The following is a 100247-nucleotide window of genomic DNA, read 5'->3' as shown; positions in this document are numbered from 1 at the left end:
AAGGTTATCCCCTTACAGGATAACCTTTTTTATCTATATAATGATGTATTTCTTACGCTTCTTTTCCCTCTAGAATTAAGCACCTTGGAATTGAGGCATATCGTCGCCACTAGAGTCGTCCAATTTACCTTGAAGGTCATGGTCAACCATGGCACATACAGATGCATCAGACCATACGTTTTCAGCGGTTTCAATCATATCGATAATCGTATAGATTGGCAAGATGATACCAAGCAAACCAATTGGTGCACCGATGGAACTCATCAAGGATAAGGTTAAGAAATAACAACCCATCGGAACGCCCGCATTACCAATCGCAGCGAGAACAGCAATAAATAACCAAGCCACCATTGTGCCCATAGTTAATTCCATTCCTGCATTTTGCATTACGAATAAGGATGTAACAAGAATGAAAGCTGCGCAACCATTCATATTAATAGTTGTACAAATTGGCAATACGAAACGAGCTACTGCAGGATGAGCTTTCAAATTATCCTCAGCAGATGCCAATGTAACAGGCAATGTTGCAGCAGAAGATTTAGTAAACAACGCGACGGCTACGGCTGGAGACATTTTACGAAATACGTCTACAGGGTTCAAACCGCGGAATAACAAGAACAATGGAATTACGATAAAAAATTGGATCAAGTTACCACCGATAACAACAGCCGTATATTTACCTAAAGCACCAACAATTACGCCCGCTTCGATTTGCGCAGATAATTGACCTGCAAAGGCGAGGATACCGATTGGCAATACATAAAGTAATGCTTTAATCAATGTAAATAGTAATTCTTGTAAACCAAATAAGACTTTCAACACCGCTTCGCGATTTTCAGTGCGTGGCATGAACGCAAAGGCTAAACCAACGGAAGCAGAAATAAACATTACAGACAATACATTGGCTTGTAAGTATGGTTGCAAAATATTGTTTGGAATAACAGATAAGAAATGATCGTAATACGTAACATTACCAAGTTTTTCAGGCACTTGAGCTGCACCGGCACCGATTACATCAAGTGGTAAATTACCTGGTGCAATCCATAGGAACAAGCCAAGTCCTACAGCTCCTGCACAGATTGTAGTTAGCAAGGTATACACTACAGCGTGTCCAAAGATACGACCTGTATCCTTTTTAGCACCTAGCATGGATAATGTTGTAATTACCGCTAAGGATACGGTTGGAATTGCGATAAATTGGAACAAACGTGTAAAGACCGCTGCAATAAAGTTAAAGAGCTCATTTAAAGCCGGAATATGTTGCCATCCTAAGATAGCACCAATGATGAGTGCCCCCATCCATAAAATGAACTGACGCAATTTACCTTGACCACGACTTTTTAAGGTAATCTCTTGCGCTAAGGCATCCACATTTTTGTTGTTTTGATCTGCCATGATAACACCTCTCTACAAACTAAACTATATGAGACTATAAAAAGAAACCCCAGCCCTAGGGCTGGGACAGTGAATATCCGAGTCTCTCTTTAATTCACATTATAGAGATATGATTTAAAATTGTCAATTCCAATATTTGAACACATTATAATATATTCAAGTATTATTTCAATTTTTATAGACATTCTAATAAAAACTAATGATACATATCTATATCTACAGTAATCATTCGCGTTTGCTCTGGATTAAACATAAAGTAAATGACTCTAGGCTGGTCATGATCAAAGTTATGGTAAACAACATATACTATATATTTCTCAGCTGATATCCGAGTACTATAATAATAATCTTCCTTAGGATCATCACCGACACTCTGTGTACCATCAATTACCCAGGGAAATAATTTCCAGTTTTGTCGTTGAACGGTAATAATCTCATAATATTCATTCACGTCACTAACTAATAAATTTCTATCCTTTGGATATGTAAATGAATTAAGTGCTTTAAAGGTACTATCATTTTTCCTACCATTTACAAACGAATACCAAGCATGAGATTTAACAGTTTCCTCATACTGTGAAATAGTAGCTTTATCACCATCTAATACCAAGCAACTATAACTCCCACCCAATCCAATTACCTCAGCAGAAGAAACCACTTTCAAGCTCTCTGGTAAAGACTTAGGTGTTTGTAATGGAGCCGGAATATACCCCGCTTTAGATGAGGGCCATGTAGAGTGCCACTGTTTTGTATCATAATGAGATACCCCTATAGCAGAAAATGCTAAATTAACAGCTAATGTAGGAAGCATACACAGGAAAAAGATTACATAAAAATATGTTAAAAATCTTTTTCGTATAGCTTTCTCACTATCGATTACTCCACATTTTTCAAGCAATAACACAATCGTAGCTACTAACAAAATCAGATAGTATAACCCAGAATATGATATCTCATCCGAAAACAAAAATGTTAGTATCCAAAGAATTATAAAGAACCATATACTTTTTCTATATGGAGGCTCAGTAAACAAATTCTTTAAATACATTAAACACTGTCGCATATACACTCTCCACAACAACACCTATTCAAGTTACTTAGATTGATAAAACACCGCCCGTGTCCCATCATTACTAATCAAAAGTTCCACAAAATGAGGTCTCTTTGTATTACCATCATCAACAAATACATATAATCTATGATTCCGCGTAGAATTATATGTATCCTTGACTACTGTTTTTGTTTCTTTTCGGGGTGCAAAGCGCAACCACTCTATAAAATTCCGTTGCGGCAAATTTAAAGGTTCTTCTCCTATACTTTCTATAATATTATAGCTATTTGGGTGAGATATAAAACGCTTTTTCTCCCCAGTATCTAAATCACGCAATACACCATCCGCATCAATTTGCGCTGTATAAGCTGCATTTTGCTTAGCTATCGCTTCATATTGTGAGATTACTTTAAGGTCTCCTTCAAGTACTGTATATCTTTCTCGATATGCATTAGCCCATACTAAATCACTACGAAAAGCAGACGCTCTATAAATACCTTCTGGAAGTTTCTCTGGTCGTTTTAACCCCTCCGGCAATTCTTCACTATTAGGCCAACCACGTTTCCAATCCATCGTACTAAACTCAAAACCATCAGTTTGATCACGAGTCGTTTGAGTATCATATTGAATCCAATCAGCTACAAGCCAAGATATACTAAGGGTTATGACAATAAATAAACCGCAAGCTAGTCGGCTATGGGCTTTTTCAGATATGGTTCGTTTCTTAAAGCGACCATATTGCAGTAACACACTCAATACTATGGCTATACCAAAAACCATGTATGTAATAGGTGCTATGTTAAATAGCGCTACCACGATTGCAAACAACACGCATAGCATAACCGTTAATAGGCCATAAAATTCTTGAAACAAAACTCTCTCCTATCATGACAATACTTAGAACATTTTCTTATACAACATTTCTATATCTTCCTGACTCACATCGGCCACTGTATTAGCAATATTGCCGGTAGCTACGACATACACGTTATCGACAAGCCAAGGAATGTCTTTTTTTGTAAAGCCTAGTTCTGTAAGGTTTGTGGTAAGGTCTAACTCATGTACAATTAAACGCAGTGCTTCACCTAGTTCGGATCCATCTCCATGGTTAAAGATACGTGCCAAGGTAGCAAACTTATCGGGATTAGCACTCCATGTATATTCCACTACAATCGGTTCGATAACGGCAAGACCTACACCGTGAGTAATATCCTTAAGCCCACTAGCAGGATGTTCCATGCCATGAGCAAGTGTTACACCGGCGGTATTAATAACCATGCCTCCAATTGTGCTAGCCAATGTAACGGACTCCCAAGCTTTTGTAAGTTGAGTTTCGTTGAAAACAGCTGATTTGCTTTCAGCCTTTGCTTTCACATGTTTATATAAAGGCACGAGATATTGAGCCAATAATGTTACTGCATAGTGGGATAGTGCATCTGTAAAAGGTTGTGCCGTTCTTGATGTGTATGCTTCAATATTATGACAGAGTGCATCAAAGCCCACAGATGCCAGTACATGTGGCGGCATTGTGCCCATCACTGCCGGATCTACGATGGATACCTTTGGTACGATGGCATTACATCGCAAGGATTTCTTGTCTCCCGTTTCAGGGTTCGTAAGCACCCCGAAACCATTGCCTTCAGAACCTGTACCACAGGTTGTGGGAATTACAATTAGAGGCAACGCCTTATCACTGGTTTTACGGTTAAAGATATAGTCGTTAATGTCACCATCGTTAACGGCCATAAATGCAATGCCTTTTGCACAGTCCATGATGGAGCCCCCACCAATGGCAATGACCATATCACAGCTTTCAGATTTAGCTAAAGCAGCACCGTCCAATGCAATCGTCGTTAAGGGGTTCGCATCCACTTGATCAAACAGCACATGTTCGATATGTGCCGCATCAAGTTTTGCCGTCACACGGTCATATAGTCCAGATTTTTTAGCACTCGTACGCCCTGTTACGATGAGCGCCTTTTTGCCATAAGGCTTGACAAAATCAGCAACACGGTCGACTTTATCCCACCCAAATTGGATATGTACTGGTAAAAAATAAGAGAACTCCATGTGAACGACCTCTTTTCTATAAATACTAGTTCTTAATGTTATTGTAATGTATATTCAGACGCCTGTAAAACCTCATAGGACTTTCACCAGAAAACATGTATACTACATATAAGAGGGGTCATTTATTTTTATAGAGGGAGAGAATCTATGAAATCTGCAATTAAACATTTATGGTCTTCGCTGCGAGACCTAGCAACGCAGTCACCTATATTGCTAGTATTAATCGCCGTATTTTCATGTACACCATTATATATTGAGCAAGATTGGTTTTCTGATATAGACCTTGGATTGTACACGTTGTATTTCTTCATCGTCATACTGGAAACATATATAATGCGAGATCGAAAGTTCTCCATCATATATACTTTATTAAGTATAGGCATCAGCGTTGGTCTATATACGATTCACGAAACGTACCATCACATACGAGGCATCGAGTTGGCCACAGAAAACATATCATACCTATGGCTATACTCTATGATTGCGCTGTACTTTACGTCACCTGGTGAACACTACATCGGTGAAATCATCAACCGCATAAAACGGATTGGTATCACCATTGTTACATCAACACTGTACAATATAGTCATAGTCATGACCTTATGGTTCTTCTTCATCATTTTGGATAAACCATTCACCTTTGAAGATCTAATCTTTAAAGCACTAGCCGCTATTAATATTTTTATCTGTATGTCCATGCTGTGCACTTATAAAGAGGAGCTTGATGGACCGCCAGAACCAAATACATTCTATAATGTTGTTTTTGGAATCATACTACCAAAAGCTTCCATCATTACAGGTATTCTAGCTAATATCTACTTGGTATTGATCCTCTTAGGCCTCCGTGAAGATGCACGGTTCCTTTACACATATTATCCGTATGTAGCCATTTTCTATCTATTTTACTTGGCTAGTTTCAGGTCTAGCGAAAGCAGCAAGACACAAAAGATCCTATGTTTCTTATTTATTACGATTACAATATTATGCTTAATCCTGATTGGCAAGCGTGTAATAAATGAGCCCGTACTCTGGCTCAATACGATTTATGTGGCCGCATTCAATCTAATCTTCTTAGCACATAATGTATACTCCTTTGTAAAGCGTTTGACTCCATCGATCCATACAACGATTATGGCGCTCGCCCTAGGTGCAGTCCTTTTAATGCCTTTTATCGGTTACACATCCCATCGAGAGTTTACAAACTATACGAAAATTGACGGTCAATGGCACGTATACTTGCCTATTACAGAAACATTTAACCCTGATTTTACAGACTATGGCAGGACGATTATACAGGGGGATTCTTCAAAACTAGGAGCAACGGAAATATATAAGGAACGAAATATTCAGTTTATCAGCTTTACGGCCGTTGAAGAACCTCATGTTATTTCGCTTGTAGGATATAACAAATTCATTTCTAACATCGAATTAGAAGTACGTGAGCCTACTGATAGTACAGCTGACATACCAACAGCATCCTATGAATCTATCAACTTTAGATTCATCAATGAAGGCCTTGATTTAGAGGTATCTCTACCAAATGGCGTGACCGAGGTTCATCATATATATGAAAAATTTCTCACTGTTCCTAAAACGGCTTCAGATTCAGTCATTATAGAAGGCACGGGATACAAACTCTTAATCCACTCCTACTACGCATATCAAGACAGCGCACGAAGAATTATTTTTAGCGTATTATATAATTAATTATGAAAGCTAGTAATTTAAGGCATCTTCAGCCATATCGACATTTTTTGTAAAACTATATTAAAAAATTTCCAAATGTCAATATTGAATATATAGATTTTTTTCGCTATAATCGTAACATAATGTATAAGCCAAATAAGAAAACTACCATATATAGTAGTTTTCTTATTTTTCTGATTAGACTCAACTTAAAGATATTTTATATAATTCATTCTAATCTTATATATGCTTATACGACTATATTAACAGTTTTATGACTTTTTGCTCTCAAGGGGAACAGTAATGGAGATTATGATCAAGAAACGGGATGGCCATTTCGAGCCGTTGTCCGTTGAAAAAACGAAACGAATGATAGCCTTCGCATGTTTGGGGTTAGATTCTTGTGATCCACTAGAATTGGAAATGGATGCGAAGTTGCAATTCGTTGATGGCATGACTACTAAAGAAATTCAAAAGACTTTAGTCCAAACAGCTATCGAAAAAGTTATATCTAAAAAAGACGACGGCTTCGGCAACCAAGTTAATAAAATGAACCAAGATTGGCAGTTCGTAGCAGCCCGCCTATTCTTGTTCGATCTCTATAAAGAAGCCGCTATTACTCGTCGTTACAAAGCATTTGGCTACGGAAACTTCCCAAATCTAGTCAACATGCTTGTAAAAGAGAAAAAATACGCAGACTTCTTCGTTACAGAGTACACAGCTGACGAATTGCAAGAATTAGGCGATTACATCAAACCTAAGCGAGACTATCTCTTCAACTATGAAGGTCTCAAATTATTGGCTGACCGTTACTTGGTAAAAGGTTTTAACAAAGAAATCTTTGAATTACCTCAAGAACGTTTCATGGCTATCGCAATGCATTTGGCTCTTGTAGAAGGGGAAAATAAAGTAGAATACGCTAAGAAATTCTACGATTTGATGAGCCAATTAAAAATGACGACAGCTACACCTACTTTGGCAAATGCTGGTACACCATTCCACCAATTGTCCTCTTGCTTTATCTCTGGTGTAGACGACAACTTATGGTCCATTTACGACGTAAATAGCAAGTTCTCTCGCGTATCTAAACACGGTGGTGCTCTTGGTATCTACCTTGGTAAAGTTCGTGCATTGAACTCCGATATCCGCGGCTTTAAAAACTCCTCTGGTGGCGTTATTCCTTGGATCCGCTTGTACAATGATACTGCAGTTGCGGTAGACCAATTGGGTAAACGTAAAGGCGGCGCTACAGTAACGCTTGATATTTGGCATAAAGACTTCTACGAATTCGTAGAACTTCGTACAAATAATGGTGATGATCGTCGCAAAGCGCACGATATCTTCCCTGCTATCTCCGTTCCAAATATCTTTATGGAACGTATGTTAGCTCGTGAAAACTTCACCCTCTTCGACCCTCATGAAATTTTGGCTGTAAAGGGCTATTCCTTAGAGGACTATTACGATACTGATGACAATAAGGAATTCACGAAACGTTACCTCGAATGTGAACAAGATCCTAACTTACACGGCATCGAAGTGCCAGCATTAGACATGATGAAAAAAATCATGCGCTCCGCTGTTGAAACTGGTACGCCATTCATCTTCTTCCGCGACACTGTAAATGCTGCAAATCCTAACAAACATGCAGGTATGATTTACGCGTCCAACTTGTGCCACGAAATTGCACAAAACGTTGGCTTCACTAACTTAGCTGAAGAAATCATCAACGAAGACGGTACAATTACTACAAAAACAAACACAGGCGACATGGTTACATGTAACTTAAACTCCATTAGCCTTGGCCGTATTACAGACGAAGAGTTGGAAGAAAACATTGCCCTTCAAATTCGTATGTTAGACAATGTTATTTCCATCAACCAAGCGCCGGTGCCAGAGTCTCGCATGACTTCTGATAAATACCGCGCTATCGGTCTTGGTACGTCTGGTTATCACCACTACCTTGTAAACCATGATATCCAATGGGAATCTGATGAACACATCGAAGTAGCGGACAAATTATTTGAAAACATTGCATTCTATGCGATTAAAGCTTCTATGGAGCTTGCAAAAGAAAAAGGCGCGTACCCAGCATTCAAAGGTTCCGAATGGGAAACTGGTGAATACTTCACACGTCGTGGTTACACATCTGATCGTTGGAAACAATTGGCTGCGGACGTTGCAAAATACGGTATCCGCAACGGTTACTTGATGGCCGTAGCTCCTACAGGTTCTACATCCAACATCGCTAATACAACAGCTGGTATCGACCCTATCTTCAAAAAATTCTTCATCGAAGAGAAGAAAGGTTCTTTCACACCAAAAACGGCACCAGATTTGAACGACAAAACATTCTGGCTATACAAAGAGGCACATACAATCGACCAACAATGGTCCATCAAAGCTTGTGGCGTGCGTCAACGTCATATTGACCAAGCACAATCTTTCAACTTGTACATCACTCCTCAAATGAAAGCGAAAGAAATTCTTGACCTTTACGTAGAAGCCTACAAACAAGGGATCAAAACAATCTACTATATCCGTAACCAATCCCTTGAAATGGATGAATGCACAAGCTGTTCCTCCTAATATAGGATAGATACACGCTACATTCTATAATGCAATTTAAGCTATGGTAAAAGTTAAAGATATCATTGCCATAGTTTACAAAAAATATGCTCTATAACTAGAGAGCACTAAACCTGTGAAAGATACTTTCACCAACATTATAAATCTGATGACGACCTATAGCAGTATAGGTCGCATCATCGTATAAAGGAGCCCTACTATGGATAAAAAACTGATTTTCAACGAAAATGGTGACCGTGGCACGCAATCTATGATTGGCGGTAATACCACGAACCTTCGCGAGTGGAATCGTATCAAGTACGACTGGGCAAATCAAATGTACCGTACAATGCTCAACAACTTCTGGATTCCAGAAGAAATTTCCTTGAACGAAGACGTTAAACAATTCCCATACTTAACAGATTACGAGCGTCGTGCCTTCGATAAAATCATTGCGTTCTTGAACTTCCTTGATTCCATTCAATCTGAAAACTTGCCTAATTTGAGCCGCTATATTACAGCATCTGAAGTGGCATCCTTATTGAATATCCAAGCATTCCAAGAAGAAATTCACGCTCAAAGTTATTCCTACATTTTGGACACTGTAACAAATCCTATTACACGTGACAAAATCTATGATGAATGGCGTACAGATAAAACATTACTTGAACGTAATCGCTTCATCGCCGATGCATACCAACGATTCAGCGACGATCCTAGCGAAGCAAATCTAATTCATACAATCATCGCTAACTATATCTTAGAAGGCATCTACTTCTACTCTGGATTTAGCTTCTTCTACACATTGGCACGCCAAGGCAAGATGACAGCTACATCCACTATCTTCAAATATATCAACCGCGATGAAGTAACTCACCTCGTATTGTTCCAAAACATCATTCGCGAGTTACGCCGTGAACGTCCTGATTTATTTACACCTGAATTAGAGGCGAAAATTACGGACATGATTCGTCAAGGTACAGAAAACGAAATCGCTTGGGGTCAATACATCACCGACGATAAAATCCTCGGCCTTAACAACGTTCTTATCGAGCGCTACATCAAATACCTTGCCAATATCCGCTTAGAAGCAATCGGCTTACCTCATTTATATCCTGAAATCAAGGATAATCCAATGGAGTGGATCGAAAGCTTTTCTAACTTGAATAGCACAAAAACTGACTTCTTCGAAGCTAAAGTTACAAACTATACAAAAGCAGCGGCATTTGATTTTGACGATTTAGAATAATAGACGTTATAAAATACAATATCTAAGGACATACGAGCCAATAGAAAAGAGCTAATAGCTATAACGCTATCAGCTCTTTTTTCATGATTATTTAAACCTTAGTTATGAGGAATTGCTGCAAATTTAAACAGCTCTCTCCTATTTATCTCTAAAAAACAAAAAACTATCATATCAGTGTATATGTTGCTAGAAATATAGTCCCCAAACGCCACCCTCGTTTTACAGTTGACACATGGTTATACATTGTAAATTATATCAATACATTTGTGCGCAAATAGGCCTACACCGTAGATTTTCATTCGCCCCATGAATGTATTCATAATAAGCTTGGTAAAAGCAAAAGTTTTTGTGTCCACCCTGTTTCAAACTACCAACTATTATCAGCTTTCAATCAATTCAGTTGTCCAGTTAGCAGACTGCAATAGATTGTCTAATAAACGTACTTGTTTTGCGATATGATCAGCTTCTTTTTGGATGTCTGCCACATTCACAGTCGGCATTAGCTTAATCTCAGACCCTCTCGCACGGAAATTGATACTTCCTGCGCTAGATGCCAAAGTTCGATAAGCAGTTAGGCGCAAAGCAGCGCAATCTTTTTCGGCAATGATTTCAGTAATAGTTCGACCTTCTATAATAGTTTTGCAATTAGTTAAATTAATATCTGCAATTAATTTTTGAAGTCTATTTACACATTGTTCTAATGTTTTCAAAAGTTCTTCAGGGTTCTCATTCGGTACTTCCCCTTCTTGCACTAAACTATTTTGAGTTAAGCGAAGCTCTAAATCGCTTATTTTATAATTTAAATCAGATCGTTCTTGTAATGCTTCTGCTAGTTTCATAAACTCTCCTCTCAAAAAGATATATCAAGTTACTTATAAAATACTATGTACAACAATATATATATCCACCAATTCTTATTATACAGCACTATTGAACGGCTTATAATACTTTCCGCATCATCACGTGAGGACAGCCTTCATCTAGGTATTCTTCTCCTTCAGCACGATATCCAAGGGATTCATAGAATGGTTTGGCCTGTACTTGCGCTGACAAGGAGCACGTTTTAAAGCCGTCACGACGAATAGCATTTTCGGCGGCCATCATGATCTTAGTACCTAAATGTTGTCCACGATACAACTTACGTACCGCCATGCGCCCAATATGTGCATCTCCAGCTGTGTCACTTGGAAAATATCGACACGTACCAGCTGCTTTACCATCAATGGATAAGAGCACAAACTTTGCAGTCTCATCGATTTCATCAAATTCGTCTTCAAACCCTTGTTCTTTCATAAATACATCGACACGAATTTGTTTTATTTCCTCTGTTATATGATCTAAGATTTGAATAATCATAGGTGCCCTTTCTGATTATAAGTATATTTATAAGAATCGATTTAGGCGTATTACGAAATACCCTATAAACAATGAAAGCTTCTTATTTTTATTATATCAAAAATACGCTTAATTCCACAAAACTTCTCAGTTCCTATTAATTCCCGCATCAAAAATATTTTAAAACTTCCATGAAATTCATTTTTAGGTATTGCATAATTTTATCATTTGGGTTTATACTATACCCAACATTTTAGAAAGGAGCAACCAAAAATGACTAACCAAATTAGCCTCACAGCAAAGCAATACTTTTATTGGTTCTTTATCCAACGTACGGGTAAGGAACTATTTGTGATGCGCTAATTAAGGATTATTCAACATTAGTTGCTTAGAATAGTAAAAGGGCTACCCGTATTAGATTACGGGTAGCCCTTTTTATTTGCTATCCGTATGGTCAGCCCTACTATTCACTGTAGTTAAAAGGAGGAATTATCATGATTATTACATTGAAACAAAACGCAGCAGCGGAAGAAGTATCCCGTTTACGCGGTGAATTAGAGGCGCAAGGATTCGTTATCCATCCAGTAGAAGGTACTCGATACAATATTCTAGGACTTATCGGTGATACTGCATCTCTTGATGCCCGTCAAATCGAGTCTCTAGATTTCGTAGATAAAGTAACTCGCATTCAAGAGCCATACAAAAAAGCAAACCGCAAATTCCATCCAGATGATTCTATAATCAATGTTGGTGGTGTCCTCATCGGTGGTGGTCACTTCGCAGTAATGGCCGGTCCTTGCTCTGTGGAAACACCTGAACAAGTATTAGCCACTGCTAAAGCATGTAAAGAAGCTGGTGCTACCATCCTTCGTGGCGGCGCTTTCAAACCTCGTACATCCCCATACTCCTTCCAAGGCATGGGCCCAGAAGGCTTAGAACTATTAGAGCTTGCAAAAAAAGAAACAGGTCTTCCTATCGTTTCTGAGGTTATGGATATCTCCCAATTACAATACTTTGATAATGTAGATATGCTTCAAATCGGCGCTCGTAACATGCAAAACTTCACGCTTTTAAAAGAGGTGGGCAAATTAAATAAACCTGTTCTCTTAAAACGGGGTTTATCTGCTACATACGAAGAATGGTTGATGGCTGCTGAGTACATCATGTCCGAAGGCAATGAACAAGTTGTATTATGCGAACGCGGTATCCGCACATTCGAAACTAAGACTCGCAATACCTTAGATGTAACAGCAATTCCTATGATGCATGAATTATCTCACTTGCCAATTATCATGGACCCTAGCCACGCAGCAGGTATGAGCCGCATGGTTCGTCCGCTTTCACTTGCATCCGTAGGCGGCGGTGCAGACGGCCTTATGATTGAAGTTCACAACGATCCAGCCAAAGCATTGTGCGACGGTCCGCAAGCATTGCGTCCAGACCAATTCACTAGCCTTATGAAAGAAATTAATGCGTTACGCCAAGCATTGGTAGAATGCACTAAATAATCTTACATATCACACAAATAAGCTAGTATCCGTTATAATAGATACTAGCTTATTCTTTTAAGAAAGGAACCGTTATGACTCGCATCCATATTAATGCATCTACACCGTATGATGTTGTCATCGAGAAAGGCGCTTTACAACGCATCACCGATTATATTAAACCATTAAAACCAAATTGCCGTGTTATCATCGTCAGCGATAGCAACGTGGCACCTCACTATTTGGACTCTGTGAAAGCTAATATGGAACATGCGGGTTATGCTGTTTGTGATTATGTTTTCCCTGCTGGTGAAAGCTCCAAAAATGCTCATCAACTCATCGATTTAGTAGAATACATGGCGGGCCAATCATTGACTCGCAAAGACTTGCTCATCGCCCTTGGGGGCGGTGTTGTAGGCGATATGGCGGGCTTTGCAGCAGCAACCTATTTACGTGGTATCGACTATGTTCAGGTTCCTACATCTCTATTAGCCGCAGTAGACTCCTCTGTAGGTGGTAAAACAGCGGTCAATCTCGAAGCTGGGAAAAACCTCTGGGGTGCTTTCAAACAACCTATCCTCGTCCTCTGCGATCCAGCTACACTCAATACATTGCCTGATATGGAATGGATTAATGGGTGCGGCGAAATTATCAAATACGGCTTCCTCGACGTACCTGGTTTATTAACCCAACTAGAACATAAACCATTAATTAAACATCACGATAGTGTTAGTACTGTCATCGCTCGTTGCGTTCAAGCAAAAGCGGATATCGTGGAACAAGACGAACGCGAGTCTGGCGTTCGTGCCCTCTTAAACCTCGGTCATACCTTTGGTCACGGCATCGAAAAAGCAAGTCATTTCGAGGTACATCACGGTTATGCCGTTGCTATTGGTATGGTGCTCATGGCACAAGGTGCTGTCAAACATGGAGAATTAGATGTAGAGTCGTTAGACAAATTAAAGGCCCTCATCAAAGCACACGATTTGCCAACCACAACAACGATAAGCAAAGAAGAAATTCTAGCTGCCGCTAAGCACGACAAAAAAAGCGAAGGAGCAACCATTAAAATCGTAGTACCTACTAGCTATGGTCACAGCGAGCTCAAAGTAGTAACGCACGATGAACTTGCAACCTATTTAGACTGAGATATAAAGGAGATTTATATGCATTCCGTAACGAACGCCATCCCTACAGGGACTATCGCGTCCATTCCTGCAAAAGCTCATGCGCACCGTGCACTGATTTGCGCAGCTCTCGCAAACTCGCCATCTACCATACTACTGAGCCGCACCTCTAAAGACATCGATGCAACTATGGACTCCTTGCGAGGCTTAGGCGCACAAGTTGTATATGAAAACAAAGTTGTCACTGTTACACCAGGTCCTGTGCCAACAAAGGGCAATGTAGTTCCCCATGAATCCGGTACCACATTGCGCCTCTTATTACCAGTAGCAGCGTCCATTTGTAATGAGGTAGACGTGGATGCGAAAGGGCGTTTACCAGATCGTCCTTTAGAGCCCATGCTCGGTGAAATGAAAGCTCACGGCGTAACATTCTCCCAAGATAAACCACCATTCACTATGACAGGTCGTCTACAAGGCGGTGAGTTCGGTATGGTTGGCGATGTGAGTAGCCAGTTCTTCTCTGGATTATTATTAGCAGCGCCACAATGTGGAGGTGCTACAATCACATCTACTACACCACTTCAATCTAGCGACTATGTAACATTGACGACTACAACAATGGCAAACTTCGGCGTAACAGTCGACCATACTCCCGCCTCTGACACAGTCCAAGAGTCCTTTGCAGTAGCGGCTAATACTACTTTTAAAGGTCAAAGTAATTACCAAATCGAAGGCGATTGGTCCAATACGGCTATTTGGATGGTAGCAGCGGGCATGACAGGTAAACCAATTACCATTACGGGTATGAACAAAAATTCTGTGCAAGCGGATCGTCGCATCATGCAGATTATGATTGATACCGGTTGTGATGTAGTATGGGATGGCATGAACGTAACCGTTATGGGTCGTGCAGTAAAACCAATCCATGCCGACCTCGAACAAATGCCCGATATGTTGCCAGTTATGGCAGCCCTCGCTTGCTCTATCCATGGTGAAAGCTCCTTTGTTAAGGGTGCACGCCTACGCTTGAAAGAATCCGATCGCCTCGAAGCCGTTGCTAATCTGGTCAGAGATTTAGGCGGTACGGTTCGTGAAGATGGTGATGACCTATATATCATCGGTAGTGGTATACTAAAAGGAGGACAAGGTGATTGTGTTAACGACCATCGCCTTGTTATGGCAGGTACATTGATGGCACTCATCAGTGAAAATCCTGTAACATTAAAAGATAGCGAAGCTATCACAAAATCCTATCCAGACTTCTTTGAGGACTGGAACTTACTAGGAGGTAATGCTAATGGCATCTAATTTCGGTAAAACCATACAAGTATCTACCTTTGGCGCGTCTCATGGGTATGCCATCGGTGGTATCGTGGAAGGCCTCCCTTGTGGACATACCATCGACATCGATGAGCTACAAACCTTCTTAAAGCGCCGTGCGCCAGGTCAAAACCAATTACAGACGCAACGTAAAGAAGCCGATATACCTGAATTCTTAGCAGGTATGGTAGATGGCATGCTCAGTGGATCTCCATTGGCATTTATGATTCGCAATACCTCTCAGCACTCTAGCGATTACAATAATTTGCGCGACATACCTCGTCCATCGCACGCAGACTTTACGGCTCGCATGCGCTACGGTGACAAGGTAGATATGCGAGGTGGCGGCCACTTCTCAGCGCGTCTAACAGCACCTCTTTGCGTGGCTGGTGGCATCGCCCTTCAACTACTACGTGAAAAAGGTATCGAAATTCACGGTCATTTAAAACAAGTTGGTACAATCCAAGATGCCCCTATCGATATGGTTCATCCAGATATGAAAGCACTTTCTGAAATCGCTACAGAACCTATCGCTATGGTCGATGCAGACAAACGTTCTGAAGTAGAAAACTTAGTCATGAAACTCAAAAAGGACGGTGACTCCACAGGCGGTATCGTTGAGGTTGTGGCTACGGGATTACCAATCGGTCTTGGCAATCCAAACTTTGACGGCATCGAGAACCGATTAGCTCGTGTTATCTTTGGCGTACCTGCCATCAAAGGTGTGTCCTTTGGCGGTGGCTTCGACATGTGTTCTCGCCTTGGCTCCGAGGTGAACGATGCTTTCACCATGGACGGCGATACAATCACAACAACTACCAATAATAGCGGTGGCATTCAAGGCGGTATCACCAACGGCTTACCCCTCATTATGCAAGTGGGCATTAAGCCTACTCCGTCCATTTATAAGGAACAACATTCTGTGTCGCTTTCACAAAAAGAGGACATATTACTCACCATCAAAGGTCGTCACGACCCATGTGTAGCACTTCGTGCAGTACCTGTTATCGAAGCCGTCACGGCCCTCGTCATTCTTGATTTCTTAGGAGATATTGACCATGAACTTAGATGAAGTACGCGTTAAGATTAACGATATAAACGACCAAATGCTCGCCCTCTTCAAAGAACGTATGGAACTCTCTAAGGACGTAGCGGCTGCAAAAAAGGAAATGAATAAGGCCATTTACGATGCCAAACGAGAGCGCGACATCCTCGACAAGGTAACAAAAGATGCAGGTCCAGACCTCGATCTATATGCACGCCGTTTTTTTGAGGCATTATTTAGCTTAAGTCGTACCTACCAATCCGAACAACTATTCCAAGACAATGAATTTACTTTAAAAATGAAAAAAGCCATTGAGCAATCCCCTACTTTACCACCTCAACGGGGCAGTGTAGCTTGCGCCGGCGTATTTGGTAGCAATGCTCAAATGGCGTGTGATAAATTATTACCTCTTAGCCAAATCCATTATGTAACAGGTTTCCGTTCCGTATTCGATGCCGTCGAGTCAGGTGAATGTCAATTCGGTGTATTGCCTATCGAAAACAGCTCCAATGGTTCCGTAAAAGAAGTATATGACCTCTTAGAAGAGCGCAAATGTTATATCGTTCGCGGCACGCGCCTCTGGATATCTCACGACTTGCTCGTGAAAAAAGGCACAAAACTAGAAGATATTCATACCATAATTTCCCACCCTCAAGCGTTGGGCCAATGTAGTCACTTCCTAGATAAGTTAGAAGGCGTAGAATTACGCTCCTATGACAATACGGCTCGAGCTGCACAGCTCGTAGCAGCTAGTGATGACCCTGGAGTAGCGGCTATCGCAGCACCTCAATGTGCAGACCTATATAATTTGTCTCCATTGTTGAGAAATATCCAAAATAGCGATAACAACTATACGCGCTTTATCTGCATTAGTAAGGATTTCCACGTATACCCAGGAGCCAATAAAATCTCTGTTGTAACCACTGCAAGTCATGCTCCAGGCGGGCTTGGTACATTGCTCACCAAGTTTGCTAATATCGGTGTGAACCTTACAAAACTTGAGTCCCGTCCGATCGTAGGACATAACTTTGAATTCTTGTTCTACCTCGATTTAGAAGCATCCTTGGCAGATCCAAAAGTACTTTCCGTATTAGCAGAGCTCCACGCATCGCAAGATAAATTCCGCTTGCTCGGCAATTATCCTGAAAATTGATATTTTCCTTTATGGTAGTGCTTATTAATGGCATATATAGTACAATGGATATAGTTTTAAAACTCCAATGGCTAATAGGTGACAGCCTATTAGCCATTTTGTGTATATTGACCTAGGAGGTCCTATGAAATTTGGTTTACTTGGCCGTACGTTGGGCCATAGCTTTTCCCCACGCATCCACAATGCTTTGGGAAATACTAATTATGAATTATTTGAACGAGAACCGAGCCAACTGCAAGAGTTCTTTGCAGACCAAGAATTACAAGGTATTAATATTACCTTCCCTTACAAGGTTAACGCCCTTGAAGCTTGCGATGTAGTAGACCCTCGCGCAGAACGCATTGGCTGTGTAAACACGATGGTTCGTAAAGACGGCAAATGGCATGGTTACAATACAGATTACGATGGTTTCGTATTTACTCTAGAACACGCTGGTATAAATGTATCCGGTAAAGAATGTATTATCCTTGGCGATGGTGCCTCCTCTGCTACGGTTCACGTAGCTCTTGAAGACCTAGGTGCTAAGAGCATCACGCATCTATCCCGTAAAACGGCTCCGCTCTATACTGATGCGCCTAATTACTATGAAACAGCACAGATTATTATTAACTGCACGCCTATCGGTATGTATCCGCATAATCCAGCTAACCTCATAGATATTATGCAATTTTCTAAATTAGAGGGCGTTGTAGATCTCATCTACAATCCGCGCCGTACAGTTTTGCTTTTACAAGCAGAAATGATGGATATTCCGTACTGTGATGGTCTACCTTTCCTCGTGGCACAAGGTGTTGAGGCGGCTAATCATTTTCAAGGTGAAAGCTTTGGTACCAAAGAGATAGAACAAATCTTGCGAGATATGCGCCGTGAAAAGGAAAATATCATCCTCATCGGTATGCCTGGTGTTGGGAAAACAACAGTGGGCAGAGCAATCGGTAAAGAGATGGGCCGTACTTGGCTTGATGTGGATCACGAGCTAGAAAAAGAAATTGGCAATGTTTCTACCTATATTACAGAACAAGGGGAGGCTACGTTCCGTGAAAAAGAGGCAGAAATGATTGCAAAATTAGGCACTCAAACAGGCCTTGTCATCTCCACTGGTGGCGGCTGCGTAACAGTACCTAAAAACTATGCACACCTGCGCCAAAATGGCCGTATTTACCAATTAACACAACCTGTAGAAAAACTATCTACTTCAGGTCGTGTTCTATCTAGTGGCGGCATAGGACGTTTACGTGAACTCGAAGAAACTCGCACTCCAATGTATGAAAGCTTTGCACAATGCATCGTGGAACATAATCGCAATGCACCAGAAACAGTGGCAGCTATTCTCGAAGACTTTGAATCAAACTTATTGTAAGAGTTTATATAACGGTATTTATAAGATTGTTTCCTCTATATAAGTAAGGGCTTCTACATCTTTAGAAGTAAGAGCATTTACATCTGTATTTTTAGATAAAACTAAAACTCATATCATGACATACATGATATAAACTGAAAAGCAGTAGCTATCCTCAGGGTAACTACTGCTTTTTTAGGTCTCCTATGTATTATATATATTGGTAGAAAATCACTTTAGCAATTACAATGTAATTACACAAAGAATTTAAAATAGCTTTCACCATGGAACTATCAAAATACAATGAACTAATTTCTATAAGCAATAGTCTTAACGTGACGACCATAAATAGGAGGCATTATGAAAACTGTAAATCTACAAGTTCGCATCAATGAGGACTTAAAACAAGAGGTATCTAGCATATTAAAAGCACAAGGTCTATCATACACCTCTATGCTAGATGCACTATTCCGCCAAATCATCAAAGAGCGTCGCATTCCGTTTGCCATTGCGTTACCAACGGCACCTATCGATGAAACACCTACACCAAGCACACTCAACAACGGCACCTATGAACAACCACAAACCACATTAAAAGCCTCAGATTATATAGGTGCATATGGTACACCAAGAGAAGAAAATCAAGAAATATCCTTCGATACAATCGATAAGACAGGAGTTCTTAACATCCGTATCAATCCTAAAGTTAAGACACTAACAACAGCTATTCTAAAAGAAATGGGATTAACCATGTCACAAACAGTTACACTTGTATCTAAACAAATACAATTTAATAAGGATATTCCACCTACTATCCTCCGTCCAGAATGGATTGATGCTATTAATAATGATTTCTGGACTGAAGAAGATTTAACTACAAGAATACAATTAGGGCTAAATCAAGCAGAAAAAGAAATTGGTGAACCTGCGGAAAAAATTTTTAATGAACTCCTTGAAGATTTATAAATTTGGAGAGCTGAAATGAAGTATACAGTAATTATGACGCCTACAGCTAAGTCTGATATAGTAAATCTCAAAAGTTCACTAGAACAACAGATTATAGATTCTTCCTTTATTAGAAAAGAATTAAAGTTGATTTATCAAAAAATTTCTTCATTAGCTATCTTTCCTGAACGTTATCCTATTTTAAATAATAATACCAATTACAGAAAATTATCATACAAAAAATATCTTATTCTATATAAAGTCATTAATAATAACATATATATTTTTTATATCCGCCCTTCAAAAATGAATATACTACAAGAAATACAAAACATATAAAAAAGTCGGCTCTCGCCGACTTTTTTAATGCACTTTTACCCGTTTATGCTGTTGTTCATCGAATACGCCATCTACATCGATGGTATCTAGAATTCGTTTTAAAGCATGTACATCGATTTGCCCTGGTGCCGATGCTTTACCAGCAGAGGCAAAGGTCATGGCATTTCCAAATAGAGCTCCTGCAGTGCGTGTAACAGCACCTAGTTCTCCCATTGCCATCGTAATAATTGGATCCGAAGGATATAAAGCTTTCACTTCAGCCGTTGCTTCAAGTAGCGTTAATACATCACCAGTTGTGTGAGGCATAACGGCAATCTTTGGCACATCGGCCAAGAACTCTTTCATTTGAATAAGTCGATTTACAATGACTTCACGACTCGGTGTACAGTGGAAATCATGGTTGCTCATGATAATAGTGATTCCATGAATCTTAGCAAACTCTATCGTTTTAAGCATTCTATCTTGATCAAAAAACAGCTCAATATCGATAGCATCCACCAATCCTGTAGGAATCAAACGTTCTAGCATTGTAAAGTAATCTTGTGTAGAAATCGTTCTTTCCCCACCTTCACCTTTTGTGCGCCATGTAAAGAGCAATCCACGACCTTTCAGTTGTGGCTTGATGAGCATTAATAGTTCAATAATAGCATCAATGGAGTGGGCCCGCTCGAAATAGTCAATGCGTAGCTCTACTATGTGACACGGTGTATTACATGCTACTGCGGTGGCATCCAGAATCTCTTTCATTGTTGTGCCCACAATAGGCACGCATATTTTTGTACCCTTTTCTCCGAGTACAGTATGACCGATACGGACCATAATAACTCCTTTCTGTCCCACACGGTGAGACTAGTGACTTACCTTAAACTAACTATATACCAATATTTTTGTAAAAGCAATCAATCGGCCCATATTGGATTGCTATTCACTAAAAACGTATGAAAGCCTACTATTATGCACTAAAACAGTATTCTTAGATTAACGATTAACATCACTTTTTCTTATACCCTAGATTAAGACCTCTTACCAATAAACGGTCTGTATCTGAAAGCCTCGTATTATAAAAATAGCCTAAAAAAGTAAAAGCTCCTTACCAATATATATTAGTAAGGAGCTTGTTAGACTCTAATTCACACACTATATTTATCATGTTGTACGGATAGTTTCCGTGATTGGAATCCCATATAGAGTAATAACAAACCTGTAATACTAAATACATAGGATATCCCAATGTAGGTAGATACAATACTTGCGAACACAGGCCCTACCATAGAACCGAATTGTTGGGCCGTCGTCGTCATACCAAACATGCGACCTCTAAAGCCTGGTTCTGTATTAAGAGTTACGGCTGCACTCAAAGATGGGTTGATGCCCACAATACAAGAACCAATTAGCACTTGTAGTACACCAAACCACCAAATACCTACTGGTAAGCTTTGAAGTAAGAGAACAACACCACTACCAAGCATACAGTAGGAAATGGTTCTAAAGTACCCACGACGCTCACCGAGGCGCACCCATATATTGGTCGTTAAGGAACCGGCTAAACCACCGATACTGAGGATTGTACCTGAAATGATGGCTGCCCCTTCCATAGTGCCTTGCATATCACCTACATAAAGCGCCAAAATAGGCTGTAGCATCATGATGACACATTGCATAAAGAAGTAAATCCATAAAAGTCTTACTAATACAGGTTGTTCTTGAACCGACTTAAAATCTTCTCGCAAGGATGTAGCTTTTACCGGCTGTTTGGACTGCTCCTTAGAAGTTGTATTTTCAACTTCTAGTTTTGGTTCTTTTACAAGAAACAATACCGCTAAAGTAGCAATGAATACGGCTATACCAGATATATAAAATACAGGGCGCATACCTACAACACTTTCAACGGCACCGCCCAAAAATGGACCGACGACATTACCTAAAATTAGACCTGTTTGGAATATGCCGAGGGCACGGCCTACCTGTTTTTCATCCACACTGAGGGAGACCATGGTCATCGCTGCAGGATAGAAACCATTAGCGAACCCAACTAAAGCACGCCCCATTAACAATTGATACTGATCCGTTACCATGCCGATGAGAACATAACTGACAGCAATGGCAAAACCAGCGCGCAAAGCCATCCGCTTTTTCCCTTTATTATCTGCAATTTTGCCCCAAATTGGCGCCATAATGCCAGCGATTAGGAATGTAATACCAAAGACGAGACCAGACCAAAGTGCCACATCATCCTTTGGAACACCGAGTTCCAATAAATATATTGGCAAAAAAGGAATTATCATTGTATAACATATGGCTAGCACCGTCATACTAGTTGTGATAATCCACACGTTGCGCATGCCACCTCGAGCATCATATACACTTGTACTCATGGTACCCTCCCTTCCGCATAAAATCGTTTAGATAAACTAATATACACATAAATCACTTTTAATTACAGTTCCATTTAAATTACGATTCTACTTAGATTTCAATCTATGTTACTATTCATAAGATGTTATTACATTTTAATTTCATATATAAAGAAGAGCCGCATACGAAACGCGACTCTTTCCATAAAAAATACCTAAAATATAGGTATACAATGTAGTAATCCTCAAAGATTATTCAAACTAAAGTTTTCGGACTATCAATTATTCCGTAGGAAATTTGTGATCCATTACATCTTGCAAGGAAACATGTTCCATAACATGTCGGAACTCATCTTGTAAATACTGCCACAATGGAGCTGTCAAGCAGTCATTAAACATAGGACACGGTTCTACATCATCTTCTAAACAAGACACGAGAGCAATGGAGTCCTCTGCGGCATATAAAATTTCATATACATTGTATTCAGCCGGAGATTTCACCAAACGATATCCTCCATATTTACCACGTCCACTTTTAACAAGGCCCGCGGAGGATAATCGAGATACAATCCCCTCTAAATATTTATCGGAAAATCCTTGGCGTTCTGCAATCTCACGAATTGGTACATTTTTTTCTACTCCATGTTCTGCAATATCCGCCAATATCCGTAAGGCATAACGCCCTTTTGTAGATATTTTCATAAGTTAACCTCTATATCATTCATAATATATTAATAGTATATCACAAATTCATACAAAAAATGGTGGGAAATATGATACACTATACATATATCGAAATATCTTTATTTAGGTATGATTTTAATTTCATATAGGGAGGATTTTATCTAATGTTAGATAAATTATTTCAACTCAGTGAGCGTGGCACAACCGTTAAAACAGAAATTTTAGCAGGTATCACTACGTTTATCACGATGGCGTACATCCTATTCTTGGCGCCAAACATTCTTAGTCTTGCAGGTATGGATAAGGATGCGGTCCTCATTGCCACAGCCTTAGGTGGAGGTCTTGTGACGATTGCTATGGGTTTATTCGTAAACTACCCAATTGCTCTCGCTCCAGGAGTTGGCCTCTTGGCATTTTACTCCTTTACTGTAGTTCTCGGTATGGGCGTATCTTGGCAAACAGCATTAGGTGCGGTATTCATTTCAGGTCTCGTATTCCTCGTATTAACACTTACGTCGGTGCGACAAATGATCGTTGAAGGCATCCCTGCCTCCATGAAGATTGCTATTACCGTTGGTATTGGTCTCTTCATCGCTATCATTGGTTTGAAATTATCCGGCTTAATGGCCATCTCCATTAGTTTGTCTCCAAACTCCTTAGGTCAAGTCGTACAAACACATGGTAATTTAATACCTCCTGCATCCGAGACGCTCTTAACGCTTGGTAATTTGCATAGTGGCGAAACATTGTTAGCTCTATTCTGCCTCATCTTTACGGCTTTATTGATGGCTCGTAAAGTTCAAGGCTCGCTCTTGATTGGCGTTTTAGTGACAACTGTAATTTCCTATGCCACAGGCCTTTCCACAATGCCTGAGAACTTTACTGTATTGGCAGTGCCTGATTTCTCTAAAGCGGCATTCCTTCAATTAGATATTCCTGGCGCTCTTCACATGGGCTTAATCACGATTATCTTCTCCTTCACCTTCGTAGAATTGTTCGACTCTATGGGTACTTTGATCGGTACTGCTACAGAGGCGAAAATTGCAGATCCTAAATCTGGTAAATTCCCTGGTCTTGGGAAAGCCATGACCGTAGATGCTCTTGGTGTAAGTGTTGGCGCCTTGCTCGGTACTTCTACGATTACTGCTTTCGTTGAAAGTGCGGCAGGTGTAGGTGCTGGTGGACGTACTGGTTTAACAGCTGTTACAACAGGCGTATTATTCTTAATCTGCCTATTCGTTGCTCCATTGGTAACGCTCGTACCAAATGCTGCAACCTCCCCAATTCTCATAATCGTTGGGGCCCTCATGTTAGGTGCTATTCGCAACATCGACTTCGATGATTGGACTGAAGGCTTCCCTGCATTCCTCGTTATCGTATTAATGCCATTCACATATAGCATCGCTAACGGTATCTCTGCAGGTCTTATTGCATACCCTCTACTCAAAATCATTGCGGGTCGAGCAAAAGAAGTTAACTGGATCATGTACGTATTGGCCGCACTTGTTATCATCCGCTACGTATTCTTCTAATTAACGTATGCCCATAATTATGCTATTAGTGAAAGCTACTTTATATTCGATAGCTATAAAATCACTAATACCTAAGAACAAAATATATGTAAATTACATACACTAAAAGCACCTATCTCCAAAGATATTACTCTAATATCTAGGAGATAGGTGCTTTTTATTATGTACTCTTTTACTAAACGCTAACGTCGTATGGCAACACCAAATCACGCTATAGAGTCTTATTAGAGTTTAGTATTAACCAATTGTTTTTACACCGATTAAGTCTGTACGACTTGGATCAATATCTTTTAATGGTACTACATGATCTTTATAAAACTCTGCTTCAGATGCTTTCACAGGCACTTGGAAGAACAAGAAATATGCCATATTATCTTTGCTCCACGCAACACTGCGTACTAAGCCCTTATCTACATCACCTGTATACTGCACATTACCTGTTGGTGTAGAGTCAGTCCACTGTACGTCATGGTATTCCGTTGGAACATATTCTTTAGGCCATACCGTATCCGTAGAGTAGCTCATGCGAAAGACCATCGTATGATTTACCCAACGTCCGCTGCGTTCTTGATATTCTTGCCCTTCCTTCCAATATACAGTTTCTAATACATCATTATCATAAAAATGTGTAGCATAGTATGTATAGCCAAGAGGCAAGTAACTTGGTACAGATACGTCATAGGACATCTTACGAGATGCATCGATTACACCGCTAGGTAAGCCGATGGGTTTACTCGTAAGTATAGGCCACTCAGAATTCGTATGTGTACGCAATGGCAACCCAATAGTTTCAAAATGAGGTCTATCTTGTTCACCATTTTGTTTAACACTTTGCACATTATTTCGTTTAACATTTTGCTTATCATTTCGGTCACCACGTAATCTAGTGTCATCAGAAACCACGTTACTTAACGGCCCTACTGAATCTACAATTTTGCTTACATAGTTTTGGTTTCTTGAAGAAGCAAAGTAGAGCATATGAACTTTATTATCTTTTTCCCAATAAGCAATTTGAACAGAATCGTTGCTAGAGCCTAAAGTATGTACAGGGATTCCATTAGGAGTAGTAAAGTTAACGGCATCATCAGCATTGTATTTTGTCTTTTCCAATATAGGCTTTACCACGGTATCGATAGCCCACCCCATACGATACACAATATCTGTATTAGAGAAGGTTAATTTCTGACCATATTCTCCATTATGGCCCGTTTCCGTATATACAATTTCTAATACGTCATGATCCCTTGACTTTACATCGCGTACTGCATAGTCTTCAGGCATATAAGATGGAATTTGTAAATCATATCCAAAATAATTTGTAATTGCGTCAACATTAAGCTGTACTATATCACCATTATCAACTTGATCATACCACCGATAACGATTCATTAGCTCTTTATTCTTTTCCACTGTATCGATGGTAACAGTATTTCCATTTTCATCCACTAAAGGGGATAACGCACTAATTGGTTGTACTCCAAAGCTACTTACCACAGCAGCTAGTATTCCCATGGCTAATAATGATTTTGTTGTTTTCAATCTCATAATTTCATCTCTCTCTAAATTTAGATATTTTATAAGTATATATAACCGAAGTAATCATTTATCTATTACATTTTTTAACTCAGATCACTGACTTTCAAGAGTATTACGTGCCCTTAATAAATCACACCAGTCTATGCTTTCATAGGCACTACATGTTCCTCTTTTATTTCTTCAATTGTTTTAGGTGTTGTCGGATAGTTACCAACTAGTTCATAACGAGAGCTATCAATACTCTTCAACGGTACTACATGCTCTTTATAGAATTCCGCATCAGCCTCTTTCACCCGTTCTAAGAAGAATAGAGAATAAGCCATCCCATCCTTCGTCCACGAAATGCTGCGAACCATATGCGTTTTAGGATTACCTGTATAATAAACCCCACTAGAATCACCTGATTTAGACCATTCAAGATCGCCGTACTCAGATGGAACATATGGTGTGTCTCTCACAGTATCCAAGGAATATCCCATTCTATAGGCCATAATACTATCTATATATTTTTTCCCATCCCGATAGATAGTCACACCTTTTTTATAATATACAACCTCTAATACATCATTTTGATCTTGACGCGCTGTATAGAACTGATAACCATAAGGTATATAGCTAGGCGCCTTGACCTCATACGGCAGTTGCTGTGCAGCTTCTACTATTCCTTTCCAATTACGAGCCCCTTCTTGCGTTTTCATAGGCCACTCTAATAAAGTCTTTCTTGGTAATGCTTTAATTGCTGAATCAGGATGAACTCTAGGCATATCAAATGTAACGGCAGCGGAAACACCCACATTATCGGTAGATATTGAATCATTAACAACATCAGCTGAAACATATCCTGCACACAATAATCCTACAGCCATAGCAGCTAAAACGGACTTATATATAAGCTTCTTCATGATCTCTCCTTTTATAAAAACTTGATATATACTTTACACATATAATGATATATTTTCTTATTTATATCAAAAACATGCCACCTATTCTGTTGCCCTAGCTACTTCATAAAACTTTTATCTTTCCTATTGTGAAAGTATAGTTATGAGCCATTAGCTGCTTTAATTCTAACTAGTTATACATAATAAAACATCCTACTAAACGCTATATTACAATAGAGTTCAATAGGATGTTTTGTCATTATTTAGTTAATGGAGGCATAATAATATCTTGTTCAAGCTGTCTTCGTCTCTTTGCGGTATAGTCTACAACTTTAATTTGAACGACGCCCACAGAGTTTACCATGGCATCAGTAAAGGGAAATTCTCGACCAGTCTGATGCTTCATCAACACTTGTAAACCATGAGCCTTTTCATCAACACGCTCTAAGTAGGTAGCCTCTCCTCGGCCCATCACACTAGAATAAACCGAGCTATATTTACAAGGAATATCTCCACCTGATACGAGGGCCTCATCATTACCGTCAATTTCGATAAATACATGGGGGTTCACTTTAATCAAATTAAACTTCTTCCCCTCATGATAGCCATGTACATAGATGTAGAGTATATCATCTACAATTTCATAACCGAAATGTAAAGGTACCACGTAAGGATAATCACCATCCATCATACCTAAGTGAATGATGCGAGTGCTATTTAAAATGCCCTTAATTTCATCTATATTTGTAACCATACGATCTTGACGTCTCATAATAGCCTCCACAAGAATCGGAAAATTAATACACCTTACTCTTCATGTAATCTGCCAAGAAGATGTTTAAATTGAGCTTCATCACTCTTTAGCTTTCCGAAAAAGACTTCATCAATTTGTTCAACTAATGGAACTGCCTTTTGTAATATTGCACCCCCCTCTTTATTTAAAAGAACAGCTTTCGCACGTGTATCTCTAGAGTGCTCTTTTCGCTCTACAAAACCACGTTTTTCCAATAAGCTCAATATTTGAGATACCGTCATAACATCTATCCCTGAAAGTTTTGAAATCATAACTTGTGTAACTTCATTATCATGTTGTGATAGATATGCAAGAGATGCTAAAACAACAAATTGAGGATGTGTTAAGTTCAACTCTTTTAACGCTTGTTTTATAGTAAAATGCCATTTATTGTACACCCTCATGAACAATAATCCTGTTGATTTTTCTGAATTGTCTTTATATTTTGATGTAAACAAACAGCAATCTCCTTATCTTTCTAAACAATTTTTTAGAATAAATATAGATTGGGGAACATCAGAAAAAACTTGACTTAAAAATTCCAAATGTTGCTTATCTTCACTTTCTAAGCTTACGGTATGCTTTACATTTACACTTCCGTCATGATTATCAATTATTTGATGTCCGAAAAGAATAGCACCAAATGGAGTTTCAGTCTTATCCCAAAACTCTTCAAAAGGTTTTACAAGAGTAAGCTGATATTCCATAGGCGGCATGCCTTCAAGCTCCATTGTACCACATGAACCGGTCTCAAATTTACCGTTTAATGTAATATTTTTTAGATCCTCTTCCCAGTCATACCATTTTTCGATATTCGCATAGTACGCCCATACAGCTTCTTTTGTTGCTTTTATTTTCAAACTAAAACTAAATTCCATTTTATATCCTCCTTTTTTACGAGTGCTTTATTATAAGTATACTTATTATAAATTATTTTATATTATTCGTCAATTAACTTCCAAAAAAGGATATTCTATGCGTTTATCAATATAAGGGTATACTCTCATCAGAAAATCATCAGGTCTTTTGTCTACTGTAAAAATACATTTGACTTTTTAGAATAGATACTGTATTATAAAAAAATAGTTTTAAAGATTCTATAGATTGTTAAAGCTGTGGTAATCCATAGCCTTTATATTTATAGATAGTTTGTAGAAAAGAGGTCTTTATTATGTCTGATACGCATCAGTTAAAACGGGGTCTTAAGAACCGGCATGTACAGTTGCTCGCTATCGGCGGTGCTATTGGTACAGGTTTATTCTTAGGCTCCGGCCGCGCCATTCACTTGGCTGGTCCATCCATTATATTCGCCTACCTAATAACAGGTGTTATTTGCTTCTTTATTATGAGAGCACTAGGCGAATTACTGTTATCTAACCTAAACCACCACTCTTTTATCGACTTTGTAGAAGATTACTTAGGGGATCGAGCAGCATTTATCACGGGATGGACATACTGGTTTTGCTGGCTTTCACTAGCCATGGCAGACTTAACGGCCGTAGGCCTCTACATGCAGTACTGGATACCGTGGCTACCCCAATGGATACCCGCCTTACTCGTTTTAATCGTCTTGTTGTTAATGAACTTGACAGCTGTAAAACATTTCGGCGAAATGGAATTCTGGTTTGCCTTGATTAAGGTAATCGCTATTATCTCTCTTATCATCATCGGTATCATCATGATTGTTACAGGTTTTACTACAGATGCTGGCGTCGCCGCCTTTAGTAATATGTGGAATTACGGAGGATGGTTTCCGAATGGAACGATGGGCTTTATCCTATCATTCCAAATGGTTGTATTTGCTTTCACAGGCATAGAACTCGTAGGTTTAACGGCTGGCGAAACAGAAGATCCTGAAAAGGTTATTCCAATGGCCATAAACAATATTCCATTGCGTATTATTTTATTCTATGTAGGCTCTTTAGCCATCATCATGAGTATTTACCCTTGGACTGCCGTTAACCCTGCTGCAAGTCCATTTGTGGCTGTATTTACCGCCGTTGGTATTACAGCCGCTGCAGGTATCGTAAACTTCGTTGTTCTTACCTCTGCAGCATCTGCTACAAACTCCGGTATCTTCAGTACTGGTCGTATGATTTACGCCTTGGCAAAACGCGGTCACGCCCCGAGTTCGATGCGCCGCTTGACTCACAGCAGTGTGCCATACCAAGCAACGATTTTCTCGGCAGCCGTATTATTGATTACGGTTGTACTCAACTACGTAATGCCTGAAGCAGTATTCGTTATGATTACATCAATCTCTACGTTCTGCTTTATCTTTATTTGGGCCATGATGGTTATTTGCCATCTCAAATATCGCAAAAAAAATCCTGATGTAGTGGCACAGTCTAAATTTAAAATGCCTCTATACCCAGTAATGAATTACGTTATCCTCGCGTTCTTCGTTTTCGTTTTAGCCATTCTAGCCTTAAACGAAGATACGCGAATTGCCCTCTTGTTCACACCAATTTGGTTTATTATTCTTTGGGCCTTCTACTCCATGCTTAACACGGACGATGAAGATGCCCTTGGGGAAGAACTCATCGAAATGGCAGGCGTAAAAGAACTTTACAAAAAACCTAAAAAAGACGATTCCGATGATTACGTAATCTAACAAAAAAGCTCGTGCTATGCACGAGCTTTTCTTTTACTTCATTGACGGGAAGTTTTGTTGTTCATATTGTTGTAGATATGCTGGTAAGTTACTTGTATCTTCATTGTAATTAAAGATAGTCTTAATGCGATAGCCTTCTTGAGTGATTATGATATCAATAGAGGATGGTACTTCTTGATCATTCTGTTGCAAGTGATTAACTAATTCTTGCAAGGCCTCTGTTTGATGTAAAGAACCGGCCATATATTTACCCTTGGATAGACCTGTATTTCTAATGACTTGGCCATTGTATACTTGACCTCTATTATCTTTGTAATAAAAGCGTACAGCATCCTTATCTCCCGTAGGAACAGCTTTAATATAAATGGTCTTCCAATTCTTTTTAATCATCACTTTTGTAGCTTCTGCTAAATTATTAGACAAACGTCGTGTTTCTTTATTTGTTGATTTAGACACACCATTAACCTGTTGAATTTCATCATTCATAGGCATATCAATAGGTGCCACTACTGGATCTTGTTCTACCTTTTTTGCATCTGCAGGCTGAACCGCGAACATACCAACAACCGCCATTACAGCTAATGCGGTAAGAGCAATTTTTTTCATTCCATCTCTCCTTAGTTAGGATACATCAAAACAAATTATATTTTATACAACACATTCTATTATATTCATTAAACAGTTTAATATCAAGTCATACTTAATTTTTAGGACTGACACTATTAATGATTTGGTTCCATCGTTCAAAACGTTTAGTATCGTAGTTCATATCCATATATTTAATATTAAAAGAGGTAATCGATTTTAGATTTTCATAGCGTTCCATCTCATCAGTCTTAACATTCCAGAACAACATCATATTTTCATATATAGGAATACCATAATACTGTTCAGCTTTAAAAAAATCAAAAGGTAAATTCATATTTGGTTTCGCATATATAAGAGGAGTAACCGTGAGCAAATAAGTATCTCCTACCTTACCATTTATATATAATTCTCTAGGAATAAGAGAGTCTAATATTACTTTATCATTTTTAATACCATGTTTACTTTCTTTCTTTTGTTGAACCAAACGTGGATCTGTATCAACTATTTTAGAAGCAGATAAATTAGCATCTATAATATATTCTCCATCTCGATTAGAGGCTATAATTTTTCCATCTATATAATCTAAGGAAGCAGAAAATTTATCTAAATCATATCCAATAATATTAGAAACTAAAGATGTATCATTGATTTTAAAAATCAAAAGTGGATACAACTTCATATCAGGAATAGTATCATTAGAGCATCCGAGTAGATATAGTTCCTCATTAATAATAAGATAATCAACAATATAACAGTTATATTGTTTTAAAATGGGTAATACATCGATAGTATACGATTCAGAATAATTAGATGCACTCAGAATCTTTAATGCCGCAGTAGGATTACGATTAATATCAACCGCAATATCCTTTTCTATAATTACCCCTTGTTTTGGTAAAATTCGAGCCTCATTTCTCGTACCACTAAGGTGTAAGGCACACAAAATAAGGATAAGTAAAAGCAAAAAACCAACAATATAATGCTTTTGTATCCATTGCAACATAGGACCACCTCTCTCTTACCTATAGTATAACTAAATCTGTCGACTAATAAAAGAAAAGACTTCTGCCAATTCTTGACTGATTATATTCTGTCAATTACTGGTAAAAGCCTTTAATTTTATAATATTGGTTATGAAATTGTCCTATATAGCAAAGAGATATACTTAGATGTTTCTATTCGCAGAAATATCAAAATCAATATTACTAAATTAGTTACTAAAATCCGTATCCACAATAGCGAATTGTGTATAATCAGGGTAACGTTTTTGCATTTCTGCCTTGATTTTTTCTAATGTACTATGTGGATCTTCTTCGTCAAAGTCAAAGATAATATCGTAGTAGATAACCTTCTTTTCTTCTTGTACGTAGAAGGCATGTACTTGTACTACATGTGTATATAAACTAATAACTTGATCAAGAGCTTTTCTAATTTCAAGTACTTCTACACTTGGTTTGTTTTCAGCATATACACCAACAGTCATATTGATGCCAAACTTTTTATAAAGATGAACCGCAATGCCCTTTGTTAATGGATGAACTTCTGCCATTGTCATAGAATCTGGTACAGAAATATGAACGGAACCAATTGTTTCTCCCGGACCATAGCTATTTAATACCAAGTCATATACACCACCCACATTCGGATGCTGTGCGATAGTTTCTTTAATATTACGGATTAAATTATCATCTGCCCGAACACCGAGCAAATGGTTATACATTTCACGTAAAATATCATACGCTGCTTTTAAAATCAAAACAGAAATAACAGCGCCCACATAACCTTGAATATCAAAGTTAAAGAAAAAAACTAAGCCTGCAGATACCAATGTGGCAAAGGTAATCACTGCATCAAAAAGGGCATCTATACCAGATGCTACGAGTGCATCGGATTTATATTTCTCACCTTGTGCCTTGATATAACGACCCATCACTACTTTCACCACGATGGCAACAGCGATGATAACAAGACCTGGAATATCAAATGTAGATACCTCAGGGTGGATAATTTTATCCACAGATTCCTTAAGGGATCCAATACCTGCACCGAGAATGATGAAAGCTATGGCCATGGTAGTCATATATTCTATACGACCGTGGCCAAATGGATGCTCCTTATCAGCCCCTTTGGCGGCTAATTTCGTACCCACAATAGTTAATACAGAGGACAATACATCTGTTAAGTTATTTACCGCATCAAGGATGATGGCGATGGAATTAGACGCAAGGCCCACAATCATTTTAAAAATAACGAGAACGACATTACCTATAATGCCTTTTATACTGGCAAGCGTAATCCCCCGATTACGTGCTGCACTATTATCTTGTAAAATCATACTACACCTCTTACATTCTGATTTATAGTTTTTAAATTGAACTATATCGATTTGCTTATAGTCCTATTATAGCTTATCGATTATCATTTGTCATTATTTTTCTTGAAAAATATTTTTAAACTTATTGATTTTGCTGAGTTATCAACAATTCTCATTTCTCAATTAGAGTATTTGATGTATTGTGACTTCACAATGTATAGTACAAACTTATTATTAACAAACTAGTATTTTGTATTACGTAACAAGTTAATCAGATCAGATTATGCCGTAACCGTAATACGCTCTCCTGTGCGCATGTGTGTGAATACTACCTTTTGAGCCCGTAATTGGAATGGCTGTTCCGTAGGTTGTGCACCGTATAAGGTATCTCCTACAAGAGGGTGACCTATGTGGCTGAAAGCTACTCGAATTTGATGTGTTTTCCCTGTGTACAAACGAACTAAAACCTCAGAATATCCACATTTATTGGACTTATACACAGTTTTGTCCACATTTTGATTACTTTTATCAACATCTCCTAAGTTTATATCCACATTTTTTGGTGCTATATCCACAGAATTTTTAGACTTATTCACAGAGTTATCCACAGTCTCTGAAGAATGTCTACATAGGACGGAAAAATCTGTACGAGTCTCTTTTCCCTTAGGATTCACTTCGTAATGAATCCCATCAACACTGCGTTCCATAGGGAATACTAAAGAATCCTCATCGGCTTCTACAATGCCTTCCACAGTCGCCATATACCACTTTTCAAATGTATTATCATCCATTTGCTGTTGATAAATACTTTGTGCTAAACCACTTTTTGCAATGACAATGCAGCCCGTCGTATCTCTGTCGAGACGGTTCAAGAAACGTACCTTTCGCTTGATACCATGTTCTTTAAAATAGTGCGCCACACCATTGGCAAGAGAAACTTGATCTTTAGAGTTTACCGTCACACCACTTGGCTTATCCACAATAAGGAGATCAGTATCTTCATACAGAATGCGTAAGTCCATTTCGATAGGGTCATGATCTATTTTTTCCTTCGCCATAGCAATCCAAATCTCGTCGCCTTCATAGATTGCATCTTTTGGCGTAGCCTTATGACCATTAATGTGGATTAATTTCTCTTCAAAGAGTTTAACTAAGGACTTTCTAGGATATCTAGTATCTAACACTTCACCAAGTGAAATATCGCGTACTTCTCCAATATGCTCAGAACCACGACTTGATATGTCTTGATTGCTACTCGATATATCTCGATTTTTACTTGATATATCTTGTCCATTACCTATTAGCTTTTGTCTTGCATTTTTCTTGCTAAGTACAGCTTCTATATCTACAGCTGTCACGGTCCACAGAATATCATCAGGGCGATGTGTTTTTCGCGCCATTAGTATCTCCTTTCTACGAGTTCAGGATCTCGTGGCATATAGTTGAGTAGCGAACTTGGTTGAACCGCTCTACCTCGTATATTCGTCTGTTCAAAGGTAATGGTCAATTCTTGTTTAGGTCGAGTAATGCCCACATAGAACAAACGCTTTTCCTCGTCTCCACGACCTTCTGCAATGGCAAAGGGACTCGGGAAAATTCCTTCGTTTAGCCCAGCTAAGAATACATGGTCAAACTCGCTGCCCTTCGCTTGGTGAATGGTAATGATAGGAATGCGATCTTCGTTTCTCACCTGTTGTGCTGGTTCACCCGCCGTAAGGGCCGCCATCTGTAAGATTTGGTTTAATCGAGCCAAACCAGCAGGCCCTTCATAAGCCGCATCTAGTTTTTCCATGATGCGATACAAATCGCGTATATGCTCTACTTTAGCCGCTTCCCCATGAGATTTATAGTACTCTAAAACCCCCATTTGATTCATGATATACGCCAATAATTTCGTTGGCATCTCCGTATAGGCTTTTCTACGCAAGGTCGCCATTTGAGAGGCAATATCCGTGAAAGCTGCTTTATATTTATTTATAGCTACCATACGACCCGTTGTGGTCGGTACGATTTTTTCTTTCACCGCATAAATTAAAAGCTGTGCAGTGGCCAAGATATCATCCATTGCATTATGTGTTGGCTCATGGTGTATAGGAAACTTAGATGCTAGGAAGCCCAATTTATGATTTGGCAAATTAGGATAGAAACGACGGTAGATATCGAGTGTATCGTAAATAGCCTTGAACTCAGGATTGCCTAAGTTATGACGCGCCAATTCATTCGTAAAGATGGTCACATCATAGTTTACATTGTGACCTACGATAATAGCATCCTTAGAAAACTCCTTAAACGCTTTGAGTACTGTAGCCGGATCTTCACCGTGTTCTTGTAAATACGCATCGGAGAAGCCGTGTACCTCTTTGGATTGACCAACAGGTATACCAGGATTGATAAATCGTTCAAAGGCCTCTAAGACCTGTCCATTTTCATCGATGCGGATAGCTGCAATTTGAATGATGCGGTCTTGAGACGTATCTGTGCCGGTGCTCTCCACGTCATAAACAACTACTTCGTGCTGCTCTAAGCCACTGACAAGCTTTGCATAAGGCTCAGCCTCAAAGATAGGCATATCCATGAAGTCCGTCAATTTTAAACCTACTTGGCGCGTCTCTGGGCTTTCAATCGCAGCGATACGAGCGTCACCAATCCCTGCAACATAGCGTTTAATAATACGCTTCGCACTGACAGAGTCATTAGGATTCATCAACAACTTGAAGTAGGCCATAATATCTTTAATTTCTTGACGTCTAAAGAATTTGAACTCGTCGATAATCATGAAATGACGGCGTTCCTCTTCAGGTCGTTCGCCGTTAAGACGTTCAAAAGAATCACTAAGCTGCTGTGCCTTTTTATTATCCCTCACGAGAACGCCGATATTAGCATCCTTCGGTAATGCACAGATAGCTTCGTAGATATAGCGGCCCTCAAGGTAGCTATTTTTACAACCTTTAATGAGAACAGGCTTACCCTTGCTTTCACTATTGGCACGAGGCAATTCAGTGTAGATAGACCCAACCAGGTCAGGGAACATATTTTGTAAGGTTTTGAAAGCCATCGTAAAGAGCGTCCAATTAGAACGATAGTTTTCGTAGAAGATGATTTTTAAAGGCTTGAAATCCGCATCAAATTGCTTGAGCAAGCGGAACGGATCGGAGCCACGCCATTCGTAAATCGTTTGGAAATAGTCACCACATAGTAGCACGTGATTACCTTCCCACAGCATTTCTAGAACTTTGTACTCCAGTACGCCTGTATCTTGCATTTCATCTACAGAGATATAGCTGTAACGACTGCGCCAGCGTTCACGAACTACAGGGTCTTGGAATAGGCGATGAACACCGCAGATGAGGTCTGTAAAATCTAGACCGTGCACGGAAGCTAAGCTTTCATCATACGCAGCAATCCATTCGTGACCATGGTTCAAGAAATCATTGAGTTCACTATAGAGGACATTGCCAAAGCTGGAGAATTGCTGCTCAATGGCTTCGCGCTGTTCCTTCTGTAAGCGTTCGATGGTCCGCTTGTAATCGCCTAGAAGGTCATCAGAATAAAATCCATATAAAGAGCGATATTCTTTCACCATAGCGATAACATTAGCAAAGGACATTTCTCGCAATTTACCAGGACGGTACGGTTCAGAGAGTTCCTTGCAGTCTTCTTCGTCAAAGATGGTCACATCTGTGTACAAGGTTTCGTTGCGCTTTCCCTCTTGTTGGAGAATGAAAAAGCAAAAGCTGTGGAATGTACTAACCTCCACAGCCTTTGCAGGACTGCCTACGAGCGATTGAATGCGGCCTTTCATCTCATTTGCGGCCTTGTTCGTAAAGGTCATGCACAAGATATTCTCCGCCTTCGCATAGCCACCCTCGATGAGATGAGCCACTCGATAAGCAAGTGTATTCGTTTTTCCCGTCCCAGCGGACGCTAACAAGAGGATATTCTGTTCCACTTCATCAATAACGCGTTGTTGTTCACGATTGATAAGCATAAAAACCTCCTGTTATTTAATGCCGTAATATATAGCAGCTAAGACCATAGGAATAGGACCTAAAATTGCTGTTAATGCCCAAATACCAACTCCAATATCCATTGGAATCTCAAGTACATGAACACATACCCAGTAGGTTAAGCCACCAATCACAACATTCATAGCCACCCGTTTAATGGTGAAAAATGCTACCTTGAAAGCAATGTAGGCTACAGCAATGGAAATAACCGCCGATATAATCGGTGATGCTAATAAAGCTCCCATACTACTATCCTTTCATTTCTTGACGGTTCACTACGGCACCGCCTAGCGTTAATTCATCGGCATATTCAATATCGCCGCCCACAGGAACACCGCGGGCAATGCGCGTTACCTTGATGCCACTTGGAGTTAATAAGCGCGCCAAATACAGAGCTGTTGCTTCCCCTTCGATATCTGGGTCTGTCGCGAGGATCACCTCTTGTACAACACCATCACGAAGGCGTGCAATCAATTCTTTTACGCGAATATCATCGGCACCGATGCCCTCCATAGGGGATAAAGCGCCTTCCAATACATGATACAAGCCCTTATAATCACCACTGCGCTCGATAGCAATCACATCGCGAGATGTTTCAACAACCATAATCGTCGTTTGGTCGCGATTTGGATTGCTACAGAATTCGCAAGGATCTTGAGCTGATAAGTTAAAGCAAATAGAACAGTGACGCGTAGCCCCCTTCGCTTCTACGATAGTTTCCACGAGGCGGTCTACCTCTTCCTTCGGCATTTCTACCAAATGATAAGCCAAGCGTCTAGCCGACTTGGAGCCGATGCCAGGCAAGCGGCGCAGCTGTTCTACGAGCCGTTCTAAAGCGTTTGTCATTTAGAATAAACCTGTTGGCAAGTTTAGACCACCAGTCACTTTGCCCATTTCTTGAGCCAAGAGGTCGTCTACTTTTTTGCTAGCTTCGTTTACCGCAGCCATTACTAGATCCTCTAACATTTCTACATCTTCAGGATCAACAGCTGTAGGATTCAATTTCAAAGATTCGATGATTTTTTCGCCATTCATCACAACAGTTACGGCACCGCCACCTACGGAAGCTTCTACAGTACGAGTTTTTAACTCTTCTTGCATTTTCTTCATATCTGCTTGCATTTTTTGAACTTTTTTCATCATGCCAGTCATATTGCCCATACCTTTACCAAACATTGTATTTCCTCCTTTTAGGACATCGTCCTATACTAATATTCTAAGTCCATATCATTAATACTATATGACATAGGTTTATAACATATGTGGCCCCTAATAGCCCTAAGGCCAAAGGTCATTATATAATAATTGCTTTTTTATCTATTCTTCGATAACCTCGACTATGATGTCATGGTCTTCAGATAATTTTTCTAATGTTTCCGCCAAGAGAGGATTGTTTCGTTCCTCTTCTGTCATATGCTCTGGATCCCAGGCGTATTCTCGAGCCACCGTAACACTATCGATAGCCTCTACTTCAATAGGTGCTGATGAAAGCATAACTTTGTCATCACTTTGATGCAGGGTTTCCTCATGAGGTTCACCCCCATCAGACTTTGGGACAGCTTCAACCTCGATATGTGCACCGCTATCCATAGGGCGCTCTAACACTTCACCATCCTCGCTGATAACAGTCACACTATCTAATGGATGTGGCGGCATATCATCTAAGGATGATACATAAGAATCCTCCATATCATCTATAGGCACATCATCAAAGGAATGAACTGGAATATCATCCCCTTCAATAGAACCCGCTAGAGACTCAATAGGAATCTCACCATCGGGGACCTGATTAGATGGACTGCCATCAAAAGTTGTAATCGGCACATCACTACCGAATGCTGGCTCTGTTTCTACATCAGCTCCTACTGCAGTTTCTGATGCAGTTATTGTAGTCGTATTCGCACTATCACTAACTGCTGTATTTGCAACAGCACCGCCGGTTTTCTTGGCTAAGAATGCCATAGCCGCAGCCTTAGCCGCGTCCACGGCTGCAGAATCAGGCTTACTCTCTTGAGGATCATTGGTTAAATCCATTTGTGTCGGTTGCCCACCAGAGGTCGTCTTTACGTCAACCATCGGTTCTTGTGGTCGTTGGGGTGCTTTTACTTGGCGTTGTGTGGTGCTACCAGCAGCCTTTTTATAGTCTTTATAAACTTGCGTGAGGGCATCCACGATTTCTACGTGTACTGCATAGCCCAGTGTATAGGTGAAAGCATCAACCGCTTCCGCCAAGTTCACTTCATTGGTCATTACATTGAGATGTAATGTATTTTTAAAGGCCATGACCGCCTTGCTTTGGTCTACATACACTAGCTGACCTTGACCGATAACGGTAGAAGTCATATTGCGATTACTATCCTTCAAGTATTTAATGACATTGGATTGTACATTGCGATACTCTTGAGCAGACAGGATTTGGTCACTAATGATGGCCTGTGTACTAATGCCTTTTTTACCGCGACCTTTAGCTTGGTTTTTTGTAGGTTTTCGGGAAGCCGTATCCCCACTGTTTGGCGGTGGCACCATGCCAACGCCGCCCATTGGTGGCGGAGCCATACCCACTCCATTCATCGGAGGCGGTGTACTACCTGGTGCTCCCATCGGTGGAGGCGTCATACCTACACTCGCAGGCGGTGGTATCATGCCTACACTACTTGGAGGTGGCACAGTGTCACCAGCAGTGTTTTGAATACTACTCATGGAAGTATTCTGTACAGCACCATTATCTACAGGAACAAAGCTATTCGCATAGCCGCTAGGTGGACCAAATGCATTAGCACCATAAGCTGGTGTAGGAGCCGCTGGGCCTCGTTGTTCCAATTGAGCCATGCGGTTCAATAAATCATTTCGTTCAGATCGCTCAGTACTTTCTAGAGCATATACACGGTCTTCTAAGCTTTCATCAACAGAGCCTAATTTAGCGCAAAGCACAAGTAGACCCATTTCAATGATGGTTCTTGGATTATCCACTTGTTTCGCATCATTCATGATGGATTGAGCACTGCGTACATATTGGTTAAGTTCATTGAAATCAACACTATTGGCCTGAGCTAGGAACTCATTCTTAAAGGCATCGTATACCTTGAGCTCATCCGCATCAGGAGCCACCTTACCAACGAGCAAGGCACGCACATGTTGAATGAGGGCTTCCATAATCTGCGTCGCATCGCGACCTTCCGCCAATGCATCGTGAACGTAGGATAATACTTTAGGGCCATCGCCGTTGCGCAAAGCATCTAGGAAGTGAATAATCCATTCCTTACTTACGAGACCGATTAACTCTTCCACCACTTGCGGTGTAATAGAGCCCGTTGCCATACCTGCACATTGGTCTAGAATACTCAAGGCATCACGCAAACCACCATCTGCATGAACAGCGATGAGCTGAGCCGCCGCAGAATCAAGACCAAAGCCTTCTTTTTCTGCTACGTAAGATAACCGTTGTGCGATGTCATCAGAAGTAATGCGTCTAAAAGTATAGCGCTGACAACGAGACACGATAGTAACAGGCAATTTTTCAATTTCTGTAGTGGCAAAGATAAACATCACATGAGCAGGAGGTTCTTCGATTGTTTTTAAAAGCGCGTTCCACGCCTCTGTAGTGAGCATGTGGGCTTCGTCTATGATAAACACCTTTTTACGCCCCTCAACAGGCATAAATTTGACGCTTTCACGAAGAGCACGAACCTCATCGATACCGCGATTTGATGCGGCGTCAATTTCAAGAACATCCATGGACTGGCCGCTCAAAATTGATTTACAAGCACTACATTCGTTGCAAGGGTGATCCGTTGGGCCCTGCTCACAGTTAATAGCGCGCGCAAAAATCTTCGCCATACTCGTCTTACCAGTCCCCCGAGGACCGGCAAATAAATAGGCATGAGCTACCTTATCCTCCCGGATAGCGCGCATCAACGTATCAGACACCTGATGCTGACCAACTACATCGGTAAATGTCTGAGGACGATACTTACGATATAGCGCAATATATGCCATTGGAACACCCCCTTTTTCCGAAACTTATAATACTTTATTATACCATATTCAAGAAAATCTGACTCATTTTATAGAGTTTTATCAGTAATTCATACTAGTCATTTGAGCCCATCAATTAGACATAAAAAAAGCGGCCCCACAGGCCGCCTTGCAATATTCGATCACGACAGCCCCCGGGTTCCCCGTGGCACATGAAGGTTACCGCTTAGTGCTGCTACCTCTCAGTCCTGACACGATTCACAGGCCCCCATTGCACAGGCCCGAGAACTGCCATGATCCAATATTGCAATATAAATATTATACATGAAAAAGCCTCTATAGTCAAAGCTATAGAGGCTTTTCATATATCCTATCCAAACGATATTCAATCAAATTAAAAATTATTATGCATATTTCTCTTTAAATGCAGCCAATTGTGCTTCTTCTAAGGACAAGCCTTGTTCTTTGAAGCGTTCAATAGCAGCTTGCATTTCTTCATAGGCTACGGGTACAACTTTTGTAAATCTGTTTACAAAGTTATTCCAGTTTTCAAGGATATGACGGCCTTTAGCGGAGTTAGTGTGCAATACATGTTGTTCTACCAGTTCTTTAATGCGTTTAAGGTCATCATTATTGGCAGGACGTAGTTCTACGAGACCTGGATTTACATAGCGTTCATCGCAATCGAGGATGTACGCATAGCCACCGGACATACCTGCTCCGAAGTTACGGCCGATTTTACCGAGTACGAGCACTTCGCCACCGGTCATGTATTCACAACCATGGTCGCCGACACCTTCCACAACAGCCGTGATACCACTGTTACGAACGGCAAAACGTTCACCAGCTACACCGTTGATGTAGGATGTACCAGAGGTTGCACCATAGAAGGCAACATTACCAATTAGGATGTTTTCGTCCGCTTCAAAGATAGATGCTTTAGGCGGATACACAGTGATTGTACCACCGGATAAACCTTTACCAAGGTAGTCATTCGCATCCCCTTCGAGTTCCAATGTCATACCTTTAGGGATGAAAGCACCGAAGGATTGACCTGCAGAGCCTTCGAAATTCAACTTAATTGTATTGTCTGGCAAGCCTCTTTCACCATAACGACGAGTCACCTCAGAACCAACCAAGGTACCTACAACACGGTTGATGTTAGTGATAGCCAGTTTAGCGCGAATCGGTTTTTGGTCCTCAATAGCAGGACGGCACATACGCAAGAGTTTGGACATATCCAAGGTGCGTTCCAGCTCGTGATCTTGGTCAACCATATGCATATGGCCTACAGAGGAATCGATGTATGGACGGAACAATATGCGTTTAAGGTCAACGCGAGACAATTTGAAATTATCATCTTGAGATTTTTGACGCACAAGATCGATACGACCAACGAGTTCAGCTACGGAGCGAATACCTAAACGAGCCATGATTTCACGTAATTCACGTGCGATGAAAATCATCAAGTTTTCAACATATTCAGGCTTACCTGTAAAGCGTGCACGCAATTTTTCGTCTTGTGTGGCTACGCCGTAAGGGCATGTATTAAGATTACATACACGAGCCATTTTACAGCCTACCGCCACAAGTGGCAATGTACCAAAGCCGAATAGCTCAGCACCGAGCATAGCTGCTACAGCCACATCGAAACCAGTCATCAACTTGGAGTCTACTTCCAATTGAACACGGTCACGCAATCTATTGAGCATCAAGGTTTGATGTGTTTCAGACAAACCTAATTCCCAAGGTACACCAGCGTGTTTAACAGACGTGCGACCTGCCGCACCTGTACCACCGTCGTAACCAGAAATCAAGATATTATCCGCTTTTGCTTTAGCAACACCAGCAGCAATCGTGCCGACGCCTGCTTCAGATGTCAATTTAACGGAAATACGCGCATCTTTGTTGACGCATTTCAAATCGTAAATCAACTCAGCCAAGTCTTCGATGGAGTAAATATCGTGATGTGGTGGTGGAGATACGAGCTCAACGCCAGGAGTGGAGTGTCGAGCTTTCGCGATTTCAGGATATACCTTTTTGCCTGGTAATTGACCACCTTCACCTGGTTTTGCGCCTTGAGCACATTTAATTTGCAACTCTTTTGCATTAATCAAATAATTCGCTGTTACCCCGAAACGACCAGATGCAATCTGTTTTACTTCGGAGTTCATGCTGTCGCCGTTTGGCAATGGTTTGAAACGAGCTACGTCTTCGCCGCCTTCACCAGAGTTGGATGTAGAGCCTAAACGATTCATAGCGATAGCGATCGCTTCATGCGCTTCTTTACTGATGGCACCATAACTCATAGCGCCCGCTTTAAAGCGTTTTACGATAGACTCTTCCGGTTCAACCTCTTCAATAGGAATACCGCCACCTACAGGGTAGTTCAATTCCATCAAGGAACGCAATGTAACGTGGTAATCGTTGCGAATCGCTTTGGAGTATTCTTTATATTTTGTGTAGTCGCCGTTGATAAGAGATTCTTGTAAAAGCTCGATTGTCTTAGGATTGAATAGATGCTCTTCCCCATCTTTTACAGGACCATACCAACCGCCTGGTTCGAGTACTGTTTCATCGGATTTGAAAGCACGTTCAAAGCGAGCTAATGCTTCATGTGCTACCCCACCAAGACCAATACCGCCAATACGTGTTGGTGTATTTACGAAGAACTTGTTAATAAAGTTAGTATTCAAACCCAACGCTTCAAAGATTTGTGCACCGTGGTAGGAACGAACTGTGGAAATACCCATTTTGGACATAACCTTCATAATACCACCTACAGCGGCCTTGATGTAGTTCTTTTCTGCCTGTTCTGGTGTAATATCGCCAAGGCGTTTCCGAGCTTGCAAATCGCGTACAGTTTCAAGCGCCAAGTATGGGTTGATAGCTGTTACACCATAGCCGATTAATGTACAGAAGTGATGGACTTCACGAGGTTCACCAGATTCAAGGATGAGACCAATTTCTGTACGCAATACTTTGCTAATCAAGTGATTGTGAACGGCTGCTACAGCCAACAACGCTGGAATTGGCGCATGATGTTCATCGACACCACGATCAGATAAAATCAATACATTTTGATCTGTACGAGCTGCTTCTTCTGCCTTAGCACACAATTCATCTAATGCATCGCGCAAGCCTTCGGCACCCTTAGTTGGATCAAATAGGATTGGCAAGGTTACAGATTTCATGCGACGGCAATCAAGAGCTTTAATGGATGCCAATTCTTGGTTTGTAAGAATTGGGGTACGCATGGACAATGCATAGGTACCAGCTTTGTTAGGTTCTGTTAAATTACCAGAGTTACCAAGCATAACCCGTGTAGATGTAACCATTTCCTCACGAATAGAATCAATTGGAGGATTCGTTACTTGCGCAAACATTTGCTTGAAGTAGCTATATAACAATTGTGGTTTATCTGACAAGATAGCTAAAGGCGCGTCCGCTCCCATGGCACCAACAGGATCTTTCCCATCTTTTGCCATAGGCACGATCATGCGCACAAGGTCTTCTTGGGTATAACCAAAAGCTTGTTGTTCTTTGAATAAATCATCTACTGTTGGAATTGTACTTTCATCGGCTTGCGTAATTTCAGACAAATGAATAACGTGTTCCTTTACCCATTCATTGTATGGTAATTCAGTAGCGACGCGATGTTTGATTTCTTCATCAGAGATGATACGTTGCTCCGCTGTATCAATGAGTAGCATTTTACCTGGTTCCAAACGGCCTTTAGCGCGGATGTTTTCAGCATTTTCGTTTACAACGCCAACCTCGGAGGCCATGATAACGCGATCATCTGTTGTCACATAGTAACGAGCAGGACGCAAACCGTTACGGTCAAGGACACCGCCGATAACTGTACCATCGGTAAAGCCCATAGCCGCAGGACCATCCCAAGGTTCCATCATAAAGCTATTGAACTCATAGAAATCATGTTTTTCTTGACTCATGAGATTATTGCGTTCCCAAGGCTCAGGAATCATCATCATAATCGCATGAGGCAAGGAGCGGCCTGTCATGTGCAAGAATTCTAATGTGTTATCAAACATAGCAGAGTCAGATCCGCTATCATCTACTACAGGGAATACCTTTTTGATATCTGGGAACAATGGAGATTCCGCTTTACCTTCACGAGCATTGATCCAGTTTACATTGCCGCGAATGGTGTTGATTTCACCATTGTGAACTAAGAAACGGTTAGGATGTGCTCGAGCCCAACTTGGGAATGTATTCGTACTGAAGCGGGAGTGAACCATTGCCAATGCGGAGGTAAAATCAAGGTCGCTCAAATCAAGGTAAAAGTCGCGCAATTGACCAGGTGTTAACATACCTTTATATACAATGGTTTTAGAAGATAAAGATGCGATATAGAAATCACTGGATAATTCCTTGCTTAATGGAATAATGCGTTTTTCCGCCAATTTACGAATGATATATAATTTGCGTTCAAATTCCTTATTGTTAGTTACATCTGGACCTTTGCCGATGAGGATTTGAATCATCCAAGGACGAATCGCTGCTGCCTCTTTACCAACCTTTGTACCATCGACCGGTACTTCACGCCAACCGAGAACAACTTGCCCCTCTTCACGTACGACCTCTTCGAGGATTCGTTTTTGCTCGTTACGGAGACTTTCATATTTATGGGCAAAGACCATACCTACGCCATATTCGCCAGCTGCAGGTAGGTTAATACCAAGCACTTCGCACTCGCGCTTGAAGAACTCATGCGGGATTTGTACCAAAATACCGGCACCATCCCCGGTGTCCTTGTCAGCACCGGCACCACCACGATGTTCCAAGCGCTCCAAAATGCGTAAACCATCGTCGATAATATCATGAGACTTTTTTCCCTTAATATTAACAACGAAGCCCATACCACACGCATCCTTTTCAAATTGGCTGCTGTACATACCATTGGCTTCAAGTCTAGCTTGATCTAGACGTTGTTGCTCTATTGTGCTTTGCTTCATATCCATAACGTGCACTCCTTCATATCACTTGATTATTCCAAGCACTGCGGCATCGTTCCGTTCGGTCTTGGTAAAAGTATAACTAACAAACTATTTCTCTATAAAATTTTTAGTTTAATATTCTATAGAATTTTATGTCTATACACAGTATACTCCTGTCCACTGTGAATTGAAAATATAAAAAAAACATAGTCTATGCTTTTCATGCATAGACTATGAGTTTTTATCACTATTGTTTTTTGTATACAAGGATACAGGGATAATAAGCTTCTCATCCAATAAATACGATAGTCTTATTATTTTGAGTGGAAAAATCAACAGTTATTTTTCTCGACCAAAATTATCCCCTACTTCACAGGTAATCGTAATAGCTTCATCCTTACCATACGGTACAAAGGTTAGCTCCGATGCGTGCAAACATTGGCGTGTATAGGGCTTATTGCGCGTACCATACATAGCATCACCAATAATAGGATGTCCAATATGTTCCATGTGAACCCGAATTTGATGAGTTCTGCCAGTCAACAATTTAAAACGTAACAGAGTATTGTCTCCTTCATAACCGAGAACGGTATATTCCGTTTGAGCAGGCTGACCAAACTCATCGATAACACGGCGATTATCGAATACTGGATCTACCCCAATAGGCTCATCTACCATGCCATCCGCATCAATATGACCTTCTACAAGTCCTGTATAAATACGATCGATACGACCTGCTTGTAGCTCATCCGTATAATATTGTTGTGCTTCCTTTGTTTTACCAAATAGAATACACCCCGATGTCTCTCGGTCGAGGCGATGCACAGGGCGAACCTTATGAACTACACCCTTTTTCGCATAATAACCAGCTATATAATTGCTTAAAGTGCAAGACTTTGTTTGCCCTGCTGGATGAACGAGCATAAAAGGAGCTTTATTTACAACTAAGGTATGAGCATCCTCGTAGAGAACGGTAATCGGTCCTTTTTCTACGTCTACTCCATAATCCTTATCTTGTGGTAATTCTAAGGTTAATACATCACCCTTTTTAAGTGCTCGCTGCGAATGAGCCACACGGCTATTAACTTTTACCCGTTTCTTGCGAAACATCATTTGGATATCCCGAGAGGATAAGGAAAATCGTTCCTTTACATATTTAGAAACCGTCAACTCAGTTGGTTCTTTCACCGTATATGTTTTCCAACTCATATTACCACCATTCGTTAATATACGTTTTTTGTTCAGGATAGAGAATATCGAAATAGTCTAACCATTCTTCGCTTACTGAAAGTTTCCCTTCAAACGCAAGGTCTCGAGCCGTAATTGTGCCCATTAATAACTGGCTCAACGCACCGACCTCAATGGTAATATCTGTTTCCCCCTCTATCGTATCAGAAATCTTTTTAACGGATGGAGTTAATGCACTGCCATATTGTACTTCATAGCGACCTTCGTTCCAACTGCAAAGCCCATCTTTTACAGCAAAGGTCATTGTTATAGGCATCATCAATGTCTCTTGATTGACAGGAATTGCTTCAAAAGCAGCTTTTACATCTACAATACGACTCATCATATATGGCATCGTAGCGTGACCAGTTCTACCATCAGGATAAAAGCGATAGTATGTATCATGAAGACCTTCATTCCAACGAATAGAAGTGCCTTGAGAACGGTGATTATAGAAGTAGTTCAATAATGCACGTTGTGCACGGCGTGTCGTGTAAACCAATTCAGAAACAGGAATTTCAGGCTGACCTAAACGATACACTGCATAGCCTTCAATGACATGGTCATCGTTGCGCACTACAGCAACATTTACACCTTCTGCAAAGAAGCTGCCTAACAAACGTTTCCATTCCTTTTCGCCACGTTCTGCGTAGCCAGAAAGACGAGCCGTATATGTTTTATATACTGGATCTAACAAAGTCCATTGATCTACGCTATTTAGTAAGCCAAAGCTCAACGTTTTATCTGTCATAGGGCGCAAGTCTTCTAGCGACATGGTGTTCACCCATTGATGAGCATAAAGTTCCCAACCATATTGCTGATAGAACGCTGCCTTGGATGGCATCAAAATCGTCATAGCTTGACCGCGTTTACGAAGCTCCTCTAGTGCAGCAGTTAACAGTGCACCGCCTACACCACCACGGCGAGCTGCTGGATGCGTTGCAACGCCTACCATATAGCTCGTAGGTAATACGGCACCACGTACATTAAGATTATATTGACGCAAATGAACGGTGCTCAACAATTGGTCCTGTTCTAACCCGACCATTGTATTCTCTGGTTCATAGCAATTTGTAAAATAATATTGAAAGAATGGATCTTCCTTTGGTTCAAAGCAGTACGCCCATAGATTTTCCACATGAGACGTATCTTGAGCCGTCGCAATTCTAAATTCCATAATTATGTCCTCGTTATATCATAAGAGCCGTTATCTATCTGTCGCGTCACAGCGTATAATATCTAATCTGATCTAATTTAAGCACATCACATCACCATATGGCCATATCGCCATGATGATACGATAGTTACATTCAAATAGATAGTCTAACAATTCTATTATAACAAAATGAGCTATGAAGCACATCGACTTCATAGCTCAGATTTTATTTACCACCTGTCGCATTATCTGCTTCGTTAGCATATACTGCGTCATATTTTTCAGCAAAATGATCTGGGTTATAAGATTCTTTTGCTTGACGAAGACCAGGCAAGCCCATATCTTCTTCACGGTTGATGAATTCTACTTCGCTAAATTCATGACGAATGAATTCATTATTGATAGCTTGATACAAACCACGAATATCTGGATTTGCTTTTTCAATGTGAATCAAAGCAATTCTGTCATTGAGAAGTTCACCGATACTAAAAGCCTCAACACGGCCGAATAATTTAATGGCACCGCCTTTAAGACCCAACACGTCCCAGTTATCAAACAACAAGTTGATGGCTACCAATTCATCTTCGATACCTTCTTCATGATGCGTTTCTACCCAAGATGCTGCCGTTTCACGACATAATGGGATGATATCATCTGTAATTGGCACATATTCATAGTTAGAATATTGCATGCGAAATTGGTTTAAATGGTTTTTCTTTTGACGGAATTTCTTACCAGACAAGTTGATAAGATCTTCGGACTTGTAAATATATTCGTAATTGTCACGGTCAGGTGTAAATGCATAGCGACCAGGACATAGGTCTTCCATGCGTTCTTTTACATCTTTGCTAACGCCTTTAAATCGGAACGGCAATTTATTTTCTACGAACCATTCTTTAGCACGCAACAAACCATCAAGGAACTTTGCATCTTTACCAGCAAATGGAGGCAATAGGAATGGCTCACGCTTGCCACCACCTTGGATATACAATACGCCATTCTCTTCAGCCCAGCGAATACCGTATGGATCTTGCCACATAAACAGTGTAGTAAAGCAATTATCGGATGCTTCGTAATGATGTTGTTCAAAATATTTGTCGATTAATGGTTTATCTCTCAATTCAAAACGTTTAAATTCTAAAATAATAATCCCTCCTATCAGATTCCTCTTTTGAGGTTACTTTCACAATCTGTGAAAGTTTTGATTCCATCACATTTAAACATAATCCTAACAATCTAGTACTAAAATCTTAGGTCTCATAATTACAATTTTACAGATTCACCTAATACAAAGGTGCCATCCGTCGTAATAACCTTATCACCTTCGTTTAAGCCAGAAATAATGGCTACGTCATCGCCTTCAGTGATGCCTACCTCAACAACACGTACATCAACTGTATTATTCTCAGTCAATACATATACATATTTCCCATCTTGATTTTCCCGAACCGCCTTAGTTGGAACGGTCAGCATCTTGGCTTTCACATTAGATTCAATAACGAGTGTATAAAATTCACCAGCCTTGATTAGGCCTTTCTCGTTATTGAAAGTGGCTTTCACAAGAACACTTGGCACATTTTCAGGTTGAGTAATATCTACGTAAGTCAATTCACCTGGTAATTCTTGGTCCCCTACCTTGAGAAGTACCTTCATGCCATTCTTCGCTTCAGGTGTACCTAATTTCATAGCCGCATCACGAGGAATGCTGAGGGATGCAACCATCGGAGTAGATTGCTGAATCATCATAAATGGACGGTCTGCAATCGCCATTTGACGGTCTTCATTATAGATAGATGTTACAGTGCCTGCTATAGGAGCCACGATTGTAGATGCCGCCATCTGAGCCGATACTTGTGCGATTTGTGCCTCAATGGCCGCCGTATTGATGCCTCCGCCACCACCGCTTGTAACTGTTGTAGTTTGTGGTTGAGATCGTTCCAAAATACGATCATATTCTTTTTGTGTGATTATGCCCGCTTCACGCATGCGTTGAGCCTGTTCCAGTTGAGTACTGTCTATAGATGCTGCAGTCGTAGTCGTCACAGCTGTGGCATATGATTGTGATTGGGCTTGCGCTAATTGTCCTTGCAAGGATGCTAGCTGTTGTTGTAAAGCCGATGTATCTACAGTTGCCACAGTTTGACCTTGCTGTACTTGATCGCCTACTTTCACGGCATACACGACCTGCCCCGTCAAGGTCGGCGTTATCGTCGCCTTATTAAGGGCCGTTACATTGGCATCATTATGAATCTGCAACGGCATATCCTTGTATGTTACATCAGCAACGGATACAGTTTTTGTACCGCAACCAGCAATGGCCAAGGCCATCATTACAACACCAAGCATAGCAACTACAGAATAGAATCGATTTAATTTCATTCTGTCACTTCCTGTCATATTGATTTTTATCAATACCTTAGTATATCATAAAATCAATCAGAATTGTATGAAAGCTAATTCCTTTAATTAATGGATATAACGGAGGTTCTCATGGAAGAACGGATGGACTTTAGAATATTAAATAACAGCAGTTTTATTCCCTCTATCGGTTATGGCACATATAAAACAGGTAGCGAAGGGGAAACAGAACAAGCCGTAACTAATGCATTAAACGTAGGCTATCGATTGCTCGACACAGCTGCATACTACGGCAACGAAGAAGCCGTAGGCAAAGGCATCAAAGCATCTGGCGTTAAACGTACGGATATCATCATTACTACCAAAATCTGGCACACTAATGCAGGCTATGATAATACGATGCGCGCTGTTGAAAGCTCTCTAAAAAATTTAGACACTAATTATATCGACATCATGCTCGTTCACCAACCTTTGGGCGATTACTACGGCTCTTGGCGCGCCATGGAAGAATTATACGATCAAAATGTACTCCGTGGGTTAGGTCTATCTAACTTTTACGAAGACCGCCTCATTGACTTGCTGTACCACTGCAATGTAAAGCCGGTGGTCAACCAAATCGAATGCCACCCGTTCAACCAACGTCAATCACTCTTACAATTGATGAGAAAGCATCAAGTTGTAGGTATGGCATGGTCTCCATTTACCCGTGACCGCCAACCGATTTTTGACCATCCAATCATCAAAAGCTTGGCGGAAAAATACGGTGTTTCAAAACATCAAATCATCTTGCGTTGGCACATCCAACGCGGCATCATTCCATTGCCAAAGGCAAATAACGTGAGCCATATGGAAGCTAACTTCGATGTATTCGATTTCAAATTAACTAACATCGACATGGACGTTATGGAATTATTAGACCAACAAGACTTCTTGGAAGACCATCATACTGCACCAGGTCTTGAAAGACTTTTACAACTAAAATAAAACATAAAACCACGTATATCTAACCTTTCATAGGAATAGATATACGTGGTTTATTTTATCTTGTTACATTAAATATGGCTTGTACAAGAATCATATACGCTACAGTTCCTGCCCCAATAGACATGAACATATTTCGCTTCCACATATGAAGCCCCACTGTAACTAAGAATGCAATTAATTCAGGAAGTCCGTAAGGATATATTAGAACTACAATATCTTTAAAAGTGTACACAACAAGCAGACCCATAATCGCTGCAGGTAGAGCCTTACCTAAGTACAATACAAAGTCTGGCGCCTTTTTACCGGGAGGGAAAATGAGAAAAGCCGCAAATCGTGTGAGCAATGTACCTGCTACTACAATAGCAACAGTAATGACCATTTCTAAACTAGTCAAGGCGTACACCTCCCCACTTATACGCTATATAACATACTACGAGCATACACCCCATAGAAGCAAGCATAAATAAGGATTTTCCCGTTAATAGAAGCATTGCTAGGGCTACAACGGCTCCAACAGCACCTAAGCCTCGAATATTATTACTTTTAGCATTAAATAACATTTCAAGGAATATAACAATAAATAAGCCAGGTAATACAAAACCAATACCTCGCAAATCTACAGATGCTAATAAATCGCCGAACAATCCCCCTACAAGAGTACTCACAACCCAGAAGATATAATTAAGCCACGATACATGGAAGTAGAACCATTTTTCATCTACATCATCGGGTAACTTCGTAGATACATTAATTGCAAAACTTTCATCACACATCCACGCAACTGTAGGAAACCACTTCCATCCCATATGCACATATCGCTGTAGTGCAGATAGACCATAGAAGAAATGACGCCCATTGACAAACAAGGTCAACATAAAAGTATTCACTGGATCAAAGCCTGCCATTAACAGCCCAATAGTTACGAACTCCATGGAGCCTGCAAATATGGTACTAGCTAAAACAGGAGCGGTCCACCAAGGAAACCCTTGACTGGTAGCATACAAACCAAAGCCTACTCCAAGAAAGAGGAAACTAAGCCCCATGGGAATCATAATAGGAAGTGCAAAAGAAAATGCACTTCTATTTTTTATTTTATTTATAGGGAGCGCCTCCTTTCCATATCATACAAGTTTACACTGTTAATCCCCTTAATTATAAGGCACGCATTAAAATCTCGCGAGCTACTTCTGGTGTTACATCACCATTTTCACCAAGTTGTGTCATGCCATGGTCCTCTAATTGTTTCACAATTTTATCAACTGCTTCTTCACCAAGACCATAGTCTTTCAAATGCGTAGATACGCCAAGGGACTCGAAGAATTCACGAGTTTTAGCGATGGCCTTGTCCGCTTTTTCTTCGTTTGTACCTTCTGTAATATGCCATACCCGTGTAGCATATTGTGCCAATTTTTCAAGTTTGTCTGCTTTTTTCACTTCTAACAATGCAGGTAATACGATAGCCAATGTAATACCATGGTCAAGATGGTACGCCGCAGTTAACTCATGGCCAATCAGATGAGTTGCCCAGTCTTGTGGCACGCCGGCACCAATTAAACCATTTAATGCCAATGTAGAGGCCCACACGTGGTTAGCACGAATATCGTAGTTTTCTGGATTTTCTACTGTTTCTTTGCCGATTTCAATCATAGTTTTTAAAATACCTTCGCTGAAACGATCTTGAATACGACCTTCTACAGGGTATGTTAAATACTGCTCTGTGGTATGCACAAAGGTATCGATAACGCCATTCTTAACTTGTCTTTCAGGCAAGGTGAAAGTCAATGTTGGATCAAGCATGGAGAACTTAGGGAATACTAAGCTACTGAATACAGGGTATTTACCGTCACCATAAGTAATAACTGCACCATTGTTCATTTCGGAACCAGTTGCAGGTAGTGTCATAACTGTGCCAAATGGTAATGGATTTGGTACCATGTCTACCGGAACCTCTCGCACACCAACTTTCATTACCTCAATAACGGGACCATCATAGGTAGCACCCATAACGATAAGTTTTGTAGCATCTACTACAGAACCGCCGCCTACAGCGAGAACGAAATCTACGCCATGTTCTTTAATGAAAGCTACCGCACGTTCACAAGTTTCAAGAGATGGGTTTGGCTCAATACCACCAAACTGCTCAACCTTGCGGTTACCAAGAGCTTTCACAATGCGATCAATAAGACCACTGTGCACAGCGGAGCCACCACCATAAGTAATGAGCACCTTTGCATCCTTTGGTACCAATGTATCTAATTCATCTAAACGGTCTTTACCAAATACGATATGTGTAGGGTTATAAAAATCAAAATTATACATACATCCTCCATTAATCCGACATATAGATATATGAATCCATATTAGAATTATACAAAAATATTTAAAATATAAATTTACTACCTAGCGATCACACATTCAATATAACACATTAATCAATATATTATATTGAATTGTATTATAAATGAGCTAGAATTTCACCATAGTTTTAATCTATAGCTAACTGATATGCTTTTATCATATACAAATCCCCTTCATCCATGATAGGATATAACCATTATAAGACTTGAAAGGGATGATTATATGAAATTAAAAACATTGTTAGCACCATTACTTATCGGTGCTCTTGCATTTGCTATCGCTGGTTGTGGTAGTACATCAAATCAATCAACACAAACACAAAAAGAAATCAAAATAGGTGCTACATCTGGTCCTCATGCACAAGTAGCTGAAGCTGTAGCAAAAGAAGCTAAAAAACAAGGAATCGATCTTAAAGTAGTTGAATTCTCAGACTATGTAACACCTGATAAAGCCCTTGCAGATGGCGATATTCAACTGAATGCTTATCAACATGTACCATTTATGGAAAACTTTAACAAACAAAATGGTTCCAACTTAGTAGCAATCGGTAAAACAATTTTGGTGCGTATGGGCTTATATAGTAATAGCGTACACAGCGTACAAGATGTACCTGAAGGCGCTACTGTTTCTATCCCAAATGACCCTACTAATGGTGGTCGTGCATTAGCATTATTAGCTAAAGCTGGATTAATTACGTTAAAAGATGGTGTCGGCTTCAAAGCAACAGTTGCAGATATCACATCTAACCCGAAGAATATAAAGATTCAAGAACTAGAAGCAGCTCAATTACCTCGTAGTCTAGATGATGTAACAATTGCAGTTATTCCAATGAACTATGTGCAAAGTGCTGGTCTTAGTGTAGAAAAACAAGGTTTCTTCTTCGAATCTAAAGATGAACCACTAACAGTTATCGTACTTGCAGTTCGTAGTGAAGACAAAGACAACGAAACATACAAAAAAATTGCAGATATTTACAAATCTGATGCTATTAAACAATACATCGACGAAACATTCAAAGGCACTATTACAACTGCCAACTAATAAAGTTTATATCGTCACTATATAACTAAAAAGAGATGCCCCAATGATTACAATCATTGGGGCATCTCTTTTTTACTCTTCTGTATCAAATGTAACATCTAATGGTTGACGCTCTACAATATTGCGATATCGTACTTTAGGATATCCCATAAGAATGCCACCAGCTACAATTTTATCATCAGGTACACCTAATTCATCTAATAATGGTTGGTATTCAGCTTCTCCAGCATGTTCAAAGAAACCAGCCCAACAAGTACCAAGGCCTAAAGTCGGCGCATATAGCTCAGCATAAGACAAGCAAGAGTGACCACTATCATGGGTACGATGAATATCTTTTTTAGAGCCAATTGCCACTACGAGAGCCGGCGCATCGCGCAAGATATACTCCTTGCCTTTATCTACCTCTGCTTGAGCAGCACGAGCATAGAGACGCATAATCGGTACTGTTTTTGCAGCCAGATGCATCCACTCTAGAACAAGATCAGCAATACGGCGCAACGTTTGTTTATCTCGGATTACTATATACGAAATACCTTGTGTGTTAGTCGCTGTTGGCGCCATTCTTGCAACGTTTAGCACTTTGCGAATGAGCTCTACAGGGACTGGTCTATTTTGATAGTTACGAATAGAGCGACGACTACGCATGAATAGCTCAGCTTGCTCAGGCGTTAACTTAGGTTCCTTTGTAATATCGATTTGCTCCTTACGCGGTGTCATATCGCTATCAAGAGCAAGCGTTGGGCATACGGAAATACAATGCCCACAGGAGATACAACCTCCCCTGCCAGTTACAGGTCCAGCATCGGACATCACCAGCAATCCGGTCGGACAGTCAGCAACGCAAAGGCCGCATCGTGTACAGACTTCTGTATTGACGGTAAATAACATCTGAATATCCTCCAAATACTACTATAAAGCCTATTATAACATACAAAATCAAGTCATATCTAGTTTTAAACAATTATTCTTATTGTATTGGGACTCAACTAACATTTGTTCATCCGCTTTTAGGATGGGGCCCCATCTCGTTAGTACAACTTGGTAAAAATACGCTTGCTTGCTCCGTTCTTCGCAAAGTCTCTGCACAAGCGTATTCTTACTTTTTTATCACTATATTTATAAAGATGTCCCATCCAAAAGCGTAAATAATCTAGCTAATACTTATATAGAGTCATTACAATTACACCTTGAAATAAATCATAGAAAACACTATCATTTTACACATTATAATAAACTGTATAGTAGTGGCGCCATGCCCACCGTATGGGAAGGACTAGCCAGAGGCTAATCTACTGGCTAGTCTTGATGCAAATTCAGTCAAAACTACTTAGCCGCTCTCGCCTCTCCGCTCCTCTAATTATAAAAGCATATTGAGTAAATATCAGATGTAGCTTGTGATGGGACTGGTTAATAGCAGACGCTCAAATAATAAAAAGAGTTCCCTATGCAGCGACTTTGCGAAGAACGGAGCAAAGAGGGAACTCTTTTTATTATTTATTAAGTTGTCGCAATCTAAGTGGGCCCCATCACAAGCAACCCAAACATATTTACGCAAATGCTTTTACATATTTACTCAAATGCTTTTATAAGATTCATGTAGTCCCCTTTATGCGTAAGTCTCCAGGTCCCAAAGTCTGGTTCTGGGGATTCGTTCAGAATATTTGCTAAAGATTCCAAAAATTCTGGAATTTTTGTAGCTACAATATTGCCGGCCATTTTACCGAAGTTTTCAGAGCCCATGTGTTCTGAGCCACCGTCTACAAGGATAAATGCTACCATAGGTTTCTTATCTACTAATTTTACAGCACCATGGAAGCCAATTTCGCCGATTTGGTGTGTACCACAGGAGTGTGGGCAACCAGATATATGTAAACGAGGTAGTTTTCTTGTATCTACGCCCTTTTCTTCAAGGTGTGCGAAGATATCTTTCAAAAGACCGTTAGAGTCTTGCATTCCAATCTGACATATAGTAGAACCAACGCAAGATACGGAACGGCGGAAATCATTTTTAGCACTGTCATCAGTTAATTCCGCAATTTTGCGTGCTTCATCAGCGGTGAGATTGATGAAGAATAATGCTTGGTCTGGCGCAATACGTGCTTCAACTTGATCAAGTGTCACCGCATAGTCAAGGGCCGCCAGCAAGTGTTCAACGTTCGCATCGCCACCTGCCGGATGGTATTCTACATAGTATAAACCGTCTTGTTTTTGACGGTGAATACGATAGTTTTCCACAGAATCATCACGCTTACCAGTTTTTGTAATTTCATAAGCATAATCAGCCGGATTAATAGTTAGGTGTTCTACTTCTTTTACCATAGCTAGGGTTTCTTCATAGATTTTGATGAAAGCTTCCGCCCCACCCATTTCAGCAGGCATGTAACGAGTACGAGCCTTACCGCGGTTTTTGAAGTTACCATGGTTAGCAAAGACCATAAGCATAGCTTTCACATGGTACAAAACATCCTCAGGCGCTACATCATGTGCCACCGGAATACCAATGCGAGGATTAGGACCAATACCGCCACAAGCATACACATCAAAGGTATTGTGTTTTGTTAAGTTAAAACCTAGGTCCTTGAACGTAGAATGTGGGGTACTATCAAAACCATTATCTATGCCCATTTTAAATTTGCGAGGAATCTTGATATAGAACATTTGCTCCATAAGAAATTCACTAATTGCTGTTGCATATGGCGTAATATCTAGAGTTTCACGAGGATCAATGCCACGTAAAATACTAGCTACCACATTGGGATTATCACCACCAGCACCACGGTTGTAAATACCGTGATCATAACATTCCTTATAGAGCTTTAATATTGTATCACCATCGAGGCCGTGCATTTGTAAGCATTGGCCGGTAGTGAAATGTACATGTTGTAGGTTATATTTACGAATGGAGTCCGCTAAAAACTGCATGTGCTCGCGCGTCATGCGGCCACCATTGAAACGCCAACGGCTCATACCAGTATTTGCACCGCGCTCAGCGTAACTACCATAGGCACCGGACTGCCCTTTATAATCTGCAATAGATAGTTCTTTCTTATAGAACTTATGTGTCATATCCTCAAACTTTGGATAATCTGCAATTAATCGATCTTTCAATTCTTGTGTAATCATACTATTACCCTCTTGGCTTATATTTATTAAGCATAATTCGTAACTTTATAACGCTTAGTATACCATATATGCATAAGTATGTTAGTAGCTAAGCTCACAATTTCAATATCGATTCTTAATAATATAGTTTACAATCTGTAATAATTATCACTTTTAAAAAAGGCAAAAGAGGCTGTAACCAAATGTGGTTTTACCACATTCAGCTACAGCCCCTTTTTATAATAATTATATGATTAAGTATTGCTAGTTATTATACTCGACCTTCGTTAGGATTATTGTATGCATCCTTATCGATGGTTCCCATAATTTTGTCTACTACCAAAGCATTTGTTAATGACCCAGATACGTTCAAACATGTACGTCCCATGTCAATCAATGGATCGATAGCTAGAATTGGGCTAATGGAGGTGAAGTATGCTCCAAGGCCTGTACCACTAAGGGATACAGATGCCGCCATTGTAGCCGTACCTGGCACGCCTGCGATACCAACAGAACCAATAGCAATAACGATAACACTCATGATATACATAGTCATATCAAATGGAATATTGGCTACATTAGAGATGTACACCACAACAAGTGCTGGGAACACGCCCGCACAACCTTGCATGCCCGCAGTAGTACCGAAGGAAGCTACTGTATTAGCAGTTGTAGCATTTACACCAAGACGTTTTGTCAAAGTCTCTACAGTTAATGGCAATACACCCATCGAAGAACGAGAAGTGAACGCCAATAAGAGTGGTGCTTTCGCTTTCTTGAAGTATGTAATCGGATTGTAGCCAAAGCTAGTAATCAAGATTGCTTGTACGACAAACATAATCAAAAGACCAACGTAAAGCAATACTACGAACAAGCCCATATCAAGAATAGCTTGTACACCGCGTGTTGCCAATGTAGATGCTAATAAAGCAACTACACCATATGGCATAAGACCAATAATGAAATCAGCTACCCAGGAAATCAATTGGTGAAGTTCATCAAATAGTTTTGTGAACACCTCCATAGAGTTTGTCCCTGTTTGTTTTAACAGACGAGCTACGCTACCCAAGATAATTGCAAATACGACAATGCCGATAACATTTGTTTCAGCAGCCGCTTGAATCGGATTGCTTGGGATTAGTGCTCGGAATGTATCAACCATAGGTTTGATTTCACGAATCTTCTTACCAGATTCAACAATATCAAAACCTTGACCTAAACCGAAGGCATTCCCCAAAATTAGACCGACTATAGCAGCAACGGCTACCATGCCGAGATTTGTAGAAATCATGGCAACTACTAACTTTTTGAGGTTAGCTCCTGCCTCCATGTGTAAAATAACGTGAACAATAGAGATAAAAACGATAGGAATAACAAGCATGCGGATTAAGTCGATGAAACCGCCCCCTACGAGAGAGAACCACTTTGTACTTTCCTTGATGTAAACCACTTTGGATGGATCATCAGGGAAGCCTGCAATAATTTGGACCGCTATACCAAGTACGGCACCAGCAATAGTACCAATAATAACAAGATTACCGAAGGATGTGCCCTTGCGTTGCAATACATAAATACCAATTAACACGAGCACAAACACCGCGATAATACCAATACTTAGTGGATTGCTTAACATGAGGTAATCTGTAAAGAATGGAATATTCATAATACACCTCTTTAATTCATATCACAACAATAGGTTATGAACTTAGTATAGCATATATCGAAAAAAATACAAGTATAATATTTAATTTTTGGTAACATTTAATGTATTCTGTAATATATACACCAAAAAGGCGATTTTCCAGAAGAAAATCGCCTTTAGTAAATCTAGCTATTATATTATCTGTTAACTAAGATATAAGTTACTTGGATAGGACCATGAGCACCATCTACAGTTACCAATTCGATATCTGCCGTACGGGACGGACCAGAAATCAAGCAGATATTTGTAGGGAACTTAGCTGGATCGTTGTGATACCGTTCAGCCAAATGTTCCATTGTTTGTGTCATGCGAGGGTTGATTGTATCAGTATACAACACAGCAATATGTGTTGTAGGCAACAAGCTAATCGCACGGCCAGAGTCCTCACCAGAAGCTTGTACTACAGTAGCAGTTTCTGCAATACCGCAGTATGGGAATGTAATACCAATATCAGCATTAGCAGTATTAGAAATACATTCTTCACGACCTTTAGCTGGATCCCATTGGAAGTATGTACGAGTGCCACCATTATTAGCTGCATCTTGTTCGAACAATTCTTTTAATTTATATTCTTCTACTTCAGGAGAGCTTGGGAATACAATTTTACCGTTTCCCCAGTCTTCGATAGCTGCAAAAATTGTTTCACCTAGTTTATCAGGTGTAGTTTCAACGAATTTTGTACCAACACGTTGACATTGTTCCTTAAACATTGTCAAAATTTGATCCCGACTCAAATCTTGGAACATAGTTTCTTGAGGACCATGGCTATAATCAAAGCCTTCTACAAAAGCAGGGCACATTTCTTGATCACGGCCTAATGCACGAGATAAACGTGCAATAAATTGATTACGTTTAGCTACATCCATTATTTTTTCTCCTTCTTCTTGTTCTTTTCATGTTCAGCATATAAATCACGGAATTTCTTGAATTTCAAGGAACCCAACTCTTTAGACTTAGTCCAACCGTTCATAACTGGAATAGCTTGAGTCCATTCAGGCATGTTACCTTCTTTATTACTAATTAAGTTCATACCGATAGCACCAGCTTTTGTGCCAAGATCAAATAATGTTGCATTACCGAACATCTTAGCAGCTGCTGTGAAGATAGCTTCTTCTGCTTTTGGACGAGTCTTTTCAATATCAGCCATGATATGACGGTGCTCCATCAACAATTCATGCAATGGAATAGCTACTGGACAGTTTTCTGTACATGCACCGCATAATGTAGAAGCATATGGAAGATCGCCGGCTACATCGTAACCTTTGAATAATGGAGTCAATACAGCACCCATTGGACCTGGATATACAGAACCATATCCATGACCGGAAACGTGACGGTATACAGGACAGATATTCATACATGCACCACAACGGATACAACGTAGCATTTCTTGGAATGTACCACCCAAGATGCCAGAACGACCGTTATCAATAATGATGATATGAGTTTCTTCAGGACCATCAGCTTCACCAGGACGCGCAGGACCAGTCATCATGGAGAAGTAGTTAGAAATCTTAGAACCTACTGCAGAACGGTTCAACATTTCCATCATAACATCAAGAGCTTTGAAATCAGGAACAATACGTTCTGTACCTAAGAAAATTAATTGAGTCTTAGGAATAGAACTAGCCATACGACCGTTACCTTCGTTGGAAACGATTGTACATGTACCAGATTCAGCAACTGCAAAGTTACAACCATTAACACCTACATCAGCTTTTAAGAAGCGCTCACGTACATAACCGCGTACAAAGTGAGTCATTTCCGTAGGGTTTTCAGTTCCTGTATAACCTAATTTTTCAGCGAAAATTTCGCGAATTTTGTTACGTTCAAAGTGAAGACCTGGTACTACGATGTGAGATGGAGGACTTACTGCAGTTTGCAAAATAAATTCAGCCAAGTCAGTTTCGTTAACTTCAATACCAGCTTCTTCTAACACTTCGTTCAAACCAATTTCTTCAGTTAAGATAGTTTTGGATTTAACGATCATTTTTGCTTCGCGTTGGCGAAGGATATCTAATGCAATTTGAGTTGCTTCTTTGTCATCGAACGCAAAGTGAACTTTAGAACCAGCTTTTTCAGCGTTGTCAGCAAATTGACTTACATAGTAATCCAAGTTGTTAAGTACGTGATCGCGAATTTTAGCCGCTTCAGCGCGGAAATCTAACCATTCAGGAACATCCGCAACTACTGTATTACGTTTATCATAAAACACGTCTTGTGCTTTTTTAATAGCTGCAACTTTGAAATCGTCAGCCAAACATTCTTTTATACGTGTTTTATAGGGGCGATTGTCATATATAAGTGCCATGTCGTCTCCTCCTTAACGGCAGTTTAAGATTTCAGCAATATGCATAACTTTGATACGGCGATCAATTTCGCCTTCTTTATGAAGACGATCAAGCATACCAGCGATGTTCATCAAGCACGCTTGGTCAGAACCGGAGATAACGTTGGCACCTGTGCCAGCAATTTCCAATGCTTTTTCGCGTGTCATAACTTCACTGATTTCAGGGTTTTTAACTGAGAAAGTACCGCCGAAACCACAGCAACGATCTGCACGTGGTAATTCAATCAAGTTGATATCTTTAACGTTTTTAAGGAGTTTGAAAGGAGGCTCTTTAATGCCCATCAAACGAGTTACGTGGCAAGATGTATGGTATGTTACGGATTCGTTGAAACGAGCCCCTACATCTTCAACACCTAATACGTCAGTAATAAATTGAGTGAATTCGTAAATTTTACCACTCAATTTTTCTGCGCGCGCCAACCACTCTGGTTGATCTTTTAAGAAATGATGATATTCATCGCGGATTGCAAAAGCGCAAGAACCGGACATGCTGACTACATATTCAGCGTTCTCAAAGCATTCGATTGTATTCTTAATTGCATCCATAGCTGCGTCATTGTAACCGGAGTTAGTAAACATTTGTCCACAGCATACTTGTTTCTTAGGTACTACAAGCTCACAACCTAATCTTTCAAGTACTTCTACACCAGCCATACCTACATGAGGGTAGAACATGTCAATCAAACACTGTTGGAAAAGATGAATTTTCATATTATCTTCCTCGTCTTTTCTAGTACTTAACCTAATAAAAAATTTTGATATGTATGTGTTATGGCAATTTTTAGTAGTGAATTTTTCGACTAAATTTCTGCCCTGAACATTACTTATGCTTTCAAATAAATATTCAAAAGCTCATCGCTATAATTATAAATTAATCATGTAGATATTGTCCAAAGAATTGCTATATTCGTATGTACCCTTTTATTTCTTATATCGTTATGACTTTTTGTAATAGTAAACATTGAATTTTATCACATCTATTATTTCATTTATCATTTTTTCTTGTAAAAGCCCCATGAAATCTAGATTTTGCGAATGTTTATCATTTTGCATTTTTAACTACTAGAAAATCAACTTTTATCTATATTTCATTCTATATTTATATAATCAAACTTAATTTTTCAAATTCATGTAAGTTTTATCCTTATATATTACATTTTCTTATAGTAGTGTATAAATTTAAAAAGTGTTATAATTTATTTTATATAAGTATAGTTTGAAAGGAGCCCTTTTCATGAAACTAAATAAATTATCTTTGTCTTTAGCAATTACATTGGCCCTTGGCTCTACATTCAGCATGGCTCACGCTGAAACAACTGCGACTCATATAAAATCCGAAGTATCTAATGTGGCTACTAGAGCTGAAGTTTCTGCTAAAGCGGATGAACACCGTGTTGATACATCTGTTAAAAACGATACTAAACGTATTGATACATCCGTAAAAAATGATGCTAAACATGGTAGCACAGTTGTAAAACGTGATGCAAAACATGCTGATGCATCTGCTAAAAACGCTGCTAAACGCACTGATACATCCGTAAAAAACGATGCTAAACGCGTTAACACTTCTGTAAAAAATGACGTTAAACGCATTGATACTTCTGTAAAAAATGATGTAAAAGAAGATGCTGTAAAGGTAGAAGGTAAAAAAGCTGTAAAAGCTAAAGAAAACTTACCTGCTGGTATATACCCCGACACAAAAGATAACTGGGCTCGCGATGCTATCCAAGCAATGACACAAGCCGGTTACCTTTCTGGTTATGCTGATAATACATTCAAACCTAGTGCACAAATTACTCGTGAGCAAGCAGCTGCTATTTATGGCAAAGTGCTACAACACAACTTAAACGAACAAGAATTAGCGGAGATTGCAACAAAAGAATCCTCTACCTCCTACTCTGACGTGGAAGCAGATCGTTGGTCTAGCTCTGCTATCAAATTAGTTAGTGCTGCAGGCGTAATGGAAGGCACATCTAAAACAGCTTTCACACCTAGCAAAACTATGGACCGCGAACAATTCGTTGCATCCGCCGCTAGCCTAGCTAAAAAATTAAATCTTTCTACACCTGTAAAAGCAGAAAAAGTAACATTTAAAGACGAAGCTAGCATCTCCTCTGCTTACTTGGCAGATATCCAATACATGGCTCAACGTGGCATCGTAGCATCTGGGGCAACAGAAAACTTTAACCCTAAACAACCTGTAACAAGAGCACAAGCGGCAACAATCTTGAACCGCATGCTTAATGGTGCTGGCCTTGCAACACCGAAACACAGTACAACTGAAGCTAAAGCTGAAACAACTGTAAAAGAAGATATAAAGAAAGCTGATACAGCAATCGAAAAAGAGGCCTCCAAAGTAAATAAAGATGCAAAAAAAGATATGTCCAAAACTGATAAAGACATGAAAAAAGAGGCAGAAAAGGCAGATAAAGTAGCCAAAGCTGAGGCAAAAAAAGCTGACAAAGACTTAAAGGGCAACAAAAATGCTGCAGTAGCAGAAAAAGCTGAGCCTACTCACACAGTTCGCCCTGTTCGTCGCAGCACACTAAAAGCACTTGATCAAAAACAACAAGCTGCATTAGAAGACAAAGTATTTTCTGAATTAAATAAAACTTATAAAACAGAAGATGCATTCCAAAATTATGGCGTAATGTACTGGCGTGACAATCAATTACACGTAGCTTTGAAAACAGACAGCGATATTTCCACAGTAAAAGCTAACCTTGCAAACCGTGGTGATTCTACTGTAAATAACTATGTTGTAGTTGAATCCTCCCAATACAGCCAAGCTGAATACGATGCAATCGATACAAACTTCCGCAACTACTACAACAAAAATGAAAAAGCAGGTACAATTCTAGCTACATTCCCTGATGTAGAAAATAACCAACTTTACGCAGTTGTATCTACAGCATCTAAAGAAACACAACAAGGGATCTCTAAATTATTCGGTTCCAAAGTAAAAATGACAGTAAAACGCTAATCGGCGTTACACTTAACCAGCCAAGGCAGCGTATACTCGATAGTACTACGCTGCTTTGTTGTATATCACTATGCATGCCAACTAATTGACTATGATGCGACGGATATAGCTTTTTATGCTGGTGAAAGTTTATATTCTACGGCTATCAAGCGCTAGCCTTTACCATGATTAGGAAGGATTTTTATGTACAAGAATACCCCTCACGCATTACGTGCCCTCGTACTCGGCACATTATTAACTACAACAGGCTTTGGTTTTGCTTCTGCAAACACAACTACTACAACTCATGCTCCTGCAACTACTGTTGAAGCCACTAAAATGGAAACAACTAAAGCACCAATGGCTAAAACAGATGCTACGAAGATGGAGACTACTAAAACAGAAGCGGCTAACGTTAAATCTACTAATACCGCATCACCTGCAATTGTAAACACCTCTATCGGTACGCCTCAAGATATTCAAAAAATCCGCGCCCACATCTTTACAGATGTGCCTAGTGATTTTTGGGCAGCTAACTCGATTAGCACTGTAACAAAAGCAAACCTAATGAAGGGGTATTCCGATGGTACATTCCGACCTAACCAACCTATGACACGTGAAGAAGTAGCAGCGCTCTTCAACAATATTACAGATGATGGTACAGCCGCCTTCTTATCAAGTAAATTTAAAGATATTACATCTGACCGTTGGTCTGCTCTTGCTATTGAATCTGTAGCTCGCAAAAATATCATCAGCGGCTATGGTGATGACACTTATAAACCTGAGAAATATATGTCCCGCCAAGAGTTTGCGGTAGTAGCAGATAACTATATCCATTACTTAGGATATACCACTGAAGACCCAACAGTTCTTGATAATATAGCCTATGGAGACCAAAAATTTGTAGCTCCTTGGGCACAAGATGCCGTTCGCGAGCTTGCCTATCTTGGGTTCACAAACTACGCTCCAGGTACATTGTTTAACCCTGAAAAATATGTAACTCGTGCAGAAGCAGCGGAAATTGCGTACCGCATGACACAAACAGAACAAGCACTTGCCTTCCACAATACATTGTTCAAGCAACAAGTAGAAAACAAAACAGCTAATATCATCGACAAAGCATTAGGCTATGGCAATGATTTCACCAAATTCCGTCAAGACGGAGCTCTATTCTGGGAGGCAGGCCAATTACATGCATCCTTAACAGATCAAAAGAAAACTGACCTCGTTTCCAAAGTGATTACAGAGGCTCATGATCCACAGCTAGATAGAACTGTAGTCGTATCAAAAGGTAAATTAAATCAGGCCCAACTAGAGGAGTATCAATCCGATGCCATCGCCCTTTACCAACAAAAAGAACCTCAAGGAAAGATCCTTTCCATCTCCCCAAATACTGATACAAGTGCCCTTCTCATTACCGTTGATTCTATTCAAAAATCGACGTTGAAAGCATTTAAAAAGAAATTCCATGATAATGTATTCTTACAATTACCACCAGAACCGCTTACAAAGTCAGACGGAAACATTCAATTCCCATTACCACCGCGCGTAAACTATTATAACGACAAACAATAACATAGACAAAAAAGAACCGCCCCCTTAGGAGCGGTTCTTTTCACAATTAAACAGCTGTTACTATACACACATAATCGAATTTACACAGTTCGATTATTTTTTTGTTACATCATTTTCGCGGTCACGCAAGATACCAACTGGTACATATACCGTACCTGCGCTATGGATTGAATCCACATCTTGTTGCAAGATCATTACAACGGAATAATCATCTGTTGTGTAGAATTCAGTAGGCATTTTATCGATATTTACATCGCCACCTAATTTATCTTTCACATCTTGATTATTATTAATCGCATTTACCAACTCTTTTTTATTAAGGCCACCAAGATCGTACAAGGACAATTGTCGACCTGTTGTAGTATTAAATGTGAAGCCTTTTACATAGTTTACACCATTGGCATCATGATCACGCATTGTATATGTGTGAATCAATACACTGAAAATACCGTTTTTATCTGTTTTAACGTCATAGTACATAACTACATTTGTTTTATCAGATTCTTTAGCATTTAACTTTTCTACATCATTTTGTATTTTAGAAACATACTTTTTGATGGTCGTATTGATTGCTTTTTCTACCGCAGGGCTAACAGATTTAACCTCTGGGAATACTAAATCCAAATGATCTGTAGTAGATTCCACAGGTGATACAGCAACCTCTTTACGATCCATATAACGGTCCGCATTTGGGGCTACCACTTCAACTGCATTACGATCTACTTTAGACGCTTTAGAGCGCAACGCACGATTCTGTTCAGGTGTAGCAGTACTAGAAATACGATATGTTAAATCATTACGATTTACACGTTTCGCATTTGTTTGATTTGCTTGTACATTTACAGTATCTTGCGTTACAGGTATTACTTCGCTTGCTGCGAAGGAGACTACTGGCAATGCAGCAGCCATAATGATGAGTACAGACTGTTTTAATTTCATTGTTTAACCTCTTATTGTTCTTGCTCAGCTTTCATAGCAAGAGCTTCTTCTTTATTGAACTTGTGTGTAACAACACGGCGAACAAGATAGAGACCAGCGAATATGAATGCAAGCAATCCTAACCATTGTGCTGTGCTTTCAAATTCAGGCCCTACTAATTCAAGCGGAGCTTCCCCACCACCAGTTGTAACAGACAATACAATAATAACAGCTATGATTACACCAATCAAGCTTTCACCAACGATCAGACCAGAAGCAAAGAGAACACCACGGCGGTTGGATTGCTCTACATCGTAGTCAGCAAGCTCACCGGCACGCATTTTAGCACGAGCTACAAGATAACGACCTACGAAGTAGCTGATGAAAGAACCAATAATAAGCGGTACTTCTAAAGTAGGTGGTAAATAAATACCCATACCAACAGCCAATGGAGGCAATGTTAAGGTAGCAGTTGTGCTCTTGAGAATCAAGTTGACGATAATCGCCACAACACCAACGCCAACGCCGATTAAGATATAATCCCAATCCATGCTAGAGTTGAAGATACCTTGCGCAATGGTAGTCATCAAAGTCGCTTGAGGAGCAGATAATGCAGCGTTTGGATCCATTTCAGCACGTGGTAACGCACCTGTGAAACCGTATGCTTGATAAAGCAAGTTAAGAACTGGAGCAATTGCAATGGCACCGGCTACAGAACCAAGTAACAAGGCAATTTGTTGACGCCAAGGTGTAGCACCAACGAGTTGGCCAGTTTTCAAATCTTGTAAATTATCATTAGAAATAGATGCAATCGCAATAACTACGGATGTCATAAAGATAGCCATAGCGGTAGCGAACTGAACACCTTCTTGTGTAGCAAATAAATTATTTTCCGCTGCGATAAAGTATACAACTAAGGAAGAAATAATAGTCGCTAAAATACCGATACCAGAAATTGGAGAAGCAGATGTACCGATAAGGCCTGCCATATAGCCACATGCTGCAGCTACGAAGAAGCCAATCAATAAAGCTACTACGATACCTACTACAACGAGTGTCCACATTAAACCTGCACTAATAGGTACAACAGATACGAAATCCCAGAATGTAAATACTAAGCCAATAAGAATAAGTATGAATACACCTAAAACGGATTTTGTACTCATATCTGTATCCATACGATGCAATTCACGTTCTGCGGAGCTGCTATTCATGGATTTAACAGAAATTTTCATACCTTCGATGATAGGTTTAATTAAGGTAATCAAAGTCCAAATCGCAGCAATACCAATAGCACCAGCACCGATGAAACGAACTTTAGATTTCCAAATAGCCATCGCAAACTTAGCAGTAGCACCGCCATCTGGAGCAAACATGTTAGTGAAGTAAGGCACGAAGCCAGCCCATGCGATGAGTACACCGACGAGGATAGCGATACCAGAGGCGATACCGATAAGATAACCAGCACCTAACAACGCTGTAGAGAAGCCCAAAGGAATTTGAGTAATCCCTTTGCTACCTACAGGGATCCAGAAGCTCATGCTATCGCCAAGCACCTTGAAACCATTTGCACAAAGGCTAATAAGACCAGCTACAAAGCCACCGGACACAATATCTGTCATACCGGAGCTAGATTGAGGGCCTTGTTCACCATTGTGAGAGCCAACCTTTAAAATTTCTGCTGCTGCACGGCCTTCAGGATATGGTAGATCGCTATTCACTACCATGGCACGACGCAATGGAATGGTGAATAATACACCTAGAGAGCCACCACAGGCACAGAGCAAGAATGTTTGCCAGAATGGAAAGCCATTCCAATACCCAAGCATGAGTAAACCTGGCAAAATAAAGATAATGGCGGACAATGTACCAGCCGCAGAAGCCTGCGTTTGTACCATGTTATTTTCAAGAACATTAGAATCCTTGAAGAACCGTAAAATTGCCATTGAAATAATAGCTGCCGGAATGGATGACGAGAACGTCAAACCTACCTTCAAACCGAGATATACGTTAGATGCTGTAAAAATAACAGTAATCAATGCACCAAGTAGCATCCCACGTAACGTCAGTTCCGGCAGATGAAGGTCATGGCTCGTAAAGTCATGTTTCATAAGTACTTACCTCCTCTGTGAAATCATAAACTTAAAACAATATACTAAGCTACTTCCATTTTATCGTGTTAAAGCGATGATTTCAATATATATGCGATATTTATAATGTATACATATTTTCTCCAACCCTTGAGCTATGGGAAAGGCAATAGCCCAAAAGCCTCCAAAGCCACCCACCCCGCTTCGCGGGGTCGCTAAGTCGTTTTTGGGCTATCGCCTTCTCCCTCTCAGATCAGCATTATATAAAACATATATACAAATTAAATATAAATCATCACATATATATTGTAGGGAGGAGATAGGTGTATATGCGCATTATGCATATACACCTATCAATTATATGAAAATAGAAATCATTCTCTTTTATTCTGTACAAATATACAGGATTTTATATAATTAAAGTACCGACAGTAGGGTCGGCATGTCTTTTAAGGAGGTTGTAAACATTATGGAAACAAGAATTGAATATGATTCAATGGGACCAGTCGAAGTCGACGCTAGACGAATTTACGGACCTCAAACGCAACGCTCGTTCAATAATTTTAAGATCGGTGACCACCGCATCCCTATTGAACAAATCAAGGCGCTTGCGCTTGTAAAAAAAGCATGTGCTTTAACCAATGCAAAGTGTGGCGCAGTAACTGAGGAAAAAGCGAAACTCATCGCTCAAGTAGTAGATGAGATCGTGGACGGAAAATGGGATGATGAATTTCCGTTAACCGTATTCCAAACAGGTTCCGGCACACAAACTAACATGAATGTGAACGAGGTAATCGCTCACCGAGCTAAACAGTTAGATGAATCCAATCCGCTTCATCCTAACGACGATGTAAACCGCGGCCAAAGTACAAACGATACATTCCCTACGGCAATGCATATTTGTGCGTACTTTGAAATTACAAAACGCGTAATTCCTGCATTGGACGGCCTTATCGGATCTTTTGAAAAATTGCAAGAAAAAGGGAAAGGCTTGCAAAAAGTTGGTCGTACCCATCTACAAGATGCTACTTTCATCATGGTAGACCAAGAAATTAGCGCCTTTGTGGACGGCCTAAAAACTGCCAAAACTATGCTCCTTCAAAATGCTGACCACCTCCTCGACGTAGCACTCGGTGGTACTGCGGTTGGTACAGGTGTGAACACGCCTAAAGGCTATCTAGACGTTATGGAAACTGTATTGCCAGAGGTAACAGGCGCTCCATTCCGTGTTAAGAATAACAAATTCCAAGGACTTGCTCTCAAAGATGCATTTATGATGGCTCACGGTGCACTTAACACATTAGCGACTACCCTATTCAAAATCGCTAACGATGTGCGCTTCTTAGGCTCTGGCCCTCGCTGTGGCTACGGCGAATGGCATCTTCCTGAAAACGAACCGGGCTCCTCCATCATGCCAGGCAAGGTAAATCCTACTCAATGTGAAGCTTTGACTATGGTATGCGCCCAAGTATTCGGCCATAATACGACTATGACACTCTGTGCAGGTAGCGGTGCGTTCCAATTGAACGTATACATGCCTATCATGATCTATGACTTTGTTGAAAGCTGTCGCCTCCTCGCAGATGCGATGAATTCCTTCACAACACACTGTATCGACGGCGTAGAATTTGTACCTGAAAAACTCAACTTCTTCGTAGAACAATCCCTCATGATCGCTACATCCTTAACACCATACATCGGCTACGATAAGAGCGCTAAGGTGGTAAAAGAAGCGTACAAACGCGGTTGCTCTATTAAAGAAATCATCTTGGAAGAAAAACTCATGACCGAAGACGAATTTGCTGAAGCAGTTCGCATGAAATAAAATCTCTCTCACCTCTATGACATATCTGTAACATCCTCTCATACCTCAAATGAACGGAAAAAAGCCCCGATACGTTTTCGTATCGGGGCTTTCTATTTATTACGCTACTCCATCAAAGAATGTAATAACCGTAATTTCTCGTGGACAGTTGATACGGATTGGGAACCAGTGTCCTGTACCATTATTAACGTAGCATACGCTTTGTTCTTCTACATAGCGACCTTTTGTATATGGTGTGCCTGTTGGTACTAACGGCATACCCATGAATACGATTTGACCTCCGTGGGTATGTCCAGATAGAGTCAACGGAATCTTTCGTTCAATAGATTCTTCGAAGAATTCAGGGTGATGAGCCAATAGAATAACAAAGGCATAGTCTGGAATTCCAGATAAAGCTTTGTTAATCATGGCTTCCCGGTTGTCCTTTTTACGATCGTTATCGTACGCAACGCCCGCAATATATACAGGTTGTTTGCCGCCCATGATTTGAATATTACTATTCACGAGAATATTCATAGGTGTATTTCGTTTAAGTGCGTCAAGTACCTTATTTACATCGTGATGATACTCGTGATTTCCCAAGATAAAGTCAACTCCATCTGGGATTTGTTTTGCAAAGGTTGTCAGTCTTTCACAGACTTGCGGCAACCATGCAAGCTTATCAATAAGGTCGCCAGTGATAACAACGCGATTAGGTTTTTGTAAAAGCGCTAGTTTTAGGATTTCATCAAAGTCATCTAAATCGATACTCGGTCCTATATGAATATCACTAAGTTGAACAATTTTATAGTTTTTCAAACCAGGTGGTAGGTTCGTGTAGCCAAAACTTTCATGAGTTACTACTACCTCTTGTTGACCTGCAAAGGCAGCATAGCTAGAACCACCGATAGTAGCCAACGGAACTATAGTTGCAGCAGTTCTAAAAAAAGCACGACGGCCTGTTCTATTTTCCTCTGGTGTTTTGCTCCAAATTTTATTGATTGTCCAATATAATAGACTAAGTATGATAAATACAGGAATCGCTAGGAATACGCCAAAGAGTAATCCGTAGCTTTCAGTACGGAACATATTCATCAAAGGATAGTACATCGTACCATATAAATCCACTTGATTGAGTATATAGTATCGGATAGCCGCGAACCACGCACCGATAATGATTATATAGCCCACCCAGGCAGGCCATTTCTTTTTAGGCTTCCACAAGTTGAGGAATAGAGCCCAAAATCCTACCAGACCTATTGCGAGGATGGCAGAAAAAATGATATTAAATAGAATTCTCATTCATTGCTCCTACAAATTACTTTGCGATTTCCGTCAGTTTACCATGAGGTCCCGCCCAAGCATAGTCGGAGAACTCATCACGCTTGATGAGCATCCAGTCCTTTGGTAATTGCTGTTGGATATCTGCAATCGATATATTATTAGTGTCCCCTGTGTACGTTAAATCACCGCGGAATGCTTTCATAAACCATTTTCGGTGAGAGAAAACATGTGTTATTTCTTTCACAAGTACTGGTTGCAAAAATAGATCAAATCCAAGGGCCTGAACTAATTCTTCAAGGCCTCGTTCTCCGTCCTCAAAGGCAGATACCATTTCCACAGATGGGAATTCCCACATGGATCGTAAGAGTCCACGGTTCGGCCGTTTATGCAATAAATAATAGCCTTTATACTGTAAGATCCCCACGAATAAAGGCACCTCTACTACCTTTGTTTTCTTGATACGCACAGGTAGTTTATCTGTATCCTTATGTTGGTATGCTTCGCACATATTTACAATAGGACATTCGCCACAGCGGGGTGTCTTTGGAATACATACGGCAGACCCAAAGTCCATCAAGGCTTGGTTAAAGTCGCCAGGTCGATCATGAGGCAAAGTCTCCTCTACGATAGCCGTAATAGCCTTTTTACCTTTAGTACTCAAAATATCATCAAAGATGCGATATAACCGAGCATAGATGCGCAGTACATTGCCATCTACAGCCACCTCTGGTTCATTGTACGCCATGGATAGCACAGCCCCTGCCGTATAAGAACCTACGCCCTTCAAGGACTCCATGGTCTTACGGTCATGAGGCACGATACCGCCGTAATTTTCAACGACGTCCTTTACGCCAAGACGCAAGTTACGAGCACGACTATAATAGCCAAGCCCTTGCCATGCGTGAACTACCTCATCTTCGGAGGCCTTTGCCAAATCCTCCAAGGTTGGAAATAGACGCATCCAGTTATCATAATAGGGTTTCATTGCCTCAATGCGGGTCTGCTGACTCATCACCTCGGAAACCCAAATCTTATAAGGGTCCCCACAACCGCGCCACGGCAACTCCCGTTTATGTACATCATACCACGCCAATAGCTGTGGCACCCACTTTGGGTTCTTTTTATCAGTCATATTACCTCAATATATTATAAATTTAGGAGTCTAGTACCACTTTCACGGCTACATACTCCCTATTTTATACTCCAATACCCACCAGATAACGATTTTAACGTTAAATTGTAACAAATCGTACATTCATTATCCATTAATATACAGATCGATGCGCGCCAAGTGTTCGCTTTCAAGAACAGTATCAACAGTGGTCAAATCCATCTTATCCACCATATTATTATCTCGTCCAAACACGATAGGTCCTTTTAATTTCTTACCTTCTAACAACATCGGCAACCATCTGCGGTCACCATCCCACATATGTTCATAAGGAATTTGATTTGGTTCTAGCCAATGAGGCTCCATTTCGTCTGTTTCCTCTACATCGCCTGTGAAAGCACGCAAGAAATACACATAACTCACGTGCGTTAAGCTTTCATCAAAAGGAAATTGAAAATCAAAAGCCGCTACACATTCTAAGTCTTCGACACGTCCTTGAAGGCCAGATTCCTCAAATAGTTCGCGAATGGCACACTCTCTGAAACTTTCACCATCATCCAGTTTACCGCCGAAACCATTATATTTATCGGCCCCAAAACCACGTTTTTTACGACCTAGCAGTATACGATTTTGTTCATCAATGGGAAATACTAGCGTCGTCGGTTTCATGGGACCTCCTTAATCATAAAAATAACACTCTATTATTATACCATTATTTTATGTACGAATGCCTTAGTTGTGGTATGATTAAGAATATAGATTTTCTTGCAAGGAAGGAGGCACTAGATGAACAAACCACTTAGATTTAATATCGAATTAGGGCGCACAAAGCCCGTCAATATTCGCAATGAACAAGTGCGTTGTCCCTTCTGCGATCGTTCCAAATTAACGGATATCCTAGATACATCAGGTCATATTATATGGCTCATGAACAAATATCCAGTCTTAGAAAAAACTTGGCCTACCGTTATTATTGAAACGGAAACTGACGAAGGCGAGTTTTCTACCTTACCTACAGACGAAGCAGCCCACATTCTCCAGTTTGGCCTCGATAAGTGGCGCGAAACTCGTCAGCGTAAAGAGTTTAAATCCGTACTGTTCTTCAAGAATTACGGCTATATGTCCGGCGGTTCTATTCGCCATCCACACAGCCAGATTATAGGCCTTGAGAATTACGATTATCACAAAGATATTACGGCCCAAAATATGGAGGGTTGGCTCTTGCACGAGGATCAAGATGTACGCATCACCTTGTCTACCCATCCGATTATTGGGTTCTTTGAGTACAATATTCGCTTCAAACCAGATGCGCCGGTTCGTGCTGTAGCCCTTCGACTACAACAAATTCTGCGCTATGTATTGCATAGTGTAGTAAACTTTAGCCAGTCCTATAATTACTTTGTATATAATCTTGAGGACGGCTATGATTACATCAAGGTAGTGGCGCGCTATGTAACGACACCCCTCTATGTAGGATACAAAATACCACAAACTTGCGATGAGGGACGAGCTGCTAAAATCAAGCACGATATTACGCCTTATTTTCAAGCTACTAAATAGCTCTAACCATATACCGTACATAATTTGATATATAATTTTATATATGGTTTAACCATACATATTTGAAAGGATTTTTATGAAAGTATTTGCCATCGGCGACCTCCATCTATCTGGCAATCCTCCCACAAAGCCGATGGATATTTTTGGTCCTCACTGGAATGATCACTGGGCCCGCATCAAAGAGCATTGGAATGCCAATGTAAGCGATGAAGATATCGTCTTTCTCGTAGGTGACATGAGCTGGGCTCTCCGCCTTGAAGAAGCGGCCTGCGATTTACAAGAAATTGCATCTCTACCTGGTAAAAAATATATGATTCGCGGCAACCATGATTATTGGTGGGCATCGGCGAACAAGATGCATAATCTCATGGGCGACGCTATTACCTTTATACAAGGTCACGGCACCGCAGAACTCATCCAAACCGAAGAAGGTCCGCGCCTTATTGCATTCGGAGGAACGCGTGCCTACCTCTGTCCTGGAGACTCCCACTTCTCTCCAGAAACGGACCAATCCATTTACGATAGAGAATTGATGCGTACCGAAGCGGCACTTCAAGAAATGGATAAGGCTATACATAATATGCTTGAAGAACTCAAGGAGGAAACAAAGGTCACAGATGTGACCTGTTCTAAAAAGGCCTATTCATCAACATCTGATTCAATTACAACATCTAGTTTAATTATAGATATAGAGAATATTCCAGTAACCAAATTATTGTTGCTACACTACCCTCCATTCAACGAGTCCAACGCCCCTTCGGGATTTACGGACCTCATGGAGCAATATAAGGTAGATATCTGCATCTTTGGTCACTTACACGATCAAATTTCCTTTAACCGGATTCCAAAGGAATTTGGTACGACAAAACTAGAATTGGTATCTGCAGACTATCTAGACTTCAAGCTAAAGCAAATTATTTAAGGAGAGACCATGAGTCGCATTCACAAAGAACATTTACAAGCCGGCTATATCTTTGGTGACACCGCTAACCAAGAATATATTTACTTGCCTTCTGGTGAGGTGGGCACGGATCATCCGTTAGCAGTCCTAGAAACACCAACGAAGCGCGAAGATATTACATTAGACGAAGCCGTCCATATGATTGATACCCTAACACTAAAACGTTGTAGCCACCCTACACTAGGTAAAAAATCATTTTAATAACGCAATCAATAATGCAATTAATTGAACAAAGGAGGCTGTTTATCACAGCCTCCTTTGTTTTTTCTTTAGTTTATACAAGAACTATTTTGTTGTCTTCCTTTTAGTTTAAAAGGTTAATTCATAACAAGTAATTACTTTGCATTACGCTCGATATGACTACCATAAACATCTCTGTAATCATTAGTTTGCTTATTGTCTTTATTGTTAACACGAAGTCGTTCTACCTTATGACGATCATTGTCTTTACCAGAGATTCGATCCACACGAGTACGATCCAAGTCACGAAGACGAGCCAATTCAGGATTAAATTCGTTAATCGCACGCCCCATTTTGCCATCAATTGGGGCACCCAATTGTAAAGCACGGTAAATGATCGCAGCATACTCATAACGAGTCATCGCACGATTGCCTTTAAATTCGCCATCAGGATAGCCTTCAACAAGACCTTTATCAGCCAAGTCTTTTACATATTCATAAGCCCAATGATTAGCCGGTACATCAGGGAAGTTCACATCTTTCTTGTCATACTGAGGTGCCATTCCCATGGATACCTTCATTTGTTGAATCTCTACATTTTGGGCTTTTACAATGGCCTTTAAGTCTTGAACCTCTTTAGCCAAAGCTACTCTAGAAGTAGATACACCATTTTTTTGACCTAATTTCAATGAAACGCCGGCATTGACCATGTTTTCACCGTTACCCATGGATCCAGCTACGCTGAACATAGTGTCTTCATTTGGTCTGTAGAAAGCACCTAATGCCATCGCATTTTCACCGGCATAGTTACCGTAACCAGCCGCAAAATTCCATTTATCATCAGGATCAAAATCCAATGGATGAATAGCCGCTAATGCAGCCGCACCAGCACCAACTTTTCCTATTTTGCTATTTAATAGGTTCACACCATTACTAATACCGCTAGTAGCTTGATACAATTGGCTACCGTTAACGGCATCTTTAGATGTAGCGGATACTTCACCATCGGCTACATTAGTGATTTTATTGCCACCATTATTTAGACCTTTATTGTCCAAAGAAACATTACCAAATTTAACTTTATCTACAGATACTTTGTAATCAGTACCACCAGCAGCATTTGTGCTTGTAGTTACAGTTACATTATTACCTGCAGAAATGCTAGTATGTTTTTTAGCTTCTTTTAATGCTTCTGTGGCTAAAGTCTTATTATATTCAATACGACGTTCATGACTTTCGATACGCTCACTATGATTTTCAATTCGAGCATCATGATTATCAACACGATTATCTAAATAATCTAAACGCTTATCTTGATTGTCAATACGTTTTTCTTGATTATTCATACGTTCAGTTTGATTTTTTAATTGAATGTCATGATTTTGAATTTGATCTTCATGACGAAGTAAATCAGCATCTTGACGAAGATTTTCTTTAGTTAAACGAGTAATTTGATTATCATGATTTACAATTAATTTATTATGTTTTTCTAATTCTTGACTATGTCCATTTAAAATATCTTCATGTTTTTGTAAGACATCTGTATGATCTTTTAATTTTCGTTCATTGTCGGCAATTTTTTCTTTATTTTTATCGATTTCATTAATATTATTTTGAATTAATGTATTGTGATTATTAAGAATTCCGCCCACTGTATTTGCTACTGCATATAATTGACTACCATTTATAGCATCCGTGCTATCAGAAGATACTTTCCCAGATGCTACATTAATCACCTGACGTTCTTTACCAGATGCACCAACACTCGTAACGCCGTTACGAGCTGACCCTACCCCAGCAAAGCCGGAATAGTTGATACCATTTATATTAGCTTGTGTTTCTGTTGTGGCAGCTCTATCGGTAGATGCATTGCCTAAGAGAACACTATTTCCTTGTGTTGACGTCACATTACTGCCCAGTACATATGTATTTGCTTGCGCTACGTTATTTCTAGCCCCAAAAGCGCCAGAATCAATGCCAGAAACAGAATTACTGCTACCAATTCCAACTCCACTACGTGCAGTAATCGTATTACCTGAACCTACTGCAACAGCATTTGCAGCACCAGCATTAGCATTATTACCTACAGCAGTTGCACTCTCTTCAGCTTTTGCATTATATCCAACGGCTACTGAACGATTTCCCTTTGCTCTAGCATCATTACCATATGCTGAAGAGAAATTACCAGATGCCTCAGCATTAAAGCCAGTAGCGGTACTTGAAATACCACTAGCCTTTGTACTATTGCCAACCGCTGTAGAAGCTTCAGCAGATGCTTTAGCGGATGAGCCAAAGGCATTTGAATTACGCCCTGAAGAAACTGATCCATGGCCTATTGCAGTAGCATTTTCACCTTCTGCTCGTGCACTCCGACCAATAGCATTGGTATTATTAGCAGTTGCCTGTGCACTTCGTCCGATAGCTAGTGAAGTCTCACCAGATGCGGTAGAAGACTGTCCTACAGCAGTTGAATATGAACCGGATACCGTATTTCTGAAACCTACTGCTAAACTATGGTCACTGGTAACCGTGTTTTCATCACCAAAGTGACGTGAATACTCTGTCGGATTTCCTTGTGCTTCTACATGTAATACAGTTCCCGTGCCTAACGCAAGTAGTATTGCCAATGATAATGCAACTTGTTTGCTTTTCATCGTTTACTATTCCTCCCTACATCTAAAATTATAAATACAACGGATAATATATTATCATTTATAATATATATTCAACAAAACTCAGCATAAAATATGTCCATTATTAACTAATGTATTATCATTATCCTTAACTATTATTGTACTTTAAATATTAAATGAAGTAAACGAATTTTTTAACAAAATAGATAAAATTATCAATTTTATCTATAAATAAAAATTCTATCAAATTCATCATACTATAAATTAATAGCATAATAACAATATAAGGAGATAAGATTTATCTTATCTCCTTATATTGGCTATATTAACTATATTCATTATATTAGCTATACTAATTATTCTAGTTATATTATTTGCTTTAGCTATATTACTTAGAATAGCTATATTGGTTATTCTAGCTAATCTTGTTATACTAGCCTATTAGCCCAAGAATCCTCCATGGCCCATAGCTATACAATCTTCTTTGGTGATTTCATCATCTGCGATGAGGCGTGGCACAATTTCATCAAAAGCAGTCGGTTTGCTGAACAATACACCACCTGGTACACCAAGAATTGGTGTGCCATCTGCACAGTAAGCAATGCAAACCATGGACCCTGGTAACACAGGTAATCCATAGGTAACTACTCGATCTGCATAGCGTTTAATCGCTCCTGGAGTGAGATCATCTGGGTCAACGCTCATACCGCCAGTGCAGAAAATGATATCTGCGCCTGCTGCTTTCACCTTGTCGATAGCCGCCACGATATCGTCTGTATTATCCGTTACAATTTCGTGAGCTACCTTTGTAACACCAAATTCAGCACAACGTTCTTCAATGATTGGTGTGAAAGCATCTTTAATACGACCTTCAAATACTTCAGAACCAGTCGTAACGATACCCATTGTTTTGCGCACGAACGGCTTTACATGTAACAAAGGCTTACCATCAGCAATTTTCTTTGCATCTTCTACTTGTTGTTCTTCTAACAACAATGGAATACAGCGCATGCCTGCTAGTTTATCACCAGCTTTCACAGGTGTATTATTAAATCTCGTTACAATAGTCAACTCACCAATGCTATTGATAGCATATAATCGGTCTACATCGACCTTGAAAAGGCCATCTACATCCGCAATGGCTTCAATTTTACCTTGTGCCATAGGGCCATCGTGCATGTTTTCACCGCCTGCCATATGGTATAAAGCACGAGCTACATCCTCTTCATGCAAGAACCCCTCATCTTCCGGCTCCATTACAAATACATGTTCCTTGCCAAGATACAAGAGTTTAGGAATGTCCTCTTCTGTAATTACATGTCCACGGCGGAAGGGCGTGTCTTTCACCTCACCGATGACGATTCTTACGAGATCGTGTAATAATATTTGCCCTACGGCATCTTGTGTTCTAATAGATTTCATAATATCTCCCAAGTCATTAATAACAAAATACGTTACTGTATAACATCAAAATGTATTTAATACTATTATTCAATATTAATATGTTTACATAGTACAGAGTAGACGCACTATTAGCATACCAACCCAACAGAGGATTAAGCCCCCTACGACTTGTACTGCACCGTACCATAACGCTTGTACATAGGATTCAGCCATCATAAGCTGTAGCATTTCAAAGGCAAAGGTTGAGAAGGTGGTAAATGCACCTAGCCCACCTACAACGAGGAAGAATCTCGCCCATTGATGTAGATCTGGCTTTTGCATATAAAGGCCTAAGACTAGACCGATAATGAGGCAACCAACGAGGTTTACTACTACCGTACCATACGGAAACGAGCTGACCTTTGTCATCACCCATTCACCAAGAGCCATACGGCATAAGGCCCCAGTGGCGCCACCGAGGGCAACGGCTATGTATTTTTCCATATTGCCTCCTCTACTCAAAATAACATACTAGATGGTATGATCACATTACTATAGCATACATGTAATACTACTTTCACAATTCGTGTAATTATCTGTAATAGCCGATAATTATCTACTTTTCTATATTAGTCAGATGCTAATAATCTCAGTATACTATATTTAGAGAGTAGGGAAAAGAAAGGAGTCCCTATGCACCCCTCGTCTACACCGCTCACCGAACTGCGGATCAACACATACGAAGACCCGTTTTTACAACATCAATATGTTTGTTTAGGTCATAAAATTGCCATTATTCGCGTATCCCTAAATATGTCTCAACAAGAGTTAGCTCGTCACATTGGTATCAGTCGTAGTTATTTAAGTAAATTAGAATGTGGTACAGGCATCTCCGGCATGTCTTTGGAAATTCTTTTTAAAATCGCCCAAGCCTTTCAAATCAACGTAGGTCAACTCGTAAGACTGCGTGTTGTAGATTATAAAAACTGTAATGCGCACCTAACATCACACTATAAACGACTAGAGCTTCTGAACCACACCAAAAGAACGTCTCGAAACAAAACAAGAACAAACTAATCTGATAGACTAAAAGAACAGTTAATTAAATACAACAAATGATAACTAATTTATATCAAGATGCTCGAAATACTCTAAATGAAAATTGAATTAACTATTCAAAATAACAATCAAAAAAGCTCCGTCAATGGCGGAGCTTTTCATATGTCATTATGCCTATTACATCATCATCAGCATCAGCAGGCATTACACTTCATTAAGTTTTTTATGTTGTACTTCTGCATTTGCTTTTTTAAAGATAAATGCATTGTTAATATGCTGACGCATAGCTGTTTCTGCAGCAACTTCGTCGTGACGTTCAATAGCGTCTACGATTTGATCATGTTCGTCATCACAATCATGTGTACGTACAGCATTGAAAGAACTGATGTACATGTCGCGATTAACCCGTTCACGGAAACCTGCTAGATAATCTACAATGCGTTCATTGCCAGAGTAATGAGCAATCATTGTATGGAATCGGCTATTCACATCAACACGTTCTGTGGCATCTTCAATTTCATGCATTTCTTTACAAAGAGTTCTTAGCTCTTGTACTTGCTCAGGTGTAGCATGACGAGCACATAATCTAGCACCAAGTCCTTCCATTACTTCACGAACTTGGTAAAGCGCTACGATTTCTTCTGGCGTGTCAGCTTTTACAGTGACGCCTTTCCAAGGAACGATAACTACGAGATTATCTTTAGCCAATTTGCGGAATGCCTCACGCACAGGTGTAGCACTCACTTGTAATTGTTCTGCAATCTTTACTTCGTTAAGCTTCTCTTGAGGCATCAATTCGCCTGTTAAGATAGCTGTTTTTAATGTTAAATATACTTGTTCACTGAGAGGTAATCTTTCGATAGAATCCACTGCGGACAATTTGTATTTATCTTTTGAACTTTGTCTTCCCATTACTAGCCCCTAAACCTTGCTAACCATTCGTGCTTTCAGACTTTCAAAGAACGGTTAAAATGAGTATAATATAGTATACAACATATCTTAGACAGTATGTTGTGCGAAATTAAGTACATACATTACAATTATAGAACTCATCATTAAGACTGTCAATTTAACTATAGATAATAGCTATATCTCATTTTTGAAAGTAAGGAAGTATACTATGAGCCGTTGTTTGATTATCATCAACCCTGTCTCAGGAGGCGGTGCAGCGCGCCGTTACGCCCTCGATTTACAATGGAAATTGAGCACCTTGTTCGAAACGATTGAGGTTAAATTCACCAGAGGTGAAGGCGATGCTACACGTTTCGCTAAGAACGCTTGTGAGCGCGGGTTTGATGCCGTATTCTGCATGGGTGGTGACGGCACTGTTAACGAAACCGTTAATGGTATTGCCCAAGGTGGATTCTCCTGTACCTTTGGGTTTATCCCCGTTGGTACAGTAAATGATATGTCTCGTGCGCTCGGCATTCACCAAAATCCAACACAAGCTATCAGGCGTATCGATATCAATGAAACTCGAACCATTGATATCGGCCGTTGTAATGATCGGTATTTCTGCAATAATATTGCAGCTGGTGTTATTCCTAAGGTTGTGGATGAAGTTACGCCAAAGGAAAAAAGCATACTCGGCCCTCTTGCGTATTTCTTGCGAGCAGGCCAAGCGTTGTTCACTACAAAGGACTACACGTACCGCATCAAAACAGAGAACGACGATTTCATCTGCAAATCCCCTCTCGTTTTAGCCCTACTTACCAATGTAGTCTCTAGCTTTGAACGTTTTATGCCAGAAGCCTCTGTAGATGATGGTTATATGCGTATCATCATCTTCAAGGAATATTTTATCCTCGATATTCTCAGCGTATTACCACTCATTATCAGTGGTGCCATCTATAATTCTCGTTATACAACGACATTAACGGTGAAAAAAGCTCATATCGAACTTCTATCTGACGTCGATGATTTATCGACTAATATGGATGGTGATGCAGGTCCGGATATGCCTGTGGATATTGAAGTATTGCCACGCGTACTCAAAGTATTTGCACCTGCAAAGCACAAAAAGAAAAAAGCCTTAAATCTGCCTAAACTACCACATATATAATAAGTAATTGGTAACACAAAAGCTCTCTATACAACGGATAGAGAGCTTTTGTGTTTATTAATTTATAAGAATCTATGCGCATTAGTCCACAATGATTGCATCATGCAAGCGGAAGCTATAAATGTAACATGCTTTCACGGGCATTCCCGTCAATCGCTGCAAGGCCTCTTTATAGAGGTCCATTTGGATTTTATAGCGCTTAATGAGTTCTTCTCCGGATGTAACGCGATCCGTTTTGTAATCTACGAGAACCCATTCGCCATCCTCCTCAAAGGCCGTATCAATAATACCTTGAAGGAACAGATTTTCCCCGTCCTCTAAAGTATCGTATACGCGTTTTCCTTCAAAGAGCATGCTAAACGGCAACTCTCGTTCGATACGTTTTGCATTGATAAGGCGCTTACCAAGATCAGAGTTGAAAAATTTATACAAACTTGTATCGCTTAATAAATTCCGTTCTTCCTCTGTAAAAGTCCCTTTCGCCACCAATGCATCGAGTTCTTTCGTCAAAGAAGCTTGCGTATACTTCACAAGAGGTAGCCATTGCATAGCCTCATGCATCAAGGTACCCCATTGAGCACCGGTCAATACATCATCTTCAGACTGTAATGCTTGTGGCTTTCGACCGAATACGGAGTTTGCTAGGGCATCTGCTGAAACTTCTACCGTTGCAATCGGTTCATTCAAAGTATCAATAGTTCCTGCTTCAAGTTCTCGTTCTTGGAATCGTCGCTTCAATTCACTAACAGAAATTTTAGCAGTACGTCGTGTAGCATCGTTGTATGGATAGATATAGTTAAAACGGTCCACGATTTTCTGCGGTAATTCTACGGAATTAACAGCTTTTAAGTCCCGCACCTTATTGATTGTTGTCTCGTCAATATCCGCTTTGTAATCGAGATCACCATAGAGAGAACCATCATGAATTTCAACCTTTAAACGACACTGTTTATCAGGCAAATCAAAATAGGTGGGGCCTTCGTACTCGATGGCTACGCGCAATGGATTACCGCCATCTAAATGACGAGCAAAGCCCATAATCATCCAGTCTAGATAGGTATTAGCTTGTGTAATAATATCTGTCGGTAACTGTTGAGTTTCTACGGAAGCCGCATTTTTAATGAGCTCACCTATGGTGCTTAACACACCTTTAGAATTTTTAAAGCCTTTAATAAAGCCTGTCATGAACAGCTTATCTCGTGCCCGTGTCAAGGCAACATAGAGAATGCGCTGCTCCTCCGCCTTGAGGGCCGCTTCTTTTACGTCTTTCACATAAAACCAAGGCATGGTCGGGAAGGACACTCGAATATCTGGGAAATACCCTTTCAAACCAAGACCTGCATTTTTATCGATAAGAAGCTCTGAACGCAAGTCCATCATGTTGAATCGCTTTTGTACACCAGATAGGAACACTACAGGGAATTCAAGGCCCTTACTCTTATGGATGGTCATAAGGCGCACCACATTGTCTGCCTCGCTCACCACATTGGCAAGAGGCATATCTTGGTTGCTGTCGCGTAAGCTTTCCACAAAGCGCAAGAACCTAAAGAGCCCACGGAAGCCAGAGGCTTCATAGCCCTTGGCTCTATCGTATAAGGCGAGCACATTGGCACGGCGAACGAGGCCATTCGGCATAGCTCCCACATAGTTTACATAGTCTTGAGATTCGTAAATATCCCACAACAAGTCGGTCACACCGTGACGACGCGATAAGGTGCGCCACCTTTCCATATGCCCAATAAAGGCCAATAAACGCTCATCTTGAGCCTCTTCTGCATAGGCTGGCATAAGAGACCATAAGGAGCCCTCACCAGACAGGCGCAATGCACCTAGTTCGTTGGCATCAAGGCCTACGAGGCCAGAGTGCAACACGGCAGCCATCGGCAAATCTTGTTCCGGATTATCTATGACGGATAACAACGCCAATAAGAGTTGAATCTCTTGGGCTTCAAAGTAACCGTCTCGCTCATTTACCACCGCAGGAATCCCCGCTTGCCGCATGGCTTCTACGGCACGCGTCCCCCAGCCCGCTAAGGATCTGCGCAAAATAGCAAAGTCTCGCCACTCGATTTGACGGAATGTGCCATCTGGATTTTGTACCTGCTTCTTAGCAGCATGGATTTCTTTGATTTTTTGAATGATAAAATCTAGCTCACGCTCGTTGTTTTCAGGGTCATCCCCTTCATCTTCGTCACTTTCACTAGCACCAAGGGTATCCTTACTCACATCTAAGAGTTGCAATTCTACGTCACCACCGACCCAATCCTCAGGCGCATCCTCCACGATACGGCCAGGAATGAGCGATTCAGCCTCTGTGTAATTGAGCTCTGCCGCGTCTTCCGTCATGATTTGGTAGAACAAGAAGTTCGTAGCCGCCAAAATATTTGCGTCAGATCGGAAGTTTTTTGCCAAGTCGATACGACGTTCTACCGCATCATTGCCGCCGTACGTATTATATTTCTCCATGAACAGAGAACTATCGGCCATACGGAAGCTATAAATAGCCTGCTTCACGTCCCCCACATAAAACCTATTATCGATGCGAGAAATCAAGTTAATAATCGTCTCTTGCACGCCGTTCGTATCTTGGTATTCATCAACCATGATTTCTTTGAAAGTATCTTGTAGTTCCTTCGCTACTTCAGATGGCTGAGGGTCATCCTCTGTACCAGGTTCAACGAGAAGGGCCAAGCATAAATGCTCAAGGTCGCTGAAATCCATGATACCTTGCTCTTGTTTCATATCCCGATACGCTTGGTGGAATGCAATCGTTAGCTCTACAAGGCCTTCTATGATTGGATATTGAGCCTTAAACTGTTCTTGCAAGGTGGCTTCCGGAACGGTGAATATAGCGGCTTGCATAGCTTTAAGGTCATCTTTATTTTGACCGCCCAAAGATTTAAACTCTGCCACCAATATAGGATCATAGGCTTGCGCCTCTTTGGAGCCCATGCGGAACTGATCCTTAATAAAGGTATCCATATGTTTACAAGCTTCCCCCATGTCGTCCCAAGTTTGAGCCGCTGAAAGCATGCCTAGTGCAGCCAGTTGATTATCGTATATATTTTGCCATTTATGAGGCCCTGTCGGATCGAGCAAGATTTGTTCCATCCGCTCTAAGCGCTCGCGAATGCGATCGATGACAGCCATGTGATTCGACCACATATATTCACCCCACAACGTATCGCTAGGGTTTATGGTCATCGCCTCTTTATAAGGCTCTAACGCTTTTCGTAGCCATCCATCTGGATTGGCGAGGGACATGGCGTAGTTATACAGGGACATAATCTTCGCCGTTAAGCCTGCATCGGATTTATCATCGCTGAAGAAATCCGCTAGCTCATAGATATTATAAAGGCCCTCTTCATAGGATTTAGTTAATAAATCGGCTAATACCTCTTGTTGTAGCAATGCCATTTCTGCTTCATTGCCGATGCGCGCTGTCGGATTAATGTCGAGCTTATAGAAATAGGAACGAATCACCCATTGGCAAAAGGAGTGCAATGTAGAAATATGAGCCGAGGGCAACAGATTGAGCTGTCGTTCAAGGCGCGCTTGTAGTGCAGCATCATCTGTAGATTCCATGGCTTTAGCCAAGGCAAGGCCAATACGAGCGCTCATCTCTTGGGCCGCAGCCTTTGTGAAAGTTACAACCATGAGTTCTTGAACAGATAAGGGATTATCCATGTCCTTAAGGCGCGTAATAATGCGTTCTACTAGGACCGCTGTCTTACCTGAACCGGCAGCGGCCGCAACAAGTAAGGTCTGATTATCTAAAGAGGAGTCCTTAGGCGCTATGATGGCAGACTCCTGCTCTGGCGTCCATTTAACACCCATGGTTTTCACCTCCTTTGCTACTATTATTTCCGTCGTTTAAGACCTCTTTCATCCGTTCTAATGCGTCATTCTCGGACAATTTAGACAAATAATTATATCGATTACGGCTAGAGTCAAAGCGACATACCGTTCTGTAGTCGCAGAATGTACAAGGTCTAAGGCCATTCAATTGATATGGCTTAATCGGAAACTGCCCGTCCCCAATGTGACGGCCTGTTTCAGCCATCACGTGATTTGTATAGCGGCACATTACATCAAATTCACCTGTAGACTTAACCTTTCGCAAATCTCTGCTAGAAATGGTTTGATCTTTTTTCGTAGCAATCGGCACATAAGGCCCTCGCTTAGATCCATAGGACAAGAACTTATTGTCAATATGCGTCAACAACTCTATATCATCGGAGAAGTACCCACTGTTTTGCCAAGCATCGCTTTCATTAGCCAACGAAACCGCATCTTCATAAGATATAGGCGCATCAGCAGGGATTTTAGGGTTCTTCACGTAAGAGTAAACCACCGCCGCAGGGGACATAGATCCGCCATGTGTTTTACCATAAGCGGACTCCAAAGCCAACAGATAGGTCATGAGTTGCAGTTTAAGTCCATAATACACATCTTGGGCCGTCACATGAGCACCACCCGACTTGTAGTCGATAACCATGCCATAGGTTTGATCATCCCGTGTATATTCGTCGATGCGGTCAATTTGACCGATGAGTCGCAAGTAACGGTCTTCACCAAGAGAAACTCGAATAGGGTCCCAGCCACCTTGACGACCAAAGTCTTGCTCTAAATACTTCGTATCAAAATCGCTGCGCTTAGACCACTCTACGAGGCGGTCTACCGTCACATGTAATGTTCTCTGTACACGCTGTTCGATGGCCTTTTGATAGGCATCGCTCGTTTCTTCACCTAGCTGATTTTCTTGCAAGATTTCGTCTGCCACAGTACGGCATAGATTTTCTTGTTCCTCTTCGTCAAGGTCACGCCATTGTTTGTTATTTTCTAATAGATAATTACCTAAGCGCTCTAAATTAGCATGTAAGAACGTACCGATTTCAGGAGCTCCAAAGGAGCGTACTGGACGTGGTTCTAGTTTCAAACCATATTGGGCATAGAACTTAAACGGACATTGTTGGTATCGTTCAAGGCGTGTCACAGAACCAGACATGTAGCCTTTAGACAAGAATAGACCATTCACTAAATCCTGCGTTATGACAGGCACATCGTTGTTATCTCGAATGCCACGTGACACCTCCGCTAAACGAGGACGATAGGTTTCGCTTTCACGAGCCCAGTTATAGAGACCCCACCAAAGAGGATTGACCTCATAACCACTAAAGAGCGCACCCCAACGCTCCGATAACAATGACAGACTTTGGAGTGGGCGCCACACGTAATCTGCCTCTGTATCAGGTGCAATGGAGAGAGGAATATCTACTACCTGATCTATGTACCCAAGAGATTCTAATCGTTTCGCAACGAGGGATGGCTCAAGACCTGTTCCATCCTCACCAGAGCCCGCATAGGACAAGGTCAACGAATCGGATGCCCGTGTCATGGCGAGATATAATAGGAAATTCTCGTTGAAAGCCTTCGGCAAGGCCCCTTCTGCTAAGGTAATGCCTGCATCGGCCAATTCTTGACGCTCCTTATCCTTGATGAGACCTTCATCTCCCATACTTTGAGGGAATACGCCTTGGTTGAGGCCCATTACGAACACCTTAGGCCACCACTGGCTGTAACCACGTTCGATAGTGGTGATCACCACATGATCTAAAGACGGCGGAATCATAGAGTAGTTTACATCGCTAAGGCCTTCTTCGAGGAGGAGCATCATCTCATCCAGAGTCAATATTTCATCCTTCATGACCATAGAAATTTCGTCTATAAAGGAAAGAACCGCATTATACATCTGTTCATGACTAGCTTTGGATTCTTGATCACCTATAGTTTCTGCATCCTTCGCCCATTCATAGAGCCGCTCTGGCACTTGTAAGATTTCTAATAAACCATAAAGTTGTGTACCCCACTCAGCCCCTGTATGACCCTCCGCATTAGCAGCAAAGTCAAACCATGGAGATAATATATCCATAATGATTTCTCTTGCTTTGTTAACACGTGCTCTGCGTGGTGCATCTACGTGGCTCTCTTCATCTTGCCCCTCATGAAAGCCTCGTAGGTACGGCCAGCTTTCACGTTCCCATTTATAATGATCGATACCAAACTCGAGAACATAGTTCTCTAACTCATCTACAGCCTCACGAGTAAGCGGCATCAAGTCCGTCTTGAGCAATAGAAACATGCTGTCCCGACTATAGTTATGACGCACGATATCAAAAAGAGCCGTCAATAGCTCACCTAATGGATGGTTTTTCATAGGCCGCTGACGGTCGATAAAGTGCGGGATGCCGTAGCGAGCAAAAACCTTTTCTAAAGTGTCACCATAGGTTTCAGACTCGCGGAGCATGATACATACATCTCGGTAACGAGCCTCTTCAGATGATTCTATATAGGCTAAAATACGACGAGCCACCGCATCGGCTTCGCGTTCCCTGTTATAGCCTCGAATAAGCGGAATCGTTGCATCTGTAGTATTTTTCTTACTAGGGCTAGCAAAGTAATTAGCCTCTAGCTCTTGAACGATTTGAGGGCCTCGTTTCCCATCAAAGCCAACCCAGTTGATATTAAAGCCATAACGAGCAACTAAGGTGTCGTAAATCTCTAAAGGGCGGCTGAAGAGATGCTCCCCTCGACGAGCTAAATTTAACGCCTTTGGGGCCATCGGTAAATCGATAGTAATAACGGCTTCCTTCGCCAAGTCAAACAAAGTATAAATCAGCTCGTAATGTGTGGGCGTAAACCAATGAAAACCATCGATAAAGACGTGGCTATTCTCCATGAGAGGAGATTGTGGCAAAGCCTCTACGATTTCCATGATAGGATCGATGTCGCGCTCCCCATGACGACTGAGTTCCTCTTCATAGGCAGACATACAGATAGCTAGCTCGCGCAATTTCTTTTGTAATACATTATTTTTAACAGTCTCTGCCCCTCGTTCTAGATCAGCAGGGCCTACACGAAAGGCGCGGAATTCAGAAAAGAGCTGTTGCAATACGGAGGAAAACTCAGGCCGCTTTGTAGCCTGTTCTAACAGCCCCAGTTCCTTTTGTTTTCGTTTCATTACAAGGCGCAACAACATAGCCCGGCCAAAGCTAGATAAACTCGATTGACCAACCCCTTTTGAGCCTATCGATTGATATACCTGATAACCCAAACGCCCAAAGCCTACGACACGAACTGTAGTAAAGCCTTTTTCAGGCATAAATTCAGCTAGCTCCCGTTCTATCCGATAGGTGGCAGGTTCAGGAACAAGTAAAATTATTGGTTCCCCTGGACAATCTGTCATGACCTGACGTATGCGCTCATATACGGCACGTGTCTTGCCTGATCCAGCCCGTCCATAATAGACGCTAATACTCATGAGACCTCCCTAGTGAAACTTTCACCATCTCAATTGATGTAATTCACAAATGTATGTTGCTCATATCATTTAACGCATTAGATATAGCACTACACAAATTAATTGTAGCACTATACGAATTAGATATAGCATTAAACGAAGTTTTTCGATATAATAAATTACTATACTGATTATTATTATATAGTAATATGACATTCTATGGCTAATTGTACAATATTTGACTCATCTGATTATATTTATTTATAATTAAGATAATATTTTATATTTTATTTACAATTAGCATGAATTCCTATATAATACAAGTTAGTATCTGTGTTATTTGTAAAATCATGTATTTAGGAGTAAATTATTATGAACAAAAAACATTTAGCAACTGCTTTTGCAGTATTTGCAGCGACAACAATGTCTTTCTCTGCTTTTGCTGCAACTATCGATGCTAATGCACGCGCTTATGAACGTGCTTCAGCAGAGCAATATTCTTATCCTGCACCACAAGCGGCTACGCCAGCTTACCAAACTAGTTATGCTACAAGTGCACCGCGCCCTGGTTACAAACCATTGCCGGCAGTGCCTTATACAGCAGGCGATATGGCTCAACAAATGCCTGTATCTAAAGAATTAGGCGATCCAATCTTTGTGGCACCTCAAACAACAGCTGTAGGTCTTCAAATCATGGATCCTATCCCTACTGAAGCCCAACCGGTATACCAAGAAACTGTAAACTCCGTAACAGCTAATGGCAACGGCAGCTCCTACGTTTCTCGCTACAAAGCTAACCAATTGAATGCGTTTGACTTATTGTTAAATGGCAAAACTTACACTTATGACTTGCCTGCATACACTAATGGCTACCAAGTGAAAACTGCTAGCTCTTACAACCGTGCTGGCAACGGTGTTGCGAATGTATTCTCTACAAACGTAATCACTGAAGCAGTTGTAAATAACAACTCTTTGCGCATCACTGTAAACATGACTCAACCAACAGCTGTAGCAGCTGCTAAATTGCGTTCTATGCAACAATCTGGTCAAGTAGCAAGTGGTGAAGTAGCTGCATTGTTTGCTTACAATGAAAGCTATGATGGTGTAAAACAAGCAGCTCATTATGATATCTTCAACAACAACGGTCGTTACATCGTTGTTAAATCCGGTGCTGTAACTGTACCAAATGGTGCACAACACCCTTACGCAACTGCATTATTCGCAGTAACTGAAGACACTGTAGCAGCTGTAACCGTATCTGGCAACACTGCTGAAGCTTCTGATTTAGTAAAAGGCACTGCATACGCAATTGCACAATCTGCTAAGGTGTCCAATAACAAAGTATCTACTAAATCTAAAAAATAATTCGTTACAAATTTAATTTTATCTGGTGAAAGCCCCCAACTTTCGCTAGCACAAAAGACTATAAATCACTAACTCCCCCAATGAGGCAACTCATTAGGGGAGTTTTTATGTTCTTTATATTACGTTGTATTATAATCCCGTTCCAGTTCTATTATAGCTCCGTTATAATCGCGTAAAGACCTCTAATGCCTTATACGCCATTAATCGATAACCACGCTCGTTGGGATGAACCTCTCCGGCAAAGACAATTTGTCCAATTTGATCTGCTTCAAACAAGGTAGTATAGAAATCTATAACTTTAATATTATGCGCCTCTGCGTAAGCTTTTAGCTGTTCATTAACCTCTCGTACAACCAGATCCAATCCGTCCATATCGCTATCAATTTGAGTTTCTAAACCGATGATTACCGTCCCTTTTGTACTAGCAAGCTCAATAGCTTTCACCAAAGTCTTGTACACATAGGTACTATCTCGACCTTGTAAAATATCGTTAGTGCCACACATCAAGAAAATATGACGTGTTGGATCGGATACAGCAGTAACCGCCCAATTTTCAATATTATAAATCATACCCTGTACGGAGCAGCCATCTTCACCGTAGTTTGTAAAATTAACACCCTCTATGGATGCATCACAGATTTCGACCCAACCGCGTCCATAGGGCACATCATAGCCACGCGTAATGCTATCGCCAAAACAGATGATTTCCATCTTCACCCCTCCCTCCTGTACTATGACTTAATCATATAATAAAAGAACACTATACACAATATACATATTAATTACAAAAAAGGATCCGTTTTGATCTGCCCTCCAATTAGACGCAATTTTTAGAAGAGCAATTCATGTACGGATCCATTTATATTATTTAAGACGAATAAAGAATAATGCACATGCACCAATAATAGGAGCTATAGCGATAGACATCAAAGACATTTGGTAGCTACCCGTCATGACAAGGACATTGCCCAAGAGAAGTGGTGCCAAGAGTGCACCAATTTGGTTAAACAAGTTTACAAAGCCCGCTGTAGTACCGCGCAAATGAGGTGCTGCAGATTGAACTACGAGAGCATTGGTCAACGCACTATGCATAAAGGCACCTATACCGAGGATTGGACCTGTTACAAAGAGCATATTTGGATTTGCCGTACTTGCAAACAAGATTAAAGCTGGCGCAAATAAGAACATAACGAGCGCCGCTAAATGGTTCTTCTTAATTGGCAAAATATCAGATAAAATACCGATCGTTGGTTTTGCAATTAGCGCAGCCGTACCGAACACGCTCATGACTTGGCCTGCATAGATAGCCGTTACACCTAATTGTTTAACCATGTACAAGTTCGCCCATTGCGTTACGCCCCAAGTCGTACCTGTTGCGAAGAAGCCAGCAATCGCTAAGCAACGAATATTGCGGTTAGAAACGATGTGCTTCAAGTTTTCTACTAAAGACGTTTGTCCTACGCCAAGCTTAGCAGCCGCTTCAGAAGCCTCTGCCTCTCGTTGTGCGAGAACTTCTGCACTAGGCTTACGCACCGTGAAGTAACATAACACGAGTACTACCAATGGCAAGATTGCTGTAGCAAGGAATGCAGTTTGCCAACCGTAATGTGTAGCCACATACGGTGCGTAAAGGTTTACCGTAGTAATACCAAAGGAAGTACAACTCATGAAGATACCTACGGCCGCACCGCGTTGGTTCGGACCGAAGTGATCGCCGATAGCACTCAAGCAAGAAGCTTGTACAGGGCCAGACATAACACCTAGCAAGAAGCGCAAGCCCCAAGCCATGTTATAGTCTGTAATGGTACTCATCAAAGCCGTTACAGCAGCCATACCAATCAAACTAAACAAGATAGTACGTCTATAACCGATTTTATCGGCTAAGATGCCACCTGGTAATACCGTTAACGCATACCCAAAGTAAAAGGCCGAAATATGTTGAGCCCCCATCTTAGCTGTGAAATGCAACGCCTCATTGAGGATAGGCATAACAGATGCCCAGGACAAGCGCATAACAAAGCTCAACAAGAACGTGAGCCACACACTAAGGAGAATTAAAATCTGAGTTCGCGAGAAACTAAGTCGATTCATACGAGCTCCTTTCTACAGAATATCTAATAAATATATCGATAGCATATCATAGTGAGTAAAGATTGAAAAGCCCTCTAGGCATAAACCTAGAGGGCTTTATTATGTGGCGGAGAGGGTGGGATTCGAACCCACGGCCCCTTGCGGAGTCACTGGTTTTCAAGACCAGCTCCTTAAACCACTCGGACACCTCTCCATAACGGTACTATTATATCAAATTGGTCTAATAATAAGCAACAACGTAATACGTAAATAAGCAATAATATAATACATAAGCAAGCAAAAAAGCTGACTTACAGCCAGCTTTTTCATTTGTATTTAACATTTAGTATTGCCCTAATCTATTAGTTATTTGTCATATATGTTAGAATAGGTCTTTTTTCCACATGCCGATGATAGCAATGATAGAACACACCACGGAAATACCTACTACTTCGTAGAATCCATTCGGATCATCCTGGAACGGCAACGCCACATTCGTTCCCCACAGACTGAATATGATTGTGGGCACTGCCAAAGTAATCGTAAGGGCCGCCAACATTTTCATCACCATATTAAGGTTATTTGAGATAATCGATGTAAAGGCGTTCATCATATTCATCAAGATATTAGAATACATTTCAACCATCTCGATGGCCTGTTTATTCTCGATGATAACGTCTTCCAAAAGATCCTCATCCTCTTCATACATTTTAAGCAAATGTCTATAAGTGCTGTGACCACGCAAGCGCAATAGGCGTTCCATAACAGTTCCATTCGTACGCAACGCAGAGGTAAAGTATGTCATGGATTTCTGTAATTCCAATAGTTGGAAGAAGTCTTTATTCTTCGTTGTATGACGCAACTGAACTTCAATATCGTCGGTACGGCGATTAATTTGTTGCAAATAACGTAAGAACAATGTGGCTGTACGGTACAAGATTTGGAACAAGAACCGCGTCTTTTTATATGTATAGAATGTAGACAGTTGGTTTGAAATGAACGGATATAACACCTCGGACTCTTCAAGACATACAGTAATGAAGAAATCAGGCGTCAAAAAAATACCGAGCGGCACCGTGTCGTACATATCATTACCGCGAATCGCAGGAATGTTGATAACCACGAAAATATAATTATCCTCTAATTCCACGTGAGAACGTTCTTCCATATCGAGAGCGGTCTTTAAAACGTCCGTTGGAATTTCCGTCAAAATATTGATGAGGGACAACTCATCGGGGTCTGGGTTCACCAAATTTACCCAAGAACCTTTTGTGGCATCTGATACAGTGCAGTCTGAAACTAACTCTTCTTCTATGTGTTTGTACACCGTGATCATGCTATCCCTCCTTCCAACGAACATATAGTAATCATCTAATAAATTATATACTATTTTATAGCTATTATTCAATTCAATTGTGAAAGTTTTGTTTATGTAGTATATACATAAACCACTTTATGTCTATTAACAATGCACAATTGTATATGTTAAAAGCATCTCAAAACATCCTTTTATCAAATCTACCAAAAAATCTAGCGAGCACATAGATTAATAAAGCTGCTAAACTAAAAAATCCACCAAAAGATTAAACCACTAAAACTTACAGTGAGTAAGTATGCAAACAAATAATCAGCAATATATCATTAGGTTAAATCTTATAAAAATAACCTCTATACTAGCTTATCGCTAATATAGAGGTTATTTGTTTTATCCTACTCTGTCAAATCAGAATCATGTCATTTGTTATATTTCTGCATTAATCTATAAGATTACTTTCACCAAATTAACGGCGCAAGATACGAATAGAGTTCAAAATACAAAGAATGGATACGCCAGTATCACCGAATACCGCCCACCACATGGATGCATAGCCCATAAGGCCTAGCGCCATGATAAGAATTTTAACGGCAATAGCGAATACTACATTTTGCCAAGCAACACGCAATGTTGCTTTGGACAAGTCTAGGATATGTGCAATGGCAGTCAAAGATGGACGCATGAACACAACATCTGCCGCCTCGATAGCCGCATCAGCACCACTACCCATCGCGCCACCTACATCAGCACCTGCAAGTACTGGAGCATCGTTGATGCCATCCCCTACGAACATAGTTGGACCATATTCAGAGCGAATATCTTGTACAACAGACAATTTATCTTGAGGCAACAACTGAGCACGTACAGCACTTACGCCAGTTTCTTTAGCAATGTAATTTGCACTTGCTTCAGCATCACCTGTAAGCATAACAGTTTTAATATCTTGACCATTAAGATTAGCAATCGCTTCAGCAGAGTCTGGGCGAGCTTCATCGGCGATGATGATACGACCTAAGTATGTATTCCCTTCTGCGACAAGAACTTCTGTGCCATATTCAGCAGCTTCTGTTGGATAGCCTTGCACATTATAGCGTTCCATAAGACGACGGTTACCAATAAGTACTTGTTGACCATCTGCCATACCTACCATACCTTCACCAGCTAACTCTTGAACGAAATCAGAAGGTTCCACTGTAAGGCCTTGATCTTTTGCTTCAGACACGATGCTTGTTGCGATTGGATGTGTAGAAACGGCTTCGATAGCTGCCGCCATGGATAACAATTGACTGGAACTTACATGAGAGCCTACAGTTTCTACGCTGTGAACTTTGAACTCACCAGATGTGATAGTACCAGTTTTATCAAGAGCTACTGCTTTCACATTAGCCAACGCCTCGATAACTCGACCACCTTTTAATAAGATACCGTGTTTAGACGCATTGCCGATACCGGAGAAGAATGCAAGTGGCACGCTAAGCACCAATGCACATGGGCAAGAAATAACGAGGAATGTTAAGGCTGTGTAGATCCATTTATGCCATTCACCAGTAATAAGGGATGGGATGATAGCTACAGCCAATGCAAAAGCTACAACGATTGGTGTGTATACGCGAGCAAAACGAGTAATGAAACGGTCGATTTTAGGTTTAGAGGATGCTGCATTTTCCACGGCATCAAGAATTTTAGTAACCATGGATTCTTCAAGAACCTTATCTACACGCATTGTAATGCGACCAGATTCGTTGATACAACCAGACATAAGTTGAGTGCCAGGTACGGCGCGAACAGGTACAGGTTCACCTGTTACAGGTGCTGTATTAACGCGTGTTTCACCTTCAAGCACTGTGCCGTCTAGAGGAATTAAATCGCCAGGACGAACTTCGATAGTCCAGCCTACTTCAACCTTTTCAGGAGCCATAACTACGATTTCACCACCGCAGTCTGTATCTACAACGCGCACCTCTTGAGGACGCATATCGACAGCGTTCATGATTTCTGTACGACTACGATCAGTTGCTTTTTCTTCGAAGAACTCACCAATACGGTAAAACAAGATAACGCCTACTGCCTCAGGCAATGCGTCGATTGCAATGGCGCCCAATGTAGCGATAGACATCAAGAAGTTCTCATCAAATACTTGACCTTTTAAGATATTACGACCTGCGATACGCAATACTGGGAACGCAAGTAAGATATAGGCAATATAGTAAATTGGAGTCTCAATACTCTCTGGCAAGCTGATGGATGGGACAAAGGATGACAAAACTTCATAAAGCATGAATAACAAGCCTGCTACGATGACTGCAATTGTTACAGCATCACTACCGTGGTCGTGATCATGACCATGGTCATCCATAGTCGCTTTAGATTTACGTTCATAATCAGCTACTGTAACGCCCTCTTCGATGGCATCACAAATGTCTTGAATGTCACGTTTAAGAGCTTCGCGGTCTTCCCAAGAGCCGGTTAATTTTAATTGATGTGTAGCAAGTGTGAAATTGGCAGTCTCTACCACATCCATTTTACGGATACGATCTTCAATTTTTGCTGCGCAGTTCGGACAGTTCAAATCCTTCAATAACAATGTTTCTTCCATGATATCTCCTTTGATAATAGTGAAAGCTTCTATCCTGTATTATAAGTTAATTTATTGTCTATTTCTAATACTTATTAGACATATCTTGTTTCATATCTTGTTATATATGTTCCTAAACATTATTCATCAGATATTTTTATTTATATGAATATCTGTTCATATGTTTATATTACATCAAAGGAGATTAAATGTCAATACAAAATCATATTCAATATATATCAAATTTTATTTACTTTAGTTCTAACTATATTCACCTTATATCAAATTTCGTTCTACCAGGAATTTATGTGCTACATCAGCTGGCAGTTGATGTTCCGTTTCAACGGCGTAATTCATCTTCGCCATCTCTTGATCTGTAATCGTATGATTTAAACTTTCTAATACAGGCCGCAGTTCAGGATGAGCAATCAACACTTCGCTACGTACGACATTACCAGCCATATAGGATGGATATAAATGTTTATCATCTTGTAACACCGTAATCGGTGCAATACTTAATTGACCATCAGTCGTGAATATCGGCATTGCATCCACCTCACCACGACTAATAGCCGTATATTTTAGCCCTATATCCATATCTTTAGTAGCTTTAAAGCTCATGCCATACACACGTTGTAATCCAGCATAGCCATCCTCACGACCAAAGAAATCATATTCCCCGCCTAATGTTAGGGATGGTGCTATACGAGCAAGATCGGAATACGTTTTTACACCATAGGTCTGAGCAATCTCATTACGCACTCCTATGCCATAGGTATTATTAAAGCCGTACATGCCCACCCACTCAAAATTATATTTTTCTTTATAGGCCTGTGAAAGCTCATTAAATAGGCTTTCATCATAAGCATCCGTACGTTTCAGCACAGCAGACCAAGCTGTACCAGTATATTCAGGATATATATCAAATTGGCCGGAAAGCATAGCTGGTTGAATATTTGATGTACCACCACCTACACCTTCTGTAACCTCTACGGTTAAATCAGTCTTCTTCTCGATTAACTCTTTTAAAACATTCCCTAAAATAAGCTGTTCCGTCATAGGTTTCGTTGCAATATGAATAACATCGGTCTTCACATGACGGCAATACATAGCCCAGCCACCTATACCCATTGCAATTAGCGTCATAATCGAAACAAATATAATCGTATAACGCTTCATATGAGGGCTAATACGCGTTACTCTTTCACCTAGAGAAAAGAGCGCATCAACAGTAATGGCTAATAGTGCAATCAGTAGACTACCGGCAATCGTCAAAGCACTTTGATTCGTTGTAATGCCCCTATAAATCGCCACACCTAAACCACCAGCACCAATAAAGGATGCAATACCTGTCAAGGCAATGGTCATAACGAGCATAGTCCGTATACCAGCCATAATCGTCGGCATAGCCAAAGGA

77 protein-coding genes, 1 tRNA gene and 1 other RNA gene (1 of these 79 running past the window's edge) are annotated in these 100247 nt (G+C 40.5%); 24 read left to right on the top strand and 55 right to left on the bottom strand.

All coding sequences use genetic code 11. The features are described from left to right. Positions 1-75: 75 nt before the first annotated feature. The 4 genes from HMPREF0873_RS05385 to HMPREF0873_RS05370 form a co-directional block, all read right to left on the bottom strand. A complete protein-coding gene (locus HMPREF0873_RS05385; protein ID WP_008714874.1) occupies positions 76-1395 on the bottom strand; it encodes a dicarboxylate/amino acid:cation symporter in 1320 nt (439 codons plus the stop codon). Between the two features lie 196 nt (positions 1396-1591). Next, complete coding sequence (locus HMPREF0873_RS05380; RefSeq protein WP_038125682.1) at positions 1592-2458, bottom strand: hypothetical protein; 867 nt, start codon at positions 2456-2458, stop codon at positions 1592-1594. A 30-nt stretch (positions 2459-2488) separates the two neighbouring features. Next, a complete protein-coding gene (locus tag HMPREF0873_RS05375) occupies positions 2489-3319 on the bottom strand; it encodes a hypothetical protein (protein ID WP_008714870.1) in 831 nt (276 codons plus the stop codon). A gap of 24 nt (positions 3320-3343) precedes the next feature. Continuing rightward, positions 3344-4516, bottom strand: coding sequence for an iron-containing alcohol dehydrogenase (locus HMPREF0873_RS05370; protein WP_008714868.1), 1173 nt, complete (start codon positions 4514-4516; stop codon positions 3344-3346). 147 nt (positions 4517-4663) lie between these two features. On the opposite strand from HMPREF0873_RS05370, the gene HMPREF0873_RS05365 reads away from it, so the two are divergent. From HMPREF0873_RS05365 to HMPREF0873_RS05355, 3 genes are all read left to right on the top strand, one after another. Beyond that, entirely contained in the window at positions 4664-6223 is a 1560-nt protein-coding gene (locus tag HMPREF0873_RS05365; RefSeq protein ID WP_008714866.1) for a hypothetical protein, read from the top strand. Between the two features lie 282 nt (positions 6224-6505). Continuing rightward, complete coding sequence (locus HMPREF0873_RS05360) at positions 6506-8788, top strand: ribonucleoside-diphosphate reductase subunit alpha (protein WP_004694965.1); 2283 nt, start codon at positions 6506-6508, stop codon at positions 8786-8788. A 199-nt stretch (positions 8789-8987) separates the two neighbouring features. Further along, complete coding sequence (locus HMPREF0873_RS05355) at positions 8988-10016, top strand: ribonucleotide-diphosphate reductase subunit beta (RefSeq protein ID WP_008714862.1); 1029 nt, start codon at positions 8988-8990, stop codon at positions 10014-10016. Between the two features lie 380 nt (positions 10017-10396). On the opposite strand, the gene HMPREF0873_RS05350 is transcribed toward HMPREF0873_RS05355, so the two are convergent. After that, entirely contained in the window at positions 10397-10855 is a 459-nt protein-coding gene (locus HMPREF0873_RS05350; protein ID WP_008602307.1) for a DIP1984 family protein, read from the bottom strand. A gap of 100 nt (positions 10856-10955) precedes the next feature. Continuing rightward, complete coding sequence (locus HMPREF0873_RS05345; RefSeq protein ID WP_008714860.1) at positions 10956-11372, bottom strand: GNAT family N-acetyltransferase; 417 nt, start codon at positions 11370-11372, stop codon at positions 10956-10958. Between the two features lie 473 nt (positions 11373-11845). Here HMPREF0873_RS05345 and aroF point away from each other — a divergent pair, with 473 nt between their 5' ends. The 8 genes from aroF to HMPREF0873_RS05305 all read left to right on the top strand — a co-directional run bounded on the left by aroF (position 11846) and on the right by HMPREF0873_RS05305 (position 20106). Further along, entirely contained in the window at positions 11846-12859 is a 1014-nt protein-coding gene (gene aroF / locus HMPREF0873_RS05340; protein ID WP_008714859.1) for a 3-deoxy-7-phosphoheptulonate synthase, read from the top strand. A gap of 74 nt (positions 12860-12933) precedes the next feature. After that, positions 12934-13986 (top strand): 3-dehydroquinate synthase, encoded by a 1053-nt coding sequence (gene aroB, locus HMPREF0873_RS05335; RefSeq protein WP_008714857.1) that lies wholly within the window; start codon positions 12934-12936, stop codon positions 13984-13986. A gap of 18 nt (positions 13987-14004) precedes the next feature. Next, positions 14005-15273 carry a 3-phosphoshikimate 1-carboxyvinyltransferase gene (gene aroA / locus HMPREF0873_RS05330; protein WP_008714855.1) on the top strand — a complete coding sequence of 423 codons (1269 nt, stop codon included), beginning with the start codon at positions 14005-14007 and terminating at the stop codon, positions 15271-15273. After that, positions 15263-16357, top strand: coding sequence for a chorismate synthase (gene aroC, locus HMPREF0873_RS05325; RefSeq protein WP_038125681.1), 1095 nt, complete (start codon positions 15263-15265; stop codon positions 16355-16357). The genes aroA and aroC overlap by 11 nt, the downstream gene beginning before the upstream one ends. After that, complete coding sequence (locus HMPREF0873_RS05320) at positions 16344-17483, top strand: bifunctional chorismate mutase/prephenate dehydratase (RefSeq protein WP_004698197.1); 1140 nt, start codon at positions 16344-16346, stop codon at positions 17481-17483. Before aroC ends, HMPREF0873_RS05320 begins: the two co-directional genes overlap by 14 nt. Before the next feature lie 124 nt (positions 17484-17607). Further along, positions 17608-18843: a shikimate kinase gene (locus HMPREF0873_RS05315; protein ID WP_008714852.1), complete on the top strand. Its 1236-nt coding sequence runs from the start codon at positions 17608-17610 to the stop codon at positions 18841-18843. Between the two features lie 339 nt (positions 18844-19182). Next, positions 19183-19788 carry a type II toxin-antitoxin system RelB/DinJ family antitoxin gene (locus tag HMPREF0873_RS05310; protein ID WP_038125679.1) on the top strand — a complete coding sequence of 202 codons (606 nt, stop codon included), beginning with the start codon at positions 19183-19185 and terminating at the stop codon, positions 19786-19788. Positions 19789-19803: 15 nt separating this feature from the next. Then, complete coding sequence (locus HMPREF0873_RS05305; RefSeq protein WP_008714847.1) at positions 19804-20106, top strand: type II toxin-antitoxin system RelE/ParE family toxin; 303 nt, start codon at positions 19804-19806, stop codon at positions 20104-20106. Between the two features lie 24 nt (positions 20107-20130). On the opposite strand, the gene aroD is transcribed toward HMPREF0873_RS05305, so the two are convergent. The 3 genes from aroD to HMPREF0873_RS05290 all read right to left on the bottom strand — a co-directional run bounded on the left by aroD (position 20131) and on the right by HMPREF0873_RS05290 (position 23162). Continuing rightward, entirely contained in the window at positions 20131-20925 is a 795-nt protein-coding gene (aroD, locus tag HMPREF0873_RS05300) for a type I 3-dehydroquinate dehydratase (RefSeq protein WP_008714845.1), read from the bottom strand. A 311-nt stretch (positions 20926-21236) separates the two neighbouring features. Continuing rightward, the gene (locus HMPREF0873_RS05295) at positions 21237-22481 is read right to left on the bottom strand and encodes an MFS transporter (protein WP_038125678.1); all 1245 of its coding nucleotides are present in this window, start codon (positions 22479-22481) and stop codon (positions 21237-21239) included. 261 nt (positions 22482-22742) lie between these two features. Beyond that, entirely contained in the window at positions 22743-23162 is a 420-nt protein-coding gene (locus HMPREF0873_RS05290; RefSeq protein WP_004694942.1) for an Rrf2 family transcriptional regulator, read from the bottom strand. A 146-nt stretch (positions 23163-23308) separates the two neighbouring features. On the opposite strand from HMPREF0873_RS05290, the gene HMPREF0873_RS05285 reads away from it, so the two are divergent. Further along, positions 23309-24676 carry an NCS2 family permease gene (locus HMPREF0873_RS05285; protein ID WP_008714839.1) on the top strand — a complete coding sequence of 456 codons (1368 nt, stop codon included), beginning with the start codon at positions 23309-23311 and terminating at the stop codon, positions 24674-24676. A gap of 237 nt (positions 24677-24913) precedes the next feature. Here the strand turns inward: HMPREF0873_RS05285 and HMPREF0873_RS05280 are convergent, their stop codons facing one another. The 5 genes from HMPREF0873_RS05280 to HMPREF0873_RS05260 form a co-directional block, all read right to left on the bottom strand. Beyond that, positions 24914-26221 (bottom strand): hypothetical protein, encoded by a 1308-nt coding sequence (locus HMPREF0873_RS05280; RefSeq protein WP_008714837.1) that lies wholly within the window; start codon positions 26219-26221, stop codon positions 24914-24916. Positions 26222-26352: 131 nt separating this feature from the next. Further along, the gene (locus HMPREF0873_RS05275; protein ID WP_008714836.1) at positions 26353-27114 is read right to left on the bottom strand and encodes a hypothetical protein; all 762 of its coding nucleotides are present in this window, start codon (positions 27112-27114) and stop codon (positions 26353-26355) included. 238 nt (positions 27115-27352) lie between these two features. Then, entirely contained in the window at positions 27353-27865 is a 513-nt protein-coding gene (locus HMPREF0873_RS05270) for a pyridoxamine 5'-phosphate oxidase family protein (protein WP_008714833.1), read from the bottom strand. A gap of 35 nt (positions 27866-27900) precedes the next feature. Then, a complete protein-coding gene (locus HMPREF0873_RS05265; RefSeq protein ID WP_008714831.1) occupies positions 27901-28344 on the bottom strand; it encodes a MarR family winged helix-turn-helix transcriptional regulator in 444 nt (147 codons plus the stop codon). Positions 28345-28356: 12 nt separating this feature from the next. Continuing rightward, positions 28357-28764: a polyketide cyclase gene (locus HMPREF0873_RS05260; protein ID WP_008602279.1), complete on the bottom strand. Its 408-nt coding sequence runs from the start codon at positions 28762-28764 to the stop codon at positions 28357-28359. A gap of 293 nt (positions 28765-29057) precedes the next feature. Here HMPREF0873_RS05260 and HMPREF0873_RS05255 point away from each other — a divergent pair, with 293 nt between their 5' ends. After that, entirely contained in the window at positions 29058-30500 is a 1443-nt protein-coding gene (locus HMPREF0873_RS05255) for an amino acid permease (RefSeq protein WP_004694928.1), read from the top strand. Between the two features lie 33 nt (positions 30501-30533). On the opposite strand, the gene HMPREF0873_RS05250 is transcribed toward HMPREF0873_RS05255, so the two are convergent. From HMPREF0873_RS05250 to HMPREF0873_RS05185, 15 genes are all read right to left on the bottom strand, one after another. Continuing rightward, positions 30534-31106 (bottom strand): immunity protein YezG family protein, encoded by a 573-nt coding sequence (locus HMPREF0873_RS05250; protein ID WP_008714829.1) that lies wholly within the window; start codon positions 31104-31106, stop codon positions 30534-30536. Between the two features lie 94 nt (positions 31107-31200). Then, the gene (locus HMPREF0873_RS05245) at positions 31201-32091 is read right to left on the bottom strand and encodes a hypothetical protein (RefSeq protein WP_008714828.1); all 891 of its coding nucleotides are present in this window, start codon (positions 32089-32091) and stop codon (positions 31201-31203) included. Between the two features lie 207 nt (positions 32092-32298). Continuing rightward, positions 32299-33423, bottom strand: coding sequence for a cation diffusion facilitator family transporter (locus HMPREF0873_RS05240; RefSeq protein WP_008714826.1), 1125 nt, complete (start codon positions 33421-33423; stop codon positions 32299-32301). Between the two features lie 260 nt (positions 33424-33683). Then, positions 33684-34802: an RluA family pseudouridine synthase gene (locus HMPREF0873_RS05235; protein ID WP_038125677.1), complete on the bottom strand. Its 1119-nt coding sequence runs from the start codon at positions 34800-34802 to the stop codon at positions 33684-33686. Beyond that, on the bottom strand, positions 34802-37390 hold the full coding sequence (locus HMPREF0873_RS05230) for a 3'-5' exonuclease (protein ID WP_008714822.1): 2589 nt from the start codon (positions 37388-37390) through the stop codon (positions 34802-34804). The genes HMPREF0873_RS05235 and HMPREF0873_RS05230 overlap by 1 nt, the downstream gene beginning before the upstream one ends. Positions 37391-37402: 12 nt before the next feature. After that, positions 37403-37654, bottom strand: coding sequence for a hypothetical protein (locus HMPREF0873_RS05225; RefSeq protein WP_008714821.1), 252 nt, complete (start codon positions 37652-37654; stop codon positions 37403-37405). 4 nt (positions 37655-37658) lie between these two features. Next, the gene (gene recR / locus HMPREF0873_RS05220; protein WP_008714818.1) at positions 37659-38255 is read right to left on the bottom strand and encodes a recombination mediator RecR; all 597 of its coding nucleotides are present in this window, start codon (positions 38253-38255) and stop codon (positions 37659-37661) included. Next, a complete protein-coding gene (locus HMPREF0873_RS05215; RefSeq protein ID WP_008714816.1) occupies positions 38256-38585 on the bottom strand; it encodes a YbaB/EbfC family nucleoid-associated protein in 330 nt (109 codons plus the stop codon). A 141-nt stretch (positions 38586-38726) separates the two neighbouring features. After that, positions 38727-41405 (bottom strand): DNA polymerase III subunit gamma/tau, encoded by a 2679-nt coding sequence (gene dnaX, locus HMPREF0873_RS05210; protein WP_008714815.1) that lies wholly within the window; start codon positions 41403-41405, stop codon positions 38727-38729. A 167-nt stretch (positions 41406-41572) separates the two neighbouring features. Then, positions 41573-41672, bottom strand: an RNA gene (ffs, locus tag HMPREF0873_RS09885) — signal recognition particle sRNA small type. Between the two features lie 116 nt (positions 41673-41788). After that, on the bottom strand, positions 41789-46369 hold the full coding sequence (gene gltB, locus HMPREF0873_RS05205) for a glutamate synthase large subunit (protein WP_038125676.1): 4581 nt from the start codon (positions 46367-46369) through the stop codon (positions 41789-41791). 315 nt (positions 46370-46684) lie between these two features. Continuing rightward, a complete protein-coding gene (locus HMPREF0873_RS05200) occupies positions 46685-47554 on the bottom strand; it encodes an RluA family pseudouridine synthase (protein ID WP_038125674.1) in 870 nt (289 codons plus the stop codon). 1 nt (position 47555) lies between these two features. Beyond that, the gene (eis, locus tag HMPREF0873_RS05195; protein ID WP_008714812.1) at positions 47556-48749 is read right to left on the bottom strand and encodes an enhanced intracellular survival protein Eis; all 1194 of its coding nucleotides are present in this window, start codon (positions 48747-48749) and stop codon (positions 47556-47558) included. 205 nt (positions 48750-48954) lie between these two features. Beyond that, complete coding sequence (locus HMPREF0873_RS05190; RefSeq protein ID WP_316062400.1) at positions 48955-49890, bottom strand: phosphatidylglycerol lysyltransferase domain-containing protein; 936 nt, start codon at positions 49888-49890, stop codon at positions 48955-48957. Positions 49891-49991: 101 nt separating this feature from the next. Further along, entirely contained in the window at positions 49992-51107 is a 1116-nt protein-coding gene (locus HMPREF0873_RS05185; RefSeq protein WP_038125672.1) for an efflux RND transporter periplasmic adaptor subunit, read from the bottom strand. A 111-nt stretch (positions 51108-51218) separates the two neighbouring features. Between HMPREF0873_RS05185 and HMPREF0873_RS05180 the strand changes: the two genes are divergently transcribed. After that, the gene (locus tag HMPREF0873_RS05180; protein ID WP_050756201.1) at positions 51219-52070 is read left to right on the top strand and encodes an aldo/keto reductase; all 852 of its coding nucleotides are present in this window, start codon (positions 51219-51221) and stop codon (positions 52068-52070) included. Positions 52071-52125: 55 nt separating this feature from the next. Here HMPREF0873_RS05180 and HMPREF0873_RS05175 read toward each other — a convergent pair whose 3' ends face one another. The 3 genes from HMPREF0873_RS05175 to HMPREF0873_RS05165 form a co-directional block, all read right to left on the bottom strand. Beyond that, a complete protein-coding gene (locus HMPREF0873_RS05175) occupies positions 52126-52464 on the bottom strand; it encodes a branched-chain amino acid transporter permease (protein WP_038125671.1) in 339 nt (112 codons plus the stop codon). Further along, complete coding sequence (locus HMPREF0873_RS05170) at positions 52457-53122, bottom strand: AzlC family ABC transporter permease (protein ID WP_008714808.1); 666 nt, start codon at positions 53120-53122, stop codon at positions 52457-52459. The genes HMPREF0873_RS05175 and HMPREF0873_RS05170 overlap by 8 nt, the downstream gene beginning before the upstream one ends. Before the next feature lie 100 nt (positions 53123-53222). Beyond that, entirely contained in the window at positions 53223-54389 is a 1167-nt protein-coding gene (locus HMPREF0873_RS05165; RefSeq protein WP_008714807.1) for an iron-containing alcohol dehydrogenase, read from the bottom strand. A gap of 261 nt (positions 54390-54650) precedes the next feature. On the opposite strand from HMPREF0873_RS05165, the gene HMPREF0873_RS05160 reads away from it, so the two are divergent. Then, the gene (locus HMPREF0873_RS05160; RefSeq protein ID WP_004694891.1) at positions 54651-55469 is read left to right on the top strand and encodes a MetQ/NlpA family ABC transporter substrate-binding protein; all 819 of its coding nucleotides are present in this window, start codon (positions 54651-54653) and stop codon (positions 55467-55469) included. 72 nt (positions 55470-55541) lie between these two features. Here the strand turns inward: HMPREF0873_RS05160 and HMPREF0873_RS05155 are convergent, their stop codons facing one another. From HMPREF0873_RS05155 to HMPREF0873_RS05130, 6 genes are all read right to left on the bottom strand, one after another. Further along, on the bottom strand, positions 55542-56357 hold the full coding sequence (locus HMPREF0873_RS05155; protein ID WP_004694890.1) for a nitroreductase family protein: 816 nt from the start codon (positions 56355-56357) through the stop codon (positions 55542-55544). Positions 56358-57038: 681 nt separating this feature from the next. Then, entirely contained in the window at positions 57039-58592 is a 1554-nt protein-coding gene (locus HMPREF0873_RS05150; protein ID WP_008714805.1) for a nitrite/sulfite reductase, read from the bottom strand. Positions 58593-58842: 250 nt separating this feature from the next. Then, the gene (locus tag HMPREF0873_RS05145) at positions 58843-60234 is read right to left on the bottom strand and encodes a cation:dicarboxylate symporter family transporter (RefSeq protein ID WP_008602231.1); all 1392 of its coding nucleotides are present in this window, start codon (positions 60232-60234) and stop codon (positions 58843-58845) included. 176 nt (positions 60235-60410) lie between these two features. Next, on the bottom strand, positions 60411-61139 hold the full coding sequence (locus tag HMPREF0873_RS05140; protein ID WP_004698205.1) for a lactate utilization protein C: 729 nt from the start codon (positions 61137-61139) through the stop codon (positions 60411-60413). Next, positions 61139-62584 (bottom strand): LutB/LldF family L-lactate oxidation iron-sulfur protein, encoded by a 1446-nt coding sequence (locus HMPREF0873_RS05135; protein WP_004694882.1) that lies wholly within the window; start codon positions 62582-62584, stop codon positions 61139-61141. The genes HMPREF0873_RS05140 and HMPREF0873_RS05135 overlap by 1 nt, the downstream gene beginning before the upstream one ends. A 12-nt stretch (positions 62585-62596) precedes the next feature. After that, positions 62597-63334, bottom strand: coding sequence for a (Fe-S)-binding protein (locus tag HMPREF0873_RS05130; protein WP_004694880.1), 738 nt, complete (start codon positions 63332-63334; stop codon positions 62597-62599). 523 nt (positions 63335-63857) lie between these two features. On the opposite strand from HMPREF0873_RS05130, the gene HMPREF0873_RS05125 reads away from it, so the two are divergent. Further along, a complete protein-coding gene (locus HMPREF0873_RS05125) occupies positions 63858-65606 on the top strand; it encodes an S-layer homology domain-containing protein (protein ID WP_008714802.1) in 1749 nt (582 codons plus the stop codon). A gap of 183 nt (positions 65607-65789) precedes the next feature. After that, positions 65790-67160: an S-layer homology domain-containing protein gene (locus HMPREF0873_RS05120; protein ID WP_008714801.1), complete on the top strand. Its 1371-nt coding sequence runs from the start codon at positions 65790-65792 to the stop codon at positions 67158-67160. Between the two features lie 93 nt (positions 67161-67253). On the opposite strand, the gene HMPREF0873_RS05115 is transcribed toward HMPREF0873_RS05120, so the two are convergent. Together HMPREF0873_RS05115 and HMPREF0873_RS05110 are read right to left on the bottom strand one after the other, a co-directional pair. Next, a complete protein-coding gene (locus tag HMPREF0873_RS05115) occupies positions 67254-68099 on the bottom strand; it encodes a hypothetical protein (RefSeq protein ID WP_004698216.1) in 846 nt (281 codons plus the stop codon). Positions 68100-68110: 11 nt separating this feature from the next. Beyond that, entirely contained in the window at positions 68111-70189 is a 2079-nt protein-coding gene (locus HMPREF0873_RS05110) for an OPT family oligopeptide transporter (protein WP_004698162.1), read from the bottom strand. Positions 70190-70637: 448 nt separating this feature from the next. Here HMPREF0873_RS05110 and HMPREF0873_RS05105 point away from each other — a divergent pair, with 448 nt between their 5' ends. Continuing rightward, positions 70638-71993, top strand: coding sequence for a lyase family protein (locus tag HMPREF0873_RS05105; protein WP_021148612.1), 1356 nt, complete (start codon positions 70638-70640; stop codon positions 71991-71993). Positions 71994-72092: 99 nt separating this feature from the next. Here HMPREF0873_RS05105 and HMPREF0873_RS05100 read toward each other — a convergent pair whose 3' ends face one another. The 3 genes from HMPREF0873_RS05100 to HMPREF0873_RS05090 form a co-directional block, all read right to left on the bottom strand. Next, positions 72093-73274, bottom strand: coding sequence for a metallophosphoesterase (locus HMPREF0873_RS05100; RefSeq protein WP_008714797.1), 1182 nt, complete (start codon positions 73272-73274; stop codon positions 72093-72095). A gap of 16 nt (positions 73275-73290) precedes the next feature. After that, entirely contained in the window at positions 73291-74388 is a 1098-nt protein-coding gene (mutY, locus tag HMPREF0873_RS05095) for an A/G-specific adenine glycosylase (protein WP_008714795.1), read from the bottom strand. A 126-nt stretch (positions 74389-74514) separates the two neighbouring features. After that, on the bottom strand, positions 74515-75036 hold the full coding sequence (locus tag HMPREF0873_RS05090; RefSeq protein ID WP_004694863.1) for an 8-oxo-dGTP diphosphatase: 522 nt from the start codon (positions 75034-75036) through the stop codon (positions 74515-74517). A gap of 117 nt (positions 75037-75153) precedes the next feature. On the opposite strand from HMPREF0873_RS05090, the gene HMPREF0873_RS05085 reads away from it, so the two are divergent. The 3 genes from HMPREF0873_RS05085 to HMPREF0873_RS05075 all read left to right on the top strand — a co-directional run bounded on the left by HMPREF0873_RS05085 (position 75154) and on the right by HMPREF0873_RS05075 (position 77089). Continuing rightward, positions 75154-75927, top strand: a complete 774-nt coding sequence (locus HMPREF0873_RS05085) for a DUF4931 domain-containing protein (RefSeq protein WP_008714793.1) — start codon at positions 75154-75156, stop codon at positions 75925-75927. Positions 75928-76003: 76 nt separating this feature from the next. Then, positions 76004-76849, top strand: a complete 846-nt coding sequence (locus HMPREF0873_RS05080) for a metallophosphoesterase (protein WP_038125669.1) — start codon at positions 76004-76006, stop codon at positions 76847-76849. A 9-nt stretch (positions 76850-76858) separates the two neighbouring features. Continuing rightward, positions 76859-77089, top strand: coding sequence for a hypothetical protein (locus HMPREF0873_RS05075; protein WP_008714789.1), 231 nt, complete (start codon positions 76859-76861; stop codon positions 77087-77089). A gap of 134 nt (positions 77090-77223) precedes the next feature. Here the strand turns inward: HMPREF0873_RS05075 and HMPREF0873_RS05070 are convergent, their stop codons facing one another. The 3 genes from HMPREF0873_RS05070 to crcB all read right to left on the bottom strand — a co-directional run bounded on the left by HMPREF0873_RS05070 (position 77224) and on the right by crcB (position 81588). Beyond that, the gene (locus HMPREF0873_RS05070; protein ID WP_008714787.1) at positions 77224-79722 is read right to left on the bottom strand and encodes an S-layer homology domain-containing protein; all 2499 of its coding nucleotides are present in this window, start codon (positions 79720-79722) and stop codon (positions 77224-77226) included. Between the two features lie 420 nt (positions 79723-80142). Beyond that, complete coding sequence (locus HMPREF0873_RS05065; RefSeq protein WP_038125668.1) at positions 80143-81123, bottom strand: molybdopterin-binding protein; 981 nt, start codon at positions 81121-81123, stop codon at positions 80143-80145. 84 nt (positions 81124-81207) lie between these two features. After that, entirely contained in the window at positions 81208-81588 is a 381-nt protein-coding gene (gene crcB / locus HMPREF0873_RS05060; protein ID WP_008714785.1) for a fluoride efflux transporter CrcB, read from the bottom strand. Between the two features lie 189 nt (positions 81589-81777). On the opposite strand from crcB, the gene HMPREF0873_RS05055 reads away from it, so the two are divergent. Further along, a complete protein-coding gene (locus HMPREF0873_RS05055; protein ID WP_008714784.1) occupies positions 81778-82161 on the top strand; it encodes a helix-turn-helix domain-containing protein in 384 nt (127 codons plus the stop codon). A gap of 186 nt (positions 82162-82347) precedes the next feature. On the opposite strand, the gene HMPREF0873_RS05050 is transcribed toward HMPREF0873_RS05055, so the two are convergent. Beyond that, on the bottom strand, positions 82348-83055 hold the full coding sequence (locus tag HMPREF0873_RS05050; protein WP_004694848.1) for a GntR family transcriptional regulator: 708 nt from the start codon (positions 83053-83055) through the stop codon (positions 82348-82350). 208 nt (positions 83056-83263) lie between these two features. Between HMPREF0873_RS05050 and HMPREF0873_RS05045 the strand changes: the two genes are divergently transcribed. After that, entirely contained in the window at positions 83264-84205 is a 942-nt protein-coding gene (locus HMPREF0873_RS05045) for a diacylglycerol kinase family protein (protein WP_008602199.1), read from the top strand. Positions 84206-84286: 81 nt separating this feature from the next. Here the strand turns inward: HMPREF0873_RS05045 and addA are convergent, their stop codons facing one another. Together addA and HMPREF0873_RS05035 are read right to left on the bottom strand one after the other, a co-directional pair. Beyond that, complete coding sequence (gene addA / locus HMPREF0873_RS05040; RefSeq protein WP_008714783.1) at positions 84287-88042, bottom strand: helicase-exonuclease AddAB subunit AddA; 3756 nt, start codon at positions 88040-88042, stop codon at positions 84287-84289. After that, positions 88032-91526, bottom strand: coding sequence for a PD-(D/E)XK nuclease family protein (locus HMPREF0873_RS05035; protein ID WP_008714782.1), 3495 nt, complete (start codon positions 91524-91526; stop codon positions 88032-88034). Before HMPREF0873_RS05035 ends, addA begins: the two co-directional genes overlap by 11 nt. A gap of 351 nt (positions 91527-91877) precedes the next feature. Here HMPREF0873_RS05035 and HMPREF0873_RS05030 point away from each other — a divergent pair, with 351 nt between their 5' ends. Then, a complete protein-coding gene (locus HMPREF0873_RS05030) occupies positions 91878-92870 on the top strand; it encodes a hypothetical protein (protein WP_004694840.1) in 993 nt (330 codons plus the stop codon). A gap of 162 nt (positions 92871-93032) precedes the next feature. On the opposite strand, the gene HMPREF0873_RS05025 is transcribed toward HMPREF0873_RS05030, so the two are convergent. The 6 genes from HMPREF0873_RS05025 to HMPREF0873_RS05000 form a co-directional block, all read right to left on the bottom strand. Further along, a complete protein-coding gene (locus HMPREF0873_RS05025; RefSeq protein ID WP_008602190.1) occupies positions 93033-93581 on the bottom strand; it encodes a GDSL-type esterase/lipase family protein in 549 nt (182 codons plus the stop codon). 153 nt (positions 93582-93734) lie between these two features. Beyond that, the gene (locus HMPREF0873_RS05020) at positions 93735-94961 is read right to left on the bottom strand and encodes an MFS transporter (RefSeq protein ID WP_008714780.1); all 1227 of its coding nucleotides are present in this window, start codon (positions 94959-94961) and stop codon (positions 93735-93737) included. 104 nt (positions 94962-95065) lie between these two features. Then, positions 95066-95154: transfer RNA gene (locus HMPREF0873_RS05015), tRNA-Ser, on the bottom strand. A 168-nt stretch (positions 95155-95322) separates the two neighbouring features. After that, positions 95323-96276, bottom strand: coding sequence for a magnesium transporter CorA family protein (locus tag HMPREF0873_RS05010; protein ID WP_004694714.1), 954 nt, complete (start codon positions 96274-96276; stop codon positions 95323-95325). Positions 96277-96721: 445 nt separating this feature from the next. Next, the gene (locus HMPREF0873_RS05005) at positions 96722-98851 is read right to left on the bottom strand and encodes a heavy metal translocating P-type ATPase (protein ID WP_008714779.1); all 2130 of its coding nucleotides are present in this window, start codon (positions 98849-98851) and stop codon (positions 96722-96724) included. Between the two features lie 255 nt (positions 98852-99106). Further along, a protein-coding gene (locus HMPREF0873_RS05000) for a glycine betaine ABC transporter substrate-binding protein (protein WP_038125667.1) crosses the window boundary here: on the bottom strand, positions 99107-100247 show its 3' portion. Its footprint extends 392 nt past the window's final position; only the last 1141 of its 1533 coding nucleotides appear in the window; its start codon lies off the right edge, out of view; it ends in the stop codon at positions 99107-99109.

Source organism: Veillonella sp. 3_1_44 (assembly GCF_000163715.1).
Lineage (GTDB): Bacteria > Bacillota > Negativicutes > Veillonellales > Veillonellaceae > Veillonella > Veillonella parvula_A.
The sequence above is the reverse complement of the archived record's forward strand: the minus strand, read 5'-3'. Positions and strand labels throughout refer to the sequence as shown.

What these genes read in the sequence shown, in the direction of transcription:
- HMPREF0873_RS05315 (WP_008714852.1), top strand. Translation starts at nt 17,608, where the DNA reads ATGAAATTTGGTTTACTTGGCCGTACGTTGGGCCATAGCTTTTCCCCA.
- HMPREF0873_RS05255 (WP_004694928.1), top strand. Translation starts at nt 29,058, where the DNA reads ATGTCTGATACGCATCAGTTAAAACGGGGTCTTAAGAACCGGCATGTA.
- HMPREF0873_RS05180 (WP_050756201.1), top strand. Translation starts at nt 51,219, where the DNA reads ATGGAAGAACGGATGGACTTTAGAATATTAAATAACAGCAGTTTTATT.
- HMPREF0873_RS05080 (WP_038125669.1), top strand. Translation starts at nt 76,004, where the DNA reads ATGAAAGTATTTGCCATCGGCGACCTCCATCTATCTGGCAATCCTCCC.
- HMPREF0873_RS05320 (WP_004698197.1), top strand. Translation starts at nt 16,344, where the DNA reads ATGAACTTAGATGAAGTACGCGTTAAGATTAACGATATAAACGACCAA.
- aroD (WP_008714845.1), bottom strand. Translation starts at nt 20,925, where the DNA reads ATGGTCCGTATCGGTCATACTGTACTCGGAGAAAAGGGTACAAAAATA.
- HMPREF0873_RS05185 (WP_038125672.1), bottom strand. Translation starts at nt 51,107, where the DNA reads ATGAAATTAAATCGATTCTATTCTGTAGTTGCTATGCTTGGTGTTGTA.
- HMPREF0873_RS05055 (WP_008714784.1), top strand. Translation starts at nt 81,778, where the DNA reads ATGCACCCCTCGTCTACACCGCTCACCGAACTGCGGATCAACACATAC.
- HMPREF0873_RS05290 (WP_004694942.1), bottom strand. Translation starts at nt 23,162, where the DNA reads ATGAAAATATCTACAAAAGGGCGTTATGCCTTACGGATATTGGCGGAT.
- HMPREF0873_RS05025 (WP_008602190.1), bottom strand. Translation starts at nt 93,581, where the DNA reads ATGGAAATCATCTGTTTTGGCGATAGCATTACGCGTGGCTATGATGTG.
- HMPREF0873_RS05100 (WP_008714797.1), bottom strand. Translation starts at nt 73,274, where the DNA reads ATGAGAATTCTATTTAATATCATTTTTTCTGCCATCCTCGCAATAGGT.
- aroB (WP_008714857.1), top strand. Translation starts at nt 12,934, where the DNA reads ATGACTCGCATCCATATTAATGCATCTACACCGTATGATGTTGTCATC.
- HMPREF0873_RS05305 (WP_008714847.1), top strand. Translation starts at nt 19,804, where the DNA reads ATGAAGTATACAGTAATTATGACGCCTACAGCTAAGTCTGATATAGTA.
- HMPREF0873_RS05135 (WP_004694882.1), bottom strand. Translation starts at nt 62,584, where the DNA reads ATGGCACTTATATATGACAATCGCCCCTATAAAACACGTATAAAAGAA.
- HMPREF0873_RS05215 (WP_008714816.1), bottom strand. Translation starts at nt 38,585, where the DNA reads ATGTTTGGTAAAGGTATGGGCAATATGACTGGCATGATGAAAAAAGTT.
- HMPREF0873_RS05230 (WP_008714822.1), bottom strand. Translation starts at nt 37,390, where the DNA reads ATGCTTATCAATCGTGAACAACAACGCGTTATTGATGAAGTGGAACAG.
- HMPREF0873_RS05155 (WP_004694890.1), bottom strand. Translation starts at nt 56,357, where the DNA reads ATGTTATTTACCGTCAATACAGAAGTCTGTACACGATGCGGCCTTTGC.
- HMPREF0873_RS05280 (WP_008714837.1), bottom strand. Translation starts at nt 26,221, where the DNA reads ATGAGATTGAAAACAACAAAATCATTATTAGCCATGGGAATACTAGCT.
- HMPREF0873_RS05380 (WP_038125682.1), bottom strand. Translation starts at nt 2,458, where the DNA reads ATGCGACAGTGTTTAATGTATTTAAAGAATTTGTTTACTGAGCCTCCA.
- HMPREF0873_RS05250 (WP_008714829.1), bottom strand. Translation starts at nt 31,106, where the DNA reads ATGAAAAAAATTGCTCTTACCGCATTAGCTGTAATGGCGGTTGTTGGT.
- HMPREF0873_RS05120 (WP_008714801.1), top strand. Translation starts at nt 65,790, where the DNA reads ATGTACAAGAATACCCCTCACGCATTACGTGCCCTCGTACTCGGCACA.
- HMPREF0873_RS05275 (WP_008714836.1), bottom strand. Translation starts at nt 27,114, where the DNA reads ATGAAGAAGCTTATATATAAGTCCGTTTTAGCTGCTATGGCTGTAGGA.
- HMPREF0873_RS05010 (WP_004694714.1), bottom strand. Translation starts at nt 96,276, where the DNA reads ATGATCACGGTGTACAAACACATAGAAGAAGAGTTAGTTTCAGACTGC.
- HMPREF0873_RS05035 (WP_008714782.1), bottom strand. Translation starts at nt 91,526, where the DNA reads ATGAGTATTAGCGTCTATTATGGACGGGCTGGATCAGGCAAGACACGT.
- mutY (WP_008714795.1), bottom strand. Translation starts at nt 74,388, where the DNA reads ATGACTGATAAAAAGAACCCAAAGTGGGTGCCACAGCTATTGGCGTGG.
- HMPREF0873_RS05165 (WP_008714807.1), bottom strand. Translation starts at nt 54,389, where the DNA reads ATGTATAATTTTGATTTTTATAACCCTACACATATCGTATTTGGTAAA.
- HMPREF0873_RS05020 (WP_008714780.1), bottom strand. Translation starts at nt 94,961, where the DNA reads ATGAATCGACTTAGTTTCTCGCGAACTCAGATTTTAATTCTCCTTAGT.
- HMPREF0873_RS05030 (WP_004694840.1), top strand. Translation starts at nt 91,878, where the DNA reads ATGAACAAAAAACATTTAGCAACTGCTTTTGCAGTATTTGCAGCGACA.
- HMPREF0873_RS05090 (WP_004694863.1), bottom strand. Translation starts at nt 75,036, where the DNA reads ATGAAACCGACGACGCTAGTATTTCCCATTGATGAACAAAATCGTATA.
- HMPREF0873_RS05105 (WP_021148612.1), top strand. Translation starts at nt 70,638, where the DNA reads ATGGAAACAAGAATTGAATATGATTCAATGGGACCAGTCGAAGTCGAC.
- HMPREF0873_RS05225 (WP_008714821.1), bottom strand. Translation starts at nt 37,654, where the DNA reads ATGGGAGCTTTATTAGCATCACCGATTATATCGGCGGTTATTTCCATT.
- HMPREF0873_RS05245 (WP_008714828.1), bottom strand. Translation starts at nt 32,091, where the DNA reads ATGTTGCAATGGATACAAAAGCATTATATTGTTGGTTTTTTGCTTTTA.
- addA (WP_008714783.1), bottom strand. Translation starts at nt 88,042, where the DNA reads ATGGGTGTTAAATGGACGCCAGAGCAGGAGTCTGCCATCATAGCGCCT.
- HMPREF0873_RS05145 (WP_008602231.1), bottom strand. Translation starts at nt 60,234, where the DNA reads ATGAATATTCCATTCTTTACAGATTACCTCATGTTAAGCAATCCACTA.
- HMPREF0873_RS05170 (WP_008714808.1), bottom strand. Translation starts at nt 53,122, where the DNA reads ATGATTCCCATGGGGCTTAGTTTCCTCTTTCTTGGAGTAGGCTTTGGT.
- HMPREF0873_RS05365 (WP_008714866.1), top strand. Translation starts at nt 4,664, where the DNA reads ATGAAATCTGCAATTAAACATTTATGGTCTTCGCTGCGAGACCTAGCA.
- HMPREF0873_RS05150 (WP_008714805.1), bottom strand. Translation starts at nt 58,592, where the DNA reads ATGATTACACAAGAATTGAAAGATCGATTAATTGCAGATTATCCAAAG.
- HMPREF0873_RS05005 (WP_008714779.1), bottom strand. Translation starts at nt 98,851, where the DNA reads ATGGAAGAAACATTGTTATTGAAGGATTTGAACTGTCCGAACTGCGCA.
- aroA (WP_008714855.1), top strand. Translation starts at nt 14,005, where the DNA reads ATGCATTCCGTAACGAACGCCATCCCTACAGGGACTATCGCGTCCATT.
- HMPREF0873_RS05270 (WP_008714833.1), bottom strand. Translation starts at nt 27,865, where the DNA reads ATGAGACGTCAAGATCGTATGGTTACAAATATAGATGAAATTAAGGGC.
- eis (WP_008714812.1), bottom strand. Translation starts at nt 48,749, where the DNA reads ATGGAATTTAGAATTGCGACGGCTCAAGATACGTCTCATGTGGAAAAT.
- HMPREF0873_RS05085 (WP_008714793.1), top strand. Translation starts at nt 75,154, where the DNA reads ATGAACAAACCACTTAGATTTAATATCGAATTAGGGCGCACAAAGCCC.
- HMPREF0873_RS05065 (WP_038125668.1), bottom strand. Translation starts at nt 81,123, where the DNA reads ATGAAATCTATTAGAACACAAGATGCCGTAGGGCAAATATTATTACAC.
- HMPREF0873_RS05050 (WP_004694848.1), bottom strand. Translation starts at nt 83,055, where the DNA reads ATGGGAAGACAAAGTTCAAAAGATAAATACAAATTGTCCGCAGTGGAT.
- HMPREF0873_RS05140 (WP_004698205.1), bottom strand. Translation starts at nt 61,139, where the DNA reads ATGGATGTAGCTAAACGTAATCAATTTATTGCACGTTTATCTCGTGCA.
- crcB (WP_008714785.1), bottom strand. Translation starts at nt 81,588, where the DNA reads ATGGAAAAATACATAGCCGTTGCCCTCGGTGGCGCCACTGGGGCCTTA.
- HMPREF0873_RS05125 (WP_008714802.1), top strand. Translation starts at nt 63,858, where the DNA reads ATGAAACTAAATAAATTATCTTTGTCTTTAGCAATTACATTGGCCCTT.
- HMPREF0873_RS05110 (WP_004698162.1), bottom strand. Translation starts at nt 70,189, where the DNA reads ATGAAACATGACTTTACGAGCCATGACCTTCATCTGCCGGAACTGACG.
- aroC (WP_038125681.1), top strand. Translation starts at nt 15,263, where the DNA reads ATGGCATCTAATTTCGGTAAAACCATACAAGTATCTACCTTTGGCGCG.
- HMPREF0873_RS05070 (WP_008714787.1), bottom strand. Translation starts at nt 79,722, where the DNA reads ATGAAAAGCAAACAAGTTGCATTATCATTGGCAATACTACTTGCGTTA.
- HMPREF0873_RS05345 (WP_008714860.1), bottom strand. Translation starts at nt 11,372, where the DNA reads ATGATTATTCAAATCTTAGATCATATAACAGAGGAAATAAAACAAATT.
- recR (WP_008714818.1), bottom strand. Translation starts at nt 38,255, where the DNA reads ATGACAAACGCTTTAGAACGGCTCGTAGAACAGCTGCGCCGCTTGCCT.
- HMPREF0873_RS05385 (WP_008714874.1), bottom strand. Translation starts at nt 1,395, where the DNA reads ATGGCAGATCAAAACAACAAAAATGTGGATGCCTTAGCGCAAGAGATT.
- HMPREF0873_RS05355 (WP_008714862.1), top strand. Translation starts at nt 8,988, where the DNA reads ATGGATAAAAAACTGATTTTCAACGAAAATGGTGACCGTGGCACGCAA.
- HMPREF0873_RS05360 (WP_004694965.1), top strand. Translation starts at nt 6,506, where the DNA reads ATGGAGATTATGATCAAGAAACGGGATGGCCATTTCGAGCCGTTGTCC.
- HMPREF0873_RS05075 (WP_008714789.1), top strand. Translation starts at nt 76,859, where the DNA reads ATGAGTCGCATTCACAAAGAACATTTACAAGCCGGCTATATCTTTGGT.
- HMPREF0873_RS05370 (WP_008714868.1), bottom strand. Translation starts at nt 4,516, where the DNA reads ATGGAGTTCTCTTATTTTTTACCAGTACATATCCAATTTGGGTGGGAT.
- HMPREF0873_RS05285 (WP_008714839.1), top strand. Translation starts at nt 23,309, where the DNA reads ATGTTAGATAAATTATTTCAACTCAGTGAGCGTGGCACAACCGTTAAA.
- gltB (WP_038125676.1), bottom strand. Translation starts at nt 46,369, where the DNA reads ATGGATATGAAGCAAAGCACAATAGAGCAACAACGTCTAGATCAAGCT.
- HMPREF0873_RS05115 (WP_004698216.1), bottom strand. Translation starts at nt 68,099, where the DNA reads ATGAAATTAAAACAGTCTGTACTCATCATTATGGCTGCTGCATTGCCA.
- HMPREF0873_RS05240 (WP_008714826.1), bottom strand. Translation starts at nt 33,423, where the DNA reads ATGATTTTACAAGATAATAGTGCAGCACGTAATCGGGGGATTACGCTT.
- HMPREF0873_RS05295 (WP_038125678.1), bottom strand. Translation starts at nt 22,481, where the DNA reads ATGAGTACAAGTGTATATGATGCTCGAGGTGGCATGCGCAACGTGTGG.
- HMPREF0873_RS05200 (WP_038125674.1), bottom strand. Translation starts at nt 47,554, where the DNA reads ATGAGTTGGAAAACATATACGGTGAAAGAACCAACTGAGTTGACGGTT.
- HMPREF0873_RS05350 (WP_008602307.1), bottom strand. Translation starts at nt 10,855, where the DNA reads ATGAAACTAGCAGAAGCATTACAAGAACGATCTGATTTAAATTATAAA.
- dnaX (WP_008714815.1), bottom strand. Translation starts at nt 41,405, where the DNA reads ATGGCATATATTGCGCTATATCGTAAGTATCGTCCTCAGACATTTACC.
- HMPREF0873_RS05260 (WP_008602279.1), bottom strand. Translation starts at nt 28,764, where the DNA reads ATGGAATTTAGTTTTAGTTTGAAAATAAAAGCAACAAAAGAAGCTGTA.
- HMPREF0873_RS05160 (WP_004694891.1), top strand. Translation starts at nt 54,651, where the DNA reads ATGAAATTAAAAACATTGTTAGCACCATTACTTATCGGTGCTCTTGCA.
- HMPREF0873_RS05310 (WP_038125679.1), top strand. Translation starts at nt 19,183, where the DNA reads ATGAAAACTGTAAATCTACAAGTTCGCATCAATGAGGACTTAAAACAA.
- aroF (WP_008714859.1), top strand. Translation starts at nt 11,846, where the DNA reads ATGATTATTACATTGAAACAAAACGCAGCAGCGGAAGAAGTATCCCGT.
- HMPREF0873_RS05235 (WP_038125677.1), bottom strand. Translation starts at nt 34,802, where the DNA reads ATGGCGCGAAAAACACATCGCCCTGATGATATTCTGTGGACCGTGACA.
- HMPREF0873_RS05130 (WP_004694880.1), bottom strand. Translation starts at nt 63,334, where the DNA reads ATGAAAATTCATCTTTTCCAACAGTGTTTGATTGACATGTTCTACCCT.
- HMPREF0873_RS05045 (WP_008602199.1), top strand. Translation starts at nt 83,264, where the DNA reads ATGAGCCGTTGTTTGATTATCATCAACCCTGTCTCAGGAGGCGGTGCA.